The organism is Arthrobacter sp. PAMC25284 (assembly GCF_019443425.1).
Classification (GTDB): domain Bacteria; phylum Actinomycetota; class Actinomycetes; order Actinomycetales; family Micrococcaceae; genus Arthrobacter; species Arthrobacter oryzae_A.
Map to the genome: position 1 here is coordinate 518,533 of NZ_CP080382.1, position 114,674 is coordinate 633,206.

The 114,674-nt window shown below is 66.2% G+C and carries 103 protein-coding genes, 1 tRNA gene and 10 pseudogenes (1 of these 114 running past the window's edge); 68 read left to right on the plus strand and 46 right to left on the minus strand.

Features of this window, described 5'->3' with window-relative positions:
* The 9 genes and pseudogenes from rapZ to KY499_RS02410 form a co-directional block, all read left to right on the plus strand.
* Positions 1-837, plus strand: partial view of an RNase adapter RapZ gene (gene rapZ, locus KY499_RS02370; protein ID WP_123254151.1) — the 3' portion only. 87 nt of this gene lie to the left of the window's left edge; 837 of the gene's 924 nt are visible here — the last part of the coding sequence; its start codon lies off the left edge, out of view; its stop codon occupies positions 835-837.
* Positions 837-1,856 carry a uridine diphosphate-N-acetylglucosamine-binding protein YvcK gene (gene yvcK / locus KY499_RS02375; RefSeq protein WP_123254150.1) on the plus strand — a complete coding sequence of 340 codons (1,020 nt, stop codon included), beginning with the start codon at positions 837-839 and terminating at the stop codon, positions 1,854-1,856. The genes rapZ and yvcK overlap by 1 nt, the downstream gene beginning before the upstream one ends.
* A gap of 10 nt (positions 1,857-1,866) precedes the next feature.
* On the plus strand, positions 1,867-2,847 hold the full coding sequence (gene whiA / locus KY499_RS02380) for a DNA-binding protein WhiA (RefSeq protein ID WP_123254149.1): 981 nt from the start codon (positions 1,867-1,869) through the stop codon (positions 2,845-2,847).
* 183 nt (positions 2,848-3,030) lie between these two features.
* Positions 3,031-3,654, plus strand: a complete 624-nt coding sequence (locus KY499_RS02385; RefSeq protein WP_123254236.1) for a superoxide dismutase — start codon at positions 3,031-3,033, stop codon at positions 3,652-3,654.
* A gap of 265 nt (positions 3,655-3,919) precedes the next feature.
* Positions 3,920-4,930: a type I glyceraldehyde-3-phosphate dehydrogenase gene (gap, locus tag KY499_RS02390; RefSeq protein WP_123254148.1), complete on the plus strand. Its 1,011-nt coding sequence runs from the start codon at positions 3,920-3,922 to the stop codon at positions 4,928-4,930.
* A 10-nt stretch (positions 4,931-4,940) separates the two neighbouring features.
* Positions 4,941-6,168: pseudogene (locus tag KY499_RS02395) on the plus strand (phosphoglycerate kinase).
* 81 nt (positions 6,169-6,249) lie between these two features.
* Positions 6,250-7,065, plus strand: a complete 816-nt coding sequence (gene tpiA, locus KY499_RS02400) for a triose-phosphate isomerase (protein WP_123254146.1) — start codon at positions 6,250-6,252, stop codon at positions 7,063-7,065.
* A gap of 47 nt (positions 7,066-7,112) precedes the next feature.
* The gene (gene secG / locus KY499_RS02405) at positions 7,113-7,370 is read left to right on the plus strand and encodes a preprotein translocase subunit SecG (protein ID WP_123254145.1); all 258 of its coding nucleotides are present in this window, start codon (positions 7,113-7,115) and stop codon (positions 7,368-7,370) included.
* 119 nt (positions 7,371-7,489) lie between these two features.
* Entirely contained in the window at positions 7,490-7,867 is a 378-nt protein-coding gene (locus tag KY499_RS02410) for an RNA polymerase-binding protein RbpA (RefSeq protein WP_123254144.1), read from the plus strand.
* Here the strand turns inward: KY499_RS02410 and pgl are convergent.
* The 6 genes and pseudogenes from pgl to tkt all read right to left on the minus strand — a co-directional run bounded on the left by pgl (position 7,838) and on the right by tkt (position 16,100).
* Positions 7,838-8,656 carry a 6-phosphogluconolactonase gene (gene pgl / locus KY499_RS02415; RefSeq protein ID WP_123254143.1) on the minus strand — a complete coding sequence of 273 codons (819 nt, stop codon included), beginning with the start codon at positions 8,654-8,656 and terminating at the stop codon, positions 7,838-7,840. The two genes, KY499_RS02410 and pgl, sit on opposite strands and share 30 nt — an antisense overlap.
* A complete protein-coding gene (locus KY499_RS02420) occupies positions 8,646-9,587 on the minus strand; it encodes a glucose-6-phosphate dehydrogenase assembly protein OpcA (RefSeq protein WP_219886131.1) in 942 nt (313 codons plus the stop codon). The genes pgl and KY499_RS02420 overlap by 11 nt, the downstream gene beginning before the upstream one ends.
* Complete coding sequence (gene zwf / locus KY499_RS02425; RefSeq protein WP_219886132.1) at positions 9,584-11,146, minus strand: glucose-6-phosphate dehydrogenase; 1,563 nt, start codon at positions 11,144-11,146, stop codon at positions 9,584-9,586. The genes KY499_RS02420 and zwf overlap by 4 nt, the downstream gene beginning before the upstream one ends.
* 15 nt (positions 11,147-11,161) lie before the next feature.
* A complete protein-coding gene (locus KY499_RS02430) occupies positions 11,162-12,796 on the minus strand; it encodes a glucose-6-phosphate isomerase (RefSeq protein WP_123253921.1) in 1,635 nt (544 codons plus the stop codon).
* A gap of 6 nt (positions 12,797-12,802) precedes the next feature.
* A complete protein-coding gene (tal, locus tag KY499_RS02435) occupies positions 12,803-13,918 on the minus strand; it encodes a transaldolase (RefSeq protein WP_123253922.1) in 1,116 nt (371 codons plus the stop codon).
* Positions 13,919-13,981: 63 nt separating this feature from the next.
* Positions 13,982-16,100 (minus strand): annotated as a pseudogene (tkt, locus tag KY499_RS02440) (transketolase).
* A gap of 471 nt (positions 16,101-16,571) precedes the next feature.
* On the opposite strand from tkt, the gene KY499_RS02445 reads away from it, so the two are divergent.
* Entirely contained in the window at positions 16,572-17,534 is a 963-nt protein-coding gene (locus KY499_RS02445; RefSeq protein WP_123253482.1) for a heme o synthase, read from the plus strand.
* Between the two features lie 185 nt (positions 17,535-17,719).
* Here the strand turns inward: KY499_RS02445 and KY499_RS02450 are convergent, their stop codons facing one another.
* Genes KY499_RS02450 through KY499_RS02460 form a run of 3 tightly spaced genes read right to left on the minus strand, consistent with a single transcriptional unit; the run spans position 17,720 to position 20,410 of the window.
* Complete coding sequence (locus KY499_RS02450) at positions 17,720-18,664, minus strand: heme A synthase (protein WP_123253483.1); 945 nt, start codon at positions 18,662-18,664, stop codon at positions 17,720-17,722.
* A gap of 7 nt (positions 18,665-18,671) precedes the next feature.
* Entirely contained in the window at positions 18,672-19,445 is a 774-nt protein-coding gene (locus KY499_RS02455) for an ABC transporter permease (RefSeq protein ID WP_219886133.1), read from the minus strand.
* Positions 19,442-20,410, minus strand: a complete 969-nt coding sequence (locus tag KY499_RS02460) for an ABC transporter ATP-binding protein (protein WP_123253485.1) — start codon at positions 20,408-20,410, stop codon at positions 19,442-19,444. Before KY499_RS02460 ends, KY499_RS02455 begins: the two co-directional genes overlap by 4 nt.
* Before the next feature lie 147 nt (positions 20,411-20,557).
* Here KY499_RS02460 and KY499_RS02465 point away from each other — a divergent pair, with 147 nt between their 5' ends.
* The 7 genes from KY499_RS02465 to KY499_RS02495 all read left to right on the plus strand — a co-directional run bounded on the left by KY499_RS02465 (position 20,558) and on the right by KY499_RS02495 (position 26,410).
* Positions 20,558-21,418, plus strand: coding sequence for a metalloregulator ArsR/SmtB family transcription factor (locus tag KY499_RS02465; protein ID WP_123253573.1), 861 nt, complete (start codon positions 20,558-20,560; stop codon positions 21,416-21,418).
* Positions 21,418-22,881: a Fe-S cluster assembly protein SufB gene (gene sufB, locus KY499_RS02470; RefSeq protein ID WP_123253486.1), complete on the plus strand. Its 1,464-nt coding sequence runs from the start codon at positions 21,418-21,420 to the stop codon at positions 22,879-22,881. The genes KY499_RS02465 and sufB overlap by 1 nt, the downstream gene beginning before the upstream one ends.
* Positions 22,881-24,167 carry a Fe-S cluster assembly protein SufD gene (gene sufD, locus KY499_RS02475; protein ID WP_123253487.1) on the plus strand — a complete coding sequence of 429 codons (1,287 nt, stop codon included), beginning with the start codon at positions 22,881-22,883 and terminating at the stop codon, positions 24,165-24,167. Before sufB ends, sufD begins: the two co-directional genes overlap by 1 nt.
* Positions 24,168-24,198: 31 nt before the next feature.
* Positions 24,199-24,558: a non-heme iron oxygenase ferredoxin subunit gene (locus tag KY499_RS02480; RefSeq protein WP_123253488.1), complete on the plus strand. Its 360-nt coding sequence runs from the start codon at positions 24,199-24,201 to the stop codon at positions 24,556-24,558.
* A 99-nt stretch (positions 24,559-24,657) separates the two neighbouring features.
* A complete protein-coding gene (gene sufC / locus KY499_RS02485; protein ID WP_123253489.1) occupies positions 24,658-25,455 on the plus strand; it encodes a Fe-S cluster assembly ATPase SufC in 798 nt (265 codons plus the stop codon).
* A 13-nt stretch (positions 25,456-25,468) separates the two neighbouring features.
* On the plus strand, positions 25,469-25,801 hold the full coding sequence (locus tag KY499_RS02490; RefSeq protein ID WP_219886134.1) for a metal-sulfur cluster assembly factor: 333 nt from the start codon (positions 25,469-25,471) through the stop codon (positions 25,799-25,801).
* A gap of 96 nt (positions 25,802-25,897) precedes the next feature.
* Positions 25,898-26,410, plus strand: coding sequence for a hypothetical protein (locus KY499_RS02495; RefSeq protein WP_219886135.1), 513 nt, complete (start codon positions 25,898-25,900; stop codon positions 26,408-26,410).
* A gap of 56 nt (positions 26,411-26,466) precedes the next feature.
* On the opposite strand, the gene KY499_RS02500 is transcribed toward KY499_RS02495, so the two are convergent.
* The gene (locus KY499_RS02500) at positions 26,467-27,354 is read right to left on the minus strand and encodes a neutral zinc metallopeptidase (RefSeq protein WP_123253492.1); all 888 of its coding nucleotides are present in this window, start codon (positions 27,352-27,354) and stop codon (positions 26,467-26,469) included.
* A gap of 58 nt (positions 27,355-27,412) precedes the next feature.
* Here KY499_RS02500 and KY499_RS02505 point away from each other — a divergent pair, with 58 nt between their 5' ends.
* Both KY499_RS02505 and KY499_RS02510 read left to right on the plus strand, forming a co-directional pair.
* A complete protein-coding gene (locus KY499_RS02505; protein ID WP_219886136.1) occupies positions 27,413-28,825 on the plus strand; it encodes a class I adenylate-forming enzyme family protein in 1,413 nt (470 codons plus the stop codon).
* A gap of 46 nt (positions 28,826-28,871) precedes the next feature.
* On the plus strand, positions 28,872-30,137 hold the full coding sequence (locus tag KY499_RS02510) for a thiolase family protein (RefSeq protein WP_219886897.1): 1,266 nt from the start codon (positions 28,872-28,874) through the stop codon (positions 30,135-30,137).
* A gap of 176 nt (positions 30,138-30,313) precedes the next feature.
* Here KY499_RS02510 and KY499_RS02515 read toward each other — a convergent pair.
* The 3 genes and pseudogenes from KY499_RS02515 to KY499_RS02525 form a co-directional block, all read right to left on the minus strand.
* Positions 30,314-30,947 (minus strand): annotated as a pseudogene (locus KY499_RS02515) (energy-coupling factor transporter transmembrane component T family protein).
* Positions 30,944-31,723: an energy-coupling factor ABC transporter ATP-binding protein gene (locus tag KY499_RS02520; protein WP_123253495.1), complete on the minus strand. Its 780-nt coding sequence runs from the start codon at positions 31,721-31,723 to the stop codon at positions 30,944-30,946. Before KY499_RS02520 ends, KY499_RS02515 begins: the two are co-directional and overlap by 4 nt.
* Positions 31,720-32,365: pseudogene (locus KY499_RS02525) on the minus strand (biotin transporter BioY). The gene KY499_RS02520 and the pseudogene KY499_RS02525 overlap by 4 nt, the downstream one beginning before the upstream one ends.
* A 356-nt stretch (positions 32,366-32,721) precedes the next feature.
* On the opposite strand from KY499_RS02525, the gene KY499_RS02530 reads away from it, so the two are divergent.
* A complete protein-coding gene (locus KY499_RS02530; RefSeq protein ID WP_219886137.1) occupies positions 32,722-34,320 on the plus strand; it encodes an ABC-F family ATP-binding cassette domain-containing protein in 1,599 nt (532 codons plus the stop codon).
* Between the two features lie 66 nt (positions 34,321-34,386).
* Here KY499_RS02530 and KY499_RS02535 read toward each other — a convergent pair whose 3' ends face one another.
* Genes KY499_RS02535 through KY499_RS02550 form a run of 4 tightly spaced genes read right to left on the minus strand, consistent with a single transcriptional unit; the run spans position 34,387 to position 36,485 of the window.
* On the minus strand, positions 34,387-34,860 hold the full coding sequence (locus KY499_RS02535) for a YbaK/EbsC family protein (RefSeq protein ID WP_123253498.1): 474 nt from the start codon (positions 34,858-34,860) through the stop codon (positions 34,387-34,389).
* Positions 34,861-34,866: 6 nt separating this feature from the next.
* Complete coding sequence (locus tag KY499_RS02540) at positions 34,867-35,745, minus strand: SURF1 family protein (RefSeq protein WP_123253499.1); 879 nt, start codon at positions 35,743-35,745, stop codon at positions 34,867-34,869.
* Complete coding sequence (locus tag KY499_RS02545; RefSeq protein ID WP_219886138.1) at positions 35,746-36,003, minus strand: hypothetical protein; 258 nt, start codon at positions 36,001-36,003, stop codon at positions 35,746-35,748.
* The gene (locus KY499_RS02550; protein WP_375141115.1) at positions 36,000-36,485 is read right to left on the minus strand and encodes a DUF3099 domain-containing protein; all 486 of its coding nucleotides are present in this window, start codon (positions 36,483-36,485) and stop codon (positions 36,000-36,002) included. The genes KY499_RS02545 and KY499_RS02550 overlap by 4 nt, the downstream gene beginning before the upstream one ends.
* Before the next feature lie 150 nt (positions 36,486-36,635).
* Here KY499_RS02550 and fabG point away from each other — a divergent pair.
* The 3 genes and pseudogenes from fabG to KY499_RS02565 all read left to right on the plus strand — a co-directional run bounded on the left by fabG (position 36,636) and on the right by KY499_RS02565 (position 38,895).
* Positions 36,636-37,362, plus strand: a pseudogene (gene fabG, locus KY499_RS02555) (3-oxoacyl-ACP reductase FabG).
* A gap of 226 nt (positions 37,363-37,588) precedes the next feature.
* Positions 37,589-38,008, plus strand: a complete 420-nt coding sequence (locus KY499_RS02560) for an Hsp20/alpha crystallin family protein (RefSeq protein ID WP_123253503.1) — start codon at positions 37,589-37,591, stop codon at positions 38,006-38,008.
* A gap of 131 nt (positions 38,009-38,139) precedes the next feature.
* The gene (locus KY499_RS02565; RefSeq protein WP_123253504.1) at positions 38,140-38,895 is read left to right on the plus strand and encodes an SDR family oxidoreductase; all 756 of its coding nucleotides are present in this window, start codon (positions 38,140-38,142) and stop codon (positions 38,893-38,895) included.
* Positions 38,896-38,979: 84 nt separating this feature from the next.
* Here KY499_RS02565 and serB read toward each other — a convergent pair whose 3' ends face one another.
* Positions 38,980-39,882: a phosphoserine phosphatase SerB gene (gene serB / locus KY499_RS02570; RefSeq protein ID WP_123253505.1), complete on the minus strand. Its 903-nt coding sequence runs from the start codon at positions 39,880-39,882 to the stop codon at positions 38,980-38,982.
* Positions 39,883-40,026: 144 nt separating this feature from the next.
* On the opposite strand from serB, the gene KY499_RS02575 reads away from it, so the two are divergent.
* The 5 genes from KY499_RS02575 to KY499_RS02595 all read left to right on the plus strand — a co-directional run bounded on the left by KY499_RS02575 (position 40,027) and on the right by KY499_RS02595 (position 44,058).
* Positions 40,027-40,812 (plus strand): ABC transporter ATP-binding protein, encoded by a 786-nt coding sequence (locus KY499_RS02575; protein ID WP_123253506.1) that lies wholly within the window; start codon positions 40,027-40,029, stop codon positions 40,810-40,812.
* Positions 40,813-40,832: 20 nt separating this feature from the next.
* The gene (locus tag KY499_RS02580) at positions 40,833-41,618 is read left to right on the plus strand and encodes a sulfite exporter TauE/SafE family protein (protein WP_219886139.1); all 786 of its coding nucleotides are present in this window, start codon (positions 40,833-40,835) and stop codon (positions 41,616-41,618) included.
* A gap of 7 nt (positions 41,619-41,625) precedes the next feature.
* Positions 41,626-42,435 carry an RNA methyltransferase gene (locus KY499_RS02585; RefSeq protein ID WP_123253508.1) on the plus strand — a complete coding sequence of 270 codons (810 nt, stop codon included), beginning with the start codon at positions 41,626-41,628 and terminating at the stop codon, positions 42,433-42,435.
* A 159-nt stretch (positions 42,436-42,594) separates the two neighbouring features.
* Entirely contained in the window at positions 42,595-42,852 is a 258-nt protein-coding gene (locus KY499_RS02590; protein WP_123253509.1) for a type B 50S ribosomal protein L31, read from the plus strand.
* A gap of 108 nt (positions 42,853-42,960) precedes the next feature.
* The gene (locus tag KY499_RS02595; protein WP_219886140.1) at positions 42,961-44,058 is read left to right on the plus strand and encodes a biotin/lipoate A/B protein ligase family protein; all 1,098 of its coding nucleotides are present in this window, start codon (positions 42,961-42,963) and stop codon (positions 44,056-44,058) included.
* A 66-nt stretch (positions 44,059-44,124) separates the two neighbouring features.
* Here the strand turns inward: KY499_RS02595 and pepN are convergent.
* Both pepN and KY499_RS02605 read right to left on the minus strand, forming a co-directional pair.
* Positions 44,125-46,780: pseudogene (pepN, locus tag KY499_RS02600) on the minus strand (aminopeptidase N).
* A gap of 73 nt (positions 46,781-46,853) precedes the next feature.
* Positions 46,854-47,855, minus strand: coding sequence for a YeiH family protein (locus KY499_RS02605; RefSeq protein ID WP_123253512.1), 1,002 nt, complete (start codon positions 47,853-47,855; stop codon positions 46,854-46,856).
* A gap of 165 nt (positions 47,856-48,020) precedes the next feature.
* Between KY499_RS02605 and KY499_RS02610 the strand changes: the two genes are divergently transcribed.
* The 3 genes from KY499_RS02610 to KY499_RS02620 are packed head-to-tail and all read left to right on the plus strand — an operon-like array spanning position 48,021 to position 51,383.
* Positions 48,021-49,616: a circularly permuted type 2 ATP-grasp protein gene (locus KY499_RS02610; protein WP_219886141.1), complete on the plus strand. Its 1,596-nt coding sequence runs from the start codon at positions 48,021-48,023 to the stop codon at positions 49,614-49,616.
* Positions 49,609-50,535, plus strand: coding sequence for an alpha-E domain-containing protein (locus KY499_RS02615; protein WP_123253514.1), 927 nt, complete (start codon positions 49,609-49,611; stop codon positions 50,533-50,535). Before KY499_RS02610 ends, KY499_RS02615 begins: the two co-directional genes overlap by 8 nt.
* On the plus strand, positions 50,532-51,383 hold the full coding sequence (locus KY499_RS02620; RefSeq protein ID WP_123253515.1) for a transglutaminase family protein: 852 nt from the start codon (positions 50,532-50,534) through the stop codon (positions 51,381-51,383). Before KY499_RS02615 ends, KY499_RS02620 begins: the two co-directional genes overlap by 4 nt.
* A gap of 30 nt (positions 51,384-51,413) precedes the next feature.
* On the opposite strand, the gene KY499_RS02625 is transcribed toward KY499_RS02620, so the two are convergent.
* Together KY499_RS02625 and KY499_RS18490 are read right to left on the minus strand one after the other, a co-directional pair.
* Complete coding sequence (locus tag KY499_RS02625) at positions 51,414-51,899, minus strand: pyridoxamine 5'-phosphate oxidase family protein (protein WP_183164355.1); 486 nt, start codon at positions 51,897-51,899, stop codon at positions 51,414-51,416.
* A 265-nt stretch (positions 51,900-52,164) separates the two neighbouring features.
* Complete coding sequence (locus KY499_RS18490) at positions 52,165-52,326, minus strand: hypothetical protein (protein ID WP_308813071.1); 162 nt, start codon at positions 52,324-52,326, stop codon at positions 52,165-52,167.
* Positions 52,327-52,375: 49 nt separating this feature from the next.
* Between KY499_RS18490 and KY499_RS02630 the strand changes: the two genes are divergently transcribed.
* Positions 52,376-53,647 (plus strand): GAF domain-containing protein, encoded by a 1,272-nt coding sequence (locus KY499_RS02630; RefSeq protein WP_308813072.1) that lies wholly within the window; start codon positions 52,376-52,378, stop codon positions 53,645-53,647.
* Entirely contained in the window at positions 53,544-53,762 is a 219-nt protein-coding gene (locus tag KY499_RS18495) for a hypothetical protein (RefSeq protein ID WP_308813097.1), read from the plus strand. Before KY499_RS02630 ends, KY499_RS18495 begins: the two co-directional genes overlap by 104 nt.
* 45 nt (positions 53,763-53,807) lie before the next feature.
* Here KY499_RS18495 and KY499_RS02635 read toward each other — a convergent pair whose 3' ends face one another.
* Positions 53,808-54,533 (minus strand): response regulator transcription factor, encoded by a 726-nt coding sequence (locus tag KY499_RS02635; RefSeq protein WP_219886142.1) that lies wholly within the window; start codon positions 54,531-54,533, stop codon positions 53,808-53,810.
* Between the two features lie 203 nt (positions 54,534-54,736).
* Here KY499_RS02635 and KY499_RS02640 point away from each other — a divergent pair.
* A pseudogene (locus tag KY499_RS02640) lies at positions 54,737-55,181 on the plus strand (universal stress protein).
* 6 nt (positions 55,182-55,187) lie between these two features.
* Here the strand turns inward: KY499_RS02640 and KY499_RS02645 are convergent.
* From KY499_RS02645 to glgC, 3 genes are all read right to left on the minus strand, one after another.
* Positions 55,188-55,655, minus strand: a complete 468-nt coding sequence (locus tag KY499_RS02645; RefSeq protein WP_123253519.1) for a pyridoxamine 5'-phosphate oxidase family protein — start codon at positions 55,653-55,655, stop codon at positions 55,188-55,190.
* A gap of 98 nt (positions 55,656-55,753) precedes the next feature.
* Positions 55,754-57,217 carry an SDR family NAD(P)-dependent oxidoreductase gene (locus tag KY499_RS02650; RefSeq protein ID WP_123253520.1) on the minus strand — a complete coding sequence of 488 codons (1,464 nt, stop codon included), beginning with the start codon at positions 57,215-57,217 and terminating at the stop codon, positions 55,754-55,756.
* Positions 57,218-57,287: 70 nt separating this feature from the next.
* The gene (gene glgC, locus KY499_RS02655; protein WP_123253521.1) at positions 57,288-58,700 is read right to left on the minus strand and encodes a glucose-1-phosphate adenylyltransferase; all 1,413 of its coding nucleotides are present in this window, start codon (positions 58,698-58,700) and stop codon (positions 57,288-57,290) included.
* Positions 58,701-58,801: 101 nt separating this feature from the next.
* Here glgC and glgA point away from each other — a divergent pair.
* A pseudogene (gene glgA / locus KY499_RS02660) lies at positions 58,802-60,011 on the plus strand (glycogen synthase).
* Positions 60,012-60,116: 105 nt separating this feature from the next.
* On the opposite strand, the pseudogene KY499_RS02665 reads toward glgA, so the two are convergent.
* Positions 60,117-62,247 (minus strand): annotated as a pseudogene (locus tag KY499_RS02665) (acyl-CoA dehydrogenase).
* Between the two features lie 58 nt (positions 62,248-62,305).
* Positions 62,306-63,010, minus strand: coding sequence for a TetR/AcrR family transcriptional regulator (locus KY499_RS02670; RefSeq protein ID WP_258191053.1), 705 nt, complete (start codon positions 63,008-63,010; stop codon positions 62,306-62,308).
* A gap of 67 nt (positions 63,011-63,077) precedes the next feature.
* On the opposite strand from KY499_RS02670, the gene KY499_RS02675 reads away from it, so the two are divergent.
* The 3 genes from KY499_RS02675 to KY499_RS02685 are packed head-to-tail and all read left to right on the plus strand — an operon-like array spanning position 63,078 to position 66,703.
* A complete protein-coding gene (locus KY499_RS02675) occupies positions 63,078-64,445 on the plus strand; it encodes an acetyl-CoA C-acetyltransferase (protein ID WP_219886144.1) in 1,368 nt (455 codons plus the stop codon).
* A gap of 9 nt (positions 64,446-64,454) precedes the next feature.
* Positions 64,455-65,795, plus strand: a complete 1,341-nt coding sequence (locus tag KY499_RS02680; protein ID WP_123253526.1) for a 3-oxoacyl-ACP reductase — start codon at positions 64,455-64,457, stop codon at positions 65,793-65,795.
* Complete coding sequence (locus tag KY499_RS02685; RefSeq protein ID WP_123253527.1) at positions 65,792-66,703, plus strand: MaoC/PaaZ C-terminal domain-containing protein; 912 nt, start codon at positions 65,792-65,794, stop codon at positions 66,701-66,703. The genes KY499_RS02680 and KY499_RS02685 overlap by 4 nt, the downstream gene beginning before the upstream one ends.
* Before the next feature lie 37 nt (positions 66,704-66,740).
* Here the strand turns inward: KY499_RS02685 and KY499_RS02690 are convergent, their stop codons facing one another.
* From KY499_RS02690 to KY499_RS02730, 9 genes are all read right to left on the minus strand, one after another.
* A complete protein-coding gene (locus tag KY499_RS02690) occupies positions 66,741-67,862 on the minus strand; it encodes an aromatic acid exporter family protein (protein ID WP_219886145.1) in 1,122 nt (373 codons plus the stop codon).
* 43 nt (positions 67,863-67,905) lie between these two features.
* A complete protein-coding gene (locus KY499_RS02695; protein ID WP_219886146.1) occupies positions 67,906-69,063 on the minus strand; it encodes a serine hydrolase domain-containing protein in 1,158 nt (385 codons plus the stop codon).
* 9 nt (positions 69,064-69,072) lie between these two features.
* Complete coding sequence (locus tag KY499_RS02700; RefSeq protein ID WP_123253530.1) at positions 69,073-70,134, minus strand: glutathione S-transferase family protein; 1,062 nt, start codon at positions 70,132-70,134, stop codon at positions 69,073-69,075.
* A gap of 79 nt (positions 70,135-70,213) precedes the next feature.
* The gene (locus KY499_RS02705) at positions 70,214-71,029 is read right to left on the minus strand and encodes a M50 family metallopeptidase (RefSeq protein WP_219886147.1); all 816 of its coding nucleotides are present in this window, start codon (positions 71,027-71,029) and stop codon (positions 70,214-70,216) included.
* A gap of 60 nt (positions 71,030-71,089) precedes the next feature.
* Positions 71,090-71,428 (minus strand): DUF4190 domain-containing protein, encoded by a 339-nt coding sequence (locus KY499_RS02710; RefSeq protein ID WP_148045126.1) that lies wholly within the window; start codon positions 71,426-71,428, stop codon positions 71,090-71,092.
* A 187-nt stretch (positions 71,429-71,615) separates the two neighbouring features.
* Positions 71,616-71,789 (minus strand): hypothetical protein, encoded by a 174-nt coding sequence (locus tag KY499_RS02715; protein ID WP_183164358.1) that lies wholly within the window; start codon positions 71,787-71,789, stop codon positions 71,616-71,618.
* 189 nt (positions 71,790-71,978) lie between these two features.
* Positions 71,979-72,317 carry a hypothetical protein gene (locus tag KY499_RS02720; RefSeq protein WP_123253533.1) on the minus strand — a complete coding sequence of 113 codons (339 nt, stop codon included), beginning with the start codon at positions 72,315-72,317 and terminating at the stop codon, positions 71,979-71,981.
* Positions 72,318-72,361: 44 nt separating this feature from the next.
* Positions 72,362-73,390 (minus strand): TIGR03086 family metal-binding protein, encoded by a 1,029-nt coding sequence (locus KY499_RS02725; protein ID WP_258190911.1) that lies wholly within the window; start codon positions 73,388-73,390, stop codon positions 72,362-72,364.
* The gene (locus KY499_RS02730) at positions 73,387-73,713 is read right to left on the minus strand and encodes a helix-turn-helix transcriptional regulator (RefSeq protein ID WP_258190912.1); all 327 of its coding nucleotides are present in this window, start codon (positions 73,711-73,713) and stop codon (positions 73,387-73,389) included. The genes KY499_RS02725 and KY499_RS02730 overlap by 4 nt, the downstream gene beginning before the upstream one ends.
* Positions 73,714-73,846: 133 nt before the next feature.
* Between KY499_RS02730 and KY499_RS02735 the strand changes: the two genes are divergently transcribed.
* On the plus strand, positions 73,847-74,899 hold the full coding sequence (locus tag KY499_RS02735) for a trans-aconitate 2-methyltransferase (RefSeq protein ID WP_219886148.1): 1,053 nt from the start codon (positions 73,847-73,849) through the stop codon (positions 74,897-74,899).
* Between the two features lie 174 nt (positions 74,900-75,073).
* Positions 75,074-77,260, plus strand: coding sequence for a 4-alpha-glucanotransferase (malQ, locus tag KY499_RS02740; RefSeq protein ID WP_219886149.1), 2,187 nt, complete (start codon positions 75,074-75,076; stop codon positions 77,258-77,260).
* A gap of 55 nt (positions 77,261-77,315) precedes the next feature.
* Here the strand turns inward: malQ and KY499_RS02745 are convergent, their stop codons facing one another.
* Together KY499_RS02745 and KY499_RS02750 are read right to left on the minus strand one after the other, a co-directional pair.
* Complete coding sequence (locus KY499_RS02745; protein WP_219886150.1) at positions 77,316-77,591, minus strand: hypothetical protein; 276 nt, start codon at positions 77,589-77,591, stop codon at positions 77,316-77,318.
* 345 nt (positions 77,592-77,936) lie between these two features.
* A complete protein-coding gene (locus KY499_RS02750; protein WP_219886151.1) occupies positions 77,937-78,278 on the minus strand; it encodes a hypothetical protein in 342 nt (113 codons plus the stop codon).
* A 323-nt stretch (positions 78,279-78,601) separates the two neighbouring features.
* On the opposite strand from KY499_RS02750, the gene KY499_RS02755 reads away from it, so the two are divergent.
* Positions 78,602-79,417 (plus strand): alkaline phosphatase family protein, encoded by an 816-nt coding sequence (locus KY499_RS02755; RefSeq protein WP_123253537.1) that lies wholly within the window; start codon positions 78,602-78,604, stop codon positions 79,415-79,417.
* On the opposite strand, the gene KY499_RS02760 is transcribed toward KY499_RS02755, so the two are convergent.
* Positions 79,414-79,815: a hypothetical protein gene (locus tag KY499_RS02760; RefSeq protein ID WP_219886152.1), complete on the minus strand. Its 402-nt coding sequence runs from the start codon at positions 79,813-79,815 to the stop codon at positions 79,414-79,416. The genes KY499_RS02755 and KY499_RS02760 overlap by 4 nt on opposite strands.
* A 543-nt stretch (positions 79,816-80,358) precedes the next feature.
* On the opposite strand from KY499_RS02760, the gene KY499_RS02765 reads away from it, so the two are divergent.
* From KY499_RS02765 to KY499_RS02775, 3 genes are all read left to right on the plus strand, one after another.
* On the plus strand, positions 80,359-80,793 hold the full coding sequence (locus KY499_RS02765) for a hypothetical protein (RefSeq protein WP_123253539.1): 435 nt from the start codon (positions 80,359-80,361) through the stop codon (positions 80,791-80,793).
* Positions 80,794-80,810: 17 nt separating this feature from the next.
* On the plus strand, positions 80,811-80,990 hold the full coding sequence (locus tag KY499_RS02770; RefSeq protein ID WP_123253540.1) for a hypothetical protein: 180 nt from the start codon (positions 80,811-80,813) through the stop codon (positions 80,988-80,990).
* A 145-nt stretch (positions 80,991-81,135) separates the two neighbouring features.
* The gene (locus tag KY499_RS02775) at positions 81,136-81,900 is read left to right on the plus strand and encodes a type 1 glutamine amidotransferase domain-containing protein (protein WP_219886153.1); all 765 of its coding nucleotides are present in this window, start codon (positions 81,136-81,138) and stop codon (positions 81,898-81,900) included.
* A 162-nt stretch (positions 81,901-82,062) separates the two neighbouring features.
* Here the strand turns inward: KY499_RS02775 and KY499_RS02780 are convergent.
* A tRNA-Leu gene (locus tag KY499_RS02780) sits at positions 82,063-82,145 on the minus strand.
* Between the two features lie 153 nt (positions 82,146-82,298).
* Here KY499_RS02780 and KY499_RS02785 point away from each other — a divergent pair.
* Both KY499_RS02785 and KY499_RS02790 read left to right on the plus strand, forming a co-directional pair.
* Positions 82,299-83,603 carry a M20/M25/M40 family metallo-hydrolase gene (locus KY499_RS02785; RefSeq protein WP_123253577.1) on the plus strand — a complete coding sequence of 435 codons (1,305 nt, stop codon included), beginning with the start codon at positions 82,299-82,301 and terminating at the stop codon, positions 83,601-83,603.
* 34 nt (positions 83,604-83,637) lie between these two features.
* Positions 83,638-84,786: pseudogene (locus KY499_RS02790) on the plus strand (acyl-CoA dehydrogenase family protein); the annotation flags it as partial.
* 78 nt (positions 84,787-84,864) lie between these two features.
* On the opposite strand, the gene KY499_RS02795 reads toward KY499_RS02790, so the two are convergent.
* A complete protein-coding gene (locus KY499_RS02795; RefSeq protein WP_123253543.1) occupies positions 84,865-85,098 on the minus strand; it encodes a DUF5703 family protein in 234 nt (77 codons plus the stop codon).
* A gap of 39 nt (positions 85,099-85,137) precedes the next feature.
* Here KY499_RS02795 and KY499_RS02800 point away from each other — a divergent pair, with 39 nt between their 5' ends.
* The gene (locus tag KY499_RS02800) at positions 85,138-85,410 is read left to right on the plus strand and encodes a hypothetical protein (RefSeq protein WP_123253544.1); all 273 of its coding nucleotides are present in this window, start codon (positions 85,138-85,140) and stop codon (positions 85,408-85,410) included.
* Between the two features lie 35 nt (positions 85,411-85,445).
* Here the strand turns inward: KY499_RS02800 and KY499_RS02805 are convergent, their stop codons facing one another.
* The gene (locus KY499_RS02805) at positions 85,446-86,381 is read right to left on the minus strand and encodes an aldo/keto reductase (protein ID WP_123253545.1); all 936 of its coding nucleotides are present in this window, start codon (positions 86,379-86,381) and stop codon (positions 85,446-85,448) included.
* 52 nt (positions 86,382-86,433) lie between these two features.
* On the opposite strand from KY499_RS02805, the gene KY499_RS02810 reads away from it, so the two are divergent.
* Both KY499_RS02810 and mshC read left to right on the plus strand, forming a co-directional pair.
* Positions 86,434-87,267 (plus strand): undecaprenyl-diphosphate phosphatase, encoded by an 834-nt coding sequence (locus tag KY499_RS02810; RefSeq protein WP_123253546.1) that lies wholly within the window; start codon positions 86,434-86,436, stop codon positions 87,265-87,267.
* A gap of 15 nt (positions 87,268-87,282) precedes the next feature.
* Positions 87,283-88,569 (plus strand): cysteine--1-D-myo-inosityl 2-amino-2-deoxy-alpha-D-glucopyranoside ligase, encoded by a 1,287-nt coding sequence (mshC, locus tag KY499_RS02815; RefSeq protein ID WP_219886154.1) that lies wholly within the window; start codon positions 87,283-87,285, stop codon positions 88,567-88,569.
* A 93-nt stretch (positions 88,570-88,662) separates the two neighbouring features.
* On the opposite strand, the gene KY499_RS02820 is transcribed toward mshC, so the two are convergent.
* The gene (locus KY499_RS02820) at positions 88,663-89,568 is read right to left on the minus strand and encodes a PAC2 family protein (protein ID WP_123253548.1); all 906 of its coding nucleotides are present in this window, start codon (positions 89,566-89,568) and stop codon (positions 88,663-88,665) included.
* Positions 89,569-89,762: 194 nt separating this feature from the next.
* On the opposite strand from KY499_RS02820, the gene KY499_RS02825 reads away from it, so the two are divergent.
* The 17 genes from KY499_RS02825 to KY499_RS02905 all read left to right on the plus strand — a co-directional run bounded on the left by KY499_RS02825 (position 89,763) and on the right by KY499_RS02905 (position 109,520).
* Positions 89,763-90,512 carry an HAD family phosphatase gene (locus tag KY499_RS02825; protein ID WP_123253549.1) on the plus strand — a complete coding sequence of 250 codons (750 nt, stop codon included), beginning with the start codon at positions 89,763-89,765 and terminating at the stop codon, positions 90,510-90,512.
* A gap of 67 nt (positions 90,513-90,579) precedes the next feature.
* The gene (locus tag KY499_RS02830; RefSeq protein ID WP_219886901.1) at positions 90,580-91,707 is read left to right on the plus strand and encodes a site-2 protease family protein; all 1,128 of its coding nucleotides are present in this window, start codon (positions 90,580-90,582) and stop codon (positions 91,705-91,707) included.
* Positions 91,708-91,805: 98 nt separating this feature from the next.
* Positions 91,806-92,891, plus strand: a complete 1,086-nt coding sequence (locus tag KY499_RS02835) for a tRNA (adenine-N1)-methyltransferase (protein WP_258190914.1) — start codon at positions 91,806-91,808, stop codon at positions 92,889-92,891.
* Between the two features lie 81 nt (positions 92,892-92,972).
* Entirely contained in the window at positions 92,973-94,778 is a 1,806-nt protein-coding gene (gene arc / locus KY499_RS02840) for a proteasome ATPase (RefSeq protein WP_123253550.1), read from the plus strand.
* Between the two features lie 47 nt (positions 94,779-94,825).
* Positions 94,826-96,436 (plus strand): depupylase/deamidase Dop, encoded by a 1,611-nt coding sequence (gene dop, locus KY499_RS02845; RefSeq protein WP_123253580.1) that lies wholly within the window; start codon positions 94,826-94,828, stop codon positions 96,434-96,436.
* An 86-nt stretch (positions 96,437-96,522) separates the two neighbouring features.
* On the plus strand, positions 96,523-96,726 hold the full coding sequence (locus tag KY499_RS02850) for a ubiquitin-like protein Pup (protein WP_123253551.1): 204 nt from the start codon (positions 96,523-96,525) through the stop codon (positions 96,724-96,726).
* A gap of 84 nt (positions 96,727-96,810) precedes the next feature.
* Entirely contained in the window at positions 96,811-97,629 is an 819-nt protein-coding gene (gene prcB / locus KY499_RS02855) for a proteasome subunit beta (protein ID WP_219886155.1), read from the plus strand.
* A 1-nt stretch (position 97,630) separates the two neighbouring features.
* A complete protein-coding gene (gene prcA / locus KY499_RS02860; RefSeq protein ID WP_123253552.1) occupies positions 97,631-98,338 on the plus strand; it encodes a proteasome subunit alpha in 708 nt (235 codons plus the stop codon).
* A gap of 1 nt (position 98,339) precedes the next feature.
* Positions 98,340-99,704: a Pup--protein ligase gene (gene pafA / locus KY499_RS02865; protein ID WP_123253553.1), complete on the plus strand. Its 1,365-nt coding sequence runs from the start codon at positions 98,340-98,342 to the stop codon at positions 99,702-99,704.
* A gap of 111 nt (positions 99,705-99,815) precedes the next feature.
* Positions 99,816-100,757, plus strand: a complete 942-nt coding sequence (locus tag KY499_RS02870) for an FKBP-type peptidyl-prolyl cis-trans isomerase (RefSeq protein ID WP_219886156.1) — start codon at positions 99,816-99,818, stop codon at positions 100,755-100,757.
* Between the two features lie 65 nt (positions 100,758-100,822).
* Positions 100,823-101,218, plus strand: coding sequence for an FKBP-type peptidyl-prolyl cis-trans isomerase (locus tag KY499_RS02875; protein WP_123253555.1), 396 nt, complete (start codon positions 100,823-100,825; stop codon positions 101,216-101,218).
* Positions 101,219-101,322: 104 nt separating this feature from the next.
* Complete coding sequence (locus KY499_RS02880; protein ID WP_123253556.1) at positions 101,323-103,317, plus strand: YafY family protein; 1,995 nt, start codon at positions 101,323-101,325, stop codon at positions 103,315-103,317.
* 10 nt (positions 103,318-103,327) lie between these two features.
* Positions 103,328-103,717, plus strand: a complete 390-nt coding sequence (locus KY499_RS02885) for a hypothetical protein (RefSeq protein WP_123253557.1) — start codon at positions 103,328-103,330, stop codon at positions 103,715-103,717.
* Between the two features lie 33 nt (positions 103,718-103,750).
* Positions 103,751-104,020: a Sec-independent protein translocase subunit TatA gene (gene tatA / locus KY499_RS02890; RefSeq protein ID WP_123253558.1), complete on the plus strand. Its 270-nt coding sequence runs from the start codon at positions 103,751-103,753 to the stop codon at positions 104,018-104,020.
* A gap of 48 nt (positions 104,021-104,068) precedes the next feature.
* Positions 104,069-104,863 (plus strand): twin-arginine translocase subunit TatC, encoded by a 795-nt coding sequence (gene tatC / locus KY499_RS02895; protein WP_183164360.1) that lies wholly within the window; start codon positions 104,069-104,071, stop codon positions 104,861-104,863.
* Positions 104,864-104,887: 24 nt separating this feature from the next.
* Positions 104,888-107,776, plus strand: a complete 2,889-nt coding sequence (locus KY499_RS02900; RefSeq protein ID WP_123253560.1) for an RNA helicase — start codon at positions 104,888-104,890, stop codon at positions 107,774-107,776.
* A 76-nt stretch (positions 107,777-107,852) separates the two neighbouring features.
* Positions 107,853-109,520, plus strand: coding sequence for an amidohydrolase (locus KY499_RS02905; protein WP_219886157.1), 1,668 nt, complete (start codon positions 107,853-107,855; stop codon positions 109,518-109,520).
* Positions 109,521-109,746: 226 nt separating this feature from the next.
* On the opposite strand, the gene KY499_RS02910 is transcribed toward KY499_RS02905, so the two are convergent.
* Positions 109,747-110,580: an alpha/beta fold hydrolase gene (locus KY499_RS02910; RefSeq protein ID WP_123253562.1), complete on the minus strand. Its 834-nt coding sequence runs from the start codon at positions 110,578-110,580 to the stop codon at positions 109,747-109,749.
* A gap of 161 nt (positions 110,581-110,741) precedes the next feature.
* Between KY499_RS02910 and KY499_RS02915 the strand changes: the two genes are divergently transcribed.
* Together KY499_RS02915 and KY499_RS02920 are read left to right on the plus strand one after the other, a co-directional pair.
* Positions 110,742-112,871: a hypothetical protein gene (locus KY499_RS02915; RefSeq protein WP_219886158.1), complete on the plus strand. Its 2,130-nt coding sequence runs from the start codon at positions 110,742-110,744 to the stop codon at positions 112,869-112,871.
* 434 nt (positions 112,872-113,305) lie between these two features.
* Entirely contained in the window at positions 113,306-114,040 is a 735-nt protein-coding gene (locus KY499_RS02920; RefSeq protein WP_123253563.1) for a polyprenol monophosphomannose synthase, read from the plus strand.
* A 141-nt stretch (positions 114,041-114,181) separates the two neighbouring features.
* Here KY499_RS02920 and KY499_RS02925 read toward each other — a convergent pair whose 3' ends face one another.
* Positions 114,182-114,529, minus strand: a complete 348-nt coding sequence (locus KY499_RS02925) for an RNA polymerase-binding protein RbpA (RefSeq protein WP_123253564.1) — start codon at positions 114,527-114,529, stop codon at positions 114,182-114,184.
* Between the last annotated feature and the right edge of the window lie 145 nt (positions 114,530-114,674).

Genomic DNA, 114,674 nt, shown 5'->3' on the forward strand with positions numbered 1-114,674 from the left:
GGAATGTCCGGTGCGGGCCGGAGTACGGCCTCGGACGCTCTGGAGGACCATGGCTGGTACGTCGTGGAGAACCTTCCGCCGCAAATGCTGGGGACACTGGCCGAACTCGTGTCCCACTCGCCCCGTTCCATCTCCAAGCTCGCGGTCGTGATCGATGTCCGCAGCAAGGACCTCTTCGCCGACATTCGGACCGCACTCAGGGCCCTTGCGGCCAGCGGCGTCACGTTCCGGGTGCTGTTCCTGGACGCGAGCGACAACGTGCTGGTCCGCCGCTTCGAACAGGGCCGGCGGCCGCACCCGTTGCAGGGTGGAGGGAGAATCCTCGAAGGCATTGCCGCGGAACGGGAGATCCTGCGCGAACTCAAGGAATCCGCCGACATCGTGCTGGACACCACGTCCCTGAATGTCCATGGGCTGGCAACGGCCATCACCGAGCTTTTCAGCGAAACCGGGCCGGTGGCGTTGCGTTTGAACGTGATGAGTTTCGGCTTCAAGTACGGGCTCCCCGTGGACGCAAACTTCGTTGCCGACGCGCGCTTTATCCCCAACCCGCACTGGGTGCCGGCGCTTCGTCCGCATACCGGGCTGGATGAAGACGTCAGCGACTACGTGATGGCGGCAGAGGGCGTCAGCAATTTCGTGGAACGTTATGTGCTGGCCCTCGAACCGGTCCTGGATGGGTACCGCCGTGAGAATAAGCACTACGCAACCATCGCCGTTGGCTGTACCGGCGGCAAACACCGTTCGGTTGCGGTGGCCGTGGAGTTATCACGGCGGCTAGCCCAGTACCCGCGGGTCACTGTGACCACCACGCACCGGGATCTGGGCCGGGAATAATGGCGCTTCTCACCGGACCGTTGCCGCTGATTTCTCCCAACAGCGCGGCGTTCGCTAGCCAGCAGGACAAGGGTCCGTCCGTCGTCGCGCTCGGCGGCGGACATGGCCTGTCCGCGTCGCTGTCCGCGCTCCGGCTGCTGACCTCGGAGTTGACCGCCATCGTCACGGTCGCGGACGACGGTGGCTCTTCCGGCCGGCTGCGGGAGGAATACGGAGTTCTGCCTCCCGGCGATCTGCGGATGGCGTTGTCGGCTCTGTGCGATGACACGGACTGGGGCCGGACCTGGCGGGATGTTATGCAGCACCGCTTTGAGCCGGGGAAGGGCCGCGGCGGCTCCCTCGACGCCCACGCTATGGGCAACCTTCTGATCGTGACGCTGTGGGAGCTCCTGGGCGATACCGTGGCGGGGCTCAAGTGGGCGGGCGCCCTGCTGGGTGCCCGTGGTGAAGTGTTGCCGATGTCCAGTGTGCCGCTGACCATCGAAGGGCAGGTCCGCGTCACGGCGCCGGACGGATCCTCGGTGCTGCAAACGGTCACCGGCCAGGCAAAATGCGCCGTCGCCGGTTCCCTTGAGCATGTCCGCCTCCTCCCCGAGGACGCGCCAGCCTGCCTCGAGGCCTTGACCGCCATCGAGTTTGCCGACTGGGTCATCCTGGGGCCGGGGTCCTGGTACACCTCCGTGTTGCCGCACCTGCTGTTGCCGGAAATGCTCGAGGCGCTCTGTAACACTGCTGCCCGGCGCTGCCTGACGATGAACCTCGACATGGACACTAAGGAAACGGCGGGAATGACCGCCGCGGACCACCTGCTCGCGCTGCGCGACTATGCCCCCGGCTTCACCGTCGACGTCGTCCTGGCCGATCCGGCGTCCGTGCAGGACCTTCCTGCCTTCGAACGTGCCGCCGGGATGCTCGGAGCCGAGGTTGTCTTGGGTAAAGTAGGGGCGTCCGGTCGCCGGTCGGTCCACGACCCTTTGCGTCTGGCTACGGCGTACCACGACATCTTCGGGAACAGTTAGGAAGCGTGCCATGGCACTGACAGCATCAGTCAAGGAAGAACTTTCCCGTCTGGATATCAAGAAATCTTCGGTCCGCAAAGCGGAAGTGTCGGCCATGCTGCGCTTCGCCGGCGGACTGCACATCGTGTCCGGCCGGATCGTGATCGAGGCCGAGGTGGACCTCGCCTCGACCGCCCGCCGGTTGCGTGCCGCCATCGCCGAAGTCTACGGCCACCAGAGCGAGATCATTGTGGTTTCCGGCGGGGGACTGCGCCGTGGCAGCCGCTACGTGGTGCGGGTGGTCCGTGACGGCGAGGCACTGGCCCGCCAGACCGGGCTGCTCGACGCCCGCGGCAGGCCCGTCCGCGGGTTGCCCTCGGTGGTTGTCAATGGATCGGCTGCCGACGCGGAGGCCGTTTGGCGGGGCGCGTTCCTCGTGCACGGCTCCTTGACCGAACCCGGGCGTTCCTCCGCGATGGAGGTCACGTGCCCCGGACCGGAATCTGCCCTTGCTCTCGTCGGCGCAGCCCGCCGTCTCGGCATCCAGGCCAAAGCCCGGGAAGTCAGGGGCGTTGACCGGGTCGTCATCCGTGACGGCGACACCATCGCCGCCCTGCTGACCCGCATGGGCGCCCACGACGCGTTGATGGTCTGGGAAGAACGCCGTATGCGCAAGGAGGTCCGGGCCACAGCCAACCGGCTGGCGAACTTCGACGACGCCAACCTGCGCCGCTCCGCCCAGGCTGCCGTTGCCGCCGGAGCCCGCGTGGACCGTGCCCTGGAGATTCTCGGCGACGACGTCCCGGACCACCTCAAATACGCCGGCGAACTCCGGGTTGCCCACAAACAGGCGAGCCTGGACGAGCTGGGCAGGCTCGCCGATCCTGTGATGACGAAGGACGCCATCGCGGGTCGGATCCGCCGGCTGCTGGCAATGGCGGACAAACGCGCCGTGGATCTCGGGATCCCGGGCACAGAGGCCAACGTGACGCCGGACATGCTGGACGACTAGCTCCCCGCCGGTGCCGGGAACCCGATAGGCTCCAGACGATGGAAATACTCCGGCCGCGCTGCGGGTTATTCCCACCGGACGCTTCCGAAGGATTCCACGCAATTTTCCGGGTGTACAGACACCTGGATGCACAATCCAAGAAGTAACAAACCGGACATCCCGTCCACGACATTGGAGGATTTTGTGACCGAGTACGTTTTGCCTGAACTCAGCTACGACTATGCGGCGCTGGAGCCCAACATCTCCGCCCGCATCATGGAGCTGCACCACAGCAAGCACCACGCCGCCTACGTGGCGGGGGCGAACAATGCGTTGGCCCAGCTGGCTGAAGCACGCGACAAGGGCGATTTCGCCAACATTAACCGCCTTTCCAAGGACCTCGCGTTCCACACCGGCGGCCACGTCAACCACTCCGTGTTCTGGAACAACCTGTCTCCGGACGGCGGCGACAAGCCCGAGGGTGAACTCGCGGCAGCCATTGAGGATGCATTTGGTTCCTTCGATGCCTTCCGTGCCCAGTTCAGCGCTGCTGCGCTGGCGCTGCAGGGCTCCGGCTGGGCTTTCCTGGCCTATGAGCCGATTGGCGGAAACCTCGTCATCGAGCAGCTCTATGACCAGCAGGGCAACGTCGCTCTCGGCACCACCCCGCTGCTGATGCTGGACATGTGGGAGCACGCTTTCTACCTGGACTACGTCAACGTCAAGGCCGATTACGTCAAGGCCTTCTGGAACATCGTGAACTGGGCAGACGTAGCGAAGCGTTTTGACGGTGCCCGCAAGAACGCCACGGGTCTCATTACGCTCTAGTGTGACCCCGGGGACACCCGGACGTAACAAAGCTCACAATGCGCCGTATCAAGGCCGGATTGTGGACGGTCTGCCTCCGCAGTTGCGGGGGCAGACCTACTTAAACGTAAGATGGGTCACGGAAGGCGGTCTGCCTTCAGCAATGTCGCTGGTCGTCCTCCTATCTGTTAATCATCTCTGCCCAATGGCGTGCGGGATCCGTTAGTTGGCTTGAACGCCTGACTCAACTAGTCGTGCTTGCACAAGCACCAAGGAGACTGAAAACGTGACGACACGTATTGGTATCAACGGCTTCGGCCGTATCGGCCGCAACTACTTCCGCGCAGCCCTCGCACAGGGTGCCGACCTGGAGATCGTTGCCGTCAACGATCTCACCAGCCCTGAAGCCCTAGCCCACCTGCTGAAGTACGATTCCGTTGGTGGCCGCCTGAAGGAAACCGTAGAGGTCCAGGACGGCAACATCGTCGTCGACGGGAAGTCCATCAAGGTCCTCGCCGAGCGTGACCCCGCCAACCTGCCCTGGGGCGAGCTCGGCGTCGACATCGTCATCGAATCCACCGGTTTCTTCACCAAGGCAGCCGACGCTCAGAAGCACATCGACGCCGGCGCCAAGAAGGTCCTCATCTCCGCCCCCGCGTCCAATGAAGACATCACGATCGTATTGGGCGTCAACGAGGGCCTCTACGACCCGGCCGCGCACCACATCATCTCCAACGCCTCGTGCACCACCAACTGCCTCGGCCCGCTGGCGAAGGTCATCAACGATGCGTTCGGCATCGAGCGTGGCCTGATGACCACGATCCACGCCTACACAGCAGACCAGAACCTGCAGGACGGCCCGCATAACGACCTGCGCCGCGCCCGCGCCGCCGCCATCAACATGGTCCCCACGTCCACCGGTGCCGCCAAGGCCATCGGCCTGGTCCTCCCGGAGCTCAAGGGCAAGCTCGACGGCTATGCCATCCGCGTCCCGGTCCCGACCGGTTCCGCCACAGACCTGACCGTCACCGTCTCCCGCGAGACCTCCGTGGAGGAAGTCAACGCTGCCCTCAAAGCCGCGTCAGAGACCCCGGAACTCAAGGGCTACCTCACCTACACCGATGAGCCGATCGTCTCCTCGGACATCGTCGGCGACCCGGCCTCCTCGATCTTCGACTCGGGCCTCACCAAGGTGCTCGGCAACCAGGTCAAGGTTGTGTCCTGGTATGACAACGAATGGGGCTATTCCAACCGCCTCGTGGATCTGACGGAGCTCGTCGCAGACAAGCTGGGCTAGGGTAGGACTCATGACATTCCACGCCCTCAACGAACTGATCGCTGATGGTGTCCGCGGGCGGTATGTTCTGGTCAGAAGTGACCTGAACGTGCCGCTCGACGGCTCTACAGTCACTGACGACGGCCGGATCAAGGCCTCTCTGCCAGTGCTTGCAAAGCTTACGGACGCCGGTGCCCGCGTGCTGGTCACAGCACACCTGGGTCGCCCGAAGGGTGCACCCGAGGACAAGTACTCGCTCACGCCTGCCGCCGCGCGGCTGGCCGAGCTTGCCCCGTTCAAGGTCTCCCTGGCAGATGACACCGTCGGCGCCTCGGCGACAGCGCTTGCCGCGGCACTGGGCGACGGCGAAGTCCTGATTCTCGAAAACGTCCGCTTCGACGCCCGGGAGACGTCCAAGGACGACGCCGAACGCGGCGCCTTCGCGGACGAGCTCGTCGCCCTCACCGGCGACAACGGCGCCTTCGTCGATGACGCGTTTGGTGCCGTGCACCGCCGGCACGCGAGCGTCTACGACGTCGCCACCCGGCTGCCGTCTTACCAGGGCGACCTGGTCCGCACGGAGGTCGAGGTGCTGCGCAAGCTCACCACCGACACCCAGCGGCCGTATGTCGTTGTCCTCGGCGGTTCCAAGGTTTCGGACAAGCTCGCCGTGATCGACAACCTGATCGGCAAGGCGGACACGATCATGGTGGGCGGCGGCATGCTGTTCACGTTCCTCGCCGCGGCGGGCCACAAGGTGGCCGGCAGCCTGTTGGAAGAGGACCAGATTCCGGTCGTCCAGGAGTACCTGAAACGCGCGGCGGACGCCGGCACCGGTTTCGTGGTGCCCACCGACGTCGTCGTGGCGGCAAAGTTCGCCGCCGATGCCGAGTACGAGACCGTCGCAGCAGACGCCATCGAGTCGAGCAGTTTCGGCGCCCAGGGCATCGGCCCTGGACATCGGACCGGACTCGGCGGCCGCATTCGCGGAGCAGATCAAGGGTGCCCGCACGGTCTTCTGGAATGGACCTATGGGCGTCTTCGAATTTGCCGCGTTCGCCGACGGTACCCGGGCGATCGCCCAGGCGCTGACCGAAACCGAAGCGTTCACCGTCGTCGGCGGCGGCGACTCCGCTGCCGCAGTCCGAACCCTCGGCTTCGCCGATGACCAGTTCGGCCATATTTCCACCGGCGGCGGCGCCAGCCTCGAGTACCTTGAAGGCAAGGAACTTCCCGGTCTGAGCGTCCTGGACCGCTAAGCACGCCCCCAGGCAGGGTGCCCTCCGCGAGGAACCGGGCACCCTGCCTGCTGTCCATATAACAAGCACTTTGGAGATCACGTGACTACGTCAACCAACGGCACTTTTGACCGCACGCCTTTCATCGCAGGTAACTGGAAGATGAACATGGACCACGTGCAGGGCATCACCCTCCTGCAGAAGCTCGCGTGGACCCTGTCCGACGCCAAGCACGACTACAGCCGGGCGGAGGTCGCGGTCTTCCCGCCGTTTACGGATCTCCGCGGCGTCCAGACCCTCGTCCAGGGCGACGAGCTTGAGGTCGTCTACGGCGGTCAGGACGTGTCCCCGTTTGATTCGGGTGCTTACACCGGCGATATCTCCGGGCAGTTCCTCGCCAAGCTTGGCTGCAGCTACGTCCTGGTCGGCCACAGCGAACGCCGCACGATCCACAACGAGTCCGACGACGTGCTGAACGCCAAGGTCAAGGCCGGTTTCCGTCACGGCGTTACGCCCGTGCTCTGCGTCGGCGAAGGCCTGGAAATCCGCCAGGCTGGAACCCATGTGGACCACACCCTGGCCCAGCTCCGTGCCGGCGTCGAAGGGCTCAGCCCCGAGCAGGCAACCGAACTGGTCGTCGCGTACGAGCCCGTCTGGGCTATCGGCACCGGCGAAGTCGCCGGCCCCGAGGACGCACAGGAAATGTGCGCCGCCATCCGCTCTGAGCTCGCCACCTTGTTCGGCGCGGATACCGCTGCCGCGACCCGCCTCCTGTACGGCGGTTCGGTCAAGGCCAACAACGCCGCCTCGATCCTGAAGGAACGCGACGTCGATGGACTGCTTGTTGGCGGTGCCAGCCTCGATGCCGCGGAGTTTGCTAATATTGTGAGGTTCGAGAGCCACCTCGTGACGGACTAGTCCGACACAGGCGTCGCCCCGCATTCCATCTCTTCTGAAAGGCCGTCGTGGACGTTCTTCATGTCATTCTGCAGGTCCTCCTGGGCATCACCAGCCTTCTGCTGACGCTGCTCATCCTGCTTCACAAGGGACGCGGCGGGGGTATGTCCGACATGTTCGGCGGCGGCATGAGCTCGGGTCTGAGCTCCTCGGGTGTTGCTGAGCGAAACCTTAACCGTTTTACGGTCGTCCTGGGAATCACCTGGGCACTTGTTATCATCGGCCTGGGGCTCCTTATGAGGTTCAACACGGGCGTTGATTCCTAGGCATTCTGCCGATAAATAAATATCAGGACCGCGGTGGCACTGCAGCATCGGGAACTTACGAACTACACTGTGGCTGTTGGCAGGCACCATTCCACCAGTCGAGTAGCGAGGAGTTGCCGATGCTGCATTCTGCTTCCGGGTTCAGGGGCATTCGTGTAGGTGCCATCGAAGGGGCATCGCCCCGGCATGAGCCCCGCGATGGGACAGGTGCAGGCCAGCCCCGCATCTGCGTCTCCTACCTCTGCGCGAAGGGCCATGAGACCCGCCTCGTTTTCGCGCGGCTCCCCGAGGAACAAATCCCCGGCGTTTGGGACTGCCGGCACTGCGGCGGCGTAGCAAGCCGTGATGCGGCTAAGTTCGGCCTGGACGCCCTCCCCGGTGAGGGCTACAAGACCCACCTCGAATACGTTAAAGAGCGACGCTCCAGCCAGGACGCCGAAGACGTGCTGGCTGGAGCGCTCGAGCGGTTACGCGCCGGACGGGGCCTTCCGGACTAGCTGCTCCGGCACCCGCGAGGCCGCGTTCGCGTCGATCAGCCACAGCGTCTTGGACCGTCCACGCGGCCCGGCGGCCGGAACCTGCACCGGATTGGCGCCAGCCAGTGCCAGGCCGACTGCGCCGGCTTTGTCTTCGCCGGCCACCACTATCCAGACTTCAGCGGCCGTGTTGATCGTCGGGAGGGTCAGGGAAACACGCAGAGGCGGTGGCTTGGGGGAATGCCGGACGCCAACAACCGCCAGATCCGTCTCGCGGATTCCGGCCTGTTCGGGGAACAGCGACGCGACATGCGCGTCCGGGCCAACGCCGAGCAGTACGATATCCAGCCGAGGCAGGTTGCCTGGCCGCTCAGGACGGTCATCGGACATATCCGCCGCGTGTTCCGCGGCGGCAGCTTCGTTCAGCTGGCGCGCATAGTCCGCGGCGGCATCCTCCGGCGTAGCAAACTCATCGGAGGAGCCGGGCACGTGCACCCGGGCCGGGTCCACCGGGATGTGGGCAAGCAGAGCCTCGTGTGCCTGCCGGGCGTTGCGGTCGGCTTCGTCCGATCCGACGAAGCGTTCGTCCCCCCACCAGAAATTCACCTTGGACCAGTCAACGGCCCGGGACGCCGGAGAGTCCGCGACGGCCTTAAGCGAGCCGATGCCCATTGAGCCGCCGGTCAGCACGATCGTCGCCTCGCCGTGGGTGTCCTGGAGGTCGACGAGTTTGGTGATCAGGCGTGCCGCTATGGCAGCCATCAGCACTTCCGAGTCGGGATGGATGCTTACTCTCGGGTCAGCGCTCACTGGGTCGGACACTCCTTAGGTTGGTTCGTGGCAGTCCCATAGTAATCACTTCGCCGAATACTTCGTCGGGGTCGAGGCGGCGGAGTTCTTCGGCGAGGCAGGCTTTGAGGCTGCGGCGTGGCAGGGAGATCCGCTGGGCGGGTTGTCCGGGCTGGGTGAGTTCCGCGACGGTCTGGCCCGGGCGGAGCAGTTGGATGTCGCCGCTGCGCCGGCGCAGGCGGACCCGGCGGATCCCGGTCCCGGCGGGGTCCGCGACGATCGTGACGGGGACGTCCAGGGCCAGGGTGAGCCAGGCCGCGAGGAGCGCGGTGCTGGGAGAGTCGGAGGCGCCTTCGACTTCGACGGCGGTCACGGGGGAGTCGTCGGCCTGGTCCAGGACGGCGGCGAGCTGGATCCGCCAGTTCGTCAGCCGGGTCCAGGCGAGGTCCGTGTCGCCGGCTTTGTAGGTGCGGCGGATGTTCTCCAGCGCGGCCAGCGGTTCCGCCTCGCTGCCGGAGTCGGTGATCCGTCGGTGCGCGATCCGGCCGATGGAGGACTGGTAGGCGTTGTTCGGGGAACCGTGCGGCCACCAGGCGACAATCGGGGCGTCCGGCAGCAGCAGGGCCGCGACCAGGGATTCGCTTTCCCCCGCGAGTTCACCGGAGCCGCGGAGCACGATCACTTCGGAGGCGCCGGCGTCCCCGCCGACCCGGATCTGGGCATCGAGCCGGGTCGGGGCCTCCGCCCCGGCGTCGGCCAGGACAATGATCCGGCACGGGTGTTCGCGGCTGGCTTCATTCGCGGCCTCGATGGCGTCCTCTTCGAACCCGGACCGGGTGATGACCACCAGGGTCAACACCCGGCCCAGGGCAATCACGCCGCCTTGCTCGCGCAGGGACATGATTTTCTTGGAAATCTTCGAGGTGGTTGTATCGGGAAGATCTACGATCATGGCCTTCTCCAGGTTCGTCCGTCACGGGCAAGGAGTTCATCGGCGGAGGCAGGACCCCAGCTGCCGGGCGCGTAGGGTTCGGGCTGTTCGTTCAAGGACGCCCAGTAGTCCTCGAACGGGTCCAGGATCTTCCAGGACAGCTCGACTTCGGCGTGCCGGGGAAACAGCGGCGGCTCGCCCAGGAGCACATCGAGGATCAGCCGCTCATACGCTTCGGGGCTGGATTCGGTAAAGGAATGCCCGTAGCCGAAGTCCATCGTCACATCACGGACTTCCATCTGCGTGCCAGGGACCTTGGACCCGAACCGGATCGTCGCGCCCTCATCGGGCTGGACCCGGATCACGACGGCGTTCTGGCCGAAGTCATCCTCGCCGTGGTCGGTGAAGAGCAGGTTCGGGGCGCGTTTGAACACCACGGCGATCTCCGTCACGCGCCGGCCCAGCCGTTTGCCGGCCCGCAGGTAAAACGGCACCCCGGACCAGCGCCGGGTATTGATATCGACCCGGATCGCGGCGAACGTCTCGGTCCGGGAATCAGCCGGGATCCCGTCCTCATCCAGGTACCCGACCACCTTTTCCCCACCCTGCCAGCCGCCGGTGAACTGCCCCCGCGCGGAGTGGGTCGAGAGGTCCTCCGGAAGCCGGACCGCGGCCAGGACCTTTTCCTTCTCCGCCCGCAGATCATCGGCGTTAAAGGAGATGGGCTCCTCCATCGCGGTCAGCGCCAGGAGCTGGAGCAGGTGGTTCTGGATGACATCCCGGGCCGCGCCCACCCCGTCGTAATAGCCCGCCCGGCCGCCGGTACCAATGTCCTCGGCCATCGTGATCTGAACATGGTCGACGTAATTCGCGTTCCACAGCGGTTCGAAAAGCTGGTTCGCGAAGCGCAGCGCCAAAATATTCTGGACCGTCTCCTTACCCAGATAATGGTCGATCCGGAACACCGCATCCGGCGGGAACACCGACTCAACAATCCCATTCAGCTGCCGGGCCGAGGCCAGGTCATGCCCGAACGGCTTCTCAATCACCACCCGCCGCCACTTATCACCCTCGGCCTGGGCCAGGCCGTGCCTGGAAAGCTGACGGCAGACCAGTTCAAAGGCCTTGGGCGGGACGGACAAATAAAACGCGTGGTTCCCGCGCGTCCCGCGCTGCTCATCGAGCTCATCGATCGTCTCCGAAAGCCGCTTAAACGCGTCGTCATCGTCGAACTCGCCCTGCACAAAACGGATACCCTCCGAGAGCTGCTCCCAGACCGCCTCATCAAACGGGGTCCGGGCGTAGGCCTTCACCGATTCCTTCACCTCAGCGGCGAAATCCTCGTTATCCCACTCCCGCCGGGCAAACCCGACCAGCGCAAAACTCGGCGGCAACAACCCCCGGTTCGAAAGGTCATAAACCGCCGGCATCAGCTTCTTCCGGGCAAGATCACCCGTCACCCCAAAAAGGACAAGCGAGGACGGCCCGGCAATACGATTCAGACGACGATCCCGCGGATCCCGCAACGGATTACGCCGCGGGCCTCCCGCGGTCCTGCCGCCATAGTGTGTCTCTGGCATGGTGGAGTGGGTGCCTTAGCTTTCGGTAGAGTATCCGGCGTGGCCGGCGAGCGATGCGACGATCTCCTGGAGCTGGCGGACACCAGCAGCGCGATCCGTCAGGTGCAGCCGCAGGACCGGGCAGCCGTGATCGGCCAGGACCTGTGCGTCACCGGCCGCCTGCGCCGAAATCAGTTCGCCGAAGCTGAACGGACGCTCCGGGATGGCCAGATCAGCGGCGGCCGCTGCCGTCACCTGCAGGAAGACACCAACCGCCGGGCCGCCCTTGTGGAACTGACCGGTCGAATGCAGGAACCGCGGACCCCACCCGAAAGTGACCGGGCGCCGGCTCAGTACTGCCAGTTCGTCCCGGATGCCTTCCAGGGATGCGAACGCGAGGCGGTCGAAGTAGGCCTGGACGCTGAGATAGCCGTCCTCGCCAAGCTCGGACAGCAGGGCCCTGACGGCGTCGGCCGCCGTTGCCGCGCTGCCGAGCCAGTCGCCGCCGCGGACCTCGATGGCGCCATCGGTGAAGTTCGCAGCCGTCGGTTCCGGCTGGGCGTCCAGCAGTCCACGGGCCGCCACCTTAGCGGCTTCGACGTCGGGCTGGTCAAACGGGTTGATGCCGAGCAGCCGGCCCGCCACAGCGGTGGCAAATTCCCAGACCATCATTTGTGCGGCCAGCCCGCCGGCAATCGCGACTTCGTTTTCGCCGAGTTCGATGTCGGCGTCTGCCGCGACGAGCCTGATGACCAGGACGTCGGAAGCCCCGAGTTTCGCCTCGGCGGAGTTCGGGCCGGCCACAACGGGCAGCACGCCGCTGCCGTTCTTGCCGGTGGACTCGGCGATCAGCTGCTCCGCCCAGTCGGCAAAGCCGACGATTCCGGAGCCGTCTTCGGCGATCACGATCTTGTCGCGAAGCGGATTCGTCCCGCCCAGGGCGGCGCCCAGCGCAAGTCCGATGTTGTCCCTGGAATCCTCGTTGAGGATTTCGGCGGTTTCCTCGGCTTCGTCCAGGAACGCCTGGATGTCCACGCCCGCGAGTCCGCACGGCACCAGACCAAACGCGGTCAGGGCCGAGAAGCGGCCCCCGACGTTGGGGTCGGCGTTAAAGATTGCCCGATAGCCGGCCTCGCGGGAGGCCTGTTCCAGCGGCGAACCCGGATCGGTAACAACGATGATCCGGCTCTTAGCGTCAATTCCGGCCTCGGTGAAGGCGTGCTCGAAGATCCGGCGCTGCGAATCCGTTTCCACCGTCGACCCCGACTTCGACGACACAACGATGGCTGTTTCGGCCAGCCGGTCCGCGAGGGCGGCTGCCACCTGGTCCGGGTCGGTGCTGTCCAGAACGCTCAGCTCGACGCCTGCGGTCCCGGCGATGACCTCCGGGGCCAGAGAGGATCCGCCCATGCCGCACAGGACAATCCGGGTGACACCCTCGGAACGCAGGGCGTCACGGAGTTCCAGGATGCCTGCCACGAGTGGCTGGGAGACGGTGGCCGCCTCGACCCAGCCGAGCCGGACAGCAGCCTCGGACTCGGCCTCGGGACCCCATAGGCTGGCGTCCTTGGCGAAGATCCGGGTGGCGATCCGGTGCTCCAGCAAGGCGGGCAGAAGGTCTTCGTGGGCTTTGCGGGCAGCGCCGCTGGCGTCGTAGCTGAGAGTGGCCATGAGGGGTTAGGCGTCCTTCCGTGCGGCGGTGAGGGCGGCCTCGACGTCGGCGAGGAGTTCTTTCCAGCTGGCGACGAATTTGTCGAGGCCTTCGGATTCGAGGACGGCGACGACGTCGTTGTAGGAGATCCCGAGACCATCGAGCGCGTTCAGGGTCGCGTTGGCGTCGTCGTAGCCGCGGGTGATGGTGTTGCCGGTGACGGTGCCGTGGTCGAAGGTGGCGTCGAGGGTCTTCTCCGGCATCGTGTTCACGACGCCGGTGGCGACGAGCTCGGTGACGTACAGGGTGTCCGGGTAGGCCGGGTCCTTGACGCCGGTGGAGGCCCAGAGCGGGCGTTGCGGGAGCGCTCCGGCTTCGGCCAGCAGGCCCCAGCGTTCGGTGGAGAAGAGTTCCTCGTAGACCTGGTAAGCCAGGCGGGCGTTGGCGAGCCCGGCTTTGCCCTTGAGGGAGCGGGCCTCGTCCGTGTCGATCGCGTCGAGGCGCTTGTCGATCTCGGCGTCGACGCGGGAGACGAAGAAGGACGCGACGGAGTGGATCGTGGCGAGATCGTGGCCGTTGTCCTTGGCCTGTTCGAGGCCGGACTGGAACGCGTTGATCACGGCGCGGTAGCGCTCGAGGGAGAAGATCAGAGTCACGTTGACGCTGATGCCTTCGGCCAGGGTCGCGGTGATCGCTTCGAGGCCTTCGAGGGTCGCCGGGATCTTGATCAGGACGTTGTCCTTGTTGACCTTCTTAAACAGGTGCTTGGCTTCGGCGATGGTCCCGGCGGTGTCCCAGGCCAGGCGGGGGTCGACCTCGATGGAGACGCGGCCGTCAACACCGGACGTTGCGGCGGCGACGGGGGCGAACAGGTCGCAGGCGTCGGCGACGTCGGTGGTGGTGATTTCGAAGATTGTCTCTTCGACGGTGGCGCCGGCCTTGGCCTGGGCGGCGATGGTGGCGTCGTAGTCGTGTCCGGTGGTGATCGCGGCGTGGAAGATCGACGGGTTCGTGGTGACACCGACAACGTTCTTTTCTTCGATCAATGTCCGCAGTGTGCCGGTGGAGAGGCGGCCGCGGGAGAGGTCATCGAGCCAGATCGAAACGCCGGCGTCGGAGAGCTGCTGGGTGGGGGTTGTCATGATCATTACTCCTGGAAATCAAGGGTGCCGGGGGAGCGGGGTCCCCCGGCACCGTGGTGTGGGTCAGTTAGTGAGGCCGGCGAGGGAGTCTTTGGCGGCGGCGGTGACGGCTTCGGCAGTGATGCCGAATTCCTGGAAGAGCCGTTTGTAGTCCGCGGACGCGCCGTAGTGCTCCAAGGAGATCGAGCGACCGGCGTCGCCGACAAACTCGCGCCAGCTCAGGGACAGGCCTGCCTCGACGGAGACGCGGGCCTTGACCGCGGACGGCAGGACCGCCTCGCGGTAGGCGGAGTCCTGTTTGGCGAACCATTCCACACACGGCATGGACACGACCCGGGTGGGGATGCCTTCGGCCTGGAGGGCCTCGCGGGCGGTCACGGCGAGCTGGACTTCGGATCCGGTGCCGATCAAAATGACCTGCGCGTCCACGGTTTCACCGTTGGCGGAGGCTTCGGCCAGGACGTAGCCGCCCTTCGCGACCCCGGCGGTGGAACCGAACGTGTCACCGGTCGCCTCGCCCTCGCCGCGGGCCCAAGTGGGGATGTTCTGCCGGGTCAGGACAATACCGGCGGGGTTCTGGTGGTTCTCCAGCATGACCTTCCAGGCCGCGGCGACCTCGTTCGCGTCGCCGGGACGGACCACGTCCAGGCCCGGGATGGCGCGCAGGGAGGCGAGCTGCTCGACGGGCTGGTGGGTCGGTCCGTCTTCGCCGAGGCCGATCGAGTCGTGCGTCCAGACATAGAGGGACGGGACGCCCATCAAAGCGCCGAGCCGGATTGCGGGCCGCTGGTAGTCGGAGAAGATCAGGAACGTCCCCGAGAACGCCCGGGTGGCCCCGTGCAGGGCGATGCCGTTCACGATCGAGGCCGCAGCGTGTTCACGGATGCCGAAGTGCAGCACCCGGCCGTACGGGTTCCCGGTCCACGTCGACGTGGAGCGGGAGGCCGGGATGAAGGACGCGGCGCCTTCGATCGTGGTGTTGTTCGACTCGGCCAAGTCCGCCGAACCGCCCCAGAGTTCGGGCATGACCGGGCCGATCGCGTTCAGGACCTTGCCCGAGGCGGCGCGGGTCGAGACGTCCTTGCCGGCTTCGAAGACCGGCAGGGCAGCCTCAAAGTCAGTCGGGAGCTTGCGGGCCCTGGACGCGTTCGAGGAGGGTCGCCTTCTCCGGGTTGTTTTGTTGCCAGGCCGTGAAGGACTCGTCCCATTCCTTCCGTGCCGCTGTGCCGCGGTCACCGACGGTGCGGGCGTGGGCCAACACTTCCTCGTCGACGGCGAAGGTTGCCTCCGGGTCGAAGCCCAGCACATTCTTCAGTGCTGCGACTTCCTCGGAGCCCAGGGCGGAGCCGTGGATCTTGCCGGTGTTCTGCTTCTTCGGCGCCGGGTATCCGATGATGGTTCGCAGCGAAATGATCGAGGGCTTGGTGGTTTCGGCCTTCGCCGCGAGGAGCGCTGCGTGCAGTTCGGCGATGTCCTCGACGTAGTCCCCGGTCCGGGTCCAGTCCACCCGCTGGGTGTGCCAGCCATAGGCCGCGTACCGTCCCAGGACGTCCTCGGTGAACGCCACATCGGTGTCGTCTTCGATGCTGATGTGGTTCTCGTCGTAGATCACCACGAGGTTCCCGAGTTCCTGGTGCCCGGCGAGGGAGGAGGCCTCGGAGGTCACGCCTTCCTGCAGGTCGCCGTCGGAAGCGATCACCCAGACTGTGTGATCAAACGGGCTCGCACCGGCGGGCGCTTCGGCGTCGAACATTCCGCGCATCCGGCGCTGGGAGTACGCGAACCCGACCGCGGAGGCCAGGCCCTGGCCCAGCGGGCCGGTCGTGATCTCGACACCCTTGGTGTGCTTGTACTCCGGGTGTCCCGGGGTCAGGGAATCCCAGGTCCGCAGCGCCTGCAGGTCCTTGAGCTCCAGCCCGTACCCGGACAGGAAGAGCTGGATGTACAGAGTCAGGGAGGTGTGGCCCGGAGACAGGACAAACCGGTCCCGGCCCAGCCAGTCCGGATTCGCCGGATCGTGGCGCATCATCTTCTGGAACAGCAGGTACGCGGCCGGAGCCAGGCTCATCGCCGTCCCCGGGTGTCCGTTACCGACCTTCTCCACCGCATCCGCGGCCAGCACCCGGACCGTGTCTACGGCGCGCCGGTCCAAATCGGTCCATGACAGTTCTTGCTCTTCCAAATGTGGCACGAAAACCGGGCCCCTCTCTGTGCTGACGGCCGGCGGTACGGTCCTCCGCTCCGGGCACAGGGTGGTGCCCGTTGCGGTAGGTACCCGCCGTTCACCATCGAAACGTGGATCTATCATTCAGACGCAGGTCAAGCTACGGGATAGCCTAGTCCGGTCTCTCAACGAGAGTGCGCTGATCTGCAGACAGCTTAGCCCTTTTCCATGGCCCGGGCGGTGGATATCTCACTAATTGGACCGCAAATGGACTTATATGAATCACAGCGACACCACGTGTCGGTGAGCGCGCGTTAACAAGCCGGAATCACGCGGTGCCGTAAGGCGGGGGACCGCGGGCACGGCGCCGGTGCGGTCACGGTATGATGGGTGGTGGCTTCCAACGGGGTGTGGACACGCATCTGCGCTGCGCGTGGACCCCCGGCCGTTGTGAATAACCAGCCGGACTGAACAGCCAGACAGAACAGAGTGACTGCCACCGTGAGCACAACTGACATACCGTTGAACGCCTCCCCGGTCCCGGGGAGACTCGGCTTCCGCCGTAAAGCCAAGGCTTACCTGGCGCTCACCAAACCCCGTGTGATTGAACTTCTGCTGGTCAGTACCCTGCCCACGATGATCTACGCGGAACGCGGCTTTCCCTCGATCGGCCTGATCCTGGCGACGCTCGTGGGCGGCGCCTTCGCGGCCGGCAGCGCGGGAGCCTTCAACTGCTATATCGACCGCGATATCGACAAGCTCATGCACCGGACCGAGAACCGCCCGCTCGTGACCGGAGAGATCACGCCCCGGGAGGCCCTGGTGTTTTCGTGGCTGCTTGGCGCGGCGGCGATCGCGATTCTCTGGTTCGGCGCGAACCCGCTTGCTGCCTGGCTCGGGGTCGGTGCCATTGTCTTTTACGTCGTGATCTACACGATCATTCTTAAGCGACGGACCGCCCAGAACATCGTCTGGGGCGGCGCTGCCGGTTGTTTTCCGGTGCTGATCGCTTGGGCGGCGGTGACCAATACGGTGGAGTGGCCCGCCGTCGTGCTCTTTATGGTGATCTTCCTGTGGACCCCGCCGCACTACTGGCCGCTCTCGATGCGGTACGGCGAGGATTACCGCAATGCCAACGTTCCGATGCTCGGTGCCATTGCCGGCGCCAAGGTGGTTTCGGTCCAGGTTGTCCTGTATGCGTGGGCCATGGTTGCGTGCTCGCTGCTGATGGTCCCGGCCGGCGGGGCCGGCTGGGTCTACACCGTGACGGCTGTTGTGGCCGGCGCCTGGTTCCTCTACGAATCTCATGCCCTGCATACGCGGGCCCACGACGGCGATGTTTCCAACAAGGGCGCGATGAAGGTCTTCCACGGCTCCATCAGCTACCTGACCCTGCTGTTCATCGCCCTCGCGGTTGACCCGTTCGTTGGCGCCCCGCTCATGGGCGGCTAGCCTCCCCCCTTTCCGCACGTCCTGCAGATCGTCAGGCAACCCTCCCGCGCTCCATCTGCGGGAGCGTCACGTCCATCGGCGCAGGATCCGCGGGAGCGTCCGCACTTGTGCCGCAAAGAGTACCCCCGGTCCTAAGGGGCCGGGGGTACTCTTATGCGTTGCTGTGGTGCGGAGGGCTCGCGGCCTTACCGCACGGGGCTGTCGCGGGCCAGGTCTGCGGTGTTGGTCGCGGCGCTGATGAGCAGGGCGGCGCCGAGCATGTGCGCGCCGACGAGCAACTCCGGGATGCCGTTGTAGTACTGCGTGAACCCGATTACGGCCTGCAGGAGGGTGACCCCCAACAGGAGGAGCACTCCGGTCCGGAACGGGCCGCGGATCCCGGCACGAATCACCAGGTACACCCCGAACAGCGCCCCGGCCGTCACCAGGTACGCGGGCACGGCGTGGATATGGGAGAACAGGTCCCAGTCGAGATTGTTGCGGGGGGCGTTGGCATCGCCGGCATGGGGGCCGGCCCCGGTCACGACGACGCCGAGGCAGACCGCCACTGCGGCAAAGACAGCGACGGCCATCATCACCGGCCGGGCTGCCCCCGGCAGGGCGGCAAGCTCGGCCGTCTGCGCGCGGCCGGTCCGGCCATATACGCGGTTGACGAGCAGCGTCGCCAGGACAACGAGTGCCATGGAGACCAGGAAGTGCAGGCCCACCACCCAGGGGTTCAGCCCGGAGAGGACGGTGATCCCGCCAATAATGGCCTGGGCGGGGATACTGGCGAGCAGCCCCAGGGCCAGCAGGAACAGATCACGGCGTTCCCGGCGGAGGTTCCACAGGTAGACCAACATCATCACCGCGACGGCAGCCAGCGCAAAGGTCAGAAGCCGGTTGCCGAACTCGATGATCCCGTGGATCCCCATCTCCGGGGTGTTCACGAGTGAATCTGCGGTGCAACGCGGCCAGGTCGGGCAGCCGAGGCCGGAAGCAGTGAGACGGACGGCACCGCCCGTCACCACGAGGACCGTCTGGCCGATCAGGGACAACACGGCCAGCCGCCTGACTGCCGTGTTGACCGTGCCGGGCAGGCGGGAGGTGATCCGGGAAGCCATCCGGGGTGAACGTGACGCCGTACTCACAGTGATCTCAATTCCATTTGAACCAACGGATTGCGGCCCCACCGGCGATCGCCGTCCAGAGCAGCAGGACAAACACGGCAGCGGTATTGACGCTGCCATGCAGGAACGCGTCCCTCAGAGCCTGTCCCAGCGCGCCGGACGGGAGCAGATGCGCGGCTGCCTGCGCCAGCGCGGGCAAACGTTCAGGGGGGATGACGATGCCGCCGAGGGACCCCAGCAGGATCCACAGCAAATTGGTGATGGCCAGCGTCGCCTCCGGCCGGACGGTCCCGGCGACGAGCAATCCCAGCGCGGTGAAGGCGGCCGCGCCCAGCACCAGCATGGCAAGGCCCGGCAGCCAGCCGGCAGGATTGGGTTCCCACCCGAGCACGAATGCCACTGCCGCGACCGCTATGACCTGCAGGAACAGGACCGCCAGAACGGCGAGCACCTTGCCGGCGATCAGGCCCGTGCGCCCCAGCGGTGTGGTGGAGAGGAAGCGGAGAACTCCGTACCGGCGGTCAAAACCGGTAGCGATGCCCTGCCCGGTGAAGGCGGTGGACAAGGCGCACAGGGCCAGGATTCCCGGCGCTGCGATGTTGATCCGGCTGGCGCCGAGCCCGTCCAGCAAAGGCGTCACCGTGAGTCCCACCATGGCGAGGAGTGGCAGAACGACCGCCAGGATCAGTTGTTCTCCGTTGCGCAGCATCGTGACGGTTTCATACTTGCCCTGCAGCAGGATCCGCCGCAGCAACGGTGCCGGGGCGCTGCCCAGTGCAGCACTTCCAAGAACCGGGGTCATCGGATCTCCCTTCCGGAGATGTCCAGGAAGACGTCCTCAAGGCTGCGTGCCTCAAGGCTCATGGAGCTGGGCATGATGCCGCGGACTGCCCACCAGGCCGTGACGGCCGCCAGATCCGACGGTGTCAGCGCCCCGGTGGCGGAATAGCTTCCTGCGCGGGATTCCCTGACTTCGATGGCCTCGGGCAGGACGCCGGTCAGGTCCAGGCCCGGCTCGGCTTCAAACAGGAGGGTCCTGATGTGCGGTCCGCCGTCGCCGGTCTCGAGCTCGTGCCGCAACAACTGGGCGACTGTGCCCTCTGCGACATTGCGGCCGGCATCGATGATGTAGACGTAGTCGGCCAGACGCTGGGCGTCGTCCATCAGGTGCGTGGTCAGGATGATGCCCATGCCGCGGTTCCGCAGCTCGGAGATCAACTCGAAAACCATTTGGCGGGACTGCGGGTCCAGGCCGGCGCTTGGTTCGTCGAGGAAAAGCACTTCGGGTTTCCCGACGAGGGCCGCGGCCAGGGCGAGGCGCTGTTTCTGCCCGCCGGACAGCCGGCGGACGGTGGTGCGGCTGAAAGCGTCAATTCCAAGGCGGCGGATCAGGTCCTCGACGGGCCAGGGGTCCTGGTACATGCCGGCAATGTGCCGCAACAGGGGGATGGGGCGCGCCGACGGCGGGAGCCCGCCGTCCTGCAGCATGACGCCTACCCGGGAACGCAGGGCCGCGCCCGCCGTGTCCGGATCCTGGCCGAGCAGGCTGATGGTGCCGGCCGTGCGCTTCTGCAGTCCCTGGGCGCATTCGATGGTGGTGGTTTTGCCCGCGCCGTTGGCCCCAAGCAGTGCCGTGACCTGTCCGCGCCCGGCGACGAGGGAAAGGCCGCTGACCACCCGCAGCATCTTGCCGTCGAGGGTGGGCAGCGGCCCAACATCCTTGACCAGCCCACTAATGGACAAAACGGGGGAAATGGGGGATCGCACCAAAGCATTCTACGTGATGTAGTACCCGCCGCGGCGGGGACGCGGAGCCGGCCGCGACGCCCGTCCCGGCCCCGCCGCTGCAGGCAGGGTAGCCATGCCTTACTGGCCGCCGGGAGTAAATTACGACATGATTGTGTTGTGTATTCCATGAGTATCCCCACGCCTGCGCGGTTTTCTGCGCACGGCTCCCCGCACGGGACGTCGGCCGACGCCCCGCAGGTGCCGGTGCCGTCGGGAACCCCGGCTGGGAGTGCCGCCCAGCCGCACGATGCTGACGAACGCACCCGCGACCGTGTCCTCAATGCGGTGCTGGAACATGGCCCGGTCAGTGCCGCCGAACTTGGTGACCTGCTGGGTTTCACGCCCGCCGCCGTGCGCCGCCACCTGGACCAACTTTCGCGCCGTGGCGTCATCGAGGTTAAGAAAGCCAACCGGGCCGGAGCCGGCGCCGGGCGTCCCGCCCGCCGCTACGTCCTCAGCTCCCAGGGTCAGTCCACGCTCGGTGACGACTACCTGGACATCGCAACCTCCGCACTCCGGCGCCTGGATGAAATGGCCGGACCGGATGCAGTCCGGCAGTTCGCCGTCGAGCGTTTTGCGGAGATGGAACGCCGCTACGCACCCGAAATTGACCAGGCCGGCCCGGACATCGCGGCCCGCGCCCAGGCCTTGTCGGAGGCGCTGAGCCGTGACGGCTTCGTGGCGTCGGCGCAGTCCATCGAGGCCAAGGCGCCGCTGCCGGCGGCTCTTTCCAGCGTCCAGCTGTGCCAGGGGCACTGCCCCATCCAGCACCTGGCGGCACAGTTCCCGGTGTTCTGCGACGTCGAGACCGAGCTCTTTTCCCGGCTGGTCGGCGTCGACGTCCGGCGGCTGTCCACGCTCGCCCGCGGCGGGCATGTCTGCACCACCCACATACCTACTGGGCGCCCGGCGGCCAGGGGACCTCACGGTCCCGCAACCCCGGACTCCTCGGTCAAAGTATCCAACCATCTGCAAGAAAGGCCGTGATGACGGACCAACTATCAGAGAAGACGGTTGCTGAATCTACTGTGATTTCGGAAATTCTCGAAAAGAATCCCGAGCTCCACGGAATCGGCACCTACGAGTACGGCTGGGCTGACAAGAATGACGTCGGCGCCAATGCCCGTCGAGGCATCAACGAAGAAGTCGTCCGCGACATTTCGGCCAAGAAGAGCGAGCCCCAATGGATGCTCGATCTCCGCCTCAAGGGCCTGAAGTACTTCGACCGCAAGCCCATGCCCACGTGGGGTGCGGACCTGTCGGGCATCGACTTCGACAACATCAAGTACTTCGTACGGTCCACCGAGAAGCAGGCCGCGACCTGGGAAGACCTGCCCGAGGACATCCGGAACACGTACGAAAAGCTGGGCATCCCGGAAGCCGAGCGCAGCCGCCTCGTCTCCGGCGTCGCCGCGCAGTACGAGTCCGAGGTTGTCTACCACCAGATTCGTGAGGACCTGGAACAGCAGGGCGTCATCTTCCTGGATACCGATACCGCGCTGCGGGAGCACCCGGAGATCTTCCAGGAATACTTTGGCACCATCATTCCGGTCGGCGACAACAAGTTCGCTTCGCTGAACACGGCCGTATGGTCCGGCGGGTCCTTTGTGTACGTTCCCAAGGGCGTCCACGTGGACATCCCGCTGCAGGCGTATTTCCGCATCAACACGGAAAATATGGGCCAGTTCGAGCGCACCCTGATCATCGCCGACGAGGACTCCTACGTCCACTACATCGAAGGCTGCACCGCGCCGATCTACACCTCGGATTCGCTGCACTCCGCCGTGGTGGAAATCATCGTGAAGAAGGGCGCCCGCGTCCGCTACACAACGATCCAGAACTGGTCCACCAACGTATACAACCTGGTCACCAAGCGCGCCATCTGCGAAGAGGGCGCCACCATGGAGTGGATCGATGGCAACATCGGCTCCAAGGTCACCATGAAGTACCCGGCCGTCTACCTCGTGGGCGAGGGCGCCAAGGGCGAGACCTTGTCCATCGCATTCGCCGGCGAAGGCCAGCACCAGGACACCGGCTCCAAAATGGTCCACATCGCGCCCAACACCAAGAGCTCGATCGTCTCCAAGTCCGTGGCCCGCGGCGGCGGCCGCGCCGCCTACCGCGGCCTGGTACAGGTCCGCGAAGGTGCCAAGCACTCGGCCAACACGGTCCGCTGCGACGCGCTCCTGGTGGACACCATCAGCCGCTCGGACACGTACCCGTACATTGACATCCGTGAAGACGACGTCACCATGGGCCACGAGGCCACGGTCTCGCGCGTCAGCGAGGAACAGCTGTTCTACCTGATGTCCCGCGGCATGCGCGAAGACGAAGCCATGGCGATGATCGTCCGTGGCTTCATCGAGCCGATCGCCCGCGAGCTGCCGATGGAATACGCCCTCGAGCTGAACCGCCTGATTGAACTGCAGATGGAAGGATCGGTCGGTTAATGACTGACATCACTACTGAAAAGGCCCGCATCGGCGCGCCCTCGTCCCAGCCGTTTATCAACGGTTTCACCGAGGAAGGCGAGAGCCTTTCGCCGCTGAACTCGGCGGATTCCAAGTCCCCGCTGACCGGCGACGTGGTCAAGCGTCACTCGCACGGCGGCGGCGTCGGGGTTCCGGACAGCTCACGCGCCGGGCGCCTCACGTCCTACAACCTGGCTGACTTCAAGCCGTTGACCGGGATGGAAGAGGACTGGCGCTTCACTCCGCTGAAGCGTCTGCGCGGACTACACACTGACGTCCTCGGCGGCGCGGCTCCGGCCGTTGACGTCACCGCACCCGAGACCGTCAGGGTCGAAACCGTCGGCCGTGGCGACAAGCGGATCGGCTCCGCCGGCATCCCCGAGGACCGCGTCTCCGCGAACGCCTGGGAGAACTTCGCCGAGGCCACGGTCATCACCGTGCCCGCTGAAGTCCACGCCGAGGCCGAGGTCAGCGTCCTGCTGACCGGCCAGGGCACCGAGGCAACGGCACAGCACATTGTCATTGTGGCGGAGAAGTTCTCCAAGGCCGTCGTCGTCCTGGATCACCAGGGCACCGCCGTTGTCTCGGAAAACGTGGAAATGGTCGTCGAAGACGGCGCTGAACTGACGGTCATCTCGTTGCAGGAGTGGACGGACGACTCCGTTCACGCGTCCTCCCAGCAGGTCAAGCTTGGCCGCGACGCGAAGTTCAAGCACATCGTCGTCAGCCTCGGCGGCGACGTCGTGCGGGTCACGCCGTCGGCACGCTTCACTGCCCCGGGCGCCGAGGTTGAAATGTTCGGGCTGTACTTCGCCGACGCCGGCCAGCACCTTGAGCAGCGCCTGTTTGTGGACCATGCCGTGCCGAACTGCAAGTCCAATGTCCTGTACAAGGGCGCACTGCAGGGCCGCAACGCGCACACCGTGTGGGTGGGTGACGTTCTGATCCGCAAGGAAGCAGAAGGCACCGACACGTACGAAGCGAACCGCAATCTGGTCCTGACCGACGGCGCCCGCGCCGACTCGGTGCCGAACCTGGAAATCGAGACCGGCCTGATCGCCGGCGCCGGCCATGCCAGCGCCACCGGCCGTTTCGATGACCAGCACCTGTTCTACCTGATGGCCCGCGGCATCCCCGAAGACGTCGCCCGCCGGCTCGTAGTGCGCGGATTCCTGAACGAGATCATCCAGCAGATCAGGGTCCCGGCCATCGAAGAGCGACTCACGGCCGCCGTCGAGCGCGAACTCGCGGCAACGAACAACTAGTGCGCAGCACTAGGGAACACGGAACCATCAGATGACTGAACAGCCAAAAGGCGAGCTGGTCTGCAACGCCAGTGAGATCCAGGTCAAACAGGCGTTGCGGATCCTGATCGATGACTACCCCGTAGCCGTCGTCCGGGACTCGATGGGTGAGATCCACGCCATCGGTGACACCTGCTCGCATGCGGACATCTCGCTGTCCGAAGGCGAGGTGGAGGGCTGTGCCATCGAGTGCTGGGGGCACGGCTCCCAGTTCGACCTGCGCAGCGGCGCGCCGCTTCAGCTGCCGGCCTATGACCCGGTTCCGGTCTTTGCCGTCACCATTGAGGGAGATGAGGTCTACGTGGACGTCACCACCATCCTGAACGGTGCCGACGCCCCGAACTTCAGCTGACCGCCCGGGCCCCCGGCGCCGCCAGCACCCGCATCATAGAACTTATCGACAAGAAACCGCACCGTGCCGGAGGGCACGGCGCAGAGGAGAACAAGACATATGTCTACTCTTGAGATCAAGGACCTGCACGTCAGCATTGACACCGAGCAGGGCACCAAGGAAATCCTGAAGGGCGTCAGCCTGACGATCAGGACCGGCGAAACGCACGCCATCATGGGCCCCAACGGCTCCGGCAAGTCCACGCTGGCCTCCACCATCGCCGGACACCCGCGCTACAACGTCACGTCGGGCACCATCACGCTCGACGGCGAAGACGTCCTCGCCATGAGCGTGGACGAGCGCGCCCGCGCCGGCCTGTTCCTGGCCATGCAGTACCCGGTAGAGGTCCCCGGCGTCAGCATGACCAACTTCCTGCGCACCGCCAAGACTGCCATCGACGGCGAAGCACCCAAGCTGCGGACCTGGACCAAGGACGTCAAGGCCGCTATGGCCAAGCTGCGCATCGATGCGGACTTCACGCAGCGCAACGTCAACGAGGGCTTCTCCGGCGGCGAAAAGAAGCGCGTCGAGATCCTTCAGCTTGAGCTCTTCAAGCCCCGGTTCGCCATCCTCGACGAGACCGACTCCGGACTCGACGTCGACGCGCTCAAGGTCGTCTCCGAAGGCGTCAACCGCGCCCACGCCGAAGGCAACATGGGCACCCTGCTCATCACGCACTACACCCGGATCCTGCGTTACATCAAGCCGGAATTCGTGCACGTGTTCGTTGACGGCCAGGTCGTCGAAGAGGGCGGCCCCGAACTGGCTGACCGTCTCGAAGAAGAAGGCTACGACCGCTACGCCAAGGGCGCCGGAGCCGCCACCATCGCTGCCGCCGACGCTGCAGCACAGGCCTAGTTAGGACTGAGTCATGACCGAAACGAATGTGGCCCGGACGGGCCTCGAGGATGTCGAAGAGGCACTCAAGGATGTGATCGACCCGGAACTCGGCGTCAACATCGTTGATCTGGGCCTGCTGTACGGTCTGAAATATTCGGACGACGACGGCGCCCTGCTGATCGACATGACACTCACCACGGCCGCGTGCCCGCTTACCGATGTGATCGAGGAGCAGGTCGGCCAGGCCATGGACGGTGTCGTGGACGAATGGCGCCTCAACTGGGTCTGGATGCCGCCGTGGGGGCCGGAACGGATCACCGAAGACGGCCGCGACCAGATGCGCGCCCTCGGCTTCAACATCTAGACTGTTTCCGCACAACGATTGTCCGACGCCGGCCGGTCACCTTCTCAGCGAAGGTGACCGGCCGGCGTCGTTGTTGTGCATCGATGGGTGCGGTAGATGCCGGAGCCTGGTGTTGAGGTGGTGTGGGGTGCGTCTTCGCGGGCCTGGCGGAAGGCCCAGTATGAGGAGCTGTGGCTGCAGTTCCGGCCCCGCGGTTCCAAGGAGGTCCTGGACGCGGTGGAGACGGCGGTCGAGGTGGCCAACAAGGCGGTCGAGGACGCCGGGTGGGGCGCGGACGTCTTCACCGAGGGAGTTTCCGATTCCGACGCCGGGCCAGTGGCCCTGATGAGCCGGGCTGGGCCCGAGGAGGGCGTGCGCGCCTGGTTCGATGTCTTCGCCCGGCACTTGCAGGAGGCCAGGCTGTCACGGAAGGTGACAGCGGCCCCGGAGGCGTTTATACCCGACTGGCTGAACGGTGATCTCTGGGCGCCGCGCCAGGTCACGGCCTTCGTCAACCCCTCGGCGGAGGCAAACACCTCGTCCAGGCCAAAGAGCTGGCACCCTGGTACGCCACGATCGACCCGGACCCGCAAACACTCGCCAAGGCCCGCGCCGACTTCGGCGGGATGATCCTCACGCCGGAAATCATCGCCGCCAACCCGCCACCCTGGCGTTGACTAAAGGAATTAGGGGGTCGCGACGGCGAACGTGTCGCACTGGTTGATGTCACCGGACGTGTAGCCCTGGTAGAACCATTTCTGCCGCTGCTCGCTGGAACCGTGCGTCCACGCTTCCGGGCTGACGCGGCCGGTGGCGGCCTCCTGAATCCGGTCGTCGCCCACGGCTGATGCGGCCGAGAGTGCGTCCTGGATGTCCTTCTCCGTGAGCGGATCCAGGAACGGGAGTCCGGTCTTCGGGTCGGGCTGGGTCGTGGCGTGGTGGACCCACAACCCGGCGTAGCAGTCGGCCTGGAGCTCGACCCGGACGGCACCCGATGCCGGGCCCTGCGGATCCTGCTGGGCCTGATCCAGGGTTCCGAGCACATTCTGGACGTGGTGCCCGAATTCGTGCGCGACGACGTACTCCTGCGCCAGCGGTCCGCCGGAGGAGCCGAACCGGTCCACAAGCTCCTGGAAGAATCCCGGGTCAAAATAAGCCGTGGTGTCAGCCGGGCAGTAGAACGGACCCACGGCCGACGTCGCTGAGCCGCAGCCGGTGTTGGTGCCACCGGTGAAGATCACGGTCTCCGGCCGCGGGTAGTCCCGGTTGTACTGGGCCAGGTAGTCGGGCCAGAACGCGTTCAGGCTGTTGACGGTACCCACGATCCGGCAGTCCAGCCGGGCGTCAGCGTCGGCGCCGGTGTCACAGGCAGGCGCTGAACCCTGACTCTGCGCGGGCGGTTCCTGCACAGCACCGGCCAGGCCTTCGAGCAGCTGCGGGTTGATACCGAACAGGGCAGCGATCAGCAGGATGACGCCGCCGCCGATGCCGCCGCCGATCTTGGTGCCGCGGCCCACGCCGCGCCGGTCCTGGACCTGAGACGGATCCAGCTGCGCATTGTCATTGAAACTCATGCTGTCACAATATCGCGTGCCGCCCGCGGCGACGCCACCCGCCGCTAAAGTTGATTTGATGCCATTCCTTGACCGACTTCAGCGCTGGGCCGATGAACGCCCCGACGGTTCCGCCGTCGTCGTCGCCGGGCAGCGCCTGAGCTGGTCCGGGCTTCGCGACGCGGCCGCGTCGCTGGTGCCTGCGGCGCCCGGTGTCACCGTGCTGGCGGAGGGTAATTCCCCGGGATTCGTCGTCAGGTTCGCCGCCGCCGTCGCGGGGGAACGGCAATGCGCTGTGCTGGACCCGGACTGGCCGACTCTGCTGAAGGATGGAATCGCGGCCCGGATCGCCGCGACGGTGCCCGCTGCGGTTCCCGGACCTTCGGCGCGGGGCGACGGGCTTGCCGACGGGCCGCCCGGGACGACGTTCCTGATCGGCCTGACGTCCGGCACCACATCGGTCCCCAAGGCTTTTACCCGCACGAGGCGGTCCTGGCGCGAGTCCTTTGAGGCGTCGATCGAATTCTTCGGGCTGACCCCCGAGGACAAGACACTGGCCCCTGGCCCCCTCGCGGCCAGCCTGAACCTGTACGCCCTGGCCGAGTGCCTCTACGCCGGCGCGGAGTTCCACACGCTGGAACACTTCGACGTCGGCGACGCCCACTCCGCTGTCAGCCACGACGGCATCACCCGGCTGGTGCTGGTTCCCACGATGCTGAGGCTGCTCAGCGAGCGCGGCCTCACCGGCGGCGTGGATGCTTCCGGAATCCGCAGCATCATCTGCGCCGGTTCCAAATTGGACGCCCGGACCGTGGAGGCTGCCCGCAGGTGGGCACCGAACGCGGTCATCTATGAGTACTACGGCGCCTCCGAGCTCAGTTTCGTTGCTGGCGCCGGGCTGTCGCCCGGTGAGGCTCCCGAGCCCGCAGGCACCGGCCTGGGACTGCCGTTTCCCGGCGTCGAAATCAGAATCCTCGACGACGCCGGAGCTCCGGTTCCGGAGGGCCGTGATGGAAACATCTGTATTCGCAGCGGCATGGTCAGCGACGGTTACCTCTGGGGCGACGACGGCCAGGCGCTGCGGTGCTTCTCCGGCTGGTACACCGTGGGAGACCAGGGTTACCTGTCGGGCGGCATCCTCCATATCCTGGGCCGCCGTGCCGACATGATCGTGACCGCCGGCACGAACGTCTATCCGCACGAGGTGGAGCTCGCTCTGGCGTCTGTTCCCGGCGTCGCTGCAGTCGTCGCGGCCGGGCAGGATGACGACGTCCGCGGCCAGCGGGTGGTCGCTGCGGTCCTGCCCTCGCACGGCGGGCTGACGGCCACGCAGCTAAAGGCCGGTGTCGCGGAGGTTCTGACACGGGCCAAACGCCCGCTGGAGTACTTCGCCCTGACTGAGCTTCCGCTGACGGACCGGGGCAAAATCAGCCGGCAGCTCCTGCTCGACTGGATCGGCTCCAACGATCAGAGAATTCGGCGTCTTGGCTGAGCCTGTCCGGAACGCCGTCCGGAGAAGCCATGGCTCCGGGGCCCTTCTGCCCGGGCTTCTCCTGCCCGAGGACCGGCAGCCCGTCATCATTGCGGCGCGGCGGACGCCGATCTGCCGCGCCGGCGGTGCCCTGAAGTCGCTGCCGGCGCACCGGCTGCTGGCACCCGTGCTCTGCAGCCTCCTTAACTTGCCCGACGGCGGCACCCTGCCTCCGGCCGCCGTTACAGACGTGGTGATCGGCAACGCGGTAGGCGGCGGCGGCAATGTCGCCCGGTTGGCCGCGCTGGAGGCCGGGCTGCCTGCGAGCGTCCCGGGGATCACCGTGGACCGTCAGTGCGGGTCGGGCCTGGATGCGATTGTGCTGGCTTCCCGGCTCGTCGCAGCCGGCGGCAACGGCCTCTATTTGGCCGGCGGGGTGGAGAGCATCAGCACAGCGCCGCTCCGGGCCCACCGCACGGCCGACGGCACTCCGGAATTCTTTACCCGGGCACAGTTTGCGCCTTCGTCCACGGGGGACCCGGACATGGGTGTGGCCGCCGAGAACGTCGCCGCGCACTTCGGGATCAGCCGGGCACGGCAGGACGAATTGGCTCTACGCAGCCACCACCGCGCCCTGGCCGCCGCTGCCGCCGGTTCGTTCGACGACGAGATCGTGGCGCTCCAAAGCGTGGATCACGCCGGTGGCAGCCGCGACGTCAGGAACGACGACGGGCCGCGCGCCAGCCTTACCGCGGCATTGATGGGCCGGTTCCCTCCCGTCTTTGCCGAGGGAGGAAGCGTGACGGCCGGGAACTCCTGCTTTGACGCGGACGGGGCCGCCGCGGTGCTCATCACTTCGCTGTCGCGCGCCCGGGAACTTGGTGCCGGTGACGGCCTGCTGGTTCTCGGATCGGACACGGCCGGGGTGGAGCCGTCCCTGCTGGGGATCGGAGCGGCGGCAGCGGCCGAACGGCTCCTGGCAGCGCAGGGCGTTGCTGCCGCGGAGCTTGGCCTGGTGGAGTTCAACGAGGCGTTCGCCTCCCAGACCCTCGCCTGCCTGGACCAGTTGGGCATTGCCCCGGAGCAGGCCAACCAAGACGGCGGGGCGCTGGCACTTGGGCACGCCTACGGTGCCTCCGGGGCCGTTCTGGTGACAAGGCTGCTCGCGCAGGCACGACGGGACCGGGAGGACGGCCAGTTGGCCCTGGCCATGATCAGCATCGCCGGAGGCATGGGCACCGCGGCCTTGCTGCGGTATTGCCTTCTCGATGAGCGTCCTTCCGGCTCCCCGGAGGGACATGCTCATTCTTTGGCTCAGCGACCGAGCACTTAGGCCATATGCCCAGTGCTCCGGGGCAGCGGAGGGCATGTCCCGTGGCGGGGTGGAGCATCGCCGTGCGGGCAGATTGTTCCCGCGGGGGACATGCTCATTCTTTAGCTCAGCCACCGGGCACTTAGCTCATATGTCCAGTGCTCCGGGGCAGCGGAGGGCATGTCCCGTGGCGGGGCTCAGCTGTCCTGGTCTTCGGCGTCGCCCAGGCCGCGGGCAGCCAAGGCCCTCGCCGGTCTGGCGGGCGAACGCGACCGTGGTGATGAACACGGGCAGGACCAGCGCCCTCGGGTTCCGTTCCAAACCCCGCGCCCGGGCCGAATCGCGTACATCGGCAAACGCGCCGGCAATAAAGGGGATGCTGCGGAGCATGATGGCGATGGTCAACGCGAAGCGCTCCGGGTCCGCGCCGAAGCGCCGGAACGGTCCGGCAAGGGACGCGACCCCGTCAAGCAGGCGCTGCACCGGCGTCGTCGCAGTGAGGATCGATGCCGCCACAATGCAGACCAGGACATTCAGCACAATCCGCGCGGCGTCGGGGGCGCCGATTTGCCACCACTGGAACACTCCGATCGCCAGCAGTACCGGCAACGCGGGGCGGACGGCGCGGAACAGCCGGACGGTTCCGGCCCCGCTGGCCAGGAATACCGCGCACAGCAGGCCCAAAACTCCGGCCGCCACGAGCCAGTTGACCACGAGGAAAGACGCCATTCCGCAGCCGAGCACCAGCAGGAACTTCAGCCACAGGGGCGCCCGGTGCACAGCCGAGGCTCCGGGCGCGTAGTTCGCCAGCAGGAAGCCGTGACCGCTCATTGCGGTTCCCTCAGCGTGTCCGGCAGTTTTTCCCGATCTGCTTCCCGCCGCGTTTCACGTCCCGGAAACGGCAGCGCCGCTCCGCACAGCGCCCGGTAATGCGCGACGGCGTCGGCGGCCGCGCCGTCGAACGCCACTGTCCCGCTGTCGATCACCAGGACACGGTCCAGGTCCAGGGCGAGGTCAAGGTCGTGGGTGGACAGGATAACCTGCTGGCTGAGTCCCCTGAGGGTCCTGCGCAGCAGTTCGCGGTTCCGCAGGTCCAGCAGCGTGGATGGCTCATCCAGGACCAGGATGTCCGGGTCCACCGCGAGGACAGCGGCGAGGGCCAGGAGTTGGCGTTCGCCGCCGGATAGCTCGTAAATACTCTGGTCCGCCAGCGGGAGCAGGCCGAAGCGGTCCAGCGCGGCTTCTGCGCGGTTCCGCCGCTCCCGGGGGTTCCGCACTGAACGCCGCAAGGAAAGCTCCACATCCTCCCGGCCAGACGGCATCACGAGCTGGGACAGCGGATCCGTGAACACGAAACCCACACGGCGCCGGACATCCCGCACGGCCCCGGCTGTGGTGTAACCGTCCACGGTGACCGTGCCGGTGCTGGGCAGAACCAGACCGTTGAGGAGCCGCAGCAGCGTCGATTTGCCCGATCCGTTGGCGCCGATCACCCCAATCCTCTGCTCCGTCAGCTCAAGGGACACGTCCTGAAGCAGGGTCTTCGGCTCGGGACGGCCGTCAACGTCGACCCGGACCGTGACCCCGTCCAGGATGATGCCGCTCACGGGCGGACGTCAGCCTTCCTCGAGCGGCGCAACAGCAGATCAGGGAAGGCCTTGTGCAGGGCAAGCGCGATGGGGACGGCGAGCACGTTTTTGACGATGTCACCGGGGTAGAAGGCGAGGTCGGCGATGAAGGCCTTGGACAGGTCCATCTTGGCGTTCAGCACCAGGCCCCAGGACGCCGAGCCCGTGAATCAGGACGATGCTGCTGATCATCGCGGCGCCAAAGAGCAGAACCGCCCGGAGGTTTCCACTGCGGGCGGTGCGCCGCAGGATGATGACGGCGAGCCAGCCGGCGGCAGCCGCGGCCAACGGGAACCCGATGATGTAGCCAGCCGACGGGCCGGCCAGGACGCCCAGCCCGCTGCGCCCGCCGCTGAAGATCGGCAGCCCGGCCAGTCCGAGCAGCACATAGAGTCCGACGGCGGCGAAGGCCCGGCCCGGTCCCAGCGCGAGTCCGGTCAGGATGATGGTCAGGCTCTGGACCGTGATGGGGACGCCGAGACCGCCGACCGGGATCGCGGCGATGAGGGCGGAACCCGCAACGAGGGCGGCGAAAACCGCGATCAGGCCGAGGTCGGTGGCATTCCAGCGGTCGCGTTGCCGGGCGGGCCGCGGGGCGACGGTGGGTTTCGTTGAAGTCATGATGGTCCTGTCGAATGCTGGAGGGATAAGTGCTTTGTTTCGACTCTACGTCCGGGGTGCGGCGGGGTTTTTGTAGGAGGGCAACTAACCGGCGCACGGGATTCTGGAGGACGTCGCCAAGGGGCCGCTCCGGCCGCGGGACCGGGACCGGACCGGGACCGCGGAGGGTGCCAGCCGTCCATGGATGGTGGCAGCCGACCGGGTACGACAGCCGCCTGACCCGGGGTCCTTGTCATCCGTGGGGAACGGTGCCGGTAGACTGGGAACGGCCGTCCTCTCGGCCGCCCCGTCCCGGTGCCCTCCAGACTCCATCCGCTGCGCCGTGACGTTCCCCGTTGTGAAAGGCCTTACCTGCATTGATTACCGTCCAGGATCTCGAACTGCGCGCCGGCGCCCGCCTCCTCATGGACCAGGTGAGCTTCCGGATCGACAAGGGAGACAAGATCGGCCTTGTGGGCCGGAACGGTGCAGGCAAAACCACGCTGACCCGGGTGCTCGCGGGCGAGGGCCTGCCTGCCGGCGGCAAGGTTACCCGCAGCGGAGAAATTGGCTACCTGCCGCAGGATCCCCGCACTCCGGATATGGAGCAGCTGGCCCGCGACCGGATTCTTTCGGCCCGAGGCCTGGACATTGCCGTCGGAAAGCTCCGGCAGGCGCATGAGGATATGGCCAGCGAGGACGCTGAGGTCCAGCGCAAGGCGATGAACCGGTATGACCGGCTCGAGTCCGAGTTCCTGGCGGGCGGCGGCTATGCGGCCGAAGCCGAGGCCGCGGCGATCTGCTCGAACCTGGCGCTTCCGGACCGACTGCTGAACCAGCCGCTCAGGACCCTGTCCGGCGGCCAGCGCCGGCGCGTCGAGCTCGCCCGCATCCTGTACTCCGATGCCGAAACCATGCTGCTCGATGAGCCCACCAACCACCTCGACGCCGACTCCATCGCCTGGCTCCGGGACTTCCTGAAGAACCACCAGGGCGGGCTGATCGTGATCAGCCACGACACGGAGCTGCTCCAGGCAACTGTCAACAAGGTGTTCCTGCTCGACCCCAACCGGGCCAAGATCGACTTCTACAACATGGACTGGAAGCGCTACCTGACCCAGCGCGAAACAGACGAGCGCGCCCGCAAGCGGGAACGTGCCAACGCCGAGAAGAAGGCGCAGGTCCTCATCGACCAGGCCAATAAGATGCGCGCCAAGGCCACCAAAGCCGTCGCGGCACAGAACATGGCCAAGCGGGCCGAGCGGCTCCTGGGCGGCCTCGAAGCCGTGCGTGCCACCGACCGTGTCGCAGCGCTGCGCTTCCCGGATCCGTCCCCCTGCGGGAAGACCCCGCTCACGGCCGAGGGGCTCAGCAAGTCCTACGGCTCCCTGGAAATCTTCACCAACGTGGACCTCGCCATCGACCGCGGCTCCAAGGTGGTCATCCTGGGCCTCAACGGCGCCGGCAAAACAACCCTGCTGCGGATGCTGGCCGGCGTCGACAAACCCGACACCGGCGAAGTCGTCCCCGGCCACGGTCTGAAGGTCGGCTACTACGCCCAGGAGCACGAGACGCTCGACGTCGACCGGACCGTTCTGCAGAACATGCGCTCCTCGGCCCCGGATATGAACGACGCGGAAGTGCGCAACATTCTGGGCTCCTTCCTGTTCTCCGGCGACGACGTCGACAAGCCTGCCGGTGTGCTCTCAGGTGGCGAGAAGACCCGTCTGGCGTTGGCCACGATCGTTGCCTCCAGCGCGAATGTGCTGCTCCTCGACGAGCCGACCAACAACCTTGACCCCGCCAGCCGCGCCGAAATCCTCGGCGCCCTCAGCAACTACACCGGCGCCGTCGTTCTGGTCAGCCACGACGAGGGTGCCGTAGAGGCCTTGAACCCGGAGCGTGTTGTACTGCTGCCCGACGGCGACGAGGACCTCTGGAACGAGGACTACCTGGACCTGATCACACTGGCGTAGCAGCCGGCGATGTGCCCCGGGCGTCCCGGGCACGCCAATTGCGTGCCGGACAGAACCGGCGGCCGGTCAGCGGACCGGCATTTCCTCGGCGCCCGTGATTCTTTGCAGCTCCCGGTAGCCGATGGAAAACATGGCGTGGTGGTCTCCGGCACCGGCCCACAGGACGGGGTGCCCGGCGAGCGAGCTGTCCAGGATGGTGCGGATCCGCGCCGGATGGCCCAGCGGGGCGACACCGCCGATCGCCTGGCCGGTGTGTTCGAGCACGAAGCCGGGCGTGGCACGGCGGATTCTTCCGGTGCCCAGCCGGGCCGCGACCAGGACGACGTCGACTTTGGCGGCGCCGCTGGCAAGGATCAGCAGGGGCGCGCCGTTGAGGTCGAACACGAGGCTGTTGGTGACGGCGGCGACGGCGCAGCCCAGCGCGGAAGCCGCGGCGGCCGCCGTCGGGACTTCCGTGGCTAAGATCCGCACGGTGTCCGCGGCGCCGGCTGCGACCAGTGCACTCCTGACGTTGGCGACCGGCTCCAGGGTCACCAGCATCGCCCGTCAGTACCCCTGGGCATCCAGGATGGCATCTTCCTCTTCCTCCGCGGTCGCCTGCCGGCGCTTCCGCGGGGCCGCTTGACGCCGTACCGCTGGTCCGCTCGAGTGGAGAACCAGGCCGTCCTCCGCAGCAAGCTCAGCATCCTCCGCGTCGATCGCCGCATTCCGGGCCTGCTGCCGGGCCGCGTAGCCGAAACCAATAAACATCAGGACCCCGAACGCGAACCACTGCAGCGAATAGGACAAGTGGGTTCCCTCTACCGTGGACGGCATGGGGAAGGGGAACGGCATGTCGGAAACGGACGGGCTTTCGGACGCCAGTTGACCGTAGGCGCCCGTCAGCAGAGGGTAGCCCAGGTCGGCTGAATAGGACCCGAGATCAATCGACGCCAGCTGGCCTTCCGGGGCGCCACGCTGCAGTTGCGGTTCGGCAGGCTTCAGGCGGGCCACCACCGTCACCGTCCCCGTGGGCGGTGCGGGGACCGAATCGGGACGGCCGGGAGTGTTGTTCCCGATGGGCAGCCAGCCACGGTCGACAACCACCGTTTCGCCGCTGTCCAGCCGGAACGGCACCACGACTTCGTAGCCGGGCTGGCCGTTGAGGGGCCTGTTGCGGACGATCCGCTGGTCGGAAACAAGGTAGCTGCCGCGCAGTTCCACGGGCGTCCACTCACGCTCGGCGTCGAGCGAGGCGAATTGTTCCCGGACAGCGGCGAACGGGACCGGATCAGCGGTGTAGTTCGACACCACACGGTTGATTTCTGCGAGGGTCTCCGCCCGGCGGTCCATTTGCCACCGGCCGAGCCCGACGCAGGCTGCGGCGAAGATCGCGGCCAGGAGCAGGTACCCGAGCCATTTCCTCGAGAACAGAAAACGGTACATTCAGCTGACCTTGCCGGAAACGTCGAGGGCGACGGTGTCTTTCCAGAGCCCGCGGGTCTGCAGGTAGTCCTCGAGCCACTCCCGGTGGTCCCCACAGGCCATCCAGATCTTCCGCCGCTCCGGGGTATGGATTTTCGGGTTGTTCCACAACAGTTGACACTCGGCGTCGGCACGGCAGGCCTTCCGCGAACAGAGCACGCCGACGGCAGCGGCCTGGTCCGCCGTCCCGGCGGTGCCGGCCAGATCAAAGAGGTTCATGAAGCAGCCCGTCTCTGGTTTTCATTGTCGTCCTCGTCGTCCTCGTCGTCCTCGTCGTTATCGTCTTCTTCATCATCGATGAGTTCGCCCTGCAGCAGCACCATGGACGGATCGTCCCGATCCGGACCTTCAGCGCCGGAATCCGCCCCGCCGGTCGAACCGGCCGAAGACACTTGACCCTCAAGTTCAGCCAGCGGCGCGTTATCCAGGAGCGAGTCGCTGTGGATCTCGGCCGTGTCGCCTCCATTGGCGATCACCACCGCGACCCACGGCAGGAACACGGCACCAATGATTGGAAGCAGCCGCCACCAGCCGTCCAGTACGAAGACCAGGATCAGGCACACCATGCGGATACCCATTGCCACGGCGTACTTGATCATGCGCTGCCGCATCTCTGCGGAATGCGCAGTGGCGGCGTCCGTGATGCTGTGCACCTCGGTGTCGCCGGGCACCGGCTCACCGTGTCGATTCTTGAGTGTCAAAGTTGTCAGATCACGCTCCCGAGGCTTACCACAATTCTCTCACCATCGGCGGTGCCGCCCAAACGAAGCCGGTGCGGGCGCTAAGATCGGAGGCAGTAAAAATCCGCCCCCAGCGCGGCGCCGACGCGCCGCAGAATTCCGGAGCATGTTATGACTGACACATCCACCACCGGCCGCAGCGTTCTGATCACTGGCGGCAACCGCGGGATCGGGCTGGCAATTGCACAGTCTTTTCTGGCCAACGGGGACAAAGTGGCGGTCACTTACCGCAGCGCATCCGAACTGCCCGCCGGGATCCTGGGTGTAAAGGCCGATGTTACAGACGAAGCGTCGGTGGACGCCGCCTTCACCGAAGTAGAAGCCGCCCACGGTCCGGTGGAAGTGCTGGTCGCCAACGCCGGCATCACGAAGGACACCCTGCTCATGCGGATGAGCGAGGACGACTTCACCTCGGTCATCGACACCAACCTCACCGGCGCTTTCCGGGTCATCAAGCGGGCTTCCAAAGGCATGATCCGGGCCAGGAAGGGCCGTGTGGTTCTTATCTCCTCGGTTTCCGGCATGTTCGGCGCACCCGGCCAAATCAACTACTCGGCGTCCAAGTCCGGGCTGGTCGGCATCGCCCGCTCGCTCACCCGCGAACTCGGCGGCCGCGGCATCACCGCCAATGTGATCGCACCGGGCTTTATCAACACGGACATGACCGCCGAACTGACGGAAGCGACCCAGAAGGACTACCTCACCAAGGTCCCCGCCGGCCGCTTCGCAGAGGCCCTCCGAGGTCGCCAACGTCGTCCGCTGGATCGCCAGCGACGAAGCCGCCTACATTTCCGGTGCGATCATCCCGGTTGATGGCGGACTCGGCATGGGCCACTAAGTCCAGCCACCGAGCCGGTTTTCACCGCGGCGTCCCGGCAGTCGACGGCGGCTTTGGTTCGAATTCCCACGGCCGCTGTCGCCTGCAGCAGGCGGCGCCGCGGCCCGGGTCCCGGCACCGGGCCGCCAGCGCAGGACTTTGCCCTTGCCAGCGGCACTCCGGGGGCGTGTACTGGGCTTACAGCCCCGCCGCGCCGAGGTCGGGGCGTGCAACCGGGAGGAAGGCCATGGCCGAATCAAACAAGTGGGCGCCCTCAGACATGCTTGAGCCGATCAAGCGTTTCCTCGATGGTGACCTCGCCGTGACGCCGACGATTAAGGTCGAACAGTTCCAGGATGGCACCACCCTCGTGGTCCGCGCCGAAGTGCCCGGAATCGATCCCGACAAGGACGTCGACGTCTCCGTCAGCGACGGCATGCTGCACATTAAAGCCGAGCGCGAAGAGAAATCCGAACACAAAGGCAAGGCCGGATACCGGTCCGAGTTCCGCTACGGCTCGTTCACCCGCAGCATCACGTTGCCGGCCGGGGCCAGGGAAGAAGACATCACTGCCACCTACAAGGACGGAATCCTCGAAGTGTGCGCGCCCGCTCCCGTGCCGCCGACAGCTGAGTCGGGCAGGAAGATCCGCATCGACCACGGCTGAACCATCCGTGCCGCCGGAACTACCCGGCCTCGGCTTCTTTGTGGACCCTGGACAACCCAAATAGACCGTCCCGCTGGCATGATGGACAGCAGCCCGACAGTATTTGGACGTTTGGAACAAAAGGAGCTCGAATGGGAATGCTGGACAACAAGACAGCGATCGTGACCGGATCATCGCGTGGAATCGGCGCCGACGTCGCCAAGCTGCTCGCCGCGGAAGGCGCTGCCGTCGTCGTCAACTACCGCCAGAAGGCACCCCGCGCGAACAAGGTTGTCGCCGAAATCGAAGCCAACGGGGGCCGCGCGGCCGCCGTAGGAGCCGACCTCACCAGCCAGGACGGCGTTCAGGCCCTGGCCAGCGCCGCCATGGAGAACTTCGGTTCCCTCGACATCCTGGTCCTGAACGCCTCCGGCGGAATGGAATCCGGCATGGAGGAGGGCTACGCGCTCAAGCTCAACCGCGATGCCCAGGTCAACATGCTCAACGCCGCCGTGCCGCTGATGCCCGAAGGCTCGCGCGTCGTTTTCGTGACAAGCCACCAGGCCCACTTCATCAACACCGTCCCGACCATGCCCGATTACGAGCAGGTCGCCCGCAGCAAGCGCGCCGGTGAAGACGCCTTGCGCGAACTCGTGCCGGCGCTGGCGGATAAGGGCATCACCCTCGTCGTTGTGTCGGGGGACATGATCGAGGGCACGGTCACCGCCACGCTCCTGGACCGTGCTGCGCCCGGCGCCATCGAGGCCCGCCGCGCCGAAGCCGGGAAGCTGTTCTCGGTTCAGGAATTCGCCGCAGAGATCACAAAGATGGTCACGGCCGACGTCGAATCCGGACACACGGAGTACGCCGGCGGTTCGGAGTACTTCGGCAAGGGCGCCGGCAACTAGCCGGCAACCTCTCCGGGATGACAGATCCCGGGCACCGTTCCTGACGACGAGTGCCCGGGATCTGTCATCTTGCGTGCAGGCGCGTCACACACCAGTGATGTGCCGCACAACATCAAGATAAGGAACGTTGATGGCGGCGTCCGCGGCGGCCCGTACGGCCGGCTTCGCGTTGAACGCAATACCGAGCCCGGCGGCGCCGAGCATGTCGAGGTCATTGGCGCCGTCGCCGACGGCGATGGTGTGCTCCATTGGAATTCCCTCGGCGGCCGCCCATTCCCGCAGGTACTTCTCTTTCGCGGCGCGGTCGATCACAGCGCCGAGAACCTTGCCGGTGAGTGCGCCGTCGACAATTTCCAGTTCGTTCGCGATCCAGTGGTGAAGGCCGAGGTCCGCGGCGATCGGCCGCAGAATCTGGTTGAACCCGCCGGAGACCACGGCCACAGCATGGCCTGCCGCCTGGAACGCGGCCACCAGTTCCGCCGCACCTTCCGTGAGCCTGACTTCGGCACGGACGGCGTCGACGACGTCGGCCGGCAGCCCGGCGAGCACCGCCACGCGGGCATGCAGGCTTTGCGCGAAATCGAGTTCGCCGCGCATCGCAGCCTCGGTCACCGCTGCAACTTCCTCGCGCTTGCCGGCGTACGCGGCGAGCAGTTCGATCACCTCCTGCTGGATGAGGGTTGAGTCCACATCCATGATCAGGAGCTTCCGGGCGGCATTTCGCAGCTCTACGGGGACGAGCGCGGTGTCCACCCCGTCGCCCCCGGCGCCGGCAACAACATGCCGCAGCCCGGCCAGGCCCGCCGTATCCGGGCCACCCCCCGTACCCAGGGTGCAGTCGGCGGTATGCACGGAAAACCGGTCATCGCCTGTGCGGGTTTCACCGTCAACGCTCAACCCCGCCTCGGCCAGGGTCGAGCGCACCTGCTGGACGTTGGTCAGGGACAATTTCAGGCCGTAGCTCACTGCAGTCACGTTCGAACTCATGGCTGCAATCCTAGCGAGCAGGCACGCGAGGGCCCGAATCCGGCCGGCTCCCGCCGCGCCCGCATGACGGCCCGGCGGATCCGTGCCGCCCGGCCCCGGTGCCGGTTATCAGTCGTCCGCTTTTTTGTCCTAGTGTCTACTCCTATGAGTGATGTTCTTGAATTGGCCGCCGTCAGCGTTGTACGTGGGGCAAAAACCCTGTTGGACAAGGTCGACTGGCAGGTCAACGAAGGCGAACGCTGGGTAATCCTGGGCCCCAACGGCGCCGGCAAGACCACTCTGCTGCAGGTCGCCGCCGCCCGGCTCCACCCCACATCCGGTATGGCCGGAATCCTCGAGGAAGTCATCGGCGCCGTCGACGTCTTTGAACTCAGGCCGCGGATCGGGCTGTCCTCCGCCGCCCTCGCCAACCAGATTCCCGAAGATGAGAAGGTCCTCAACGTCGTGGTCACCGCCGCCTACGGGGTCACGGGCCGCTGGCGGGAAGGCTACGAGAAAGCCGACGAGCGCCGCGCCTTCGGCCTGTTGAACGAGTGGGGGATGGGTCCGCTGCTCAACCGGCCGTTCGCCTCGCTCTCGGAAGGCGAACGCAAACGGGTGCAGATTGCCCGTGCCCTCATGACGGACCCGGAACTGCTGCTCCTCGATGAGCCCGGCGCCGGACTCGACCTCGCCGGCCGCGAGGACCTGGTCCGGCGGCTGAGCGAACTGGCCCGCGACGAGTCCGCACCGGCGATCGTCCTCGTCACCCACCACCTCGAAGAAGTCCCGCCAGGCTTCACCCACGCCATGCTGATGCGCGACGGCGGCGTGGTGGCCGCCGGCCCGCTCACCGAGGTCCTCACCGCCGAAAACCTGAGCGAGACCTTCGGCCTGCCGCTCGCTGTCAGCGCCAACGCAGGCCGGTACACCGCCACCGCACGCCACTGACCAGGGGCTGCTGAGCGCGCGTGGAGTTCTTCAACAGCGTCATCATCTTCTTCGCCGGACTCTGGGCAGGCACCATCAACAGTGTTGTCGGCTCCGGCACACTCGTGACATTCCCGGTCCTGATTGCCCTCGGCTTCGCTCCAGTGACGGCGTCCATCAGCAACGCCACAGGGCTTGTGGCCGGCAACGCTGCCGGCGCCTGGGGTTACCGGCGGGAGCTCGCAGGCCGCCGGAAGCAGCTGCTCCGGCTCCTTCCCGCGTCGCTGCTGGGCGGCATCACCGGCGCCTACCTGTTGCTGAACCTGCCTGAGAAGGTCTTTCACTACGCGGCGCCGGCGCTGATTGTCCTGGCACTCCTTCTGGTGGTCTTCCAGCCGCGGCTTCAGCGCTGGGTGAAGGACCGCGAGCAAAACCCTGAACACGCCCTCCGCGACCGCAGCCACGGCGCCCTGCTCATCGTCCTGGTATACCTGGCCGGTGTCTACGGCGGTTATTTCGTCGCGGCCCAGGGAATCCTGCTGGTCGGCATTCTTGGGGTGTTTATGACGGGGACGATGCAGAACGCCAACGCCATGAAGAACGTCCTCGTCCTCGGTGTGAACGTCGTGGCGGCTATCTCCTACCTGCTCTTTGCCTTCGACCGGATCGAATGGGGGGTCGTGGGGCTGATCGCCGTCAGTTCCCTGATCGGTGGAGGGGTCGGGTCCAAGGTGGGGCGCAGGCTTCACCCGGCCGTCCTCCGGGGCGTCATTTTCACCCTCGGCCTTGTCGCCCTGGGATTCCTGATCGCCAACCTGCTGAAATGAACGCGCCATGACCTTCCACTATCTAGACTCCGCCAGTGATCCCCGGGTCGGTGACTACACCCGGCTCACGGACGTGCACCTGCGCAAGGTGCGGGAACCAGCTGAAGGCCTGTACATCGCCGAGTCCTCCCGGGTCCTGCGCCGTGCGCTGGCGGCTGGTCACCGGCCCAGGTCCTTCTTCCTGGCGGAAAAGTGGATCGAGGACCTCACCGACATCTTCGCCCTGTACCCGGAGGTGCCCGCCTTCATCGGTTCCGCCGCGCTGCTGGAAGAGATCACCGGATTCCACCTGCACCGGGGTGCGATGGCTGCCATGCACCGGCCGGCGCCTGTGCCGCTGGACGATCTGCTGGCCGGCGCCCGGCGGGTCGCCGTGCTCGAGGACATCGTGGACCACACGAACGTCGGTGCGATCTTCCGCTCCGCGGCCGCGCTCGACGTCGACGCGGTCCTCGTCTCGCCGCGCTGCGGCGACCCCCTGTACCGGCGCAGCGTCCGGGTGAGCATGGGGACCGTGTTTCAGGTGCCGTGGGCGCGGCTCGAGGACTGGCAGGGCGGCCTCGCCGAACTCCGCCGGCACGGTTTCACCGTGGCGGCCATGGAGCTCACGGACGACGCCGTCACCCTCGACGACCTGGCCGCGCGCCGGCCCGAAAGGCTCGCCCTGGTGCTGGGCACGGAAGGGGCAGGGATGAGCGCGGAGACTCTCGCCGCCGTCGACCTGGCGGTCAAAATCCCGATGCGTGCCGGGGTTGATTCGCTCAACGTCGCGGCAGCATCTGCCGTGGCGTTCTGGGAGTTGCGGCCGAGGGGCTGACGGCAGCCGCCGGTGGCATGCCAAGCGGTATCACAAGCTGTCAACAGAGTTGACGCTTTTCCGCTATGCTTGATTGCTGGCTGTGCGGTGCTTTCCGTCAGCCATCCCATTCATACCTGGCAACTGGCAAAATCCAGTTGTGCGAACAAAGGCCCAATTATGAAGTCTGATATCCACCCGAAGTACGAAGCTGTTGTTTTCAACGACCTGGCTTCCGGCGTTCAGTTCCTGACCAAGTCCACCGTGTCTTCCAAGAAGACCATCGAGTGGGAAGACGGAAACACCTACCCGGTCATCGACGTCGAAATCTCCTCCGAGTCCCACCCGTTCTACACGGGCAAGCAGCGCATCATGGACTCCGCAGGCCGCGTCGAGCGCTTCAACGCTCGCTTCAAGGGCTTCGGCGGCAAGAAGTAATACTTCTCCCCAAGGTCTGTTTGGAAAAGCCCGCACCGGCGACGGTGCGGGCTTTTCGCGTTCCGCCTCCGGCCCGGCAGCAGAACCGGGCGTGGCAGGATTGGGGACATGACAAGCTTCCCTCTGTATCCCGGTGCCGGCATCGAGGCCGGCCGTCACCACGGGGAATATAAGGTTCCCGGCGGCAAACTGGTCGTAGCCGACGTCTGCGTCGAGGATGGCGTCCTGGTCGATGTCTCGCTCAGTGGAGATTTCTTCCTGGAACCGGACGAGGCGCTGCTGGAGATCAACAGGGCACTGACCGGGCTGCCGGCGGATTCCGGCGCCGCCGAGCTGGCCGCTGCGGTCACAGCGGCCCTGCCGTCCGGCTCCGTCCTGTTCGGTTTCTCCGCCGACGCCGTCGCGGTTGCCGTCCGCCGCGCCCTCGCGAAGGCCACCGGCTGGTCCGACCACCACTGGAACATCATCGGTCCCACCGTTCTGCCCACCCACCTCAACGTTGCCCTGGACGAGGTCCTGACCGAGGAGGTTGGCGCCGGACGGCGTAATCCCACCCTGCGGTTCTGGGACTGGGAAGAGCCATCCGTGGTGATCGGCAGCTTCCAATCCGTCCGCAACGAACTCCACCCCGAAGGCGTCGCACGGCACGGAATCAGCGTGGTGCGCCGGATCAGCGGCGGGGGAGCGATGTTTATGGAGGCCGGCAACTGCATCACGTACTCGCTGTACCTTCCGCAGACCCTCGTGGACGGCATCAGCTTCGCCGATTCCTACGGCTTCCTGGACGCCTGGGTGATGGCGGCGCTGGAACGGCTGGGCATTAGCGCCTTCTACGTCCCGTTGAACGACATCGCCACGGACCAGGGCAAGATTGGCGGCGCAGCGCAGAAACGGCTCGCGAACGGCGGCATGCTGCACCACGTCACCATGAGCTACGACATGGACGCCGACAAGATGCTTGAGGTCCTGCGGATCGGCAAGGAGAAACTGTCGGACAAAGGCACAAGGAGCGCCAAGAAACGGGTGGACCCGCTCCGCCGCCAGACCGGCATGGCGCGCGGGGAGATCGTGGCCGCGATGATCGAGGTCTTCACGGACCGCTACGACGCCACGTCCTCAGAACTGACCGGCGCCGAACTGGCGGAAGCCCGGCGCCGCGTCGAGGCAAAATTCGGCACGGACGAATGGCTGCACCGGGTGCCGTAGCCGCCCGGACCGAAAACCGCCGGTAAGCCCGTCCGTGCTGCCGGCGGCCGGTCCCGGTGGACTGGGCTAGACCGGGGAAACTTCCACCGCGGCTGTCCGGGCTGCAAACTGGGCGCTCAGTGCCCGATGCAGGTGGCTCCGCTGTTCGATGATGATGCGCCGCAGAGCCCGCGGCGAGCCGGGGTGGTCAGCAAGCCACTGATCCGTCCGCAGGATCACCGGGTGGGACGCCGGGGTCCCGCTGTGCCCGTCGGGTCCCCGCCCGTCCAGGTCCTGCCCCGCCGGATACAGGCCACGGACAATCCGGCTGGCGATCTCGATGCTGCGGCCCGTCCACACTTCTTCCAGGCTCTCGAAGTAGCGGTCGATGAAGTCAGCGAGCAATGCCGCCGGTCCGGTGTTGAAGCCGGCGATGGTGGCGCCCAGCAACTGGTTGGACAGCGTGGTGCCGTGGACCGCAGCCTGCCAGGCGGCTTCTTTGACGTCCGCCCCGGGGCGGGCTGTCATGGCCGTGGTGTGGCCGGACCGGCCGGCGGCCGTATTGTCCCGGAGCAACTCATCACTGAGCTGCGCGATGGACGCCTGGCCGTTGGCCGCGAGGGCGTGCCAGAAATTCCAGCGAAGCTCGGCGTCGACGGCGAGGCCTTCGGGCACGGTTGTGCCGGCCAGGATGCCGCGGATCAGGTCCAGCCGGCCCGCATCGTAGCGGCTGGTTGCGGCCAGGGTGCGGGGCCCAGGCCAGCTGCGGGTCTGAGCCCGGTGCGGCCGTGAGCAACCCGTCGGCGGCCAGCGAAAGGAAACTGCGCCGCACGTCGGCCCGTTGCTCCCGTGGCGTGTAGCGTTCGATAGCGGTGGAGGCGTTGCCCAGCACGTTGAGCAGGACGCCGATGCCGGTCTCGGACGGGCCGAAGCGCCGGACCGCGTCGACGTACAGGGACGCGGGCGTCACGGCGTCGCGGGCGGAATCCCACAGGGCCGTCCAGCACAGGGCCCGGGCCATCGGGTCACTGATGCGGTCCAGGGAGGCCCGGGCGGTAGCCTCGGAGTGCGCATCGAGCCGTACCTTGGCGTAGCTGAGGTCCTCATCGTTGACCAGCAAGAGCGCCGGCCGCGGCTTTCCGGCCAGGACCGCGAGTTCCGTCCGGGGGCCGGCGACATCGGTCTCGACGCTGTCGCTGCGGACCAGGGCACCGGCGTCGTCCAAGTTGTAGAAGCCGATCCGCAGCCGGTGCGGCCGCGGTTCCTGCCGGCCGGTGATCGGATCCTCGGCATCCTGGAAAACCGTTACGGCGCCCAGCACGCCGTCGCGCTCCGTGATCTCGCTGGTGAGGGTCGAGATGCCGGAGGTTTGGAGCCACTGGCGGGCCCATTCCCCAAGGTCGCGGCCGGATGCGGCGCTGAGCACGGCCAGGAGTTCGGTCAGCGTCGTGTTGCCGTAGGCATGGTCCTTGAAGTACTGGCGTGACCCTGCGATGAAGGCGTCGAAGCCCACGTAGGCGACGAGTTGCTTAAGCACGGAGGCACCCTTGGCGTAGGTTATTCCGTCGAAGTTCTGCTTGGCGGCCTCAAGGTCCGGGATGTCCGCGACGATCGGATGGGTCGTGGGAAGCTGGTCCTGGACGTAGGCCCAGGACTTGCGGTTGTTCGCGAAGTTCACCCATGCCGTGTCCCAATCCGTGGTCCGGTCGACCCCGAGAGTCCCCATGTAGTCCGCGAAGGACTCCTTGAGCCACAGGTCGTCCCACCACTGCATAGTGACGAGGTCACCGAACCACATGTGCGCCATTTCGTGCAGCAACGTGTTGGCGCGGGCCTGATACTGCGAATCGGCGGCTCGGGAAGTGAACACATAGCTCTCGGTGAAGGTCACGAGGCCCGGATTTTCCATCGCGCCCAGATTGTATTCCGGGACAAAAGCCTGATCGTACTTGCCCCACGGATAGGGGAAATCGAAGAGCTCGTTAAAGAAGTCGAGGCCGTTCCTGGTGAGCGTGAAAAGCTCCCCGGTGTCGAAGGACGGTGCCATGGATGCGCGGCAGTACAGGGCAAGCGGCACCTCGAGGGCCGTCCCGTCGGCGCGGGTTCCGGTCCAGGAGTCTTCGGCCTTGAAATACGGGCCGGCCAGCACGGAGGTGATGTAAGTGGACACCGGCCGGGTGGGCACGAAATCCCAGCGGCTCGCGGCGGGGTCGGCGGTCAGGACCGTGCGATCCGATGCGGCGCCGTTGGAGGCCACGTGCCAGTCCGCGGGGGCGATGACGTGGAAGGTGAATTCGGCCTTGAGGTCCGGCTGTTCGAAGTTCGCGAAAACCCGGCGCGCGTCGGCGGGCTCGTACTGCGTGTAGAGGTAGCACTGCCCGTCGGCCGGGTCGAAGAAACGGTGCATCCCCTCGCCGGAGGTGCTGTACAGGGCGGTGCCGGTGACGGTCACCTGGTTCTCGGCCTGCAGGTTCTCGAGCCGGATCCGGGCGCCGTCCACGACGTCGGCGACGGCGAGGCCCTTGCCGTTCAAGAAGACGCTGTGCACCTCGCCGCTGATGAAGTCCAGGAACGTCGAGGACCCGGGCTCGTTCGCCGAGAAGGTGATGACGCTGCGGCTTGTGTAGCCGGCAACGTTCGGGTCCGCTGCCAGCCGTACGTCCAGGGAGACGTCATAGCTGTGCGTGGTGATCAGGGCTGAGCGGACTGCCGCTTCATCGCGGCGCAGGTTCTGGTTCGACACCCTGCAATCTAATCACGCTGTGCGGGTGCAGCCGGCTGGACGGAGATTCAGGCGCAGCCCCGACGACGGCAACTCAACCCTGGTTGAACATCAGCCTGGCGGCTGCCAGGCCGAGTACGGCAATCAGCAGCCAGGACGCCAGAGCGGCGAGCAGGGCACGGGAACCGGTGTGCAGGAGCTGCCGCACCCGGACGGCGGAGCCGAGTCCGAAGAGTGCCATGCCCAGGAGGATGTCCTGCAGGACGGCGGCGGCGTCCAGCGCCTCGGGGGAGAGCCAGCCGGTGGTGCGCAGGGCCGCCAGAGCCACGAAGCCGAGAATAAAGAGGGGAATGATCGGTGGCCGGGATCCGTCCGCGCCGGCCCCCATCCGGTGGTGGATACCGGCGACGGCGACGATGGGTGCCAGCAGGATCACGCGGGCCAGTTTAACGACCACGCCGATCGCAAGGGCAGAAGCCCCGGCCGTCTGGGCGGTGGCCACCACCTGCCCGACGTCGTGCACCGAGGCGCCGGCCCAGGCGCCAAAGACTTTCGGTCCCAGGCCCAGCGGCTGGATGAGCAACGGCAGCACCCCAATGGCCAGGGTGCCGCACAGAGTCACCAGGGCCACGGGGAGCACGGTATCCACATGCCTGATCCGGCGCACGGCGGCCATCGCCCCGATGGCGGATGCCCCGCAGATCGCGAAGCCCGTAGCGACGAGCAACGACACGGTGGGCGGAAGCCGGAAGAGCCGGCTGATGCCATACGTGCCGGCGAACGCGGCCGCCACGACGCCCGCGATCAGCAGCAGGGCCACCCAGCCGAGACCCAGCACGTCCGCCAGGCTCACTTTAAGGCCGAGCACCACGATCCCGGCCCGCATCAAGTGCTTGCCGGCGAAATCGAGGCCGGGACGTCCGGCCCCCGCCGTCCAGACAGCGGCGCCCGGAAGATTGGCTGCGAGCAGTCCCAGCATCACGGCGACCGTCATCGCCGGCAGCGTGGGCACCAGCATGTGCACAGCCAAAGCGAGTCCGACGGCGGCCGCAGCACCCAGCAGGCCGGGGGCGAGGGGACGCGCCCGGGCGCCCATCTGATGCAGAGGTGATGCTTTCACGCCCCCACTTTGCCGCATCAGCGCCAAAACCGGGAATTGCCCTGCTTTCAGCGGCGCGTGACGGTATCCCTGTGCGTCCAGGCCGCCCCGGCAGAGGGTCAGGAAATGCTTTAGCAACAAAAAGGTGATTGGCTAAGGTCTATGTCAGATCTTTTCCAGGATTACTCCGAGGCCGCCACCCGCAGCGGCGCCTACGACGAGATGTTCACCCCGGACCAGCAGGCGCGAAAATCGTACGGGCAGGTGTCCGGGGCGCTCAGTGAACTCTCGCTCGCCGACGTCACCGCCCGCGCCGATTCCATGGCCCGGACCTTCCTGGACCGGGGCGTCACCTTCGACTTCGCCGGGGAGGAACGGCCCTTCCCGCTGGACATCGTTCCCCGGGTAATACCGGCCCACGAATGGGCGGTCCTGGAACGCGGGGTTGCGCAGCGGGTCCGTGCCCTGGAAGCGTTCCTGAATGACGTCTACGGCAAAATGTCGGTGGTTTCCGATGGAGTCATCCCGCGCCAGCTCGTTACGACGAGCGCTCATTTCCACCGCCAGGTGCAGGGTTTCGAACCTGCGGGCGGCGTCCGGGTGCACATCTCCGGCATCGACGTGGTCCGTGATGCCGCGGGCACGTTCCGTGTCCTGGAGGACAACGTCCGGGTTCCCTCCGGGGTCAGCTATGTGCTGGAGAACCGCCGGGCCATGGCCAAGGGCCTGCCGGAAGCGTTCGGCCAGCAGCTGATCCGCCCGGTGGAGGAGTACCCCCGGCGGCTGCTGTCCGCGCTGCGCAAGACGGCACCGTCCGGTGTCGACGACCCGACCGTCGTCGTCCTCACCCCCGGTGTCTTCAACAGCGCCTACTTCGAGCACACCCTGCTCGCCGGCCTGATGGGCGTGGAGCTTGTGGAGGGCCGCGACCTCATCTGCCGCGGCAACCGCGTCTACATGCGGACCACCGCCGGTGAGCAGCGGGTCGACGTGATTTACAAGCGGATCGACGATGAATTCCTGGACCCGCTGCAGTTCCGGGCCGATTCCATGCTCGGCTGCCCGGGTCTGGTCAACGCCGCCCGCGCCGGCGGCGTCACCATTGCCAACGCCGTCGGCAACGGAGTGGCCGACGACAAACTCGTCTACAGCTACGTACCGGACCTGATCCGGTACTACCTGGGCGAACACCCCATCATCGCCAACGTGGACACCTTCCGGCTGGAAGAAAAAGAAGCCCGCGAACACGTCCTGGACCGTCTCGACGAGCTCGTGGTGAAGCCGGTCGACGGGTCGGGCGGCAAGGGGCTCGTCATTGGCCCGGACGCATCCAAAGATGAACTGGAAGCGCTCCGCAAGCGCATCATCGCCGATCCCCGCGGCTGGATTGCCCAGCCCGTCCTGCAGCTCTCCACCGTTCCTACCCTGAGCGGCGACAGGTTTGGTCCCCGGCACGTGGACCTGCGGCCGTTCGCCGTGAACGACGGCGACGACGTCTGGGTCCTGCCCGGCGGGCTGACCCGGGTCGCCCTCAAGGAGGGCTCCCTGATCGTGAACTCCAGTCAGGGCGGCGGCTCCAAGGACACCTGGGTTCTGGCGGATTCGCCGCAAGTCCCGGTCGAAACCCTGCCACGGCAGCCTATTGCGGTCCGCGAACGCGTCTCCGTCTGGCCCGTGGAGAGCAACTGGCGGGACCGCCAGGCAGAGCAGCAGCAGCAGCAAATTTCTGACGCGCCGGAGGTAACCGAGAATGCTTAGCCGTATTGCAGAATCACTCTTTTGGATTGGCCGCTATGTGGAGCGCGCCGACGGCACCGCCCGCATTCTCGATGTCCACTTGGAACGGCTCAACCACCTGCCCATGGAGGAACAGCGCAGCGTTGCGCAAGAACTCCTCGCCGTGATGGGGGCGCGCACGCAGAACGAGGAGTTCGGCCTGTCCGAGCTGCTGAACGCTCTCGCCTATGACAAGCACAGCACCACGTCCATCGCCGGTTCGCTCGGCGCGGCGCGGGAGAATGCGCGCCGGGCCCGGGAGACCGTGTCCTCCGGGCTCTGGGAAAGCCTGAACACCACTTACTACGGACTCAACCAGCACCGCAAGGATGTGGTGGGGACCTACCGGTTCTGCAATTGGGTCCTGGAGCGGACCGCCATGGTCAGCGGCCTCGCCGACACCACGGTCAGCCACGACGAAAGCTGGCTGTTCCTGGTCCTGGGTCGGTCGCTCGAACGGGCCGACATGACAGCCCGTATGCTGTCCACCCGCGACGTCCTCTCCGCCGGTATGTCCTGGGTGAACATGCTGCGCTGCGCCGGAGCCTACGAGTCCTTCCTGCGGACCCGCCGGGCGGCCTTCGGTGACCAGCACGCGGCCGAGTTCCTGCTGCTCGACCGGCTGTTTCCCCGCTCCATCGTGTACGCCCTGCGCGACGCCGATGAATGCCTCGCCAAGCTCGACCCATCGGCGCAGCGGGTCGGTTTCATCAACGACGCCCGCCGCATCGTGGGCCAGGCCCGTACGTTCCTAGAATTCCACCGTACGGACGACCTGATGGCGGAACTTCCGGAGCACATGGAACGTGTGCAGAAGGCCGTGTCCGAGGCCTCGGATGCCATTTCCCGTAAGTACTTCAATCAGGCAGACGAACTCGCCTGGGTGGGAGAAGTTTCATGACCCGGCTGAGTATCGTCCATAAGACGGCCTACAAGTACAACAAGCGAGTCACGCTCTCGTACAACGAAGCCCGCATGACGCCACTGACGGACCCGCAGCAGGTGGTGCTGGAGTCCTCGCTCAAGGTCTCGCCTTCGCAGGCGGCGCTCAGCAGCTACCGCGACTATTGGGGCACCCGGGTGACGGCTTTTGACATGCAGATGCCGCACGATCATTTGGAAGTCCTGTCCACCACCACCGTCGAGGTACACCGGGTGGAGAAGCTCCCGTCCGAAGCGGACATCGTCGGCTGGGACGAACTCACCACTCCGGAGACTCTGAACCGGTACAGCGACTGGATTCCGCAGTCACAGCTCACCGGGCCGGGTGCCGAGGTGCTCGGGATCATCCCTGGTGTGGTGGAGGGTCGGTCGCCGCACGAGGCTGCGATGGCCGTCTTTGAATGGATGCGCGGTGAGATGACCTATATGAAGGGCTCCACGGGCGTCACCACCAGCGCCGAGCAGGCCTGGAACCAGCGGCAGGGCGTCTGCCAGGATCTGGCGCATCTCGCCATCGGCGCCCTGCGCAGCTGCGGGATCCCTGCACGCTATGTGTCCGGTTACTTGCACCCGCGCTCGACGGCGGAGCTTGGCGAGACGGTTGCCGGCCAGTCGCATGCGTGGCTCGAGTGGTGGGACGGCGAGTGGCGAAGCTGGGACCCGACCAACCACAAGCCTGCCGGGGACTTCCACGTCACCGTGGCCCGCGGCCGCGACTACCGTGACGTGCCGCCGCTCAAAGGCATTCTGTCCGGCGGCGGGGGATCGGCCCTGAGCGTGAGCGTGGAGATTACCCGCGTCGCCTGACCGGTGCGGGACAGCTGTCCCGCACCGGGATTACTCGAGGCCGGACCGGGTTGCGTCATCCAGCGGTGTCCACCAGGTCAGGGGCGGCACCACCTTGAAGCGCCGGCCCGTGATGGTATCCGGTGTGATCCGGACAAAGTGCTCTTTCTTTCCGGACTGCCACGGGAACAGCAGCAGCCCCACCGTATCCAGTAGTTCGTCCGGATTCCGGACCGGCGCGGCCTGGCCTTTGATCACAACGCTCCAGGCCACTCCGGTGTCCGGATCCACGCCGTCGGCCTCCACCGCGACCGGCGTATCCCCGGTCGCGGCCTGCAGCTTGGTACCCTCGGCCGTGCGGAACACCAGAGTCCCGTGGTCGACTTTGTAGTTGACCGGGAAGATGTCCGGGTGGTCATCCACCCAGACGGCCAGCCGCCCGACCGTCACGCTGCGCAGCAGCCGCCAGCAGTCTTGGGTCTCGAGCGCCTCCACGGCGTGGACATTATGGTCTCCGGCCTTCGGATCAGTAGTCATGGCCGCGAGCCTACGCCCGCACCCGGAGGGTCGGCTAGGGCAAAAAGTCCCGCGCCACCCGTCACACTTCGACCAGACCGGGCCGCCGCCGACGCGAGAGGCGTATTCTGGCTGTACAGCGCCGTCGTGGATGGGCGCCGTAGCGAATTGGGGCGCCAGTATGCAGTCAGCCGGGGAAAGCCGGGAGCAGGCATTGCGCTCCGACGAGTCCGGAATCGAGGAGGTGCTGAGGGGATTTGCCTCCAGGGCCGAAGAGTTGCTCCAGTCACAGGAACGAATGACGGGCCTGCTGGAAGCGGTGGTCGCCCTGACCGAAGACCTCAGCCTGGACGCCGTGCTGGAGCGCGTGGTGCAGTCCGCATGCACCTTGCTGCAGGCCAGGTACGGCGCTCTCGGGGTCATCGGCGACAACGGGGCCCTTAGCCACTTCATCACGGTAGGTATCGACGCCGGCCCTGGCCGCACGCATCGGCCCGTTGCCCACCGGTCACGGCGTCCTCGGCCTGCTGATCACGCACCCGTCGCCGCTCCGGCTGCACAACCTTACCGAGCATCCGGAGGCTTACGGATTCCCGGCCCACCACCCGCCGATGCAATCGTTTCTGGGCGTCCCCATCCGGGTCCGCGAGGTGGCCTTCGGCAATCTCTATCTGACGCAAAAGGAGGGCGGCGAGGATTTCACCGCCGAGGACGAGGCCCTGGCGGTCGCCCTGGCCGCCGCAGCCGGCGTTGCGATCGAAAACGCCCGGCTGTATGACGACTCTCGGCGCCGCGCCCGCTGGTTGGAAGCCTGCATGGACGTTTCCGGACTGATGCTCAGCAGCGGCCGCGACTACACGTCGGGCGGACTGGACCCGGTCGCTCATCGTGCCCTGCGGGAGTCCGGTTCCGCCCTCGTCCTGCTGGCGGCCCCGGCAGAGGACGGGTCGGGGTATGTTGTGATCGGCGTTGCGGGCGACACTGGCAATGTTTTTGCCGGCGAAACGCTGACGCTGGAGTGCCCGGTGCTGGAGGATGTCCTGGACGGCGGAGGCCCCGTGGTGCTCGAGGACTCGTCCGTCGTGCTGGCAGAGGTTGATGACCGGATCCGTGGCCCGCTGCTCGCCGTCGCGTTGCGCACACCGGAAGCCAACCATGGCGTCCTGCTCATGATCCGAAACAGCGAACGGGTGAACTACAGCCGGACGGATATCGAGATGGGGGCCGTCTACGGTACCTACATCGCCCTCGCCCTCGAACTGACCCGGGTCCACCGGTTGCGCGAGCAGTTGTTGGTCTACAGCGACAGGGACCGCATTGCCAGGGACCTCCATGACCTGGTCATCCAGCGGCTGTTCGCAGCCGGGCTGAGTGTGCAAAGCCTGACCCGGTTCACCACGGACGATCATGCCGCCGAGCGGATCCGCAACATCACGAACGAACTCGACGGGGCGATCCGCAGCCTTCGGGACACTATCTACTCGTTGAAGAGCAGCAGCAGCGAAATGGAACTGCTGAGCGGCCGGATCCGCCGGATTGCGAAGAGTTCGGCCAAGGCCCCTGCCGTTCGTGCCGCGGCTGACCATGACCGGACCGGTGGATGCCGTCACCCCGGACAAAGCAGACAACGTCGTCGCCGTGGTCTCCGAGGGGCTGAGCAATGCCATCCGCCATTCCGGCGCCGACTCCATCTCAGTGTCGGTCTCTGTTGTCAGGGGACGGGTGACGGTTGTCATCACCGACAACGGCACCGGTTTCGCCGACCCTGAAAAGCGCAACGGTCTGATTAACCTGGAAGACCGTGCGCGAATGCTCAATGGGGATTGCACCATCACGAGCGCACCCAACGCCGGCACGAGCCTGAAGTGGGCAGTACCGCTGTAGCCGGCGTCAAAGTCGGCACCCGAATCAGGCTCCGGGGAAATCCGGTCAGCGGACGCCGGGTCGCCGGACTGGGTCGGCAAGGCCGGGGATGTCTGCTCCGGCGGGGGCCGTGATAAAAACAGCGGCCTGTGTCCGGCGCTCAAAACCCAGCTTGGCCAGCAGCGAGGACACATAATTTTTGACGGTCTTCTCCGCCAAAAACATCTCTGCCGCGATCTGCCGGTTCGTCAGTCCTTCTCCGACGAATTCCAGCACCTTGCGTTCCTGCGGCGTCAGGTTCGACGTGCGCGGATCCACCTCATCCTCGTCCACCAGCCTGCCCACGATGCCGGCAGCGACGTCGTCCGCGAACAGCGACTCGCCAGCAGCTGCGCACCGCAACGCACCGATCAGGTCTGTGCCGCCGATTTCCTTCAGGACGTATCCGCGGGCGCCGGCCAGCACCGCTCCGCGCAAAGCCTGCTCGTCGTCGAAACTGGTGAGGATAATACAGTTCAGGGAGGGATCCACAGATCGGACATCGCGGCAGACCTCGATGCCGGTCCCGTCCGGCAACCGCGCGTCCAGGACGCAGACATCCGGATGCAGGGCAGGTATCCGGCGGGTTGCCTCCACCGCGGATCCCGAACTGCCCACAACGACGAAACCCTCGCCTTCAAGGAGTTCCTGCAGCCCACGCCTGACCAACTCATGGTCGTCCAGGATATACACGCGGAGGTCCGCCGGTGCACCCCCGGTTGCGGGATGACCCGTGTCTTCCCAGGCGATCATGGTGCTCCTGTCCGGCGGCTGCTGCTGCCACGTGTGGTTTTCCGGCCTTTGTTAGTTTTGTTCAGCCGGCCGGTCGTTACAAGGGCCGTTAGGCCCGGGGGCCTATCCGGCCGTGCGCTCTCTATGACTTTAGGCCCTATCCGCCCCGGAGCCGTGTCGGCACCCTTGAACTAGCCGCTGCGGTTCCGACGAAGGGAACGTCCATGAGTGAAGCCAGGCCCATCCGGACGATTTTCGTCGGTGTGGACGGCTCCGCCGCGTCGGTCGAGGCACTCCGTCAGGCCCAGGGGCTGGCGGTCCCACTGTCGGCCAAGGTCATTGCCTTGGCATGCTGGGATACACCACCCATTTATGAGGGCTATGTCGCGATGGGAATCGACGACTTCGACGTCCGGGCGGCTGAGATTCTGCAGGAGGCCGTCGTCAAAGCCTTTGGGGCGGTGACGCCGGCGAACGTGGAAACGCGGCTGGTCCAGGGCCATCCGCGGCACCTGCTGATCGAGGCGAGCAGGACGGCGGACCTCCTTGTGCTGGGGCCGCCGCGGGCATGGCGGTTTCGGTGGACTGCTGCTGGGGTCAGTCAGTTCCGCGTGTGTGGCGCACGGACACTGCCCGGTGCTCGTCGTCCATGCCCCGCCGAAGCCTTGAGGGCGGCTATTCGAAAACCGAGCGGCGCGGGTCCGAGAGCCGGGTCTTCCACAGATCCGGCGCGTTAACCTTGAACCGGCGCCCGGTCAGCGCCCTGGGAGCCACGCGCACGTAGAAGTTTTTTTCGCCCGGCTGCCACGGCTCGAGCAAAAGCGCGTCGGCGGCGTCCTTCTCCGCCTGGCCGTCAATCAGTTCTGCCTCACCCCGGGCCATGACACTCCACGCCGTCTGCTCATGGGCGTCGTAGCCGTCGATCTCAAACGCGACCGGCTTGGCGGTGATGGCACCCCAGAGTTTTGTGCCGCCGGAAGTCCGGAAAACAATCGTCCGGCGCTCGAGAACGAAATTCACCGGAAAGATCTCCGGATGGCTGTCGACGATGAGTGCAACCCGACCGACGGGTTCTGCATCAAGCAGCGCCCAGCACTGGTCGATGGACAGGGAGTGGTCCGGTTGCGGGGTCATCGTGTTCATGAAGCGACCCTACGTACCAACCACGGCGTCCATCAGGGCCTAAAGTCCCGCAGCGGCACCGGCAGCCGCTGGCGCCGGACCGTCGAACCGTCGAACCGCTACCAGGGGCTGGGCTTGTAGTCCTTGAGGAAGACTCCGTACTGGTCTTCGCCCGACTCGCCCATAACCACCGGATCGTAGACGCGGGCTGCGCCGTCCACCAGGTCCAGAGGCGCGTGGAAGCCCTCTTCCATCAGGCGGACCTTGGTGTAGTGCGGCCGTTCGTCCGTGATCCAGCCGGTATCCACGGCAGTCATCAGGATGCCGTCGGCGTCGAGCATTTCCTGGGCGCTCGTCCGGGTCATCATGTTCAGGGCAGCCTTCGCCATGTTGGTGTGCGGGTGCCCGGGGCCCTTATAGGCCCGGGCGAACTGTCCCTCCATGGCACTGACGTTGACAATGTACTTGCGCCGGGCGGTCGAGCGTTTCATGGCCGCCCGCAGCCTGCTGACCAGCAGGAACGGCGCGGTCACGTTGCACAACTGCACTTCGAGCATCTCCAGAGGGTCGACTTCGTCAACAACCTGAGTCCAGCTGTTAACGGCCGCGAGGTCCGGGACCAGCCCGCCGGCGTCGATGGCCGTGCCGGAAGCGATGCGCTCCAGGGATGCCGAGCCCGTGGACAAGGCCAGGGAGGTGATGGCGTCCCCGGCCAGCACCGGATGGTCCAGCACGGTACTGGCCAGCGCGAGCGGGTGCTTGTCGTGGGCGTGGCCGAAGGTGACAAGTTCGGGGCCGCCGTTGGCGGCCTGCAGTTCGGCGGGCAGCGCCTCATCCTCGGCGTCGACCAGGGGCTTGTAGGCGTTGCCGGAGCGACGAACGGTCTGGGCTGCGTTGTTGATGATGATGTCCAAGGGGCCGGCCGCGTCCAGGGAGTCGGTCAAGGCCATGACCTGCGACGGATCACGCAGGTCGATACCGACGATTTGCAACCGGTGCAGCCATTCGCCACTGTCCTCCATGGCGGCAAACCGCCGTGCGGCATCCTTGGGGAAGCGCGTGGTGATGGTGGTGTGGGCGCCGTCGCGGAGGAGCCGCAGGGCGATATACATGCCGATCTTGGCCCGCCCGCCGGTCAGGAGGGCCCGGCGCCCCGTCAGGTCCGTGCGGGCGTCGCGCTTGCCGTGGCTGAAAGCCGCGCACTCCGGGCAGAGCTGGTGGTAAAAGGCGTCCACCTGCGTGTAGTGGTTCTTGCAGATGTAGCAGGGCCTGGATTTGATCAGGTGCCCGGCAATCTTCCCCGTCGCGGAGGAAGCGAGCTTGTCGCCGCGGGTCTCGTCGTCGATCCGGTCAGGGGCCGCCGTCGCCGTCTGGGAGATAACGGCGCGGTCCGACTCGGCGATCAGGTCCCGTTTGGTCACCCGGCGGTGCCGCTTGACAGCCTTGAACATTTTTCCAGTGGCGCGGCGGACCGAAACGTAGTCCGGGTGCTCCTCGTCGTAGACGTGGATGCTGTCCAGGACCTTGAGGCAGGCCTGAATTTCCTCAGGGGTCAGTTCGGCTGGCAAATCGGGGGAGCTCATTGGACCAATTTTACAGCGTGAGGGGAGCCCGGCCGGACGCCGGGCTCCCCTCACGCTGCCGTGTATGTGGCTAGGCGTTGGTCGAGTGCCTCGCCGAATCGCCCGCGGCCATCGCGGCCCGGCGTTGGGCGGCCTGTTCAGCGGGCTCCCGCAGTTCCGGCCAGCTCTCCGTGGCGGCCCGGACCGCGTCCGGTACGAGGTGCAGGTTCGCGGCCGCCAGGGCGCGTTCGGCGTCGTCGGGCTCCGGCACGTGCTGGCCCTTGGACAGGACGGTGATGCCGGACTCGGTGACCTTAAAACCGCGGGCCCGGTCCAGGTCGGGGTCCAGGCCGATCGCCGCCCCGGCGGGAACGCGGACATTCTTGTCGAGGATCGCGCGATTGACCACGGCACCTTCGCCAATAATGACCTTGTCCATCAGGACTGAATCCACTACCCGGCTGTAAGAACTGACGTAGGCGTCGCTGGACACCACTGACCCCTCCACAACGCCGCCGGAAATGACGACGCCGCTTGAGACGATGGAATCAAGTGCCGTGCCTACGACGCTGTTACGGCCGCGAACAAACTTGGCGGGCGGTGAGATGCTCTGACGGGTGTAGATCGGCCATTCGGAGTTGTACAGGTTGAACACCGGCATCGGTGAGATGAGGTCCATGTGCGCGTCGTAGAAAGAATCGATGGTCCCCACGTCACGCCAGTAGGTGCGGTCCCGTTCGGTGGATCCCGGGATCTCATTGAGGGTGAAGTCGTAGACACCGGCCTCGCCCTTGTCGACGAAGTAGGGCACGATGTCGCCGCCCATGTCGTGCTTGGTATCGAGGCGCTCCGCATCATCGTGGAGCGCCTGGACGAGTGCATCGGCGTCGAAAACGTAGTTGCCCATGGAGGCAAGGAACTGGGTGGGATCAGCGGCGAGGCCGGGGGTGCTGGCGGGCTTCTCGACGAAAGCGGCGATCTTCTGCGGATCTTCCGGGTCGACTTCGATGACGCCGAACTGGTCAGCCATGGACAGCGGCTGGCGGACGGCGGCCACGGTCGCCTTCGCACCGCTGGCGACGTGCTGCTCCACCATTTGGGAGAAGTCCATCCGGTAGACGTGATCGGCGCCGACGACGACGACGATGTCCGGGTTGGCATCGCGGATCAGGTTCAGGGACTGGTAGATGGCGTTGGCGCTGCCCAAAAACCAGCTCTTGCCGACGCGCTGCTGCGCGGGTACGGAAGCGACATAATTTCCCAGTTGCGTGGACATCCGCCAGGTCTCGGAAATGTGACGGTCGAGGCTGTGGGATTTGTACTGGGTAAGAACCACAATCTGCAAATAGCGCGAATTCACGAGATTGGATAATGCAAAATCAATCAGCCGGTAACTGCCGGCAAATGGCACACCAGGTTTTGCGCGGTCCGCCGTCAGCGGCATCAGCCTGTTGCCTTCGCCGCCAGCCAGCACAATCGCCAGAACCTTCTTCGTCATCGGCATAGTGGTAACTCCCTGTACATCCTCGAAACGCCCCTGCCGCCCGGTATTCCCGGACTCCTTCACACTAGATCAGATAGCCGGGAACGACTACCTTAGTTATCGTGCGAATAGATATTGTGACTAAAGAATTTCCGCCCGAGATCTACGGCGGCGCCGGCGTCCATGTGGCGGAACTGAGCAGGGTGCTTGCCAAGCACGTGGACCTTCAGGTCCGCGCATTCGGAGCCCCGCGCGACACGGATTACCACGGGGCCACGGTGAGTTCATACTCCACGCCTGCGGACCTGGCGGACGCTAACGCGGCCCCTCCAGACCCTCGGCGTTGATCTGCGAATCGTCCCCGACATCGCGGGAGCGGACCTTGTGCACTCGCACACCTGGTACGCCAACATGGCCGGACACTTGGCGTCCCTGCTGCACGGCATCCCGCACGTGCTCAGCGCGCACAGCCTGGAACCGCTGCGGCCGTGGAAGGCCGAGCAGCTCGGCGGCGGCTACGCCCTGTCCTCGTGGGTGGAGAAGACCGCCTACGAAGCGGCGGCGGCCATCATCGCCGTCTCGGAGGGCATGCGCCAGGACATTTTGCGCAGCTACCCCGACGTGGATCCTGCCAAGGTCAAGGTGGTCCACAACGGCATCGACGTCAGCATGTGGACCCGCGACGAGAACAGCGAGGCGATCCGTGCCCTCGGCATCGATCCGGACCGGCCCAGTGTGGTGTTCGTCGGCCGCAATACCCGGCAGAAGGGCGTCCCGTACCTGCTGCGGGCTGCCGCGAAACTGCCGGCGGACGTCCAGCTGGTCCTGTGCCTGGGCGCTGCAGACACTCCGGAGCTCGCGGCCGAGACCGCACGCCTGATCGAGGAGTTGCAGGGGCAGCGCAGCGGTGTGGTGCTGATCGAAAGGATGCTGCCCCGTACGGAGCTCATCCAGGTCCTCAGCCACGCCACCGCGTTCGCCTGCCCGTCCATCTACGAGCCGCTGGGCATCGTCAACCTGGAGGCCATGGCCTGCGGCGCGGCCGTGGTGGCCAGCGCGACCGGCGGCATCCCTGAAGTGGTGCAGCACGGCGAAACAGGGCTGCTGGTGGAAATCGAACAGGTCACGGACGGCACGGGCACCCCGCTCGATCCGGAAAAGTTCGTCACCGAGTTCGCCGCCGCGCTGACCGAGGTCGTTTCGGATCCGGCCCGAGCCCGGGCTATGGGCGAGGCCGGCAGGCGCCGTGCCGAGGAGCATTTCTCCTGGGAGTCCATCACCGAAACCACGCTCGAGGTGTACCGCTCGGTGTTGCCTGGGGGTGCTTCCTGACCCGGTTCTGTCTGCTTCCTGAAACATAGCGACGGCGCCGCCCCGGTGAGGGGTGGCGCCGTCGTTGTGTTCACTTGCCGGGGAACCCCCGGACGGCCCGTGCCGTCAGCCGGCCTGTGGTTTGGCCGTCCGGGCCTGGCGGGCGAGCAGGATTTTCTCGTCCACCGGGGCGGTACCGCTGGCACGCTGTGTCCGGTAATAGTCCCGGGCTTCGTCCTGGCGGGTTTTTTCAGCCCCGGTCGCTACGGCGGCGCGGAGGTGTTCGGGGCCGAGGCCAAAGGCGTCCACCAAATCCACGGCATGCGGACGGATCTTGACCAGGAGCCGGTTGATGTAATCGCCCACCGTGCGGCCGCGTTGCATTGAAAGCCGCCCGTTCATGAGGTACCAGGACAGGTTCTTCTCAATCAGTGACAGTCCGAAGAGGTCCCGGAGCCAGGTCAGCACCTTCCTGGTACCCGGATCCTCGACGTGTCCGAGAGCCTCCGTGAAGGCCTCCCACTGGAGCAGTTCCGCGTGCGCCCGGGCCGCTTCGATGAGGTCATCCTGGTGCTTGTTGAAAAGCGCGGCGCCTTTTTGCTGGGGCATTTTGTTGACACCCCTGAGCGCGGTGCCGGCTTCGGCGACCATGGTCTGGACGCGGTCAGTGAGCAGGGCGCGCTGGCTGGCTTCGTCCTTGATGGCGGTCGCCGCCTTCTGCACCTGACCGGTGTCGGCCACGAACTGGGCAACCCCGCGCAGGCCGGTGCGGTGGATGGCGACGCCGGCGGCCTGGCCCACGACGTAGCGCGCCAGCACGCCGAAGTTGACTGTCCGGAATTCCTTGGCGTAGTCGGCCAACAGGCGCTTGGCGACCAGCTGCAGCAGCACCGTGTTGTCGCCTTCGAAGGTGGCGTACACGTCAAGGTCCGCGCGCAGCGAGCCGAACCGGTTCTCAATCAGGAACCCGGCCCCACCGCACGCCTCGCGGCACTCCTGGAGGGTGTCCAGGGCATGCCAGGTACTCAGTGGCTTGAGCGCGGCGGCGAGGGTTTCCAGATCCTGCCGGTCCTCATCAGTGTCCGTGCGCCCGGAGAAGACGTCGTCGAATTTTTCCAGCAGCTGTTCACTGGCGAAGCCGGCGGCGTACGTGGTCGCCAGCCGGGTGAAGAGCCGGCGCTGGTGCCGCTGGTAGTCCAGCAGGACCTCCTCGTCGGTCGCGGAGGAGGCGTTGAACTGGCGGCGTTCGGTGGCGTAGCGGATGGCCGTCGTGAGGGCCATCTTCGCGGCGGTCACCGCAGCGCCGTCGAGGGAGACCCGGCCCTGGACGAGGGTGCCGAGCATGGTGAAGAAGCGCCGTCCGGGGCTGGCGATGGGGGAGCTGTAGGTCCCGTCGGCGTCGACGTTGCCGTAGCGGTTCAGGAGGTTGGTGCGCGGGATCCGGACGTGGGTGAAGTGCAGCCGTCCGTTATCGATGCCGTTGAGTCCCCCCTTGACGCCGTCGTCCTCGCCACCCACGCCGGGCAGGAAGTCCTTGGTGACGGGGTCACGCAGGTCCACGTAGAAGGCGTGGACGCCATGGTTGACGCCCTTCGTGATGAGCTGGGCAAACACGACGGCGCCGGTGCCGTCGATCGCTGCGTTGCCGATATAGTCCTTCCACGCCGCGCGGAAGGGGGTGTGGATGACGAACTCCTCGGTGTCCGCATCATAGTTCGCCGTGGTGCTGATGCTGGCCACATCCGAGCCATGACCGGTTTCGGTCATGGCGAAGCAGCCGGGGATGTCCAGATTCATGATGCCGGGCAGCCACTTGCGGTGATGCTCTTCGGTGCCCAGATGCATCACGGCGGAACCGAAGAGCCCCCACTGCACGCCCGCTTTGATCTGCAGCGACGGGTCGGCAATCACGAGCTCCTGGAACCCGGCAACGTTGCCCCCGTGATCTTCCTCGCCCCCCACTGACTTCGGGAATGCCCGGTGGACGGCGTTGTTCTCAACAAGGTACTGCAGCTGGGCGAAGACCCGGCGCCGGTGTTCCGTGTGGGGCATGCCTTCGATCTTGTGCAGCTCAGGATGGGCCGCAAGCGTGCGGGCCCTGGCGGCGGATATCGGCCCAGCGGCCCAGCAGCTGCTCGCCGAGCGCCGCGACGTCGACGACGGGGGTTACGTGCCCCGACGACGGTGCGGCAGGCGCCGTCACCGACGGTGCGGGCGCCGGGGTTGGGCCGCCGGTGCGGTCCGCGAGATCAGTCATGTCGATTCCTTCGTTGGTTCGGACAGAGGAGGTGCTCCGCTGGTGTGGCGGGGACGTTTCAGGGTGCTGGCTCCGTGGCCCGGAGTTCGGGGGCGATCCCCAGGCAGAGCCAATCGGTGATCTGCCGGGCCATCCCGGCCTGGTCAGGTTTGGTGGGCGAGGCCGGGCTGGCGAGCCATTGTTCGCCGGCGTTGCGGACCAGGCCGATCGCGGCGTTCGGCCAGTATCCGATGACTGTTTCCCTGCCCGGTCCGGCGCCGAGGTATCCGCGCATGGGGCGGGCGATCATGTCGCTGATCGCGGTGAAGAAGTGTCCCAGGGCGCCCGCTCCGGCGTTCGCACCCGTCCCGGCTTCGGGATCACCGTAGGCGTGCCGGGTGACGAAGGTGTAGACGTGGGGACTCGTTTCGGCCATCTGAAGGTAGGCGGAGACCATCGCGAGCAGGCCTTCGCGCGGGGTCTGGGCACCCTCGGCTGCTTCCTGGATCCGCCGCTGCATTTGGCTGAGCACCACCTCGCCGACCGCCTGCTGCAATCCCGCCTTGTCGCCGAAGTATCGGTAGAAGACAGATTTCGATGTTCCGGACGCGGCGGCGATGTCTTCCATCGAGGCATCACTGCCGAGCGCGTGGACGGCCTTGCGGGCGGACTTGATGAGCTCCCGGCGGCGCTCCTCCCGGTGTGACTGCCAGCGGGTGGCGCGGCCATCATGGGCACCAGGGCCGGTGTGGGCGCCTGGGTCAGGCAAATCGGCGGGAAGCATGTTCACGATACTCAGCGTATCAGGTACGCTGGGTATCAGTAACCCGCTTTGAGCAAAGGAGACAGTCATGACCGTCCATGGACAGTCCGCCCCAGGACCGCAGGATCCCGTCCCGTCTGAGGGGACACCGGCAGTGTCCCAGCTCCGCAAAGCGGTGATCGTGGGCGGCAACCGGATCCCGTTCGCCCGTACCGGTGGCGCGTACACCCGCTCGTCGAACCAGGACATGCTCACGGCGGCGCTGGATGGCCTGATCGCCCGGTTCGGCCTGCAGGATGAACGGATCGGCGAAGTCGCCGCCGGGGCCGTACTCAAGCACTCCAGGGACTTTAATCTGACCCGCGAGGCTGTCCTGGGCTCGGCCCTGTCCGCAGAGACCCCGGCCTATGATTTGCAGCAGGCCTGTGCCACCGGCCTGGAAACCGTCCTCGGCCTCGCCAACAAGATCCGGCTCGGCCAGATCGATTCCGCCATTGCTGGTGGCGTTGATTCCGCCTCAGACGCCCCCATTGCTGTCAGCCAAGGACTGCGCGAGGCCCTGCTGGACCTCAGCCGCGCCAGGTCCATGCCGGAGAAGCTCAGGATCCTGAGCCGCCTCCGGCCAAAGGACCTGACTCCGGACGCTCCCAACACCGGCGAACCGCGGACCGGCCTGTCGATGGGCGAGCACCAGGCCCTGACCACCGCGCAGTGGAAGATCACCCGGGAAGCCCAGGATGAACTGGCGTTCAACAGCCACCAAAACCTTGCCGCGGCCTATGATGCAGGCTTCTTCGATGACCTGCTCACCGCCTACCGGGGCCTCAGCAAGGACTCAAACCTGCGCCCCGATACCAGCCGTGAAAAGCTGGCCACGCTCAAGCCCGTCTTCGGGAAGAACCTGGGCGCCGAAGCCACCATGACGGCCGGCAACTCGACACCGCTCACTGATGGTGCCGCTACCGTCCTGATGGCCTCCGAGGAGTGGGCCGACGCGCACGACCTGCCGAAGCTGGCCACGGTGGTCGATGGCGAGGCGGCCGCCGTGGACTTCGTCCACGGCAAGGACGGTCTGCTCATGGCGCCCGCCTTCGCTGTTCCGCGGCTGCTGGCCCGCAACGGCCTCACCCTGGCGGATTTTGACTTCTTCGAAATCCACGAAGCTTTCGCCGGCACGGTACTCTCCACCCTGGCCGCCTGGGAGGACGAGGAATTCGGCCGCACCCGGCTCGGCCTCGATGGGGCCTTCGGGAGCATCGACCGGACCAAACTGAACGTCCACGGTTCATCGCTCGCCACCGGACACCCATTTGCCGCGACCGGCGGGCGGATCGTCGCCTCGCTGGCAAAAATGCTGCACGCCAAGGGCCAGGTGGACGGCCGCCCGGCCCGCGGCCTGATTTCAGTCTGCGCCGCCGGCGGCCAGGGCGTCGTCGCCATCCTCGAAGCCCACTAGGAGGACCCCATGACAGATAACTACACCCGGTTCGTGAGCAGGGGCTTCGGTAAGGACCTCGCGCAGCGGCTGGGCTTGCCCCAACCGGTCATTCTCAGGCGCCACCGGCCGGACGCCCCCCTTGTCGACGGCCCGGTCCTGGTCCAGGGATCCACCCGTGGCGCCGACGAACTCGCCGCCGCCCTCCTGGCCTGGAACCTGGATGTCCGCCGCCACGCCGTGCCGAAAGAAAAGCTCTGCGCCATCATCCTGGTCCTCGACGAACTCGCACACCCGGACGATCTCGCTGAACCGGTCCTGACCGCTGCCGGTTCGTTGCGGGATCTGGCGCCGAACGCCCGTTTCATCAGCGTGTCCCGGACCGCCGCGAGCGCAGCGGATCCCGCCGCGGCCGCGGCACGGCAGGGCGTGGACGGACTCCTGCGTTCGCTGGCCAAGGAACTTCGCGCCGGCGCCACGGCTAACGGCGTCCTGCTCGGCGATGACGCGGAGACCACCAGCCCGAGTACCCTGGGCGCGTTGGGTTTCTTCCTCTCCGGCCGCTCCGCCTTCGTGGACGGCCAGTTCCTCACGGTCAGCTCCGGAGGCGGCAGGTTGCCGGACGACGCCGCGAAACCGCTGGCGGGGAAGACCGCCGTCGTCACCGGGGCAGCCCGGGGGATCGGCGCCGCCATTGCCCGCACGTTGTACCGCGACGGCGCAACCCTGATCGTCGTCGACGTCCCGGCTGCCGGCGACCATCTGGCGGAGGTCGCCAATGAAGTCCGGGGTACGGCGCTGCAGCTGGACATCACCCGGCCGGACGCCGGACAGCGGATCATCGACCACGCTGTGGAGCGCCACCACGGCCTGGACATCATGGTGCACAACGCCGGCATTACCCGGGACAAGCTGCTCGCCAACATGGACCCGGGCCGCTGGAACTCCGTTCTGGCCGTTAACATCGCGGCGCAACTGCGGATCAACGAGGCACTGCTGGCCTCAGCGCACTTCCGCGGCTCGCCGCGGATTGTGTCAGTAGCCTCCACCAGCGGGATCGCAGGCAACCGCGGGCAGACCAACTATGCCGCGTCAAAGGGCGGTGTCACCGGCATGGTCCGCGCCACAGTGCCGTTGATGGCCGCACACGGCGGCACCGTCAACGCCGTGGCGCCGGGCTTCATCGAAACGGACATGACAGCGCGGATTCCATTCGCCACCCGTGAAGTGGCCCGCCGGTTGAATTCGCTGCAGCAGGGCGGCCGGCCCGGTGACGTCGCGGAGGCCATTGCCTTCCTGGCCAGCGATGCGGCCGGCGGCATCTCAGGCGAGGTGCTCCGGGTCTGCGGGCAGAATCTGGTCGGCGCATGAACGATTCCCAGCCCGTGATCCTGGGCGAGCTGCCCTCCCTCTCGAAGCTCTATGTGAATGCGGCCGCCACGGCCGCACGGCGCAGGGTTCTCGGCACCTTCGCCGGCACGGCGCTCCCGGAGTCCCGTCATGAGGTGCGGGGCGTACGGGCCGATGTTGCGAACCTGACCGCCTACCAGCACCTGCTTGGCGAGACAGCGAGCGATGTGCTCCCGGCCGGATTCATCCATGCGCTGACGTTCCCGCTGGCCATGAGCCTGATGAACCGCGACGACTTCCCGCTGCCTCTGCTGGGCATGATCCACCTGAGGAACACGGTGGAGCAGTCCGCGCCGGTCCGTTTCACCGAGGCCCTGGATCTTCGCGCCGCCGTGCAGAACCTGCGCGGGCACCGGGCCGGCACGCAGTTCGATGCCGTCGCCGAGGTCCGCGGTGCGGGGGACGGGGCCATCAGGTGGCGCGGCGTCTCCACCTACCTGGCAAAGGGCGTTTTCCTGCCTGGAATCGACAAACCGTCCGCGTCGTCGGCTCCTGTGCCCTTCTCGGCACCTGATCCCACCGCAATGTGGCAACTGGGAGTTGATACCGGCCGCGCCTACGCAGCCGTCTCCGGCGACTTCAACCCGATCCACCTGAGCGTCCTGACCGCCAAGGCTTTGGGGCTGCGCCGATCCATCGCCCACGGCATGTACCTCGCCTCCAGGGCGCTGGCGGATGTCGGCGCCGTCAAGGGCGATTCCTTCCGCTGGGAGGTGGCCTTTGACGCGCCGGTGTTCCTGCCGGCACGGGTGGCCTTGGAGATCAGCACCGGCCAGGATGACACCGGTGCGTGGCAGCGGTCGGATTACACTGCATGGAATTCCCGCTCCGGCCGCAGGCACTTCAGCGGAGCGGTGACGGCCATTTAGCTCCGCTGACGGGTCCGGCCAGTGCCGTCGTCCGTTGCTAGGCCTGATGGGCGTTCACAATGCGCATCATCCGGTGCAGGCTGAGCAGGATGGATTCGACAGCGCCAGGGGCATCGTCCGTCGAGGGCCCGGCGGCCACCACGTCCGCGAGGGAGGTCACGGCGCCGGACGCTTGCGCCGTGCGGTCCACCCGGTGTTTCGGGTCCTCGTCCGTGAGGGCCTTCAGCGCAGCACCCACGTCCGCCAGCGCCCGGGCCAGCGGCTCCGTATACTCCGCCGGCACGACGAACGGCGTGTCCTGATCCCAGATGACGTCGGCGAGGACCTGGGTCACGTCCTGAACGTGGAATGTGAGGCTTTCCAGCTCCCGGAGGTGCCGGTAGTCCCGCTCCAGGTCGTGCGGGTACCGCACCCGCCGCGGGTTGGCCTGCCGGCTGATGTCGGCTTTCTGCACCGCCTGGCGGACTGACCGGGCGGATAACGCGAGTTTCTCGGAGCGGCGGGACCAGTCTTCGCGTTGCGGCGGCCAGCTTTCCCGCAACGCCGCTGCCATGTCCCCAAGCTGCCGGGCCAGGGCCCGCCGCAACTCGGCAATGCTGAGCGTGGCCGCCCGGAAATGCAGCGGCGGGAAGACCAGAAGATTCACCATGATGCCCACCGTCACACCTACCCCCATCTGGAGCAGGTAGCCAAACGAAAACCGGTCCTGATCATGACCGCCCACCAGCAGTACCAGCAGTGCCGCCGTCGGTATCCAGTCGCCGCCGGAGCCCAGCCGGGGCAGTCCAGCGAGGACGACGCCCAGCCCCATCACGATGGCGACGGTGAACGGCGACGGATTACCGCGGCTGAAGAGTAAGAACGCCAGGCCAATCCCGAGGCCCAGCCCCACGAGGGTCTGCAGCCCCTGACGGATGGATCCGGCAACGTTTTCGTACATCGCCACGAGCGCACCCAGCGGCGCGTAATACGGGTAGTCTGCTGCCGAGCCCGGCATGAACGGTGCGATGAAGTAGGCAATCCCTGCCGCCAGCCCGGCTTTGGCCGCGAGCTGCAGCCGTGGCCACAGGAGTGCCTTGGAGACACTGCCGGCCACAAGCCGCCAGGCCCGCCGCGCCGGCGCCCGGGGTGGCGCGTCTGCCTCGTCCGGACGGCTCATCCCGGCCCGCCCGGGGCTGAAGGTCTGCAGGCTTTACGTGCGCTCAACGTACACCGCTTTGGGCCGCTCGCCGCACGGCCGCGGACAGTCGTTGCGCCCGGCCGCCGGTGCCGCCTTCCTCACTTCGCCGCGGCACGTATCCAAAGCCGAGGCCGTAGCCGGGGTCCGCGAACCCCAGCGCCGCGTTCGCGCCGTCGTGCCCGAAAGCCAGGTGGCTGCCGAAGGCCTGGCCGGGATGGGGCTTCATAAACACCACGGCAAACGCCTTCGCCGCGCCGGAGCACCGGTCCAGCCCGGAGACCTGTTCCGCGGCCATGAGGCCGATCGTGGCGGGATTAAGGAACGCGGCGGCTCCGTCCACCCCGGTCGTGCCGGCAGCGTAGAGGCGGGCGAGCCCTTCCGCCGAACCCACGCCGCCGGCGCTGCTCATACCGGCGGCGCGGACGGCCCGGTGGTTGGGGAGTTCCATGATACTGCTCACGGGTGCGTTGCTCCTGATCCCGTCCATGCTCATCGGATCCAGCCACGGCCCGGCGGGATCGGCGTCGTGGAGCACTGCCCGGTAGCGCGGTTCCTCGTCCTCGGGCAGGCCCAGAAAGAAGTCGACGCCATACGGGCGGCGGATGCGCTCGTCGTAATGCTGCTGCAGGGTTGTACCAGTGGTGCGGCGGCAGAGCTCCTCCATGAGGATCCCGATCGTCAGGGTGTGGTAGCCGAACGCCGCGCCCGGGCGCCAGAGCGGCGCCGCGGCTGCCAGCCGGTCCGCCGCCTCCGGAGTGGTGAATTCTGCCAGGGCAAAGCCGCCGGCCAGGCCGGGCAGCCCGGCCTGGTGGGACAGCGCCTCCCTTACCGTGAGCCGGTCCTTTCCGTGGGCGCCGAACCCGGGCCAGTAGGACGAGACGGTCCGGTCCAGATCCAGGCTTCCGTCCTGGACGAGGAGGGCGATGACGAAGGCGGCAACACCTTTGGAGCAGGAGTAGGTGCCCGTGAGGTCGCCGCGGGTGAGCAGCGGACCGCCGCTGAGGTCCAGGACCTTGTCGCCGTCCCGGTAAACCGCCAACTGGGCGCTGTAATGCGGGTCTTCGACCAGGAAGGAATCGAACAGTTCGCGGACCCCCACGAACTCCGGCGCGGTGAAGCCGGCAGACAGGTGGGCGGACAGGGGGGATGGAGCCGGCGGCTGGGCGGAGGGAACTGGCATAAAACCAGCCTAGGCCGCTGCGTGCCCGGCCGCGACTTCCTCTCCGGCCCGGACCGGTCCCGGCGCAGTGCCGTCCCCGAATGGCCGCCCGCCCAGGGCCTCGCGGTTGTGAGCGGTGAGCCATTCCCCCGGCTCAGGGCCCCGCGGTACGATCCCCGCGGGATTAATGTCCTCATGCACGAGGTAGTAGTGCTGCTTGATTTGCACAAAATCAATGGTGTCGCCGAATCCGGGGGTCTGGAAGAGGTCCCGGGCATAAGCCCAGAGCATCGGCATCTCGCTGAGTTTTTGCCGGTTGCACTTGAAGTGTCCGTGGTAGACGGCGTCGAACCGGACCAGCGTGGTGAAAAGCCGGACGTCCGCTTCAGTGATGGTGTCACCGACCAGGTAGCGCTGACCGGTGAGCCGTTCCTCCAGCCAGTCCAGGGCAGTCCACAGCCGGTCGAAGGCTGAATCGTAAGCCGCCTGGGAACCGGCGAAGCCGCACCGGTAGACGCCGTTGTTCACCTCGGTAAACACGCGGCGGTTGACCGCGTCGATCTCCTCCCGCAGGTGTTCCGGATACAGGTCCGGGGCACCCGGCCGGTGGTACCCGGCCCATTCCGTGGAGAAGTCCAGGGTGATCTGGGCGTAGTCGTTTGTCACCACCTGGCCGGAGGGCACATCCACGATTGCTGGCACGGTGATGCCACGGGGGTACCCGGGGAACCGGCGAAAGTAGGCCTCCTGGATCCGTTCGATGCCCAGCACGGGGTCGGCGCCGCCGGGATCCAGGTCGAATGTCCAGGATCGGGCGTCGTGGGTGGGGCCGGGCTGGCCGAGGGAAATGACGTCCTCAAGGCCGAGCAGCCGCCGCACGATCACGGTCCGGTTGGCCCACGGGCAGGCACGCGCGGCGACCAGCCGGTAGCGGCCCGGTTCCACCGGCCAGCCAGGCCCGCCATCGCCGCTGGCGGCTCCATCCCGGGTGATCCGGTCCTCAATGTAGTTGGTGTCCCGGGTGAATTCCTGACCACCCGTGACGTAGGCGCCTTTGGTGGAGTGACTGGTGCTCTCGGTTTTCTGGCTCATCCCTCCAGCCTATGCGGGGCCGGCGGCGGGTCCGAATGCGGTGTGGGCCGGCCGGACAGCGGGCGGAACTTTTCCGCAGTCAGGCTGTGCGGGCGGCCTGGGCGAACGCGACAGCGAGAACCTCTGCCACGGGCTGCCACGCGACCCACCATGATCCCGCTACCACGGCCGCGAAGGCGGCGATCCAGATGACGGCAGGAACCTTCGTCGCTCGGTACAGGAGGTACGCGTCCGACGTCGGCATTCGGTGCCGGTGCCGCAGGTGGACGTTGGCCAGTTTTCCCAGATCCCGGACTGCGGCCACCAGAAGCGCCAGGCCGAGCGCGATCATGACGTGCCCGTTGAATTCCGCCGGCACAAAGAGCACCAGGAGCGAGGCTGCCAGGACCGTAGCGGCCGTGATCAGCAGGCCGATTCCGTTGCGGAGGAACACGACCGAGGCCAGCAGTACCAGTGTGCCCACGGACATGGCCGCCGGCCCCCACCCGTTGAAGCCGCACCAGACCATGACGGAGCCGACGACCGCCGGGACCGGGTAGCCCCAGAAGGTGGACCAGGCCGCCGGCAGGCCGCCCCGGCTGTAGGTGGTGGTGGTGCCCGAGTGGTCCAGGCTGAGCCGGATACCGCCCAGGCGCTGCCCGGTCATCAACGCTGCAAACGCATGCCCAAGTTCGTGGGTGACGGTCGCGAGCAGGCCAAAATACCGCCAACTGGCCCGGGGCAGGGACACCGCGACGGCGAAGAGGATCACCACGGCGAGTTCAGTGCCGGTGACCTGCGGGCTGGGGGCGTGGGTGAACCCTGCCAGGATGCGGTCCCACCATGTCTCCGCCGGGTTCACGGGTGCGGCGAGGGTCAGCACCGTGCCGAGCTCGCGGGAAATATCGTCGATCATAGGCTTTCAGGCTAGCGTGGCGGCGCCTCGGGTCCTACCCGGCTGCCCGGAAGTCCGGGGTCATCCTCCGCAGGTGATGGTCACTCCGTTGACCTGGTGGACGCCCGGTCCAAGCTCAGCGCACTGCTGAAGCAGGGCGCCCGCCCCAACAACCGCGGCAATGATCAGGAGCGCAAAGATAATGGTCCCCACGGAGCCAATGACGATGCCGGCCACAGCGAACCCGTTTTTCACGTTCACTTTCCGGGACTGTGCCAGGCCAACGATGCTCAGGATCAGGCCGAGAACAGTCAGCGGCCCGAGCAGGGACAGGATGAAGCCGGCAAGCCCCAGGGATTTGCCGGGTGTGGGTGCCGGAACGTAGCCGGGAGCCACCGGGTACGGTGCGCTTTGTGACACGATTCCTCCTTGAACGAAACAGGGCGTGCCGGACGTCCTCGGTTGTCCGGAAGCCCTGCGGCCGGCCCCTATCTAGCCAGATTAACGGTTTCCGTCTCTTCGGCAAGAGGGTAATTTTTTCTTGCCTGCTGCCTGCTGCCTGCTGCCTGCTGCCTGCTGCCGGCCCGGATCCGGCCCGACAGCACCTTCAGAAGAAGTTGGTGTCTCCGGCGTCAGCGTCCGGACAAGGGTCCAGGACCGGTGCTTGTCCGAGTTCCAGAAGCACATCGTTGATGCTGAGCTGTCCCTTCAACCGGACGGTGACCTGCGGCTCTTCCGCCGCGGCTGCGGCCGGCGGCTCAGGGGAGGCAGCGGGCGTCATACCCCGATCTTAGGTCTGCAGGTGCCCGGGACGGCGCCGACACACCTGCGGCGCCCGCCAGCCTAGCCGTAGCCGTAGCCGGACAGCGGAGCCACCAACGCGCGGACGACCCCCGGCACGAGGCCGCGCCGGGGGTCGTCCGCCAGACTGGGCCCGGCCCTTCCCTGCTGGAAACCGGGCGGGAGCGAATTACATCCCGGGGACCTGCTGGGCCTCGTGGACCTCGATCTCACAGCCGCCCGGCATGTTCAAGTGCGGGTGCTGCCTGGCCAGTTCGAGGGCGGCGCCGGCGTCGGCTGCTTCGATGATGGTGTACCCGACGACGTTGCGCTCACTGGGGGCGGTGGATCCGCCGGACAAGACCCGGACGCCGCCAGCCAATGGAGTTCCGAAATCGACCATTCCGGTCCCGACTTTCCCGGCCCAGGCCTGCCACTGTTCCATAACAGCAGCCATGTCCTCGGGCGCCGGGGGTGCAGCTTCAAGGGGCGTCGACGGGGCGTGGTAGATAAAAACGAACTTGGTCATGGCGATCCTTTGTTTGATTTTTTGTTAGGGCGAAGGGTGCCGGGTCAGGCGGTGACGGAACGTCCGGTGAACGCCATCAGCCGCTCCAGGCTGCCGGCGGTCTCTGCGGTTGGCTGGATCGCCGCGAAGCTTCCGCCGGCGCGGACCTGCTCCGAGATGGTTTCACGGGCGAGCACCCGGACGTACTCGGTGACGACCTCTGAAACCACGAGCGTCTGCCCGCTGGCCTGGGCGAAGTCCCACGCGTGCACCAGCAGTTCCAGGTTCACGATGCCGGCCACGACAGGAGCAGGGAGTTCCGCGAAGCCCATGTCGATCGTGCCGCCCAGTCCGCGGCGGGAGAAGGTTTCCAGGAGCGGCTGGGCAAGATCGGCGATCCGGACCTCGGGGGCCGCATCATGGCGGTCGGTGATCGGGGCGCCCAGCGCAGTAGCAATGCCGGTGAGCGACGCGGCCAGGTGCTCGAGCAGCCCGTGGGCGGTGAAGTCTTCGCACGGCGTCGGCTTCTCCCTGTCTGCGGGCGTAAGCCAGTGCAGCACACCCTGCAGGACCGCCAGGGAAGCCTCCGCGGCGCTGAAGGGGTCGATGGACGCCGGTGCCGCAGCCCAGTCGTCCGGGCCGGCCCCGGTGGGGGAGGAGGACTCGGCCGTCAGCCGGTCCAGGTAGTGGTTCCAGCCCTCGGCGTGGGCGGCGGCCTGGGCCTCATTCAGCCCGCCATGCTCGAGTGTCAGCAGCGTACCGTCGGCATCGGGCTCGAGGGTGATGGTGACCGTCGAGGCCCCCGGTGCCAGTTCCATGCCGGATTCCCATCCCCACGTGAAAACGACTCGCTTGCCCGGCTCAATTTCCAGGAAGGTGCCGGCAGCGTGGTGTCCGGGGGTAACGGTCCAGCGGTAGTCGCCGCCGACCCTCAGATCAACGCGCGCTGCGACGGTCTGCCAACGGCGCAGGCCCTCCGGCTGGGTAATCAGGGCAAAAGCCTCATCGGCGCCGACCGGCAGGTGGACGGTCTTGGTGAAGTTCATGAGCTGGTCCTTTAAGGGGGTCGAGGGGAAAATATTGGGATTGGTCATTGCGGTACTCCGGGGCTCTTCCATTGCTCCGCTGCGCTCAGGGCGTCCGCGGCGAGCTGGCCGAGTTCGTCGGTCCAGAACCGGTCCACCGATTGCCGAAGCCTGCCCATGCCGCCGGGATCGAGCCGGTAGTACCGGTGACGCCCCTGCTTGCGGGCGGTCACCAGGCCGACCTTTTCCAGGAGCAGCAGATGCTGCGAAATGGCGGAGCGGCTCACGCTGAACCCGGCCGCCAACTCGCCCGCGGCCAGTTCTCCTGACGCCAGACGATGCAGCAATTTGCGCCGGTTCGGCTCTGCGGCAACTTCCAGGACATCCAGCACCCTTGATACGTTAGTGACTACTAACGCATTAAGCAACAGTCGGTGGGGCTGGACACCCCCTGAACCGCGGCGCATGCTCAAAGGACCTCAACCAACTGGCCGTCCGCCTGGATGGCTGAAAGAGGAGAAGATCATGACAACGCTAGAGACCACGCCGGGCACGCCCGTCGCGGAACCAACACCGCAGGAGCAAGGTGCGGCCCTGCTCGGACAGATTGCCGGCTATATGGCCGTCCGGACGGTGGAAATGGGCATTCGATCCGGCCTTATCCGGTTTGTTGCCGACAACCCCGGGAGTACGGCCAATGAGATCGCGGACCGGATGGACCTCGATGACTTGTATGTGTCCGTCTGGTGCCGCGGCGGCTTCGGCGCCGGCATTCTGGACCGGCAGGGCGATGGCTTCGTCCTCGCGCCGCACATGGCAACACTGCTTTTGGATGAGACCTCCCCGGCTTTCATGGGCGGCCTGTTCCCGCTGGTCCGCCAGCCGGAGATGTTCGACCGTTTTGCGGCAAACCTCGACAGCGGCGCAAGGCTTTGGTGGGATGACACCAGTCCGGACTGGATCGACAGCGTCAAGGGTGCGAGCAAGCCTTTCAACACCCGTCTGATCCCGGGCGGACTGAGCCAGATAGAAGGCCTCGCCGAACGCCTGCACCTCGGAGGGCGCATAGTCGACACCGCGTGCGGCGCGGGGCAGGGACTCATCAAACTGGCCCAAAGTTTTCCCCAATGCGACATCGTCGGCGTCGACGGCGACCAGCACTCCATCGATCAGGCCCGGGCAGAGGTGCGGGACGCGGGACTGGCCGACCGGGTAACCCTGGTCTGCAGTCCGCTGGAGGACATGGTCCTGGATACTCCCGCGGCGCTCATCATCAACAATCTCTCGATGCACGAATGCCGGGACATTGACGCCGTCACCGAACGGATCAAGGCGGCCCTGGAGCCGGGAGGGTGGTTTGTGATCTCCGACTTCCCGTTCCCCAGCACGGATGAAGGCCTGCGGACCGTTCCCGGGCGCGTGATGTCCGGCGTCCAGTTCTTCGAGGCGCAGATCGACGATCAGCTCCTGCCACGCGTTGCTTACGATTTGCTCCTGGACAAGCACGGGTTTACCGGGCTGGGATCATTTCCGATGACCCCGATGCACGCAGTGACCTACGCCCGGACGCCGGGCTGAGGCGGGCCAGGAAGTGCGGGAGGTTTCCGGCCCGACGCCGGGAGCCCCCACCGCCTGGCCCTGGCCCTCAGGCGATAGATTTCCGGCGAACCGGCTCTCCGTGAACCGGTGACGGGCCAACGTCATCTGTGCCGTTACGGCCCACCCCCGCGGGACAGCGCTTAGAGTGGGCCCATGGCGGACGGTAAGCACCACGACAGCGCGGATATCGCGGACGCATACCTGCTGGAACTCGCAGCGGCCCACGGGGTTGGGACGAGCTACCGGGGGTGGGACGGGGCCGAATACCCGGTGAAGGCAGGCACCCTGCACAGCGTCCTCACAGCACTGGGTATCCCGTCCCAGGGGGCCGGGGAAGTGCAGCGCTCGCTGCACGAGGCCCGGCTGGCACCGTGGCGGCGCATTCTGCCGCCGGTCTTGGTGGTCCGGGAGGGCAGATCCGCGGAGGTCAATGTCCACGTTCCGCACGGCCGCCGGGTCGCCGTCCGGATCATCGCAGAAGACGGGACCAGCCATGAAGCCGCCCAACGGGAGAACTGGGATGAGCCGGTCGACGTCGACGGCGTCCTCACCGGCCGGGCGACCTTCGGCATCCCCGATCACCTTCCGCTCGGTTGGCACACCCTGCAGGCCGACACCGACGGCGGTATGGCCGAATGCCAGTTGGTGGTCACGCCGCAACGGCTTCGCACCGCCGATGCGCTCGCGGAACGGCGGGAATGGGGGCTGACAGCACAGCTCTACTCGGTCCGGTCCCGCCGGTCCTGGGGCATCGGAGACCTCGCGGATCTGGCGGACCTCGCAGCAGTATCCGCGCACGACGGGGCCGGCTTCATCCTGATCAACCCGTTGCACGCGGCCGAGCCCCGCCCGCCGATCGAAGATTCGCCGTACTTGCCCACCAGCCGTCGATTCTTCAACCCGCTATACCTGCGGGTTGAAGACATCCCCGAGTACGCCGGTCTGGACGGTGAAGCCCGGGCCGGCATCATCGGTGATGCTCAAGAGCAGCAGACCGCAAACCTGTCGGCGGACCTGCTCGACCGGAATAGCAGTTATGCCGCAAAGCTCGCGGCGCTGGAACACCTCTTCACTGTGCCCCGCAACGCAGACCGCAACAGGGAGTTTACGGCCTTCCGCACGGGGCAGGGGCAGGGTCTTGAGGACTTCGCCCTGTGGAGCGCGCTCGCCGAACGGCTGGAACCGTCCGCCCCGGAATGGACCACTGAGGCCGCCTCGCCGGGAACGGCCTACTGTGCGGAACTGCGGACGCGTCTCGCCGACAGGATCGAATTCCACAGCTGGCTGCAGTGGCTGTGCGACCAGCAGCTCGAGTCGGCACAGCATTCGGCCAGGCAGTCCGGTATGCCGGTCGGTGTCATCCATGACCTGGCCGTCGGCGTGAAACTCGGCGGAGCCGACGCCTGGACGCTCGCCAGCGTGCTGGCCCGCGGTGTGACCGTGGGCGCACCGCCGGACATGTTCAATCAGCAGGGCCAGAACTGGACCCAGCCGCCCTGGCACCCGGTCAAACTCGCCGAGTCGGGGTATGCCGCCTACCGGGACATGCTCAGGACGGTCCTACGGCACGCCGGCGGGGTCCGCGTGGACCACATCCTCGGCCTGTTCCGGCTGTGGTGGATTCCGGAAGGAGCAGGGCCCGCGCACGGCACATACGTCTACTACGACCATGAGGCCCTCATTGGCATCCTGGCCCTGGAAGCGCAACGGGCGGGGGCGGTCGTGATCGGGGAAGACCTGGGTGTGTTCGAGCCGTGGGTCCGCGATTACCTGGCCGAACGGGGCATCTTCGGTACCTCCATCCTCTGGTTCGAGCATGATGCGAACGGTCCCATCCCGCCGGAACGCTACCGGCAGCAGTGCCTGACCAGCGCCAACACCCACGATTTGCCGCCAACGGCGGGCTATCTGGCCGGTGAGCACGTGACGCTCCGGGAATCGCTGGGCCTGCTCGGCCGCCCTGTCGCGGAAGAACGCGCCGCGGCCATCGCTGAGCAGGAGGCGGTCCTGGCCCTGGTTCGGGAGCGCGGCCTGCTGCCGGAGCCAGTTGCCGCCGGCGAGTCCGCCACGGAATCTGCCGCCCCGGACACGCGGGCCATGGTCGAGGCGCTCTATGCGTTCAGCACCTTGACGCCCTCGTCGCTGTTGGGCGTGGCGCTGGTCGACGCAGTCGGGGAAACCCGCACGCAAAACCAGCCCGGGACCAGTACGGAGTATCCGAATTGGTGCATCCCCCTGGCGGGACCCGGCGGCACCGTCCTCGTCGATGAACTGCCGGAAAATCCGGGGTACCGGTCCCTCGTGCGGACCATGCAGACGGCACTTAGGCCGCAGGCCTGAGGAGCCGGGGGAGTAGCGGCGGTGCGGATTGCCGCCGGCTCCCTGTTGCCTCACGTCAATAGGTCCGGGAGGGTTGCTTCGTTGCCTCAAATGAAAAGGTCCGTTTCCGGGGCGGGTTGAACCAGGTGTTGATCTTGTAGTCCCGCGGTGTGGATTTGGCCTGGGCGAGTGTTTCGAGTTGACCGGTCAGGGCCAGGATCTGCCGGGACAACGCCGCGGGTTTGATCCGTTTGAGCTGGGCGTTCATGGTGATCAAGGGACGCTTGCGTACCCCGAGGTGGCTGGCGGCACGCTGGTGCGGGGTGAGCGCGGCATCGTGTTTCTTGGTCACTTTCGCTCCGTGGCGTTCTTTGGATACCAGTTTTTGCTGCGGGAGCAGGTAGTTCGTGAAGAGCGCGTCAAGTTCCCAGATGTCGTTGAGTTTTTCCAGCTCGGCGGCGGTGTCGTAGCGGTAATAGCCGACGAGTTCCCGTACCCGGGCCGGGACCGGGTGAACGTGATCTGCCGGGCATGGCAGTCCTCCAGCAGGTACTCGTTGATGAACTCGGAGCCGTTGTCCGAATCGGGATCTGGGATTTCAGCAACGACCCGGGCTTGATATGGGACCGGCCCCGCAGCACCAGCCGTGCCCGTTCCGGGGCCAGCCGGCGGTCAATCGTCGCTGCACTCATCCGCATCAACAGCGACGCCTATGATCGGTCAGGGCCAGCTCCCCGTCCCGGCGCAGCAACGGCACCAGCACCGGCAACATCGGCGCCAGACGCTTGCCCGCCGGAGCCCGCAGCACCGCCCAGCAGACCACCAGCGCCTCGATGACCCCGTAGCCATACACGCACGGGTGCGGCGCCCGGACACCGACAGGTCTGAGCTCCAACGCCGGCCGCAACGCCCGCCTGGCATAATCCCGGTTCCAGCCCGTGAGCTCCACCAGCTCATCGAGAGTCCGTATCTTCTCGGACCGGTTCCCCCGGGCATAGGCCCTGGCCTTGATCACCGTGACAGCCTTCCGCTGGCTCATCGTCAGTCCCATCCTCCAAGGATGTCCGCGCCGACCCGCTCCCGGACCTTTTCAGATGAGGCAACGTATCCGGCTCCGCGGACCTTTCCCATGAGTCAACGCGGGCTCTGGCCTGCACGGGCCCGGCCCGCTAGCATGGCCGGATGAGGCGATACGGCAGACGCGCTCTCACCGTCCCGGTCGTGCTGGCTCTACTGCTAGCCGGGTGTACGTCGACCACGCCAACTCCCAGCCCGACGCCGGCCCAGGCGTCAGGATCAACGCAACCCGCGGCGCCGGGATCCGTTTCGCAGGCGGCGCCCACGAAAACGGAGCCGTCGTCGGTGGGGACCGGATCCGCGCGGCCAGCGGGCGGGCAGCTGGACCACGTTGTCATTATCGTCTTGGAAAACAAGTCCGCTTCGGAGGTCCTGGCGGGCGCGCAGTCACCGTATTTCAGCCGACTCGCGCAAGACTATGCGCTGGCCGCCAACTACCAGGCGATCATGCGCCCCAGCCTGCCGAACTACATCGCGATGACGGCCGGTACCAACGCGGGCATCACGAGCAACTGCAAGCCGAAGGATTGCTCCCGGGACGTGCGGAGCATCGCCGACTCGATCCAGGATTCCGGCCGGACCTGGAAAATGTACGCCGAGGGGATGCGGGAACCCTGTCTGGCGGAGAACTCCGGCAAATACGCAGTGAAGCACAACCCCTTTATGTATTACCGCTCCGTCACCGCGGACAAGGCCTCCTGCGCCGGGCGTGTGGTGCCTTACACCATGCTGGATCAGGATCTCATGTCGGCAGCAGGTCTTCCCGACTACGCCTTCATCAGTCCGGACATGTGCAACGGCACCCATGATTGCCCCATCCGGACCGGTGATGACTGGCTAGCCCGCGAGGTCCCGAAAATCCTGGGCTCACCGTCGTTCACCACCCGGAATTCCCTGCTGGTGGTGACCTGGGACGAGGGCGGCAAAAACGACAACCGCGTGGCGACAGTTTTCGCCGGACCGGCAGCCCGGAACGGCTACACCTCACAGACGGCCTACACCCACTACTCGCTGTTGCGCACCATCGAGGATGCCTGGGGTCTTCCGCCGCTGACCGAGAACGACAGGAACGCACCCGTTATGAGGGACCTGCTCAACTAGCGCTGCCTGCTGCCTGCTGCCTGCACCAAGGCGGTCAGCCGGACACGAAAAACCCCCGGAAAGCCAAGGTTCCCCGGGGGTTTTCGGTGCCCGGCCGGGCCGGCAGGGCTAGAGCAACGGCGGCTCGTCCGCGAGCAGGGCGTCGATGTGCGCGGCACGATGCGCGGCATACGCCATGGCCGCGGCGCGCAGGTGGCCAGGGCCCCGACCGGCACGTCCATGTACTGCGAGCATTCCCTGGCGATGCAGCGGATCTCATTCGGGTTCGAATGCCGGTATCCGGGGTGTTCGGTTTCGACCCGGGCGATGGCATCGGTGATGGCCCGGGTCGCGGAGGTCAGGTCGGCGGGTGCCGTCGCTCCGACGATGCTTACAATTTCTGCAAATTCAATACTCATGGTGTCCGCCTCTTCTCATACGCTGATTTTGCTGCCGTGCATAGGGCCTTTCGTACTTTCGTACGATCGTGCAGACCATTATGCAACCCGCTGGGTGTGATTCAGGCCACATCTCGATCTCGTATCCCGATTGTTACGGCGGGGACCGGCGGCGACCGGCGCTGACGACACCCGGATTGTGGCGCCCACGGTGCGCCACAAGAACACGTCAGATCTCAGCTTCACCAGGTGGAATGGTGCCGCCGCTGCCGATCTCGCCTCGGGTTTGGGCCTGGTGGATCCGCCGTGAATGGCCCTCGTACTGATTCTCGGTGTGACAGCGATGAGTCTCATCGCCACCGCCAGGAAGTAGAGCGTGGCGGAGTTCTTGAACTACTCGACGGCGGACCCGGCGACGCCCTAAGGGACTCAGTGCCCGATACTTTTTTCGAAAATCGAGTGCGAAATTGCCCCGCTCGTGGTGGGATTGTCTCAGCATGTTTGCGGATACGTTTAGGTGCCGCAGGGTGTACGCCGCGAGCAGCTCACAGAGGAGTCCGGCTAATGGCCAAGTATGTTCGTGGACCGGGCGGTTCGGCTATTAACGCTGAGCACATAGTCAGGTTCTTCGTAGCCCAGGGTGGAGTCAGAGCCTGTGCCGGACTTCGCGACCCAAATGACGCCGCCCACTACCTCATCGCCGAAACAGTCAATGGGGACATCTGCGACCTGGCCTGCTTCGATGACCCGATGAACGCCGAAGAGGCTATCGAGGATCTGATCTCCGCCATTTCCAACCCGGAAGGCGGCGCAATGATCGGGCTGTTCCCCATCGCACTTCATTTCACGGACGTGTCAAGGCATGACATCAGGCTCGAACAGGAAATCGCAGGCAGGAATGACGCCGAGACCGATGCGCTGGGCAACGTCGCCATGACCATCGCCGGGGCCATCATCGGTGCAAAAGCCGCCGTCGACTGTGAGGGTTCGCTCCTGTGAAAGTCCGCGTACCGATTATGACCACCCTTACCGCCCCACAGGAGGCCCGCACCGCGGAGCGGACCGCGCTGGCTTCCCGGGCCGGGACGGCCACGCAGCCGGCCGCCGCCCGGGAGCACGGATCGGCATCGCAGTCCGCCTACGATGCGCTCCTGTCACGCATCGCACCCCGGCGGGAACCCGACTTCGGGCAATGATCTGGGGGACCGGTGTGATCGCTGGGGACACCTCGTTCGCGGGGTGGCCCGCGGCGTGGATCATCTCCAACCGTTTCGGCCCGCCGCCGGGGAGGACTTGAATTGGGCTTGGCGTAGGGTGAAATTCAGACGATAGGAGCACTTCATGAAGAAAATTCTCATGGTACTGACCAGCGTTTCCGAGATCGGCGATACGGACGAGAAGACCGGCTACAACGTGGCCGAGGCTGCGCATCCCTGGAAGGTCTTCAAGGATTCCGGGCATTTCGTCGACTTCGCGTCCATCCAGGGCGGCCAGCCACCGCGCGACGAGGTGGACTCGGAAGATCCCATCCAGGTTTCCTTCACGGAGGACGAAGCCACGCGCGCCGGTCTCTATAACACTGCGCGCGTCGACGTCGTTGATCCCGAACAGTACGACGCCGTTTTCCTCGTTGGCGGCCACGGCACCATGTGGGACTTCCCGGACAGCGAAGGCCTGCAGAATCTGGTTGCCAGCGTCTACAACGCCGGCGGCTTGGTGGGCGCGGTCTGCCACGGGCCGGCCGGCCTGCTGAACGTGGAATTGGAGAACGGGCTTCGCCTCGTCGAGGGCCGGAAGGTGGCCGCCTTCACCAACGACGAGGAGGTTGCCGCAGGGAAGGATAAAGTCATCCCGTTCTTTTTGGCAGACCGGCTCGAGGAACAGGGCGCCACCCACGTCTTCGCTGATGTCTTCGAGGAGAAGGTTGTGGTTGACGACCGGCTGGTGACTGGCCAGAACCCGGCTTCAGCCGCTGGCGTGGCCAAGGAGATGGAGAAGCTCTTCGCAGAAATCATCCACCAGGAAAAAGCCGAGGAACAGCACGAGGCAAAGGCTCTGCGCGCCGAGAAGGACGCCAGGAAGGCTGCCGGAGAAGCGGAGCACTAACACCAACAGCGCACTGATACTGACGGCCAACCCTACAGCGGGGTGGCCGTCGGGCGGCGGGTGTCGCATTTCAGGATCCGCGTGGGCGAAGCAAAAGCCCTCGTGGGCGGGAACACGAAAAAACCCCCGGAAAATCAGAAGATTTTCCGGGGGTTTCCCTTGTGCGCGGAGGGGGACTTGAACCCCCACCCCCTTTCGAGGACTAGCACCTCAAGCTAGCGCGTCTGCCATTCCGCCACCCGCGCAGGTGGTAATCCGGAGTACATTTCGCCTTTCAGCGCTTTGCTTTTCTCCGGAGCAGCGAGAAAGACTCTAGCACGAACTTTCCGGAAACAAATAATCGGGGCTTGTGGGTAGGCTGAAACCAACACATGACCCACCGTCGCGAGGAGTTTTCCATGACTGAGATCAGGCCCGAGGATGAAGTAGTCAGGATCTGCCAGGAGCTCATCAGGATCGACACCTCCAACTATGGCGACGGCTCCGGTCCGGGTGAACGCGCCGCGGCCGAATACACCGCCGGGCTCATGGCCGAGGTGGGACTGGAAGCGGAAATCTTCGAAGCAGCCCCCGGCCGGGCCAGTGTCGTTACGCGGCTGGCAGGGGAGGACCCCTCGGCCAGCGCCCTGGTCGTCCACGGACACCTCGATGTGGTTCCCGCCCTCCGCGACCAGTGGTCGGTGGATCCTTTCGGCGCCGAACTCAAGGACGGCATGATCTGGGGCCGCGGTGCCGTGGACATGAAGGACATGGACGCCATGATCCTGTCCGTGCTGCGTAATTTCGCCCGCACCGGACGTAAACCCAAACGTGACCTGATCTTCGCGTTCTTCGCCGACGAGGAAGCCGGTGGCACCTACGGCGCCCGCTACGCCGTCGATAAACGGCCGGAACTCTTCGAGGGGGCCACTGAAGCGATCTCGGAGGTGGGCGGCTTCTCCGCCACAATCGGCGGCCAGCGAACCTATCTGCTGCAGACGGCCGAAAAGGGACTGTCCTGGCTGCGGCTCGTCGCACACGGCCGGGCAGGGCACGGCTCCCAGATCAACACGGACAACGCCGTCACCCGGCTTGCCGGCGCCGTGTCTCGCATCGGCGAATACAAGTGGCCGGTGGAACTGACCCCCACCACCCGACAGTTCCTGGATGGCGTGACGGAACTCACGGGCGTCGACTTCGACCCGGACGATCCGGACAAGATCCTCAAGGAACTCGGCACCGTGGCCCGGTTCGTCGGAGCCACCCTGCAGAACACCACCAACCCCACCCTCCTCAAGGGCGGATACAAGCACAACGTGATCCCCGAATCGGCCGAAGCTCTCGTGGACTGCAGGACCCTGCCCGGCCAGGAACAGCAGGTCCTCGAGATCGTGCGCGAACTTGCCGGCACCGGCGTCGACATCAGCTACGTCCATAACGACGTCTCTCTGGAGGTGCCGTTCAGCGGCAACCTGGTCGACTCCATGATCGACGCCCTGCACACCGAAGACCCCGGCGCCAAAGTCCTGCCCTATACGCTCTCCGGCGGCACGGACAACAAATCCCTGAGCCGGCTCGGCATCACCGGGTACGGGTTCGCCCCGCTTCAGCTTCCCGACGACCTGGACTTCACCGGGATGTTCCACGGCGTCGACGAGCGGGTCCCTGCGGATTCGCTCAAGTTCGGCGCCCGGGTCCTGGACACCCTCCTCACCAACTACTGAGCCCGCACGCCAAAGCACTGGAGACCAACGCCGAATGACGCCCGATGAGATCCTGCCCGACACACTGCTGGAGCGGATCCGCGGCCGCGCAGCCGGCTACGACCGTGACAACGCGTTCTTCCACGAAGACCTCGCAGAACTCACGGCAGCGGGCTACCTGAAAGTATTTGTGCCGGTGTCCGACGGCGGGCTCGGGCTCGGGCTTGCGGACGCGGCACAGCTGCAGCGGCGGCTGGCGACGGCGGCACCGGCCACGGCGCTGGCCATCAATATGCACCTGGTGTGGACCGGCGTCGCGCATGTCCTCGCCGCACGAGGCGACTCCTCGCTGGACTTTATCCTCGATGAAGCAGCGGCAGGGGAGATATTTGCGTTCGGTAACTCCGAGGCGGGCAACGACTCCGTGCTGTTCGATTCGCGCACTGAGGCCGCGCCGCAGCCCGACGGCAGTTACCGCTTCACCGGGCGCAAGATCTTCACGAGCCTGTCGCCGGCCTGGACCCGGCTCGGGATTTTCGGCAAGGACGCCGCCGCCAGGGGCGGCGAGGGCGAACTCGTTCACGGGTTCATCACCCGGCAGACCCCGGGCTACGAGATTCTGGCGGACTGGGACACGCTGGGCATGCGGGCCAGCCAGTCCAACACCACGGTCTTGGACGGCGCCGTCGTCCCGGCCGGGCGGATCTTCCGGAAACTGCCGGTGGGCCCGAACGCCGACCCGCTGATCTTCGCCATCTTCGCCTGCTTCGAAACACTGTTGGCCGCCGTCTACACGGGTCTGGGAGAGCGTGCGTTCAGCCTCGGGGTCGAGGCCGTTAAACGCCGCACCTCGTTCAAGAACGATGGCCGCGCCTACGACCAGGACCCTGACATCCGCTGGAAAATTGCGGAGGCAGCCATGGCCATGGATGCCCTGTATCCGCAACTGTCCCGCGTGGCCCACGACGTGGACAACCTCGCCGATCACGGCACCCAGTGGTTCCCCCGGCTGGTTGGGCTCAAGGTACGGGCGACGGAAACCGCCCGGACCGTTGTGGATCTCGCGATCCGTGTCTCCGGCGGCTCAAGCTATTTCCGCGGTTCGGAACTGGAGCGCCTCTACCGCGACGTCCTGGCCGGGATGTTCCACCCCTCCGACGACGAGTCGGCGCACAACACGGTAGCCAACGCCTGGCTGGGGCCCGCTCGAACAGCTTTAGCCTGCCTGAGCCCTCCGGCCGCACCTGGACGGTGCGCTGGCGGCTGGACGGTGCGCTGGCGGCTAGACGGTGCGCTGGACCTGGATGACTTTACGGCGGAGCCAGAACCTCCGGCCGCCCCCGACATAAAGGATGCTGCGTTCCAGCTCCCACTTGCCATACTCGGAATGTTCCACCAGGCGGCGGCGTGCTTCGGGCAGGGAATCCTCAGGGCTGACCGTCAGTACGAGGTACTCGTACTGACGGGCGTAGTCCCGTTCCCGCTGGACTGAACTGCTCAGAAAATGTTCTTTCATTGCTCTCCATTTTCGTGCTTTTCCGGCTAACGTGAAGTCATGAGCATCGATCCGCGTGTCGCGCTGGAGTCCCTTACCGCCGCATTGGAAGAACACCTGACAGCCGCCGCATCGCGGCGGGGAGAAGGCGACCCCGCTGTCGAAGCAGCTTTTTTCGCCGTCGCCGACGCTTTTGAAGTCTACGACGATTCACTCTACGAAGCGTATGACGAAGTCACACCGCTGCAGGTGATCGACGACGAGGACGCCGATGACGACGACATCGACGACGATGAGGACCTGGAGATCCTCCAGGACTCCGAACAGTCCTAGGACGAACAGTCCCAGGAACCTGCGCCGGGAGCCGTTCAGCCCGGCTCGGACACATCCTCAAGGGCCCGCGCGATTTCCGGCGGCAACGGCGCCAGGGTGGCGTCCAGGATTTCTTTGATCTGCACGGGGTTCCGCGGGCCGACGATGGCGGAAGCCACACCGTTTTGGGACAGCAGCCAACTCAACGAGACATCGAGGGCCGTCCGGCCGAGGCCTTTCGCGGCCATGGCCACCGCCTCGACCACGCTGGACGCCGGGCCCTCGAGGTAGGGCTCCACATAGCTGGCGAGCCGCTGGTGGGCGGCCCGGGAATCCGTCGGGATATGACCGCGGTATTTTCCGCTCAGCACCCCGCGGCCCAGCGGGGCCCACGCCATGAGGCCCAGCCCGGCGTCCTCGATCGCGGGAATGAGTTCGATCTCAGGCTGGCGGTGCAGCAGGGAGTATTCCGACTGGTTGGCCACGAGCGGGAAACCGGCGACGGCGGCAGCCTTGGCCGTTTGCCAGCCGCCGAAGTTTGAAATCCCCGCGTAGCGGGCCCGCCCGGACCGGACAGCGAAGTCCAGGGCGGACAGGGTCTCTTCGAGAGGCACATTGGGGTCCCACGCATGGGCAAACCAGAGGTCCACGTGGTCGGTACCCAGCCGGGCCAGGCTCGCGTCAAGCCCGGAGAGCATCCCGTTCCGGGACGTATCCACGCTCCGGCGCCCGTTCGACGTCGACAGCCCGGCCTTTGTGGAAATAACAATTTCGGAGCGGGCCACAACGTCGCCGAGCATTCGGCCCAGCATCGCCTCGGACTCGCCGTCCGCATACGATGCCGCCGTATCGATCACGGTTCCGCCGGCATCGACAAAAGTCCGGAGCAGCGACGAGGCGTCCTGGTCGTCGGTTTCCCGGGCCCAGGACAAGGTCCCCAAAGAAAGGGCGGAGACACGCAACCCACTGTTGCCGACATAACGCTGCTGCATGTCAGCAAGCTTACGGGGATTCAGGCGGGTTCATGACGTAGGGTCTATAAACGTGAACTGGTTTGAAGCGGCCTTTTTGGGCCTTGTCCAAGGGCTGACGGAGTTCCTCCCGATTTCCTCAAGTGCGCACCTGCGGATCGTTGGATCGTTCCTTCCCAACGCAGCGGATCCGGGGGCGGCGTTTACCGCCATCACCCAACTCGGCACCGAAACCGCCGTCATTGTCTACTTCTGGCACGACATTGTCCGGATCGTCAGGGCATGGGCGGGATCGCTGACCGGCAAGGTGTCCCGGCAGGACCCGGACGCCAGGATGGGCTGGCTGGTTATCCTAGGCAGCCTGCCGATCATAGCCCTCGGACTGCTGTTTCAGGACCAGATCGAATCGGTGCTCCGCAGCCTGTGGATCGTCGCCACTACGCTGATTGTCTTTGGCATGATCCTCGCCGTCGCCGACGCCGTCGGCCGCCAGGAACGGGACCTCAGCAAGCTCACCTACAAGCATGGCGCGCTCTACGGCCTTGCCCAGGCCATGGCCCTGATCCCGGGCGTCTCGCGCTCCGGCGGTACCATCACGGCAGGTCTGCTGATGGGCTACACCCGGGAGTCCGCGGCCCGGTATTCCTTCCTGCTGGCCATCCCCGCCGTCTTCGGCAGCGGGCTGTACCAGCTGTATAAAGTCGTCTCCAAGGACGGCGTCACCGGACCCTACGGCCTGCCGGAAACGGCGCTGGCCACCGTGATCGCCTTCATCGTCGGCTACGTGATCATCGGCTGGTTCCTGAAATACGTTTCGACCCGCAGCTACCGGCTCTTCGTCTGGTACCGGATCCTGCTCGGCCTGGCCCTGTACCTGCTGCTCGGTTTCAATGTCATCAGCGCCTAGCACTAAGCTTGGCCTGTGAAGTCCTGGATCTCCCGCCCTGTTCCCCATCTGCCGGGCAGCATGCCTGCCCTCAGCCTCTTCGACACCATAGCGGGCGGCCTCGTCACACTGGATGCGGCGGGGGAGCAGTCCATGTATGTCTGTGGCATCACCCCGTACGACGCCACACACATGGGACACGCCGCCAGCTACGTAGCCTTCGACCTGCTGAACCGGGCCTGGCGCGATGGCCGCCAGCAGGTCGCCTACGTACAGAACGTCACCGACGTCGACGACCCCCTGCTGGAGCGTGCGACCGAGACGGGAGTGGACTGGCGTGAGCTGGCCGCCAGCCAGATCGAACTTTTCCGGACGGACATGGAAGCGCTCAACGTCCTGGCCCCGGACCACTACGTCGGCGCCGTCGAATCCATGCCGATGATTGTCCCGGCCATTGAACGCCTCCTCCATGAGGGCCTGGCCTACCGGGTGGCCGGTACTGACGGTGAGCCCGACGGCGATGTCTACTACGACGTCGAAGCGGCCGGCAAGCATGCCGACGACGCCGACGCCTGGACGCTGGGCGCGGTGTCGGGACTCTCCGACGCCGACATGCTCGAACTGTTCGCTGAACGAGGCGGTGATCCCGGACGCGCCGGGAAACGCCAGGCTCTGGACCCCCTGCTGTGGCGGGTTGCCCGCGAAGGTGAACCCCACTGGCCCGGCGGCGAACTGGGCGACGGACGCCCCGGCTGGCACATCGAATGCACCGTCATCGCGCAGAAATACCTGCCGGCGCCATTTACCGTCCAGGGCGGCGGTTCAGATCTGGTCTTCCCGCACCACGAAATGGGCGCCGGACACGCCTATTCCCTCGCCGGCGTCCCGCTGGCCCGGCACTTCGCGCACGCCGGCATGGTGGGCCTGGACGGCGAAAAGATGAGCAAATCCAAGGGCAACCTGGTGCTCGTCTCCAGACTGCGTGCCGCCGGTGAAGATCCGGCGGCCATCCGCCTGGCCATCCTGGCGCATCACTACCGGGACGACTGGTCCTGGACCGACGCCGGTTTTACCGAAGCGAAGGATCGGTTGGCTACGTGGCGTTCCGCTCTCGACGCCGCGCGGCAGGGGACCGCCGCAGCGCTGATCAATGCAATGCGCACGGAGCTTTCGAATGATCTGTTCGCCCCCGGCGCCCTGGCTGCCGTGGACGAGTGGGCGGAGGGTGCCCTGGCGGATCCTGACGGCGAGGCAACCGCGTCCAGCATCGACGCCGCACTGGTGAGCGACGCTGTCAACGCCCTGCTCGGCGTCGAACTCTAGCGCCGGCACCTTAGCCCCCGCCTGCAAGGGGCGCAGGAGTCGGTATGCCGGTTGGTGTCCGTCTGCCGGCGGGCTCCGGCAGCGGGCGCCCGCCTACTGCTTGTCTTTGCCCCGCCGCTTCAAATACCGCTCGAATTCCCGAGCGATGGATTCCCCGCTGGCCTCAGGCAAGTCGGCGGTATCTTTCGCCTCCTCCAACTGGCGCACGTAGGCGGCAATTTCGGGGTCCTCGGTGGCAAGTTCATCCACTCCGCGCTCCCAGGCATCCGCTTCTTCAACCAGCTCGTGGGTGTCCAACGGAACCTGCAGCAGTTCCTCGATCCGGTGCAGCAACGCCAATTGCGCCTTGGGGGAGGGCGCCTGGGCGACGTAATGGGGAACGGCGGCCCAGAGCGACACTGTGGGCAGGCCGGCCAGCAGCGCGACCTCGCCGAGCACGCCGACGATCCCCACAGGTCCCTCGTACTGCGAGGCCTCCAAATCCATGCGTTCGCGCAGGGCGGTGTCATCCGTGGAGGTGCTGACCGGAATCGGCCGGCTGTGCGGCACATCGGCGAGGAGAGCGCCGACAAGGATCACATAGTCCACATGCAACGCCTCGGCGTGGACCAGAAGTTCGGCCGTATAAGCCCGCCACTTATAGGACGGTTCGGTGCCCTGGACAAAGATGACGTCCACGTTGGAGTCGGGCACGCTGGCCTTGAAAATGCGGGTGGACGGCCACTTGATCTTCCGATCCCCGGAGGCGGTCCGGCGGATCGTCGGCCGGGTGAACTGAAAATCGTAGTACTCGTCGGCGTCGATCGCCGAGACTTTTTTGCCGCCCCAAAGTTTGCTGAGGTACCGCAGCGCGTCGCTCGCGGCTTCACCGGCGTCGTTCCAGCCTTCGAAGGCCGCAAGCATCACCGTAATGCGCCGTCCCTCGGGAACAGGCTGCAGCAACCGTTCCGGTTCTGGGACGGCACCTGGTTCCGTGGGGTTCGCCTCGAAGCTGTTCATCTCATCACCCTACGTCGAAGGGGCGCACCCGTGCAGGGAATGAAGCGCCGCAAATCTGTAAATCCCCTCCCGGTATACGGGGCGGCCCGCGGACTCGCTGCGGTATCGCGCCCTGCCCGCACCGGCCGGGGACCGTATCCGCCATGGGCGTAGTGCAGGCACCGCACGCAGGCCAGCCCCGTAGACTTGAAGGCATGCAATCCTCAGCTTCCCGGTCCGTTCTCAAAGCTGCGCTCTGGGACATGGACGGCACGATCGTCGACACCGAGCCGTACTGGATTGAGGCCGAGCACGACTTGGTGGCCGCCCACGGCGGACAGTGGTCGCACGCGCAGGCCATGCAGCTCGTGGGCCAGTCCCTGATGCTTTCTGCCGGCATCCTGCAGGAGGCCGGCGTCCGGCTGGAGCGGCGCGAGATCATCGACACGCTGACTGCCCACGTCATCAGCCAGGTCCGGCGCGCCGTGCCGTGGCGGCCGGGGGCACGTGAACTGCTGGACGCGTTGCACACCGCAGGCATCCGCTGCGCCCTTGTCACGATGTCCGAGGGTCCGCTGGCCCGCGAAATTGTCTCCAGCCTGCCGAAACCATACTTCGAGTTCCTGGTAACCGGGGACACCGTCACGCAGGGCAAACCCCATCCCGAGGCCTACCTCACGGCCGTGGACCTGCTGCGGCAGCAGGATCCGCACCTGACACTGCACGAGTGCGTGGCCCTGGAAGACTCCGTTCCAGGCGTCGCCGCCGCGGTGGCGTCCGGCGTCGTCACCATCGCCATCCCGCACCTGGTGCCCCTGCCGCAGGACCCGCGGCACGCCCAATGGGACACGCTGCACGGCCGGACGGTTGCCGATCTCGAGGAGCTCGTTGCCCTGCGCCACGAGTTCCCGGACGCGACCTTCGGGCTCGAGGACGCCGCGACCGGGAGTCAGCCCAGTGTCTGACCGCGACACAACTGACCGCGAGCAGACCGAACGGCCCGGCAAGGGACCGGCTCCCCGCAAGGAGGGAATCGTACTGGGACGCATCGCCGGAATACCGGTGGTGCTGGCCTATTCGTGGTTCATCATCGCGGCGTTCACCGTCATCGTCTACGGGCCGATCCTGCAGCGGAATCAGCCCGGCCTCGGCCTGGGGGCCTTCGCTGTGGCCTTCGCCTACGCCGTGCTGCTGCTCCTCTCCGTGCTGGCGCACGAACTCGCGCACGCGCTGACTGCCAAGGTCTACCACTGGCCCACCGAGAAGATCGTGCTCAACCTGTGGGGCGGCCACACCCAGTTTGAGAGCTTCACCGCCTCACCGGGACGCTCTGTCGTTGTGGCCATGGCAGGCCCGGCGGCGAACTTTGTCCTGGCCGGCGGCGGCTGGCTGGTACTGGCCGCTGCTGACCCCAGCGGCGTCGCCGGCATCCTGACCAATATCTTTGTCTGGGCCAATCTGCTGATCGGACTCTTTAACGTGCTGCCCGGGCTTCCACTGGACGGCGGCCGGCTCGTGGAATCGGCCGTCTGGAAGGCAACCGGCAGCCAGGAGAAGGGCACCATCGCGGCCGGCTGGGGCGGCAGGATCATCGTCATTGCCCTCGCCGTCTGGTTCTTGGCCCTGCCGCTGCTCAGCGGCGGCAGCCCGGATCTTACCCTCGTGCTTATCACCGCCCTGGTCGGCAGCTTCCTGTGGATGGGTGCGTCGGCGTCGATCCAGCAGGCGCGCCTGCGCGGACGCCTGCACCTGATCGACGCCGCCGCTCTCGCCGAACCCGCCGTGGGGCTTCCCGGGACGGCGACGGTCGCGGATGTCCTCGCTGTCGCCCCGGCCGGAACGCCGGCTGTGGTCCTCGTCGGTCCGGACCGGCGCCCTGTGGCCGTGGTCGACCCGGAGGCTGTCGCGAGCGTCCCGGCGGACCTCGCTGCCTCGACGCCGGTCAGCGCCGTGTCCTATGCGCTGGCTGATGGCGGCTATGTGCCGGAATGGTCCAGAGGCCAGGAGTTGGTGCAATACCTGGCCCAGCTCAAGGGCCTTGAGTACGCCGTTATTGATGCTGACGGAATTGTGACCGGGCTGCTGCGGCAGGCAGTTGTTATCAGCGCCATCACCGGCAAGGGCGCCGGCCGGGGACGGAACGTTGGCCGGAAACGGTAGAGTTACATGCCGGTCGTGAATTTCCGGCCCATGGCAAGGACCGGTGCCCGCAGGCGTATCCGCGGCCACACAGCATCACAGGAGCGAGGATCAACTTCATGAGCAGCGACACCGCAGCCAACCCCACCCCGGCAGGCGTCGGCGCCACCGAGGATTCCGCCGAGACCTCCGTGAATCCGGCGGGAACACCGCCGGTTGGCGCCGCCCGGCGCCGCGGGCCGTTCCGTGAAGGCGAACGTGTCCAGCTGACGGACGAGCGCGGCCGGATGAACACCATCACCCTGGAAACGGGCGGGGCGTTTCACACCCACCGCGGCTTCCTGAACCACGACGAGATCATCGGGGCCCCTGACGGGTCCGTCGTCGTCAACAACGTCGGACAGCAATACCAGACCCTGCGCCCGCTGCTCTCGGACTTCGTCCTGTCCATGCCGCGCGGAGCCGCTGTTGTCTACCCCAAGGATGCCGGCCAAATCGTCACGATGGCGGACATTTTCCCGGGTGCACGGGTCGTGGAAGCCGGTGTGGGATCCGGCGCGCTGTCCATTTCGCTGCTGCGCGCGGTGGGGGACAACGGCTACCTGCATTCGTTCGAGCGCCGCGCCGAATTCGCGGACATTGCCCGCGGGAACGTCGAAACCATTTTTGGTGGACCGCACCCCGCATGGCAGATCTCACTCGGTGACTTCCAGGAGGAAGTCGTCCGCACCGAGGCTCCGGGATCCGTGGACCGGGTGGTCCTGGACATGCTCGCCCCCTGGGAATGCCTGGACGCGGTCGCCACCGTACTGGCGCCCGGCGGCGTGTGGATCAACTATGTCGCCACAGTGACGCAGTTGTCCCGGACCGCAGAAGCCATCCGCGCCGACGGCCGCTTCACTGACCCCGACGCCTGGGAATCGATGGTCCGCGGCTGGCACCTCGAGGGCCTGGCTGTCCGGCCGGACCACCGCATGGTCGCCCACACCGGTTTCCTGCTCGTCACGCGCCGCCTCGCCGACGGCGTCACCGGCATCTCCGTGAAGCGCCGGCCCTCCAAAACTGACTTTAAAGAAGAAGACGTCAACGCCTGGACGCCCGGGGCCGTTGGGGAACGTGCCGTCTCCGACAAGAAACTCCGACGCGCCGCCCGGGACGCCATCGCCGGGACGCATGTTGTGGACACGCCGGACAAGACAACCTAGGGATATTCTGGATGTCGCCAGCGGCATCTGCCTTCTTGGGGCTAAGGTCTTAACAAGAGAGCAGGAAGGGGCTGATGCACGATGGAGACTCCGAATACTGATCCGGACAGCACACCGGCAGGCGATTCAGCGGCGCGCGGAGCGCTGCCCGAGGCTGTAAAAGCCTCTGGCAGCGAAAGCCGCACCGCGAACGAGCAGTCGGTGGCCGAACGCCAGGTCAATATCCTCCGGGACAAGCTAAGGCACATTGACCGGCAGCTTGCCGCCGCGACGCAGAACAACTCCAAGCTGGTCGGAATGCTGGAGACTGCCAAGACCGAGATCCTGCGGCTCAAGAGCGCCCTCGATCAGGAAGGCCAGCCGCCGTACAGTTTCGGCACGGTCCTGCAGGTCAACCCCAAACGCCAGCCCACCGCGGGCAACAGTGGCCAGGCGGCCACGGAAGAATCCGTGGACATCTTCAACGCCGGCCGCAAAATGCGGGTCGGGGTCAGCCCGCTGGTCAACATCGGCCAGCTCGCCGCAGGGCAGGAAGTCCTGCTCAACGAGGCCTTGATGGTTGTGGCAGGGCTGGGCTTTGAGCGGGCCGGAGAACTGGTCACGCTCAAGGAGCTGCTGGGGACTGACCGTGCCCTTGTGGTGGGCCGTGCGGACGAAGAACGGGTCATCCGGCTCTCCGGCGCCCTGATGTCCCAGAAACTCCGGGTAGGCGACGCACTCTCGATCGATTCGCGCACGGGCTATGCCCTGGAAAAGGTCCCGCGGTCCGAGGTTGAGAACCTCGTGCTGGAGGAAGTCCCCGACATCACCTACGAAGACATCGGCGGCCTTGGACCGCAGATCGAACAGATCCGCGACGCCGTGGAACTGCCCTTCCTCCACCCGGACCTGTACCGCGAACACGGGTTGAAAGCACCCAAGGGAATCCTCCTCTACGGCCCCCCTGGCTGCGGCAAGACCCTGATCGCCAAAGCCGTGGCCAATTCCCTGGCCGCCCGTGCCGCTGAGCGGGCCGGGAAGACGGACATCAAGAGCTACTTCCTGAACATCAAGGGTCCGGAGCTGCTGGACAAATACGTCGGTGAAACCGAACGCCATATCCGGCTGATTTTTGCCCGCGCCCGGGAAAAGGCCTCCGACGGCAGCCCCGTCGTGGTCTTCTTCGATGAAATGGATTCCCTGTTCCGTACCCGCGGCACCGGCATTTCTTCCGACGTCGAAACCACCATCGTGCCGCAGTTGCTCAGTGAGATCGACGGCGTCGAACGACTGGACAATGTGATCGTGATCGGCGCGTCCAACCGGGAAGACATGATCGATCCGGCCATCCTGCGGCCGGGGCGGCTGGACGTCAAGGTTAAGATCCAGCGCCCGGACGCCGAGGCGGCGGCGGACATCTTCAACAAGTACATCACCACGGACCTGCCGTTCCACGAGACGGACCTCGCCGAGCATCACGGCGATGTGCAGGAGACCGTGGATGCGATGATCCAGCGCACCGTGGAAGCCATGTACGCAACCGAAAAGTCCAACGAGTATCTCGAAGTGACGTACGCCAACGGTGACACCGAGATGCTCTACTTCAAGGACTTCAACTCCGGGGCTGTTGTGCAGAACGTCGTGGACCGGGCCAAGAAGTACGCGATCAAGGACCTGCTCACCATTGGCCAAAAGGGCCTTCGGATCGACCACCTGCTGCGGGCGGTCATCGATGAGTTCCGGGAGCACGAGGATATGCCGAATACCACCAACCCGGACGACTGGGCCCGGATCTCCGGCAAGAAGGGCGAACGCATTACCTACATCCGCACCATCGTCCAGGGCAAGGCAGGCCAGGAGCCCGGCAAGTCCATCGAGACCATGCCCAGTACGGGCCAATACCTGTGACGGCCACCCCGGCGGACGCCGCCGACGGCCTGCCGCCGGGTGGTGCCATGCGGGTGATGGGCTCGGAGACGGAATACGGAATCCATGCGCCGTCGGCACCCGGTGCCAACGCCACCATGATGTCGGCGCGCGTCATTCAGGCGTACGCCCAGGTGACGCGGCAACGGGCTGCCGGTGGTGCTGAAACCCGCTGGGACTACACGGATGAGGAGCCGCTGCACGACGCCCGCGGCTGGACCCTGGAACGCAGCGCGGCAGACCCCGACCAGCTCACCGATCAGCCACCGGTCCTCGACGCCGAGGCGGTTGCCCTCGCCTATGGCAGGAGCGAGCTGGAGACCGACGGGACGGACGATCCCGGAGCCCTGCTCATGAACATGGTGTTGGGCAACGGGGCGCGGCTCTATGTGGACCACGCCCATCCGGAATACTCCAGCCCGGAAGTGACCAACCCGCGTGACGTGGTCCGGTGGGACGCGGCCGGGGATCTCGTGGCGCTGGCAGCAGTGCGGCGCCTGGCCGCAGACCCGGAGCTGCCACCCATCAACCTGTACAAAAACAACACGGACAACAAGTCCGTCTCCTACGGCTCGCACGAGAACTACCTCATGCCGCGGGCCGTGCCGTTCAACGACATCGTCCGCGGGCTGACGCCGTTCTTTGTCACCCGCCAGATCATCTGCGGCGCCGGCCGCGTCGGCATGGGGCAGGATGGCTCCCGGCCGGGCTACCAGATCAGCCAGCGCGCGGACTTCTTTGAAACCGAGGTGGGACTCGAGACCACCATCCGGCGGCCCATCATCAACACCCGCGACGAACCGCACGCCACGGCGGACAAGTACCGCCGGCTGCACGTGATCATCGGCGATGCGAACTTCAGCCAGGCCTCGAACTACCTCAAGTTCGGCACCACCGCCATGGTCCTGAGCCTGATCGAAGCAGGTCTGGCGCCCCGCGTTGAACTTCACGATCCGGTGGCGGCCCTTCAGTCCGTCAGCCACGACACCTCGCTCGCGATCACGCTCCAGCTGCAGGACGGTCGCCAGATCACGGCCCTTGACCTGCAGTGGATGTACTTCGAGGCCGCCGCGAAGCACGCCCAGGACACCGGCGTCTCCGACGCGCGCGACGGCGACGGGCACACCCACGAAGTCCTGGAGCGGTGGTCCGCTACCCTGACAGACCTGGGCAGCAACCGGGCGGCTGCTGCTTCCTCGGTGGAGTGGCTGGCGAAGCTCTCGCTGTTGGAAGGGTACCGGCAGCGGGACGGCCTTCCGTGGGGCCATGCGCGGCTGGGCCTTGTAGACCTGCAGTGGGCTGACATCCGGCCCGAAAAGGGACTGTACCACCGTCTCCTCGCCCGCGGCCGGATGCAGCGGATTGTCCCGGACGCCGCGATCGCCCAGGCAGTGGTGGAGCCGCCGAGGGACACGCGCGCCTACTTCCGCGGACGTTGCGTCAGCCAGTTCGGCGCCGACCTCGTCGGTGCGAGTTGGGACTCCGTGATCTTCGACGTCCCTGGCCGCGGCAGGCTCCAGCGGGTCCCCACCCGTGAGCCGCTGCGCGGAACAGAAGCCCTCACCGGCGCCCTTTTTGCCCGGCATCAGGACGCCGGGGCCTTCCTTGGAGAGCTTCTGGGACTCAGCCCCGGTTCGTAGGGACAAAGCCCCCCGCAGGCGCCCCGGGCGTGGCAGTATTGCTACAGGATGTCCCTTGCGCAAGGGACGGACAGAAGGAGAGAACAATGGCAGGCCAAGAGCAGCAGCAGCCAAAGTCGCGGGATACCGAGGTTGACGAGGACGTCCCCGCAGCGCCGCCGGCCCCGGCAGACGCCCAGGCGTCAGCAGCCACGCAGGGCGTTGACGATCTACTTGATGAAATCGACGGCGTGCTGGAATCGAATGCCGAGGAGTTCGTCCGGGCATTCGTCCAAAAAGGCGGCCAGTAGGCCCCCGGACCGATAAATAGGGACGGCAGGAAGGGCTCAATGCCGGAAGAGTCGTTGATTAGACCACGTTGAGGGAGTGTGTCAGTGCAGGAATCCACAGCCAACCAGGTAGCAGCCAACACCACGTCATCCTTCACTGAGCACCTGCAACGCGAACGGCCCGACCTGTTGCCCTTCCACCAGTTTGCGGCTGCGGCACCGAACACCGCCCCGCTCCAGGCCCCGCACGGGACCACCATCGTTGCGATGAGCTACGCCGGGGGAGTGCTGATGGCAGGCGACCGCCGCGCCACAATGGGCAATGTGATTGCGAGCCGGCATATCGAGAAGGTCTTTCCGGCTGACCAGTACTCGGTGCTGGGCATCGCCGGGACTGCCGGAATTGCCCTCGACATCACCCGGCTGTTCCAGGTTGAGCTGGAGCATTACGAAAAAATTGAGGGAACGCTCCTGAGCCTTGATGGCAAGGCGAACCGGCTCGGTGCCATGATCCGCGGGAACCTCCCGATGGCCATGCAAGGCCTGGCCGTAATCCCGCTGTTCGCCGGTTTCGACCGCCCGGCAGGCGTGGGCCGGCTTTTTTCCTTCGACGTCACCGGCGGGCGGTACGAGGAGCAGGAACACCACGCCGTCGGGTCCGGCTCCATGTTCGCCCGCGGGGCGTTAAAGAAGCTCTGGCGGCCCAACCTTACCGAGCAACAGGCCGTCGCTGTCGCCGTCGAAGCGTTGTATGACGCCGCCGACGACGACTCGGCCACGGGCGGTCCCGACCCGATCCGCCAGCTCTGGCCCGTGGTTTATATTGTCAACCGGGCCGGAGCCTTCCGCGTCCCGGAACGTGACCTCGCCGCTGTGGCCGGCGCCGTCATTGAGTCCCGGGCCGCCGCCCAGCGGGAGGCATAAGATGACCCAGCAGTTCTATGTCTCGCCTGAGCAACTGATGAAGGACCGTGCGGACTTTGCACGGAAAGGCATCGCGCGGGGGCGTTCGGTGGTGGTCATCAGCTGCCGGGACGGAATCGCGCTCGTGGCCGAAAACCCGTCGCCGTCGCTCCATAAGATCGGCGAGATCTACGACAAAATCGCGTTCGCCGCCGTCGGCAAGTACAACGAATTTGAGAGCCTGCGCCAGGCCGGCGTCCGGTACGCGGATGTCCGCGGGTACTCGTACGACCGCGAGGACGTTACCGCGCGCGGGCTGGCCAGCGTTTATGCCCAGAGCCTCGGCGCTGTTTTTACTGCCGAGCAGAAGCCTTTCGAAGTCGAACTCGCCGTGGCCGAGGTGGGCATCGCCCAGGAAGCGGACCACCTCTACCGGCTGACGTTTGACGGCTCCATTGCCGACGAAGACGCCTTCATTGTGATGGGTGGGCAGGCCGAGAAGGTCTCCGAGGCCGTTGCCGCGGGCTGGCGGGAGGAACTCAACTTTTCCGGAGCCATCCGGCTTGCCGTGGCCGGACTCGACGCGGACAAGGACAGCGCCACACTTGCGGCGGCGGCCGTGGAAGTTGCGGTGCTGGACCGCGGCTCGGAAAGTGCGCGCGGTTCACGCCGGGCGTTCCGCCGACTGGACGACGCCGACGTTGTGGCCTTGCTCGCTGAGGAGAACTGACATGGACAAACGAATTTTTGGTATCGAAACCGAATTCGGGATTTCCTACTCGAGCCCGGAATCCCGCCCGCTCGCGCCCGAGGAGGTGGCCCGCTACCTCTTCCGCAAGGTGGTCAGCTGGGGGAGGTCATCCAATGTTTTCCTGACCAACGGCTCGCGCCTGTATCTCGACGTCGGCTCGCACCCCGAGTACGCCACGGCCGAATGTGACGATCTGACCCAACTCGTCGCCCACGACCGGGCCGGGGAAATAATCCTCTGCGACCTCGTCGAGGAGGCGCAGGAACGACTCGCGGCTGAAGGCTTCGGCGGCACGGTCTACCTGTTCAAGAACAACACCGATTCGGCCGGCAATTCCTATGGCAGCCACGAAAACTACCTGATTCCGCGCCGGGGTGAATTCACCCGGCTCGCCGAGATTCTGATTCCGTTCCTTGTCACCCGGCAGCTCATCGCGGGGGCCGGGAAGATCCTGAAAACCCCCCATGGTGCGACCTTCGCGTTCTCCCAGCGCGCCGACCACATCTGGGAAGGAGTGTCGTCCGCCACGACCCGGTCCCGCCCGATCATCAACACCCGGGACGAACCGCACGCCGACGCGGAGTTCTACCGGCGCCTGCACGTGATCGTCGGCGACTCCAACATGTCCGAGACCACGACGCTGCTCAAGGTCGGCTCCGTCGACCTGATCCTGCGCATGATTGAAGCCGGGGTCATCATGCGCGACATGCGGATGGAAAACCCCATCCGCAGCATCCGGGAGATCTCGCATGACCTCAGCGGCCGCGCCCTGGTGCGCCTCGCCAACGGCCGGCAGTTGACGGCGCTGGAGATCCAGCGCGAGTACCTGGACAAGGTCACGGCGTTCGTGGCCGAACAAGGCGCGCACCATGAGCAGGTCCCGCTGATTCTGGACCTCTGGGAGCGCGCGCTGGACGCCATCGAAAGCGGCAACACGAGTGCCATTGACACGGAGATCGACTGGGCCATCAAAAAGAAACTGATGGACAACTACCGCGAACGGCACGGGCTTGAACTTGACGCCCCCAGAATCGCCCAGATCGACCTGACGTACCACGACATCTCGCGCAGCCGCGGACTGTTTTACCTTCTCCAGGCCCGGGGCGCCGCGCGCAGGGTTGTTGATGACACCACCGTGAAGGACGCAGTCGACGCCCCGCCGCAGACAACCCGGGCCAAACTCCGCGGCGATTTCGTCCGGCGGGCGCAGGAACTCGGCCGTGATTACACCGTGGACTGGGTACACCTGAAGCTCAACGACCGTGCACACCAGACCATCCTGTGCAAGGATCCGTTCCGCAGCGTCGACGAAAGGGTCGATGCCCTGCTGGCGTCCATGGGCTGACACCCAGCTTTCCGCGTTATTCTGGTAAGGGCCGGTTGCCGGCCGCAGATTTCTTTGCCGTGGGAGACCGTCCGGCATTGTGTCCATCCTGCCTCGACGAAAGTTCAACAAGTGCGCCGACTACTCGCAATTCTTCTTCCTGGACTGCTGCTGCTTACGGCTTGCGGCGGCGGCGAGCCAGCCGCCCAGGAACCCACAAGCCAATCCGCCGGCGAAACGGCGAAGCTCGATTCGATTAAGCTCACCGACAACGGGGACAAGAAAGCCCCCGGCGTCGAATTCGACAAACCGCTGGACGTCACGGAAACCACCGTCAAGGTTGTTACCGAAGGTGACGGCGAGGTTGTCAAAGAGAATCAGATTGTCAACATTTCCATCATTGCCTTCAATGGCACCGACGGCAGCACGCTTGAAGACACCTTCCCCAGCGACCCCGAACCGCTGGAGCTGAACGAGGAACTCAAGACCGGCAGCCCCATCATCTACGGTGCCTTCGTTGGCGCCAAGGTCGGTTCCTACCTTGCCCTGGCCGTTCCCGGCCAGGCTGCCGCCGAGGGCACCGAGGGCGCCCAGGCCAAACCGACTCAGCTGCTTGTGGTCAAGGTGCTCTCCGTCAAGGATGCACCGAAGAGCCTCGACGGCCCCGCCGGCGACCCCGTGAGCCCGCCGGCCGGCCTGCCGACCGTCAAGGACAACGACAAGGGCGTACCGGAAATCAACGTCGACGGCGTAGCCGCTCCGACCGCGCTGATCGCCCAGGACCTCATCAAGGGCACCGGCCCGGAGGTCAAGGAAACGGACACCCTCACCGTCAACTACGTCGGAGTCGCCCTCGACGGCGGCAAGGTCTTTGACTCCAGCTTTGACCGCGGCGAGAAAGCAACCTTCCCGCTGACCGGCGTCATCAAGGGCTGGACCCAGGGACTGACCGGCAAGACCGTTGGATCCCGCGTCCTCCTCGTCATCCCGAAGGACCTCGCCTACGGCGACGAAGGCCAGGGCGACGCGAAGGGCGACCTCGTTTTCGTCGTTGATATCCTCGGCATTAAGTAAATACCCCACCGCCCCGTACCCCGGCGGCCGGCAGGCCGTCACCGCTACCCCATAGAGGAGTAACCATGTCATTTGGACAGCGAGATCTTGACCGCAGCAAGCCCGAGATTGACTTCCCCGCCGGCGACGTCCCCACGGAACTGGTCATCACGGACCTGATTGAGGGTGACGGCGCCGAGGCCAAGGCCGGCGACACCGTCTCCACCCACTACGTCGGCGTGGCCTGGTCCACGGGCGCAGAATTCGATGCCTCGTGGGGCCGCGGCGCACCGCTGGACTTCCGTGTCGGCGTCGGACAGGTTATCCAGGGCTGGGACCAGGGCCTGTTGGGCATGAAGGTCGGCGGCCGCCGCCGGTTGGAAATCCCCTCCGAACTGGCTTATGGATCCCGGGGCGCCGGCGGGGCCATCGGCCCCAACGAGGCCCTGATCTTTGTTGTGGATCTCGTCGCGGTCCGCTAGGACGTCCGCAGCTGACACGAAGCGCGGTAGCAATCGGAGAAGTTCTTCCGGTTGTTACCGCGCTTTCGTCATTTTCCGGCCACAACGTTTAGTAGCCTTGCGAGGTGTCCGCCTCACGTACAGAACGCCTCCTGAACCTGCTCATCGCGCTGCTCAACACCAAGTACGGGCTCCGCCGCAGCGAATTGCGCGCCAAGGTCTACCACGACACCACCAGCAGCGATGTTGCCTTCGGCCGGATGTTTGAACGCGACAAGACAGAACTGCGGCAATTCGGGTTCGAGGTCGAGACGGTCCTGGACCAGGGCTGGGGCTCGGATGATCCCGCCACTACGAGGTACCGGATCGGCAAGGAGTCAAACCGGCTGCCGGACGTGAGCCTGACCCCGGAAGAGTGCACCGTCCTGATCCTCGCGGCCCAGCTTTGGGAGCAGGCAGCTCTCGGTTCCGCGGCACTGGACGCCGTCCGCAAGCTGCAGGCAGCCGGTGGTCTGCGCGACACCGAGCTACCTGCCGGAATCCAGCCGCGGCTCCGGCCCGCCGGGCAGGCCTTCGAAGACCTGGTGGCCGCCATGCACGCGCAACGCCCCGTACGGTTCAGCTACCTGGCCGGGACCACCGGGCACGAAGAAGAGCGGTCCGTCGAGCCTTGGGGCCTCGGCAGCCGTTTCGGCCAGTGGTACCTCGTGGGCCAGGACCGCGGCCGGGATGCCAAGCGTTTTTTCCGGCTCTCACGGATCACCTCTGCGGTGACCACACTGGACCAGGAGTCCTTCACGACGCCGCCCGGCTTCAACGTCCGGTCCGAACTCTCCGGGCTTCAGGAGCTGCCGGTCCGGACCGCCGTCGTGGATGTCGAGGACGGCAGGATCCTGCAGCTGCGTAAGCGGGCCGCGGCCGGCCCCTCAGCCCAGGTCACTCCTGCCGGAGCGCCGTCGCGGGGGTGGGACCGGCTCACCCTGTCCTTCCGGGATGCTGAAACCTTCGGCGAGGAACTCGCCTCCTACGGACCCCGCGCCGTCGTGGTTTCACCACCGGACCTCGTTGCTGCCGTGCGACGGCGTCTCCGGGCGGCGTCGGACTTCGCCGCGACCCCCGCCCCGGACATCACCTTTCCAAAGGCAGGCCCGGCCAAGCGCACGCACCAGCGCACGTCGGAGCACCAGCTCAAGCGGATGCTGCAACTGGTTCCGTTCCTCGTGCACAACCAGGGCCTGCACATCAGCGACGTCGCCGCACGGTTCGGGATAGCCCGTAAGGAGCTCGAGGAGGACTTGCGGATCCTTATCTGCTCCGGGCTGCCGGAGGGCTACCCGGATGACCTGCTGGACATCCAGTGGGAGGACGACTATGTGTTTATCATCCAGGACCTCGATCTGAACCGGCCTGTCCGCTTCACCGTCGAGGAGGCCTGCGCCCTGCTGACCGGTCTGGACACCCTCAACGGCCTTCCGGAGCTGGCCGAGGGCAGCGCCCTTGAATCGGTGACGCTCAAGCTCATGGCCGCGGCCGGGGAAGCCGGCCTCAAAGCTGCCTCACTGTCCGTCCCGGACCTGGGACCGGAGGACTCCGCGACGCTGGCGACGGCCCGTGATGCCATCCGGACCGGCACGCAACTGAACCTGAAGTACTTCTCCGCGCAGCGGGACTTCGTCTCGGACCGTGACGTGGACCCCCTGCGGCTCTACTCCCTCGACAGCACCTGGTATCTGGAGGCGTACTGCCACTCCGCCGGAGGGCTGCGCAACTTCCGGCTCGACCGCATCGAGACTCTCGTGCCGACCGGACTCCCGGTCTCCGGCAGGGCGCTGCCCTCAGACGCGGTGCCCGCCAAACTGTTCACCCCGAACGACGACGACACCCTGGTGGTCGTCGAGCTGGACCGCCGTGGCACCGGCCTGGCGGACGACTACTACGCCGAACGGACCGCGCCGCTGCCACACGGCGGCATGCTGGCCGAAATCCGGTTCGGCAACACACACTGGCTGCCCATGTTTGCCGCCCAGCATGGCGGCATGGTGCGGATCCTGCAGCCCGAGGCCGTCGCCACCGCCGCCCGGGAGTGGCTCGACGCAGCCCTGGCGCGCTACCCCGGTTAGACTACTCAGCATGCCTTGGTGGTCCTGGATACTGATCTGGATAGCGCTTGTCTCGCTGTCACTGTTGTTTTTTGTTGTGCTCGGTGTACGGCTGTTCCGGCAGTTCATGACGACGGTCAAGGAACTTGGCGAGGCCGGGGATCGCTTCTCCCGCCCTGCGCACGTACCGGTGTCCGGCCCGGCGGCGGATGCCCCGGTCTCAGCCGGTGAGGTTCACGGCGCCGGGCAGGACGTCATCAAGCCGGCCCCCGGTACCGCCGTTTTTGCCCTGCCGGAGCAGATGCGGCATGATTACCGGGCGTCCAAACAAGCACGCCGGGAAGACCGACGTTTGCGCCGGATCCAGCGCAAGAGGGACCGCGGCCAGCCGCAGTCCCTGCGCGACACCGATTTCAGTTAGACGTAGGATGTACTTAAACGAAAGGACCTCATCATGAGGCTTGAAGGCTGGCATCTCATCATCATCATCGTTCTGGCTCTGGTGCTCTTTGCAGCCCCGAAGCTCCCCGGAATGGCCCGAAGCCTGGGACAGTCGATGCGAATTTTCAAGTCGGAAGTCCGCGAGATGAAGAAGGACGGCAGCGCCGAGACGCCCGCCGATCCCGACGCCGTCGAAGGCCGGGTCGTGAACCACCCGCAGGCCAATCGGCCGGAGAACCGGACAGGCGACGGTAACGAAGCGCCGCCGTCGACCCGCGCTTAAGACCGCATGGCAGTATCCATGAGCCGCCGATCCAATCCTGAAGGTCGGATGGCGCTCCTTGACCACTTCAAGGAACTCCGGAACCGGCTGTTTAAGTCAGCCATCGCCGTTGTGGTCGGTACGGCAGTGGGATTCATCGTCTACCAGCCGATGCTCGCGGCACTGATCAAACCCATCCGTGACCTCAATGAAAACGAGGGCCGGCAGGCGACCCTGAACTTTGACGGTGTGGCGAGCTCGTTCGACCTCATGATCCAGGTCTCGGTCTTCCTTGGCCTGCTCGTCGCGAGTCCCGTCTGGCTCTACCAGCTGTGGGCGTTTATTGTTCCCGGCCTGCATAAAAAAGAACGCCGGCTCGCCCTGTCCTTTGTGGCCGCCGCCGTGCCGTTGTTCATCGGCGGGGTGCTCCTGGCCTGGCTCGTCCTGCCGAATGCGGTCCGGGTCCTGACCGATTTCACCCCGTCCGGCGGTTCCAATTTCATCAGCGCCCAGGTCTACCTGTCCTTCGTGCTCCGGCTGTTGCTGGCTTTTGGTATCGCGTTCCTGCTCCCGGTGGTCCTGTTTGGGCTGAACCTGGCCGGAATCATCAAGGGCAAGCAGCTCGTGAAGAGCTGGCGCATTACCGTTTTCCTGGTCTGCCTGTTTGCGGCCATGGCAGCGCCCGGCGCCGACGCCATGAGCATGTTCTACCTGGCCGGACCCATGCTGCTGCTGTTCTTTGGCGCGATCGGGCTGTGCCTGCTCAACGACCGCCGTCGCGAACGCCGGGCCGTTAAGCGCGCCGCCGAAACCGAAGCAACCGCAGACATCGGAACTCCCGGTACTGAACTGGGAAATCTCTAGGGCCCAGCGCACTAGGCTGGAAGCATGTCGTCACAACCAAGTCCGGAGTCGCCGTCCGAACGCTACCGGGCCAACGCCGAGCGCGCCGCCGAAGCCAAAACGTATTTGGGCGGATTCATCCGTTCGCTTGACTTCGAACTCGACGACTTCCAGCGCGAGTCCTGCCTGTCCTTGCAAGCGGGGCGTGGCGTTCTCGTAGCGGCCCCCACCGGCGCCGGCAAGACAATCGTGGGGGAGTTCGCCATCTATTTGGCGCTCCAGCGCGGCCTTAAGGCCTTCTACACCACCCCGATCAAGGCCCTCAGCAACCAGAAGTACGCCGAGCTTGCAGCGAAGTACGGGGCCGCGCAGGTGGGCCTGCTCACGGGCGACACCAGCATCAACGGCGAAGCGCCCGTCGTCGTCATGACCACCGAAGTGCTCCGGAACATGCTCTACGCGGACTCCGACACGCTCGATGACCTTGGCTTCGTGGTGATGGACGAAGTCCACTACCTGGCGGACCGGTTCCGCGGGGCGGTCTGGGAAGAAGTGATCATCCACCTCCCCAGCGAGGTCCAGGTGGCCTCCCTGAGCGCGACCGTCTCCAACGCCGAGGAGTTCGGCGCGTGGCTGGACACCGTCCGCGGGCAAACCGACGTGATTGTCTCCGAACACCGTCCGGTCCCGCTGTGGCAGCACGTAATGGTGGGCCGTAAGATCGTCGATCTCTTCGCCGGAGACACAACGTTTGACGAAATCGCCCCCGCCGGCGAGGCCGGGGAGACCGTTCCCGGGAAAGCCGTGGCAGCCGACGTCGACCGGCCCGGCTACGAGGTCAACCCCGAACTTCTGTCGATGGCACGTGCAGAGAGCCAGATGAACTTCCGCGGCCGCTTCGGCCACGGCGGCCGGAATACCCGCAGGCAGCAGCAGCGTCCGCGTGACGAGCCGCAGGGCGGGCCCCGGAGTCCGGTCCGCAAGGCGAGTCGTCCCCAGGTCATCGCCAGCCTGGACCGGCAGGACCTGCTGCCCGCGATCACTTTCATCTTCTCCCGCGCCGGCTGCGACGCCGCCGTCGCCCAGTGTGTCTCCGCGGGCCTGTGGCTGACCACGGAACGTGAGCAGCTGATGATCGCGCAGCGTGTGGATGAGGCCGCCCAGGATGTGCCCTCCGAGGATCTTGACGTCCTGGGATTCTGGAGCTGGCGGGACGGGCTGGTCCGGGGTCTCGCCGCGCACCATGCCGGCATGCTGCCGACCTTCAAGGAGGTCGTGGAAAAGCTCTTCGTCGACGGTCTGGTGAAGGCTGTTTTTGCCACCGAAACCCTCGCCCTCGGTGTCAACATGCCGGCCCGGTGCGTCGTACTGGAGAAGCTGGACAAATTCAACGGTGAGGCACACGTCAATATCACGGCGGGGGAGTACACCCAGCTGACCGGGCGGGCCGGACGCCGCGGGATCGACGTTGAAGGGCACGCCGTAGTGCTGTGGCAACCCGGCACTGACCCGGCGGCCGTCGCGGGCCTCGCCTCGCGCCGTACGTACCCGCTGAATTCCAGCTTCCGGCCCACTTACAACATGTCCATCAACCTGGTGGCGCAGTTCGGCCGCGCCCGGGCACGGGAAATCCTGGAGTCTTCCTTCGCCCAGTTCCAGGCCGACCGTTCCGTCGTCGGGCTGGCCAAACAAGTCCGCGGCCGGGAGGAGTCCCTGGCCGGATTCAGCAAGGCGATGACCTGCCATCTGGGCGACTTTACCGAATATGCCCGGCTGCGGCGTGCCCTGTCCGATGCGGAAAAGAACGCCTCGCAGGTAACCTCCCGGGCCAGGAAATCGCTGACCGAAGACTCGCTCAGCCGACTGCTGCCTGGCGACGTGGTGGATGTTCCTTCGGGGCGGGCTCCGGGACTCGCTGTTGTCCTCAGTTCCGACCACCACTCCCGCGAGCCACGCCCGGCCGTGATGACCCTTGACAACCAGCTCCGCCGGATCGGGCTGCCCGACGTCGAGGGGCCGCTGTCCCCGATTACCCGGATCAGGATCCCGAAGTCCTTCAACGCCAAGATCCCCAAGTCCCGCCGGGACCTCGCTTCCTCGGTCCGGAACGCTATCCGGGACCACCGGCCTCCCGCACCGCCGAGCCGGGATGAGGACTTCGGCCGCGCCGCCGCCCAGCCCAACCAGGAGAAGCGGATCACCGAACTGCGCCGGGAGCTCCGGTCACACCCCTGCCACGGGTGCAGCGAACGGGAGGACCACGCGCGGTGGTCCGAACGCTGGTGGAAGCTCCGGCAGGAGACGGACGGGCTGGTGCGCCAGATCCAGGGCCGGACCAACACCATAGCGAAAACCTTCGACCGGGTCTGCGGGCTCCTCTCCAGCTACGGGTATCTGGAAACCTCGGATTCCGGGGTTCTGTCGATCAGCCGGGACGGACAGCGCCTTCGGCGGATCTACGGCGAGAAGGACCTGCTCATTTCCCAATCCCTTCGGTTGGGCGCGTTCAACGATCTGGACGCTGCCGAAGTGGCGTCGCTGGCCAGCGTTCTGGTCTACCAGGCCAAACGGGAGGACCGCGGACTGCGTCCGAAAATGCCCAGCATCGCGCTGGAATCCGCCGTAGACACCGTGGTGCGAGAATGGTCCGCCCTGGAGGACCTCGAGGAGGCCAGCAAGCTGCCGCTGACCGGCGAGCCTGAGCTCGGCCTCGTCTGGCCTATCTACAAGTGGGCCAGAGGCCGGCACCTCCAAGATGTCCTCAGCGGCACGGACCTCGCCGCGGGAGATTTTGTCCGCTGGGTGAAACAGGTGATTGACCTGCTCGACCAGCTGGCCAAGATCCCGGAGCTGGATCCCCGCGTCGCCCGGCTGTGCCGGGATGCCATCGCGCTGATCAAGCGCGGCGTCGTCGCTTATTCCTCCGTGGCCTAGTTCCCGTCCGCCGCCAACCATACCGTCCGCAGCACCGGCGTCCAGCACGCCACCAGCCAACAGGAGTTCCCGCGCCATGCCCGACACACCGGCCGTCCCCACCCCCCGCAAGGTTTCGCTGTACCGCAACGGCTCCGTGTACACGGCCGCCGATCCGTTTGCGACAGCCATGCTGGTGGACGGCGACACCGTTGCCTGGGTCGGCTCCGAACAGGCGGCCTCGTCCATTGCCGATTCCTCCATGGACGTGATTGATCTCCACGGCACACTGGTCGCCCCGGGGTTCGTCGATTCCCACGTCCACCTCACCGAAACCGGCATCGCCCTGGACGGGCTGCAGCTCGGTGGGATCCGCTCCGCTGCGGAACTCCTCGACGCCGTCGCCGCGGCCGCCGGCGAGGGCACCGTGCTGGGCCACGGCTGGGACGAAACGCTCTGGGCCAATCCGGCGCTCCCCACGCGGGAAGAACTGGAGCGGGCCGCGGGGGGCCGCCAGGTCTATCTGTCCCGCGTGGACGTGCACTCATCTCTCGTGTCCTCGTCGCTGGCGTCAGCTGCCGGGCTCGGCGGACTCGATGGCTTTGCCGCCGGCAGCCAGGTCAAACGCGACGCCCATACGGCGGCCCGCCGGGCGGCGCGGCAGTTGCCCGCCGACCGGCTGCGCGGCTATCAGCAGCGTGCCCTGGCTGAGGCAGCTGCCAACGGCTACGTGGCCGTCGCCGAGATGGCGGCACCGCATATTGGCAGCGTCGAGGATCTCCGGTTGGCCGCCGGCTGGAACACCACGAGCAATCCGGCGGATGCTGCCCCGGCGGGAGCAGTTCCCGAAGTCCTGCCCTACTGGGGTCAGCTGGCTTCATCCGTTGAACACGCCCAGTCCATCCTCGACGGCCTCGGCGTTCCTGTGCTCGGCCTTGCCGGGGATCTGAATATTGACGGGTCGATCGGTTCACGCACCGCCTCGCTGCGGTCGGACTACAGCGACGCGCCCGGAGAACGCGGCAGCCAGTACCTGACGGTTGCTGCGGCGGCAGCGCATCTGGCGGCATGTTCGCTGCTGGGCATCCAGGCAGGCTTCCACGTTATCGGCGATGCGGGGCTCGACGCGGCCCTCGAAGCCCTTGACCAGGCAGCGGCCGAGGTGGGGGAGCAGCGGATCCGCGCCGCGGGCCACCGCTTCGAGCATGTTGAAATCGCCGACGCGGACGCCATCAGCCGGCTGGCACGGTATTCCGTGACGGTCAGTGCCCAGCCCGGCTTCGACGCACTGTGGGGCGGAGACTCCAGCCTCTATAAGCAGCGCCTCGGCCAGCGCCAGCTCGGCATGAATCCGTTCGGCTCCTATTACTCCGCCGGTGTGCCGATCTGTTTCGGCAGCGACAGCCCGGTCACCCCGCTCCGGCCATGGGACAGTGTGCGGGCGTGCCTGCAGCACACCAACCCCGCCGAGCAAATCTCCGCCCGGGCCGCATTCCTCGGACACACCCGCGCCGGGTGGCGTGCGGCCCGCTACCGGAACCCGATGGCCGGTCAACTCGTCCCCGGCGCCCCGGCGAGCTTCGCTGTGTGGGAGGTTGACGAACTGATGGTCCAGGTCTCCGACGGCAGGGTGCAGTCCTGGAGCACGGATCCGCGCGCCCGGACGCCGCTGCTGCCGGCACTGGACACCGGCAGTGACCCGGTGTGCCTGCAGACCGTGCGGGACGGCCGGGTCCTCTTTACCAACGGAACCCTCGGCGCTTGATGCCTGGTGCCGGGCCCTGCTGCACTAGCCCTGCTGCACTATAGGCGGAGCAGGGCCCGTCCCGGCCCCGCTCCTGGATTAAGGCTTCACCTGCTCCCTGAACAGCCACCACCGTCGTTGTAACGATTCCTGACTCCTGTTGTTGGCAACCCCTCGAGCCCGCGTGCCGGGTTGAAGGCGCGCGGTGAAATGCGTGGTTGGCCGATAGAGGCGTGCGCCGGTGGGGTCACTCGGTGAGGAACTCCGAAACGAGGCGGTTGAAGTCGTCGGGGCGCTCGATCGGCACCACATGCGAGGACCCGTCGCCTCGGATGACCTCAAACCGTGCGCCGGGGATCGCGTCGGCAACCTCGCGCGCTATCCAGGGTGGGGTGATCAGGTCCTGCTCACCGACGACGACAAGGGTCGGGGCCGTGATGGCGCCCAGCCGGCTGAGGGCATCGAAATGCAGGTAGGCATCTGCCTGGCGTCCGTACGCCTCGGGACTCATCGGGTTTGGATTGCTGGCCAGCAGCGCGGTGGTGTCCTGTACTGCCTCGTGGTTTCGAAGGAAGGCCGTGGAGAACAGCGACGCGAGCTGCTGGCCGCCAAACACTTTCCCGGTCGCGTCATTTGCCTTGACCCAGCTCCAGATTTGGATTGGATCGACGGCGTTCCGCGCCGGCGCTGCTCCCGTCCCGGCAAGTACCAGCCGATCCAGCCGGCCCGCGTGTCGCAGGGCGAACTCCACGGCGATCATCCCGCCCATGGACAGCCCCAACAGGTGGGTCCGCTGAATCCCCAGCGCGTCGAGTAGACCGGCGAGGTCATCTGCCATGTCTGCAATGCTGTACGGGTGGCTGGCTTTCGAGCTGCGGCCGGCGTCGCGGTTGTCGACCAGGACCACCCGGAACTGTGTGGAAAGGGACGGGACCTGCGCCAGCGTCCAGAGCGACGAGTCGTACCCGATCCCCATGACCAAAACGAGCGACGGCCCTTGACCGTGGACCTCGTAATACAAGACCTGCCCGTTCGTCTGCGCCGTGCCTGATGGGCGCAGCTTCGTCACGTTCGCGTTCATTGTGAAACTCCCTGTGATTGACCCGTCTCCCAGCTCTGGACGTGTCCCGTGGCCGGGGATCGGGCTTGGTAAACCCGTATGCGTGAGGAAGACTGTTACCTGGGTAACCCCCGGTGTTACGCCGGGGCCGGGTCGGAGCGGGCAGGCCTGCGGATCGGTGAGTGATGTACGACGCACCCGAAGCGGCGCTGGTGGAGCAGGCGCGCGGGGCAGCCTCGAGCGGCGACTGGTCGCGGGCGTACGACCTGCTCACCGGCACGGACGCGAGCGTCCGGCTTTCAGTGGACGACCTGGGGTTTCTGGCCGAGGTCGCCTACGCCGCCGGTCATCTCGACGTGACGATCGAGGCGTGGGAGCGTGCGCACGCGGAGGCAGTTCGCCTCGGTGATCCCATCACGGCCGCCGGCGCGGCGGCTCGAGTGGCCCTGCACCTGCTGATGGACACTGCGCTGATGGCGCCGATCCGTGGGTGGGTCAAGCGGGCAGAGCGGCTCCTCGTAGGGCATGACGGGACGCCGATCCACGCGTGGCTGGCGGTCATCAAAAGCTACGAGCGTCTGATGATGGGAGACGTCCGCGCCGCCCACGATTGGGCCAGCCGAGCCGTAGCGGTGGGATCGACCTGCAACCCGGCCGCGGCCGCCATCGGCAGGGTGGCAGAGGCGCATGCCGTGATCTTGGAGGGCGACGTCCGCCGGGGCCTCGAACTCGTCAACGAAGCAGCGGTGGCCACCATCTCCGGGGAACTCGATGCCATATCAACGGGAATGCTCTATTGCGAGCTGGTGTGCATGCTCCAGGGGCTCGCTCAGTACGACCTTGCAGAAGAGTGGACAGAGGCCATGGAGCGGTGGCGCCAAGGCAACGGTATCGGCAGCATCCACGGGCGCTGCCGCGTCCACCGTGCCGAGATCCTCCGGCTGCGGGGGGCGTTCGCCGAGGCGGAGCGGGTGGCCCTGGCGGCCTGCGCGGAGCTCCGGCCTTACCTCCGACGTGAGTTCGGGTGGCCTCTCACCGAGTTGGGCCGGGTAAGGTTCCAGATGGGCAATCTGCGTGGTGCGGAGGAGGCGTTCCTGGCAGCCCGGCAGTCCGGGTGGGATCCGGAGCCGGGTCTCTCCCTGGTGCGACTGGCACAGGGCGACGTGGCTTTGGCGGCAGCATCCATCCGAGACGCGCTCGAACATCCACTGACCGTCCCTTCCAAAGAAGTGCCGCCGAACACCGACCTGCGCCGTGCTCCATTACTGGCCGCGCGGGTCGAGATCGAGGTGGCGGCCGGAGACCTCGTCGCTGCCCGCGACGCGGCCGACGAACTTGCCCGGGTGGCCGCATGTTTCGAGAGCAGGGCGCTGGCGGCCAGTGCGGCAATGGCAGAGGGGCGGGTCCGGGTGGCAGCCGGTGAGGTGGCCGATGCCCGGCATGCGTTTCAGACCGCCGTCCAGCTGTGGAGCCTCGTGGGGGCTCCCTACGAGGTCGCGTTGGCGCGCACCGGGCTTGCACACGCGCATCGAGCTGCGGGGGATGAAGCCGCTGCCCGCGTGGAGCTGACGGCAGCCGGCGCCGCTTTCGAAGACCTGGGAGCCGGGCGCCAGACGGACCGCATCGCGCACGCCGCGGGGGCCGGCCGGAAGCTACCGGCCGGCATCCTTTCAGGGCCGGCGTCGGCGTCATCGGTGGGGACCCGTGCGCCCGGTGACCGCCAGCGCGACACCAACGCGTTTCGTCAGGAGGGCGATTACTGGTTCATCTCGTTCGAGGAACACACTGTTGCGCTGCGTGACCTGAAAGGCCTGCACTATCTCGCGCGGCTCCTCGCGCATCAAGGCCGGGAATTCCACGTGCTGGACCTCGTGGCGAGCGGACCCGGTCTGGCCGCGGCCCATTCCGGCTTGCCTGATCCGGAGCTGACGCCTGCCGGATGGGGGGATGCCGGTCCTCTGCTCGATGCCCAGGCCAAGAACGCCTACCGCCGGCGGCTTGCCGAGATCGATGAGGACCTCGAGGAGGCGCGGCTCATGAGAGACAGCGGACGCGTAGTCCAGGCGACGGCGGAACGCGACTTCCTGATCCGCGAGCTGTCGCGTGCTGTCGGGCTCAGCGGGCGTGGCCGACGCGCCGGTGCCGCGTCGGAACGCGCCCGCGTCAGCGTAACCCGGGCGATCCGCCACGCCATGAGCCGGATTCGTCACCACGATCCGGCGCTGGGGGAGCACCTTGAGCGGGCTATCCGGACGGGGACCTACTGCGTCTACCTGCCGGACTCACGCGTCACCGGTTCGTGGCTTATCTGAAGGCTTCCGGCGTCGGCGGACGAGAAAAGTTGAGCCCGCCGAGGCGTCTCTGAACTGGGACGATACTCAAATCGGCAGGTCAAGGTGCGGTTGACAGCCGCGGGCGTGCCCGTAGCATTGAGTGTCAACGGAGCGTTGCGCGCGGCGCAGACTCCGGATCCCCACGGTCCGTCGAGGATGCCCGGAATTCCGGCAGCTTCCTGGGCTCCGGCCATGGTCTGCCAAGGGGGCAGGTTCACTTCGCAGCAGAAAACGGTTCCGGCGCGGTTGTCGTAGACGCTTCGAAACTGGCCCGAAGCGAGTGGGCCTGCCCGGCCGAACGGCAGCGAACCCGGCCCGCCCGGCGACTCCCTATAATAGGAAGTTGCGCCCTGATGTCAGTCACTGCTGTCCGTCTGGCGCTTTGACTGCTCCCCTTATGGAAAGGCCTCGCTGTGCGTGTCCTCACGATCATCCCGACCTACAACGAGCTGGAATCGTTGCCTAAGACCCTCGGGCGCCTTCGCGCGGCTGTGCCGGCCTCGGATGTGCTGGTTGTCGATGACAACAGCCCCGACGGCACGGGCCAGCTTGCGGACCGCATCGCAGCGGAGGACGCCCAGGTGCACGTCCTGCACCGACAGGGCAAAGCCGGACTCGGGGCGGCCTACATTGCGGGATTCAAGTGGGGACTCGAAGCGGGGTACGACGTCCTCGTTGAAATGGACGCGGACGGCTCGCACAAGCCCGAACAGCTCCCGCTCCTGCTTGACGCGGTGGAGCACGGCGCCGATCTGGCCATGGGCTCCCGCTGGGTTCCTGGCGGCAGCGTGGTTAACTGGCCGCTTTACCGGCAGGCCATTTCCCGGGTCGGCAGCACCTATGCCCGCATCATGCTGGGCGTCAAGATCAGGGACGTCACCGGCGGCTTCCGCGCCTTCCGCCGCACCACGCTTGAGAAACTGAACCTCGACACCGTCGATTCGGTCGGCTATGGCTTCCAGGTGGATCTGGCGTGGCGCGTGGCCAAACTCGGGCTCAACATCGTGGAGCGGCCCATCACCTTCGTCGAACGCGAATTGGGCGCCTCGAAGATGAGCGGCAACATCGTGGTCGAAGCCATGATCAACGTAACCAAGTGGGGACTCATGGCGCGCTGGAACAAGCTGACCGGTAAGAAAGCCGTCTAACCACAGAGCAACCGAGGACGCCGCCCGTTCAAGGGCGGCGTCCTCGCGTCACGAGACGCCAGTAAAAAGGGCCGGGCCCGCAATGTCAGTAAGACAATGCGGGCCCGGCTCTTTATGGAACTCGAGGTGCTGTGACGGGGCCTAGGCCGTACGCCGTTCACCACGGCGTTCGCGCAGGATCGTGAGGCGGTCTTCAAGGATCTGCTCCAGCTCGGGGAGGCTCCGGCGTTCCAGCAACATGTCCCAGTGCGTGCGCACTGCTTTTTCGTTGCTGGTATCCGGACGCTCGCCGTTGACCAGCAGGGCTTCCTTACCCGTCTTGGAAACCCAGACCGGCGGGATCTCCGCTTCCGAGGAGAAGGTCACGAATACCTGCTCGCCGTCCGCGCACCGGTACTCGACGCGCTGGCGCGGAGCCGGTTCGACACCGGATTCGGTCTCCATGCTCTGTGCGCCAAGGCGCATACCCCGCAGGCTGCGATCGCTCATCTTTTCTCCCTCTACTCGGTCCGCAGAGCTATGCCCTGCGTTAGCCGGGGGCCGTGGAGCCTCGCCGGACTACTGTTTGCATTGCGCTGCCCAGTGGAATTCTGTTCGTAACAAGCACTGAAATAACGCTTTGCGAAGCCTTTTT

Coding starts and splice junctions, on each gene's coding strand:
- yvcK (WP_123254150.1), top strand. CDS start 837: ATGGCGCTTCTCACCGGACCGTTGCCGCTGATTTCTCCCAACAGCGCG.
- whiA (WP_123254149.1), top strand. CDS start 1,867: ATGGCACTGACAGCATCAGTCAAGGAAGAACTTTCCCGTCTGGATATC.
- KY499_RS02410 (WP_123254144.1), top strand. CDS start 7,490: ATGCTGCATTCTGCTTCCGGGTTCAGGGGCATTCGTGTAGGTGCCATC.
- KY499_RS02420 (WP_219886131.1), bottom strand. CDS start 9,587: ATGATCGTAGATCTTCCCGATACAACCACCTCGAAGATTTCCAAGAAA.
- zwf (WP_219886132.1), bottom strand. CDS start 11,146: ATGCCAGAGACACACTATGGCGGCAGGACCGCGGGAGGCCCGCGGCGT.
- KY499_RS02430 (WP_123253921.1), bottom strand. CDS start 12,796: ATGGCCACTCTCAGCTACGACGCCAGCGGCGCTGCCCGCAAAGCCCAC.
- tal (WP_123253922.1), bottom strand. CDS start 13,918: ATGACAACCCCCACCCAGCAGCTCTCCGACGCCGGCGTTTCGATCTGG.
- KY499_RS02455 (WP_219886133.1), bottom strand. CDS start 19,445: ATGACCCCGGTTCTTGGAAGTGCTGCACTGGGCAGCGCCCCGGCACCG.
- KY499_RS02465 (WP_123253573.1), top strand. CDS start 20,558: ATGAGTATCCCCACGCCTGCGCGGTTTTCTGCGCACGGCTCCCCGCAC.
- sufB (WP_123253486.1), top strand. CDS start 21,418: ATGACGGACCAACTATCAGAGAAGACGGTTGCTGAATCTACTGTGATT.
- sufD (WP_123253487.1), top strand. CDS start 22,881: ATGACTGACATCACTACTGAAAAGGCCCGCATCGGCGCGCCCTCGTCC.
- KY499_RS02480 (WP_123253488.1), top strand. CDS start 24,199: ATGACTGAACAGCCAAAAGGCGAGCTGGTCTGCAACGCCAGTGAGATC.
- sufC (WP_123253489.1), top strand. CDS start 24,658: ATGTCTACTCTTGAGATCAAGGACCTGCACGTCAGCATTGACACCGAG.
- KY499_RS02490 (WP_219886134.1), top strand. CDS start 25,469: ATGACCGAAACGAATGTGGCCCGGACGGGCCTCGAGGATGTCGAAGAG.
- KY499_RS02495 (WP_219886135.1), top strand. CDS start 25,898: ATGCCGGAGCCTGGTGTTGAGGTGGTGTGGGGTGCGTCTTCGCGGGCC.
- KY499_RS02500 (WP_123253492.1), bottom strand. CDS start 27,354: ATGAGTTTCAATGACAATGCGCAGCTGGATCCGTCTCAGGTCCAGGAC.
- KY499_RS02505 (WP_219886136.1), top strand. CDS start 27,413: ATGCCATTCCTTGACCGACTTCAGCGCTGGGCCGATGAACGCCCCGAC.
- KY499_RS02535 (WP_123253498.1), bottom strand. CDS start 34,860: ATGCTGGTGACCCTGGAGCCGGTCGCCAACGTCAGGAGTGCACTGGTC.
- KY499_RS02540 (WP_123253499.1), bottom strand. CDS start 35,745: ATGTACCGTTTTCTGTTCTCGAGGAAATGGCTCGGGTACCTGCTCCTG.
- KY499_RS02545 (WP_219886138.1), bottom strand. CDS start 36,003: ATGAACCTCTTTGATCTGGCCGGCACCGCCGGGACGGCGGACCAGGCC.
- KY499_RS02560 (WP_123253503.1), top strand. CDS start 37,589: ATGGCCGAATCAAACAAGTGGGCGCCCTCAGACATGCTTGAGCCGATC.
- KY499_RS02565 (WP_123253504.1), top strand. CDS start 38,140: ATGGGAATGCTGGACAACAAGACAGCGATCGTGACCGGATCATCGCGT.
- serB (WP_123253505.1), bottom strand. CDS start 39,882: ATGAGTTCGAACGTGACTGCAGTGAGCTACGGCCTGAAATTGTCCCTG.
- KY499_RS02575 (WP_123253506.1), top strand. CDS start 40,027: ATGAGTGATGTTCTTGAATTGGCCGCCGTCAGCGTTGTACGTGGGGCA.
- KY499_RS02585 (WP_123253508.1), top strand. CDS start 41,626: ATGACCTTCCACTATCTAGACTCCGCCAGTGATCCCCGGGTCGGTGAC.
- KY499_RS02590 (WP_123253509.1), top strand. CDS start 42,595: ATGAAGTCTGATATCCACCCGAAGTACGAAGCTGTTGTTTTCAACGAC.
- KY499_RS02595 (WP_219886140.1), top strand. CDS start 42,961: ATGACAAGCTTCCCTCTGTATCCCGGTGCCGGCATCGAGGCCGGCCGT.
- KY499_RS02605 (WP_123253512.1), bottom strand. CDS start 47,855: ATGGGCGCCCGGGCGCGTCCCCTCGCCCCCGGCCTGCTGGGTGCTGCG.
- KY499_RS02610 (WP_219886141.1), top strand. CDS start 48,021: ATGTCAGATCTTTTCCAGGATTACTCCGAGGCCGCCACCCGCAGCGGC.
- KY499_RS02615 (WP_123253514.1), top strand. CDS start 49,609: ATGCTTAGCCGTATTGCAGAATCACTCTTTTGGATTGGCCGCTATGTG.
- KY499_RS02620 (WP_123253515.1), top strand. CDS start 50,532: ATGACCCGGCTGAGTATCGTCCATAAGACGGCCTACAAGTACAACAAG.
- KY499_RS02625 (WP_183164355.1), bottom strand. CDS start 51,899: ATGACTACTGATCCGAAGGCCGGAGACCATAATGTCCACGCCGTGGAG.
- KY499_RS02635 (WP_219886142.1), bottom strand. CDS start 54,533: ATGATCGCCTGGGAAGACACGGGTCATCCCGCAACCGGGGGTGCACCG.
- KY499_RS02645 (WP_123253519.1), bottom strand. CDS start 55,655: ATGAACACGATGACCCCGCAACCGGACCACTCCCTGTCCATCGACCAG.
- KY499_RS02650 (WP_123253520.1), bottom strand. CDS start 57,217: ATGAGCTCCCCCGATTTGCCAGCCGAACTGACCCCTGAGGAAATTCAG.
- glgC (WP_123253521.1), bottom strand. CDS start 58,700: ATGCCGATGACGAAGAAGGTTCTGGCGATTGTGCTGGCTGGCGGCGAA.
- KY499_RS02670 (WP_258191053.1), bottom strand. CDS start 63,010: ATGCTTCCCGCCGATTTGCCTGACCCAGGCGCCCACACCGGCCCTGGT.
- KY499_RS02675 (WP_219886144.1), top strand. CDS start 63,078: ATGACCGTCCATGGACAGTCCGCCCCAGGACCGCAGGATCCCGTCCCG.
- KY499_RS02680 (WP_123253526.1), top strand. CDS start 64,455: ATGACAGATAACTACACCCGGTTCGTGAGCAGGGGCTTCGGTAAGGAC.
- KY499_RS02685 (WP_123253527.1), top strand. CDS start 65,792: ATGAACGATTCCCAGCCCGTGATCCTGGGCGAGCTGCCCTCCCTCTCG.
- KY499_RS02690 (WP_219886145.1), bottom strand. CDS start 67,862: ATGAGCCGTCCGGACGAGGCAGACGCGCCACCCCGGGCGCCGGCGCGG.
- KY499_RS02695 (WP_219886146.1), bottom strand. CDS start 69,063: ATGCCAGTTCCCTCCGCCCAGCCGCCGGCTCCATCCCCCCTGTCCGCC.
- KY499_RS02700 (WP_123253530.1), bottom strand. CDS start 70,134: ATGAGCCAGAAAACCGAGAGCACCAGTCACTCCACCAAAGGCGCCTAC.
- KY499_RS02705 (WP_219886147.1), bottom strand. CDS start 71,029: ATGATCGACGATATTTCCCGCGAGCTCGGCACGGTGCTGACCCTCGCC.
- KY499_RS02715 (WP_183164358.1), bottom strand. CDS start 71,789: ATGACGCCCGCTGCCTCCCCTGAGCCGCCGGCCGCAGCCGCGGCGGAA.
- KY499_RS02720 (WP_123253533.1), bottom strand. CDS start 72,317: ATGACCAAGTTCGTTTTTATCTACCACGCCCCGTCGACGCCCCTTGAA.
- KY499_RS02725 (WP_258190911.1), bottom strand. CDS start 73,390: ATGACCAATCCCAATATTTTCCCCTCGACCCCCTTAAAGGACCAGCTC.
- KY499_RS02735 (WP_219886148.1), top strand. CDS start 73,847: ATGACAACGCTAGAGACCACGCCGGGCACGCCCGTCGCGGAACCAACA.
- malQ (WP_219886149.1), top strand. CDS start 75,074: ATGGCGGACGGTAAGCACCACGACAGCGCGGATATCGCGGACGCATAC.
- KY499_RS02750 (WP_219886151.1), bottom strand. CDS start 78,278: ATGAGCCAGCGGAAGGCTGTCACGGTGATCAAGGCCAGGGCCTATGCC.
- KY499_RS02760 (WP_219886152.1), bottom strand. CDS start 79,815: ATGAGTATTGAATTTGCAGAAATTGTAAGCATCGTCGGAGCGACGGCA.
- KY499_RS02765 (WP_123253539.1), top strand. CDS start 80,359: ATGGCCAAGTATGTTCGTGGACCGGGCGGTTCGGCTATTAACGCTGAG.
- KY499_RS02770 (WP_123253540.1), top strand. CDS start 80,811: ATGACCACCCTTACCGCCCCACAGGAGGCCCGCACCGCGGAGCGGACC.
- KY499_RS02775 (WP_219886153.1), top strand. CDS start 81,136: ATGAAGAAAATTCTCATGGTACTGACCAGCGTTTCCGAGATCGGCGAT.
- KY499_RS02785 (WP_123253577.1), top strand. CDS start 82,299: ATGACTGAGATCAGGCCCGAGGATGAAGTAGTCAGGATCTGCCAGGAG.
- KY499_RS02795 (WP_123253543.1), bottom strand. CDS start 85,098: ATGAAAGAACATTTTCTGAGCAGTTCAGTCCAGCGGGAACGGGACTAC.
- KY499_RS02800 (WP_123253544.1), top strand. CDS start 85,138: ATGAGCATCGATCCGCGTGTCGCGCTGGAGTCCCTTACCGCCGCATTG.
- KY499_RS02805 (WP_123253545.1), bottom strand. CDS start 86,381: ATGCAGCAGCGTTATGTCGGCAACAGTGGGTTGCGTGTCTCCGCCCTT.
- KY499_RS02820 (WP_123253548.1), bottom strand. CDS start 89,568: ATGAACAGCTTCGAGGCGAACCCCACGGAACCAGGTGCCGTCCCAGAA.
- KY499_RS02825 (WP_123253549.1), top strand. CDS start 89,763: ATGCAATCCTCAGCTTCCCGGTCCGTTCTCAAAGCTGCGCTCTGGGAC.
- KY499_RS02835 (WP_258190914.1), top strand. CDS start 91,806: ATGAGCAGCGACACCGCAGCCAACCCCACCCCGGCAGGCGTCGGCGCC.
- arc (WP_123253550.1), top strand. CDS start 92,973: ATGGAGACTCCGAATACTGATCCGGACAGCACACCGGCAGGCGATTCA.
- dop (WP_123253580.1), top strand. CDS start 94,826: ATGCGGGTGATGGGCTCGGAGACGGAATACGGAATCCATGCGCCGTCG.
- KY499_RS02850 (WP_123253551.1), top strand. CDS start 96,523: ATGGCAGGCCAAGAGCAGCAGCAGCCAAAGTCGCGGGATACCGAGGTT.
- prcA (WP_123253552.1), top strand. CDS start 97,631: ATGACCCAGCAGTTCTATGTCTCGCCTGAGCAACTGATGAAGGACCGT.
- pafA (WP_123253553.1), top strand. CDS start 98,340: ATGGACAAACGAATTTTTGGTATCGAAACCGAATTCGGGATTTCCTAC.
- KY499_RS02875 (WP_123253555.1), top strand. CDS start 100,823: ATGTCATTTGGACAGCGAGATCTTGACCGCAGCAAGCCCGAGATTGAC.
- KY499_RS02885 (WP_123253557.1), top strand. CDS start 103,328: ATGCCTTGGTGGTCCTGGATACTGATCTGGATAGCGCTTGTCTCGCTG.
- tatA (WP_123253558.1), top strand. CDS start 103,751: ATGAGGCTTGAAGGCTGGCATCTCATCATCATCATCGTTCTGGCTCTG.
- tatC (WP_183164360.1), top strand. CDS start 104,069: ATGGCGCTCCTTGACCACTTCAAGGAACTCCGGAACCGGCTGTTTAAG.
- KY499_RS02900 (WP_123253560.1), top strand. CDS start 104,888: ATGTCGTCACAACCAAGTCCGGAGTCGCCGTCCGAACGCTACCGGGCC.
- KY499_RS02905 (WP_219886157.1), top strand. CDS start 107,853: ATGCCCGACACACCGGCCGTCCCCACCCCCCGCAAGGTTTCGCTGTAC.
- KY499_RS02910 (WP_123253562.1), bottom strand. CDS start 110,580: ATGAACGCGAACGTGACGAAGCTGCGCCCATCAGGCACGGCGCAGACG.
- KY499_RS02925 (WP_123253564.1), bottom strand. CDS start 114,529: ATGAGCGATCGCAGCCTGCGGGGTATGCGCCTTGGCGCACAGAGCATG.